This is a genomic window from Buchnera aphidicola (Hyadaphis tataricae) (genome assembly GCF_005081445.1).
GTDB classification, from domain to species: domain Bacteria; phylum Pseudomonadota; class Gammaproteobacteria; order Enterobacterales; family Enterobacteriaceae; genus Buchnera; species Buchnera aphidicola_AE.
This window is the reverse complement of sequence record NZ_CP034873.1, coordinates 461,372-576,714: the sequence shown is the minus strand read 5'-3', so window position 1 is coordinate 576,714 and position 115,343 is coordinate 461,372. Positions and strand designations below refer to the sequence as shown.

Sequence of the window (115,343 nt, the reverse complement as noted above, 5' to 3'; positions counted from 1 at the left end):
TTGACTTACTCTAGATAATGAAGCTAACATTCGCATCATAATTTGTTCTCCTGGCATTTCTAAACTAAAAATTAGAACAGGTTTATCGTAAAGCATTGCAGCATTTTCGCATAAATTCATTGCAAATGTTGTTTTACCCATAGAAGGTCTTGCTGCAATAATGATTAATTCAGAACGTTGTAGTCCTGATGTTTTTTTGTTTAAATCTTGATATCCTGTGTTAATTCCTGTGACACCATCATGAGGTGATAAAAATAATTTTTCAATATTAGAAACAGTTTCATCAAGAATTTGTTCTACATTTTTTGGACCTGAGTCTTTTTTAAAGCGTTTTTCAGCTATCTTAAAAACACTAGATTCTGCATAATCTAACAATTCTTCACTTTTTCTACCTTGTGTATCATATCCAGCATTAGCTATTTTATTAGCAACTAATATCATTTCTCTAACTATTGCACGTTCTCTGACGATATCAGCATATGCAATGATATTAGCCGTGCTAGGCGTATTTTTTGACAGTTCAGCTAAATAAGAAAATCTACCTACGCTTTCTAATTTACCTTTTTGCTCTAAAGATTCAGATAAAGTAATTAAATCAATAGGATATCCTAAATCTAGCAGTTTTTGCATTTCCTGAAAGATCAATCGATGGGGTTTGCTAAAAAAATCATCTGCGACGACATGTTCAGAAACTGTGTCCCATTGTTCATTATCTAACATTAGCCCACCTAAAACTGATTGTTCTGCTTCTAAAGAGTGAGGCGGAATTTTTAATCTATTAATCTGATGTAAATATAATTTATTTTTAGCCATATTTATTGCATATACCATTATTTAGTAAATTACTATGAAATTATATTTTAAGATCGCAATAACACATGATTTGATAATTAATTTATTTAAGTCATGTTTTAAAATTTTCGATATTTTTATATAGTATAAACTTAATGAGCGTGTTAAAGATGTATCAGTAATATTTCATATATTTAAAAAAAATTTGCTTGTATTTTGCATGATAAAATATTTTTATATTTAAAAGTGTTTTAAAGATATTTAATAATTTTTTATATCTTGTGATTTTTTTGAACAAAAACAAAATTGTATTAATAAATTATTTTAGAAGGGTGTTGAATATTTTTTAATTTATTTTGTGATTTATATAAAAAATATATTAATAAAAACATTATTGTTTTAAACATCAAAAAAAATAATATATCACTTTTATAAATGTGATCATACTAAATAAAACATTTACGATGTATAATTAAAATTTATATTTATAAAAATATTTCGTGCTGAATTCAATTTAAAAAAGTGGAGTTTTCATTATGGCAAGTAGAGGTGTAAATAAAGTAATTCTTGTAGGTCATTTAGGTCAAGATCCTGAGGTGCGTTATATGCCTAATGGTAATGCAGTAGTGAATATGACATTAGCCACTTCAGAAAATTGGAAGGATAAGAGTACTGGAGAAAATAAAGAAAAAACAGAATGGCATCGAGTAGTATTATTTGGTAAATTAGCAGAAATTGCTGGCGAATATTTGAGAAAGGGTTCGCAAGTGTATATTGAAGGTTCCTTGCAAACTAGAAAATGGCAAGATCAAAATGGTTTTGAACGATATACTACAGAGGTTATTGTGAATATTGGTGGAACTATGCAAATGTTAGGAAGTAGAAGTTCTAATGTTCAAGCTACTGCTATCAATAACAACAAAAATAATTTTTCTAAAGACAAAAATACTGAAAAAGTTGATTTAGAAGAAAAGAATCCAGAAAAATATAAATTAAATAAAGATTCTTTGAATCCTGAAGAAATTGATTTTGATGATGAAATACCTTTTTAAAGATAACGTGAAAAAATATATGTATTTAGCCCCGGTTTATTGGGGCTGTTAATGTTTATTAAATTATAAACGTAATGAACGTATAAACTGTAATAATATGAAACAAAATTCTTTTTTGTGTGATAAAAATGGAATATGAGCAGCTTTTTTGATTATCTTAGAATATGTATTAGGCCATTTTATATCAAGTATTGTAATGATTTTTTTTGGTACTAAGCTATCTAAGTGACCATATACACGCAAAAGCGGAACTTTGAGAAACATCATTTCTAAACGAATGTCTGTTGAAGAAATTATATCTAATCCATTTTTTAAAGATTTTAAATTAGGATCTGGATCGATAGATAATATATTTTTAAAAACTTTCCAATCTTGCATTGACTTATTTGAATCAGTCATTTGTAAATATATAAAATTTTTTATTGTTTTTTGATAATTTGTTTTTAAATTGATATAAAATTGTTTAATAACATTTTTTTCTAGTCCTGGCCAGTTGTCTTTTTTTATAAAACATGGAGAAGATGCTACACTCACAATAGCTAAAGTATCATTTGGATAAGATAACGCAAATCGACTTGCAATTAATCCTCCCATTGACCATCCTAACCAAATAGATTTTTTTGGCATAAAACAATGCAACATGTAAATAATTTGATCTATTTTCATTGGATCCAATTCTTTGTTTTTTCCTAATCCAGGAAGATCTATCAAGTGAAATTTAAAACACGGTGGAAGTTGTTTTATGATAAATAACCAGATTTTTACATTAATTCCCCATCCACTTAACAAAACAATATTGATTTTTCCTTTTCCTATCGTATTCCAATAAAAATTTTGCATTTTTTCTCTTTACATTATTTGTATATGATATAATTGATTTTTATCATCATTAATTAAATATATTGTTTGATTTAAATGTTCTTGTATTTATTAGAATAAAACACTAAAATCTTTAATATATTAAAATTTATTATAATAACTATTATGATTAATGTTTCTAAAAATGCACAAAAACATTTTCAATCACTACTACTCAAAGAACCTTTAGGAACTCAAATACGTATTTTTATCATAAATCCTGGCACGCCTCATGCAGAATGTGGACTTTCTTATTGTTTAGAAGATGAAATAGAGACGTCAGATATTCAATTAAAATATGATGGATTTTTTATCTATGTCAATAAAAATATTATTTCGTATTTAAAAAACTCTGAGATCGATCTTGTACATGATAACTTAGGTTCACAGTTAACCTTAAAAGCACCATATTCTAAATTTAATATTTTGAAAAGAAAATTTTCATTATTAGAAGATAAAGTAAAATATTTTTTGCATTCCGAAATTAATCCTCAGCTATCTATGCATGGAGGATCGGTTGAATTAATCGAAATTAATTCGAGAGGTATTGCAATAATAAAGTTTCAAGGTGGTTGTAATGGATGTTCAATGATTGGATTGACGTTAAAAGAAACTGTTGAAAAAAAAATGTTACGTTTGTTTCCTGAAATACAAGAAGTCCGTGATGAAACAAAACACTTACATGGAAAACATTCTTTTTATTAGCTGTCTTGCATTTTTTTGAATGTAAAAATATGTTTATATGCAACGAATAGATAACACTATTGATTCATTGTTTTTAAAAAGCATATTAATATTATCAACAATGAATACTAATTGTATATTTAAAAATATGTTTTTTTAGATCTATTCACATTTTACTCTTCTAGATTGAAACTACATTTATTTCATCACAAGCATCTTTCACGTAATTTAAATAAATAGATGTAAAAATCTCCATACATTTTAAGAGATAACAATCTACTGGAATTTTAAGTATTCTTAACTTATAACTATCATCCATGATTCTATAATAAAAACATAGTTTTAAAAATATTTTTAAAGATAAATTGCCTAAAAAATGACTGTATTAAATTAATATTTTTTAGATTTTTATGATTTTATCTTTTTTTTAAAATTTTTGTGTTTTTTTTAAAAACGATAACACTTTAAAAATATCAAACAATACAACCATATTTAATTTTTTTAAAATATTAAACAATTTTTTATAATGTAAATTTTTTTTAATAAAGAACAATTGTTTTAAGTTTATTGCAATCATATCTAATATTATAGATAAATAACTATAATTTATTACTTATGCTTTCGGTGCAATATAATAGATATTTTTATAAAAAATTAAAGATAATTCAAAATGTAATTATGAATAATTTTTTATAAAAACGGCATAATTTTATTATCAATTTTTTCATTCTATGTTTTTATTAAATCGTTAATGATTTGCATTTGTAATGCGATTTAAATAACAAAAACTTGAATTTTATTTTTTTGAATATATACATCAAATACTAAATACACTAAAATTATTTAAAAATGTTTCAAGAAAACATCATGAATTTTTTGTGTTTCGATAAACATTTCTAACAACACAACTTAAAAAAATATAAAAGATGTTGCATTTAATATTAATGAAACAATTTTTGCTGTGTGCATGTTGATGTATTAATTGTTTTAAATTAAATATTTTATAATGAGCACTTGCATATTATGTTGAATTCAAATTATGAAAAAGAATTAAACAAAAGAAGAACATTCGCGATTATTTCTCATCCTGATGCTGGAAAAACTACTATTACTGAGAAAATGTTGTTACTTGGCAAAGTAATTCGTACTTCTGGAGTAGTAAAGGGTAGAGGAAATAAAAAATATGCAAAATCAGATTGGATGGATATTGAAAAACAAAGAGGTATTTCTGTTACTACTTCAGTAATACAATTTCAATATAAAAATATTTTAGTTAATTTATTAGATACTCCAGGTCATCAAGATTTTTCAGAAGATACTTATCGTATTTTGACCGCTGTCGATTGTTGTTTGATCATTATTGATGCAGCAAAAGGCATTGAAGATAGAACAAAGAAATTAATAGAAGTAACGCGTATTCATAATACTCCTGTTATCACATTTATTAATAAGTTAGATCGTGATAGTCTTGAACCAATAGACATTTTAGATGAAATTGAAAAAGAGTTAAAACTACAATGCACTCCAATCACTTGGCCAATAAGTTGTGGAAAAAATTTTAAAGGTGTTTATCATATTCATAAGAAAATCATTGATTTGTATCAAAACAATAGATTTGATAAACAGAATTTTTTAGTTTGCAATAACATATATACCTTATCTAAAATTTTATTAGATCAAAAAATTGATATACCATCAGTTGACTATATTCTTCAAGAATTAGAGTTAATCATTAATTTATATCCTAAATTTAATCATCAGAAATTTTTGAAAGGTAAATCTAGTCCTATTTTTTTTGGCAGTGCTCTTAAAAATTTTGGCATAGATCATATATTAACGAGTTTGATAGAATGGGCTCCTGCTCCCTCGTATCGTCATACTAACAAACGTAAAGTAGCTCCTTATGAAAAAAAATTTACAGGATTTGTTTTTAAAATTCAAGCAAATATGGATTTAAAACATCGTGATCGTATAGCGTTTGTGAGAATAGTGTCAGGAAAGTATAAAAAAGGAATGCAATTAAAACATGTACAAGCAAAAAAAACTATCATAGTTTCTGATGCTTTTTGTTTTTTAGCTGGCGATAGATTCTCAATAGATAAAGCTTATCCTGGTGATATTATAGGATTTCATAATCATGGTACTATTAAAATTGGCGATACATTTACAGAAGGCGAAAACATAAAATTTATTGGCATGCCTAGTTTTGCTCCAGAAATATTTTGTAAAATTGATTTAAAAAATCCTCTTAAAAAAAAGCAATTAAAAAAAGGTCTAGCTCAATTATCAGAAGAAGGGGCGATACAGATATTTTATCGAATACATAATAATGATGTGATTTTAGGAGCTATTGGAACGTTGCAATTTGATGTAGTCATACAGCGTTTAAAAATAGAATATAACATAGAAGTAATATATGAAAAAGTCAATGTTACTCTAGCTAGATGGATTAGGTGTAAGAATAATTCTATTATTGATGATTTTAAAAAAAATAATCGTATGCATTTAGCTTATGATGCCTTCAAAACTTTAATATATTTAGCACCGAGTACTGCTAATTTAAAGATCGTTATGAACGCATATTCTGATATTGCTTTTGATTTAACAAAAATTACAGAGCAATAATTTATAAATAAATAATATAACTATTTTCTTAATTAATTGTTTTGGACACTTGATAATGAAACGAGTTTTTCTAATTGTTTTAGATTCTTTTGGAATTGGTTCTAGTATTGATGCAGGAAAATTTAACGATGTTGGTGCGGATACTTTTGGACATATAGCAAACAATTGTTTTTTAGGACAAGCAAATATACAAAGAAAAGGTCCTTTGCATATTCCAAATTTAGTAAATTTAGGCATAACTGAAGCATATAAAGAATCTACGGGTAAATATCCTTTGGGTTTTAATTATAATAAAAATATTATTGCTAATTATGGTTTTGCTAGTGAAATCTCTTCTGGAAAAGATACGACTTCAGGACATTGGGAAATAGCAGGAGTTCCTGTTTTAGATGATTGGTTTTATTTTAGTAAACTGAAAGATAGTATTCCTAAACAACTTTTACAAAAAATCATTCAAGACTGCGACTTAAAAGGTTTTATTGGAAATTGTCATGCTTCAGGTACTGAAATTATTGCTTCTTTAGGAGAAGAGCATATCACAACAAAAAAACCAATTATTTATACTTCATCGGATTCTGTTGTTCAAATAGCATGTCATGAAGTTTATTTTGGTATATCGAATCTTTATCAATTATGTGAAAATATTCGTGTTATTTTAGATCAGTGTTCATATAAAGTTGCTAGAGTTATCGCAAGACCTTTTATTGGAAAAGATAAATTAACTTTTCAACGTACAGGCAGTAGGAAAGATTTTTCAATGAAACCTTTTTCTACAACAGTAATAAAAAAACTGATAGATGAAAAAAAAGGCACGGTCATTGCCATTGGAAAAATTTCTGATATTTATGCTGGCGTTGGTATTAGCAAAAAAATTGAATCTACTGGTTTAAAAAGATTATGTAATGATACTATCAATCAAATAAAAATATCTAAAAATAATACTATTGTATTTACTAATTTAGTAGATTTTGATTCACATTGGGGGCATCGTCGTGACGTATCTGGATATGCTCGAGGTTTAGAATTTTTTGATAAACAATTAACTAATATCATGAGTTTAGTCCAAAAAAATGATTTATTAATATTGACTGCAGACCATGGATGTGATCCAACTTGGATTGGAACCGATCATACTAGAGAAAATGTTCCTATATTAATTTATTCTCCAGGAATTAAAGCGCGTTTTTTAGGGCATCGAAAAACATTTGCAGATATAGGTCAAACTATTGCTCGATATTTTTCATTATCCGAGATGTCATATGGAATCAATATGCTTTAAATTTTTGTAAGAAATTTTTGTATATCTTAAAAAGGAAAAAATTAGTGCCTACACCTCATATAAATAGTAATAAAAATGATTTTTCTGATATAGTTCTTATGCCAGGTGATCCTTTAAGAGCAAAATACATTGCTGAAAATTATTTAAATAACTCTAATCAAATAAATAATGTTCGTTTAATGTTAGCCTATACTGGATTTTATAAAAATAAGAAAGTTTCAGTTATGAGTCATGGTATAGGAATACCATCTGCTGCCCTATACATCAGAGAATTAATTGTAGAATATAATGTTAAACACATTATTCGAATAGGAACCTGTGGCGCTGTAAGAAACGATATTAAATTACGTGATATAGTAATTAGTATGGGAGCTTGTACTGATTCTAAGTTTAATCGAATTAAATTTAATAATCATGATTTTGCTGCCATTGGTAATTTTAATATGATACGTAGCGCTGTAGATGCTGCAAAAAATATTAATATTGAGGTACATGTTGGTAATTTTTTCACAACAGATTCTTTTTATAATAACGATCAAAAGATGTTAAAGATTTTAAATCAATATAATATTCTAGGTGTGGATATGGAAACAGCAGGAATATATGGTGTTACATCTGAACTAAATGCTGAAGCATTATCAATATGTACAGTATCTGATCATCTTATTAACAAGGATAAACTATCTTCAAAAGATAGAGAATCTAGTTTTCATGATATGATGCATATAGCTTTAGAAACTGCTTTAACAATCAAATAAAAATTTTTTAAAAAAGTTGAGTGTTTTTTTGGTGAGAAAGGGATTCGAACCCTTGATACGTTACCATATACACGCTTTCCAGGCGTGTTCCTTAAGCCTCTCGGACATCTCACCTTTTTGAGAAAAGAAAAACTAAACTATAATACAGTAATGAATATTTTAATTGAATTAGCATAATCACGTCAAGTCTTTAAAATATGGTATATGTCATTATAAATCATATTTTTTATTTTTTATAGATAATAAATCTCTTTTAAAAAATATATTCGTTCTGATAGAATATATTTATTACGTTTTAATTTTTTCAACCATGACAAATAAAATATTTTTTTCTATAAAGAATGCAAGTAAAAATGATCTTTTCCGTATTTTTTGATTCAGTTTTTTATTTTTAAATAATTTTCATTGATATAAAAGAATATATATTGAAGAGTATTATATCATCTAGTTTTATTTATGTCTTTCCGGAAAATATACCGAGAAAAGATTTTATTAACGCATTATTTAGTAGTATTAAACATGGCAGAGAAAAGAAATATTTTTTTAATAGGACCTATGGGTGCTGGAAAAAGTACAATTGGTCGTCAATTATCTCAACAATTAAATATAGACTTTTTTGATTCTGATCAAGAACTTGAAAAAAGAACTGGTGCAGATATTAGCTGGGTTTTTGATGTAGAGGGTGAACATGGTTTTCGTTTAAGAGAAAAAAAAATTATTGATGAATTAACTAAAAAACAAGGCATCATTCTTGCTACTGGTGGAGGTTCAGTTTCTTTTAAGGAAACTCGTAATTTTTTATCAGCTAGAGGAATTGTAGTTTATTTAGAAACTACAATTGAAAAGCAATTAGAACGTACTAAAAGAGATAAAAAAAGACCTTTGCTAAATGTTTCTATTGATAATCGTATCATTTTAGAAGAATTAGCAAATAAAAGAAATCCATTATATGAAGAAATTGCAGATATTACAGTAAAAACTGATGAATATAGTTCAAAATCTGTTGCTTTTAACATAATCCGTTTATTAGAAAAAATTTAGTTTTTCACTTAGAATAAATAATTAATGGAGTGTAAAAAATTTGAAACAGTTGAAAGTTATTCTAGGAAAACGCACTTATCCTATTAATATCGGATCTAGAATTATTCAAAAAGATAATATTTTTTTTCCTTTAAAATCTGGCAATCAAGCAATGTTGGTTACTAATAAAACATTAGCAAATCTTTTCAAGGATAAAATACTTTTTTATTTGAGAAAAGCAGGAATAAAAATAGATCAAATTATCATTTCTGACGGAGAACAACACAAAACATTAAATGAAATGGAATTAGTTATATCTGCTTTGTTAGAAAAACAACACACTCGAGATACAACTTTAATTGCATTAGGAGGTGGTGTTATAGGTGATTTAACTGGTTTTGTAGCATCTGTTTATCAAAGAGGTGTAAGTTTTATTCAAATTCCAACCACGCTTTTAGCTCAAGTAGATGCTTCTATTGGCGGAAAAACATCTGTAAATCATTTACTCGGCAAAAACATGATAGGTTCTTTTTGGCAACCTTCTTCAGTCATTATTGATATAGATTTTTTGACAACATTACCTCGTAATCAATTGGTATCAGGAATAGCAGAAGTGATTAAATATGCTATTATTTTTGATAAAGAATTTTTCTATTGGTTAGAAGACAATATAGAAAAAATTTTATCTCTTGATCATAATTCAGTATCCTATTGCATAAAAAAATGCTGTGAATTCAAATCAAAATTAGTATCCAGTGATGAAAGAGAAAATAATTTGCGATCGTTATTAAATTTGGGTCATACATATGGACATGCTATTGAAGCTCATGCTGGTTATGGAAGTTGGTTACATGGTGAAGCAATATCAGTAGGTATGGTAATGGCCGCAAGAACTTCAAAAAAACTTGGATATCTAAAAGAATCAGATTTTATCAGAATTGTTAACCTTTTAAAAAGATCTTTCTTACCTATAACAGGACCTAAAAACATGTCTGCATCTTCATACATTCCTTACATGATGCGAGATAAAAAAGTAATTGCTGGAGATATCAGATTAGTATTGCCTTTATCTATTGGAAAAGTGAAAGTTTATAGCAATATAGACAAAAATGTTATTTTAACCGCAATTAAGGATTCGCAATAATATTTATATATAAAATATATTTATCTATAATGATATGTTGTGATTGATATGAAATCTATTTTTTTAAATTTTTTGATTGTTATTGTGATTTTTTAAAAACAATATGTTTCATATTAATCTAACAAAACAATACAAGTTAGATTTTTTGGATGAGATCAAAAATATTGATAATAAAAAATATGTATTTTATATTCTAGAATATGTTTTATAGAAGTAAATATAATTTTCTTTAAAAAAATGTAATGGCATTTTTTTAAATAGATATTACATGTTCAGTCATAGAACAAACGACATTGTATTTTTTAATGTTTAAAAATTTTCTAAACTAATTATCATGCATGGTATTGTGTCATTTAAATAATTAGTATTTTGTTTTTTTCATTTCATAAAGATTTGTTTTCTTAATTATGTATCTTTTATTTTGTATTCCTTCTTATTAAAAATTCACATGTTAATAAATATTTTATGAATTATTTTAATAACTTCTAGTAATTAATATACATTAAAAATATATAATCATCTTATTATATATAATAAAATTTAGGACAATTAATATGAAAAAATTTTTTATAGCGCCATCAATTTTGTCTGCTGATTTTGCTTGTTTAGGAAAAGATGCAAAAAAAGTGATAGATGCAGGAAGTGATTTAATACATTTTGATGTAATGGATAATCATTATGTTCCTAATTTAACTATGGGCCCTATGATTTTAGAATCTTTAAGAAATTATAAAATTGAAGTGCCTATAGATGTTCATTTAATGGTCACACCCGTAGATAATTTAATCCCACAGTTTGCTAAAGCTGGAGCTTCTTTTATTACTTTTCATCCAGAAGCTACACAGCATATTGAACGCACATTGCATTTAATTAAAGATCATGGATGCAAAGCTGGATTAGCTTTTAATCCTGCTACACCTTTACATTTTCTTGATTATGTGTTAGAAAAATTAGATGTGATTTTACTGATGTCGGTCAATCCAGGATTTGGTAATCAATCTTTTTTACCTTCTACATTTAATAAGATACGAGATGTGCGAAAAATTATTGATGATAGTGGTTTAGATATTTTTTTAGAAGTTGATGGAGGTGTAAAATTAGAAAATATATCTGAAATAGCACATTGTGGAGCAAATGTTTTTGTCATGGGAACAGGAATATTTCAATATTCTAATTATAATCTCATTATTAAAAAAATTCGTAAAACATTGCAACATACTTGCTCAACATCCATTCATTAATTTTTTACATAGAGTATATAATTATGTCTTCTAAACCTATTGTCTTCAGTGCTATACAACCTTCTGGTAACTTGACCATTGGAAATTACATAGGAACTATGCGTCATTGGTCTAAAATGCAGTCTAATTACGAATGTTTATATTGTGTGGCGGACTTACATGCACTTACTACAATACAAAACTATTCATTTTTAAAAACTAGAACTTTGGATGCTTTATCATTCTATTTAGCTTGTGGTGTTGATCCTGAAAAAAGTATTGTTTTTATTCAATCACATGTACATCAACATAGTCAGTTAAGCTGGATTTTAAATTGTTTTGCTCGGTTTTCTGAATTATTACGTATGACTCAATTTAAAGTGAAAGGGACACAAGGGGAAAAGTATATACCAAAAACTAATTTGGGTTTATTTAATTATCCTATTTTAATGGCATCGGATATTTTATTGTATCAAACAAATGTTGTTCCTGTAGGATATGATCAAAAACAGCACATCGAATTAACAAGAACGATAGCTGATCGTTTTAATTCTATATATGGTGATGTATTTGCTTTACCCACACCAATAATTAATCAGTATGGATCTAAAATTATGGCTTTGTTAGAACCAAAAAAAAAGATGTCTAAATCTGATATTAATAAAAATAATGTCATTTTTTTATTAGATGATATTTCCTCTGTTGTTTCAAAAATTAACAAGTCTGTTACTGATTCTGATAGACCATCTGCAATATATTATGATATAAAAAATAAACCAGGTATTTCGAATTTATTAGAAATTTTTTCCGCTATTAGCAATAAAGATGTGCATGTTTTATCAAAAGAATTGCAAGGAGTTATGTATACAGAATTTAAAAAGATTGTTTCAGACGCCGTATCAAAATTTTTACATAAATTACAAAGACGTTATACTGATTATCGTTGTGATGAGACTTTATTAAAAAAAATAGCTTATGAAGGTTCTATGAAAGCACAATTGAAAGCCGAAACTACGTTAAAAAAAATTTATTCTGAATTAAATTTTTTTCACCTTTTTAAATAAACCAGAAACGATTTTTTCTAGTTTATTTTCAGGATTATTATTTAAATAATAAAAAAAATTTTTAATCGATATGTTAATTTTTTATGTTTTTTTATTGAAAAAAATCAAAACAGAAATTAAAAATACTATACTATACATAATATTCGAAGTGATTAAAGCAGCATATAATCCTTGTTTTTCTACGATTGGACTGGTTATAATAAATGTCAATAATGTTCCTATTGTGCCAAATAATAAAATTAAATTAATTAATTTTGGTGATGGTTTTATAGTTTGTAACGATGTTAATGTGATGATGATTGTATAAATAGCACTAGAAAAAAAACCTAACCCAACAATCACGTATTTAAGCATCAATAAATTGTCACCATGAATAAAATAATACATTAGTAATGTAGAAATACTAGACAAAAACATAAACATATGATATAAATTGAAAAATTTTATTATAACACTAAAAAACCACATACCAATCATATAAGACATCCAAAAATTACTTACTAAAATTCCAGTTTTCTCAAGATGAATTTTTACATGTTCAGATACATATTGCGGAACCCAGGAAATAAATCCTAATTGTCCTAAAATATATAACATTGCTGAAATAGATAATAAAATAACATTCATATTCCAGATTTTTTCGGAACGATGTAAAGTTTCTATATTGTGTTTTATTTTTGGAAAATCTAAATTCATTGTTAAAATAAAAATTAATAAATAAATTCCTCCTATGTATATATAGATCCAGTACCAAATAATATTTTTTTCTAGAAGATAGGCTGCAATAATAGGAAATATCATTCCTGACATACTAAAAAATGAATCGGTCAATAATAATCTAGATCCTCTTTTTGATCCTGAGTATAAATGTGTAATAAGAAATGTACCTATTGACATAGTAATACCGCTGACTAATCCAAGTATGAACATGTTGATTGAGAAAAAAAGTATACTTTTGCAATAGATAATTCCTAATATAGCTATTATTGTTAAAAAAAATCCTGATATTAATTGTTTTTTTAATGATATAATTCCTGAGATCCATGAATTCAATAGAATTGATATTAATATGCCTGCATTTAAATACGTAAAGGTATTGCTCATTTCCGCTATAGACAAATTAAAATATTGTGCAATGTTCTTCATAATCATGCCAGTCACAACAACTAACGCACCTGTAAAAGCATATGATAGAAAACTAATCCACGTAAGACCTATTTGATTGATATTTTTCATTTTTAGTCACCTATGATGACAATTTGAAATCCATACAAGTATAGTTTTTTGTATAACTATAAATGTGTTATTCGACATAATATAATGTTTTTTTTCTTTCACATTAAGTTTGATAAATATTAAAATATTTCAGTTTAAATTTAATGAAAAATAATGTATATTTTATTGTAAAAAATAAATATTTTTAAATTAACATGATAAATTTTTTATCAAAAAATATTTTTTACGAGTAATAGTTTTCAAGATTAATTTTGATGTTTATGCATATCTTATATAGTAGAAAATATTCATGAATAACACACAATTTTGATCATTTCTGTTTTCACAATAATATTTTTATAAATCGTAAAATAATATATGAAATGTTATCAATATTATTATTAATAAATCAATTCTTAAATTAACTCAATAGTTGATTTTCTTCATCATATATTGTATTTGATGAATGTTTTTGTTTCAATTGGCTTTATTTTATGTAAATAAACTTGTATATCAGATAATATCATTTATAGTTAAAAAATCGTCTTTACAAATATAAGATATTTTACTGAAATTATAAAAAATTCTTTTAAGAGTTTTTTGATAAAATAGATTAAATGACATTTTTATCAAATGTTTTTTGAAATATAAAAATATTCTATGAAATAATACTGTATTTGTTGTCATTATATTTAAACATCGCATTAATTTGTAATTTATAAACTTACTATTTACAATTCTAAAAATATCAAAATATTTTCATAATTAATAATATTTAAAAACATCATAAATAATATAATCAATCAAAACTTATGAGACATTTTTAAAACAATTTACAAAAATTTTTCTAATAATATCGTCTATATTAAATCATTGCTCATGAAAAAATATTTTTAGTGATATATTTGGAATGTAAAATGACCCTGTTATGTAACTGTTTTTTTTAAATCAATCTAATATTTATATGTGTATTGTTTGAATATACTTTAATACGTTTTTGGGAGTAATCAACGATGTTGTTTAATTTTAAAAAAATAATATTAATATTTATGATATTACTCGTTCCAAAATCATTTTCAGAACCAATATTTTTCAATAGTGTTCATCTGACATCTTTTTCTAAAGAAACAAAAAAATTTGAAAACGATGATGATAAATCAGGTTATGCTTTAGGTGTGTCGTTAGGTCATTATATTAATGAATCTTTTGAAAAACAAAAAAAAATAGGTATTCATTTAGACAAAAATAGTCTTTTGCAGGGAGTTCAAGATGTGATTTCTGGAAATTTAAAATTATCTCATCAAGAAATTGCGTCAATTCTTACAAAATTAGAAGAAAGATTAAAAAATGCAACAAAAATAGAATTAGAAAAAAATACTAAAGAAAATTTTATCAAAGGAGCACTATACATGAAAAAATTTTCTAAAAATAAAGATGTCAAAAAAACCGCTAGTGGACTCTTGTATCTCGTAGAAAATCCAGGATCAGGAGAGACGATAACTAACGATACAAAGATTGTTTTACATTATAAAGGTTCTTTTATTAATGGTGTAGAATTTGATAATTCTTATAAAAGAGGCGAGCCCGTATCATTAATGTTAAAAGATGTTATATTAGGTTGGCAAGAAGGTTTAAAGCATATCAAAAAAGGTGGAAAAATTACATTAGTTATACCACCTCATTTAGCATATGGAGATAAATTTGTTAATGGTATTCCGGGTAATTCTACTTTAATTTTTAATATAGAATTATTAGATGTTATTTCTTCAGAATAGTTTACCCTTTCTTTATTCATGTTGATTGCATTATAAAAATATTTAAATATGAATTATACAGTATTAGTTACCGGTGCTCCTTATGGTACGCAAAATGCCAGTACTGCTTTTTTGTTTTGCAAGGCTTTAGTTAACACGGTGCATCATTTAAAAAGTATTTTTTTTTATTGTGATGGAGTGCTGAATGCTAATAGCATGACTACACCAGCGAACGATGAATTTGATTTAATTAAAGCATGGCAAAAATTAAAAAAAAAACATCATGTAAATTTATACGTTTGTAACAGCGCTGCAATGAGAAGAGGTGTTATCGCAGAAAAAAAAATATTAAATTTAGATACCCAAAATGGAAACTTGGCTATTTTTTTTGAGTTGAGCGGATTGATAGAGTTAGCTTGTGCTATAAAAAAATGTGATCGTTTAATACAATTTTAATTGGTATATTTATCTTAATGAATAGCGTTGCTGTTATTTTTACTCATGCTCCGCATGGAACTAGTTTTGGAAGAGAAGGTTTAGATGCTGTTTTAAGTATTTCATCTATCATCAATGAAATTAGTTTATTTTTTATTGGTGATGGTGTATTGCAATTAATAAAAAATTATAAATCAGAAAATATTTTAGCAAGGAATTATACTGCTTCGTTTTCTGTACTATCTTTTTATAATATTAAAACATTTTATTGCTGCAAATCATCATTATTAGCAAGAGGTTTATATAATTATAGACAATTTATATTACAGGTTAATATATTAGATCTGGATGTGTTACGTTTAAAATTAGATGATTATGATGTAATTGTTAATTTTTAAGGTATTTAAATATGTTGCATACTTTAATGAAATCTCCTTTTGAAAGTAACACTTCTCTTATTATCAGTATGTTAAAACCATCAGATGATTTTTTAGCTTTACAAGATGGCGTGTTGATTGCATTAAAAAATAGTGTTTTTTTAAAAAATATCGTTATGTCTCCAGCAAGATTATATCTTCTTAAAGAAGATGTTTATGCTCGTGGTATTGATCAATACATTTCTAATAAATTTACTCTAATTAGTTATATTCATTTCGTTTCATTGACTATTAAACACAAACAACAAATGACTTGGTAAATATGCTAAGTTATGCGGTTAATGTTATTATATCCAATCCCAATGTATGTTTTCATAACAATAATTTATTAATATAAATGTAAGTATTTTAAATAAAAATCAATCAATCATAGGAGTTTAAATGGCCACAGTAAATCAATTAGTGCGTAAACCACGTGTACGTAAGGTAATTAAAAGTAATGTTCCGGCATTAGATGGGAGCCCTCAAAAAAGAGGAGTGTGTACTAGAGTATATACAACAACACCTAAAAAACCTAACTCAGCACTTAGAAAAGTATGTCGTGTAAGGTTAACTAATGGGTTTGAAGTGACTGCGTATATTGGAGGAGAAGGGCATAATTTACAAGAACATTCTGTAATTTTGATTAGAGGTGGTAGGGTTAAAGATTTACCAGGAGTTCGATATCATATTGTTAGAGGTTCATTAGACTGTGCCGGTGTTAAAGAACGCAAAAAAGGACGCTCTAAATATGGAGTTAAAAAACCTAAAGCATGAAATAGTTCTATTATTATAAGATAACATGATTATTTTTTTATTTAAATTATATGGAGTATTTATGCCACGTCGTCGTATTATTGGTGCTAGAAAAATTTTACCTGATCCAAAATTTTCTTCCGAATTACTAGCTAAATTTATCAATATTCTTATGGTGGATGGTAAAAAATCCATCGCAGAAGTTATTGTTTATACTGCATTAAAAAATTTATCTAAACGTACCGATAAAAAAGAATTAGAAGTATTTGAAATAGCTTTAGAACATGTTCGTCCAATAGTGGAAGTCAAATCACGTCGTGTTGGCGGGTCTACTTATCAAGTTCCAGTTGAAGTGCGGCCAATTAGAAGAAACGCTTTAGCTATGCGTTGGATTGTTGAATCCGCTCGTAAAAGAACAGATAAATCAATGTCTTTGCGTTTGTCAAATGAATTATATGATGCAGTAGAAAACAGAGGCGCCGCAGTAAAAAAGAAAGAAGAAATCCATAAAATGGCAGAGGCTAATAAAGCTTTTGCTCATTATCGTTGGTAAATAGTATCGTGTAATAATTTTGCATTTTTATAGATGATGTTGAGACAATCATCTTAATTTTCCTTACAGATTTTAATTGTTCAAAAAAACTAAACATAAGAGAAAGATAATGTCTCGTATAACACCTATTGCTCGTTATCGTAACATTGGAATTAGTGCTCATATAGATGCTGGAAAAACTACTACAACTGAAAGAATTTTATTTTATACCGGTATTAATCACAAAATTGGTGAAGTACATGATGGCGCTGCCACCATGGATTGGATGGCACAAGAGCAAGAACGAGGTATCACCATTACGTCAGCGGCTACTACTGCATTTTGGAGTGGTATGGCAAAACAGTTTAAACCACATAGAATCAATATTATCGATACTCCTGGACATGTAGATTTTACTATAGAAGTAGAACGATCTATGCGTGTATTAGATGGTGCTGTTATGGTTTATTGTGCTGTTGGAGGAGTCCAACCTCAGTCAGAAACTGTTTGGCGTCAAGCAAATAAATATAATGTGCCTCGGATTGCTTTCGTTAATAAAATGGATCGTATGGGTGCAAATTTTTTAAAAGTAGTCAATCAAATTAAAATACGATTAGGCGCCAATCCTGTTCCCTTGCAATTAGCTATTGGATCAGAAGAAAATTTTATTGGTGTGATAGATTTAATTAAAATGAAAGCTATTTATTGGCAAGATAGTGATCAAGGATTAACTTTTATTTACGATAATATTCCAAAAGATATGGATATTTTAGCTCAAAAATGGCATCAAAAACTCATTGAATCTGCTGTAGAATCTGATGAACTTTTATTAGAAAAATATTTGAATGGTGAATTGTTGTCTGAAAGAGAAATTAAATCCGGTTTAAGAAAAAGAGCTTTAAATGACGAAATTGTATTGATTACATGTGGTTCAGCTTTTAAAAATAAAGGTGTTCAAGCTTTATTAGATGCAATAATCGAATATTTACCTGCTCCAAATGAAATTCAAGATATTAAAGGAAGTTCGAATAACACACCTGCTGTTAGAATTTCAAGTGACGCAGCTCCTTTTTCTGCGTTAGCCTTTAAAATTGCTAACGATCCATTTGTCGGTAATTTAACGTTTTTTAGAGTATATTCAGGAGTTGTAAAATCTGGAGACACTGTTTTTAATTCTGTAAAAAATAAAAAAGAAAGATTTGGTAGAATTGTTCAGATGCATGCGAATAAACGAGAAGAAATTAAAGAAGTATACGCAGGCGATATAGCAGCTGCTATCGGCTTAAAAGATGTGACAACTGGAGATACCTTGTGTGATTTAAATCATTCAATTATTTTAGAAAAAATGGAATTTCCAGAGCCAGTGATATCTATTTCTGTAGAACCTAAAACTAAAGTAGATCAAGAGAAAATGGGTTTAGCTTTAGGTAGATTAGCAAAAGAAGATCCATCTTTTCGAGTACGTACTGATAAAGAATCAAATCAAACTATCATTTCTGGAATGGGCGAATTACATTTAGAAATTATTATCGATCGAATGAAACGTGAATTTAGTGTAGATGCAAATATTGGACAACCTCAGGTAGCGTATCGTGAAACGATCTTGAATAAAGTTCAAGATATTGAAGGAAAACATATTAAGCAATCAGGAGGCAGAGGTCAATATGGTCATGTTGTTATAGAATTGTTTCCATTAGAACCAGGAGGTGAAGGGTATTTATTTATTAATGATATAAAAGGAGGAATAATACCCAATGAATACATTTCTGCAATTGATAAGGGTATCCAAGAACAATTAAAATATGGACCGTTAGCGGGTTATCCAGTTGTAGATATTGGAGTTCGTCTTTATTTTGGTTCATATCACGATGTTGATTCTTCTGAATTAGCATTTAAATTAGCTGCTTCTATAGCATTTAAAAATGGTTTTAAAAAAGCAAAACCAATATTGTTAGAACCTATTATGAAAGTTGAAGTGGAAACACCAGACGATTATATGGGGGATGTAATAGGCGATTTAAACCGTAGAAGAGGAATGATTGAAGGAATGATTGATTTATCAATAGGTAAAATTATTAAAGCATGCGTTCCTTTATCTGAAATGTTTGGTTATGCTACTGATTTGCGTTCACAAACTCAAGGACGGGCATCATATTCTATGGAATTTTTAAAATATACAGAAGCACCATTGAATATTGCTTCCATGATTATTGAAAAAAGAGAAAAGTAGAAGTTTTTTGCTATAACGTATACAATATTTTTTAATAAAAAATATGTTATCAAAGGAATAAATAATGTCTAAAGAAAAATTTCAACGTTTAAAACCACATATAAACGTCGGAACCATTGGTCATGTAGATCATGGTAAAACTACTTTAACTGCAGCGATTACAACTGTTTTATCTAAAAAATATGGTGGTTCTGCACGTGCTTTTGATCAAATTGATAATGCTCCAGAAGAAAAAGCTAGAGGAATAACGATTAATACTTCTCATGTAGAGTATGATACTGCATTAAGACATTACGCTCACGTGGATTGTCCCGGTCATGCTGATTATATAAAAAATATGATTACAGGCGCTGCTCAAATGGACGGTGCTATTTTAGTAGTAGCCGCAACTGATGGACCTATGCCTCAAACTCGTGAACATATTTTGTTAGGTAGACAAGTTGGAGTACCCTATATCGTTGTTTTTCTTAATAAATGTGATATGGTAGATGATGAAGAATTATTAGAGTTAGTAGAAATGGAAGTTCGTGACTTATTAACCCAATATGATTTTCCAGGAGATGATACTCCTATTGTTCGTGGATCAGCGCTTAAAGCATTAGAAGGCGATCCTGAATGGGAATCAAAAATATTAGATTTATCTGTGTTTTTGGATAGTTATATTCCTGAACCAAAAAGATCAATTGATCAACCTTTTTTATTACCTATAGAAGATGTGTTTTCTATCTCTGGAAGAGGTACAGTAGTAACTGGAAGAGTAGAAAAAGGCGTAATTAAAGTTGGTGAAGAAGTAGAGATTGTAGGTATTAAAAAAACTACTAAAACTACTTGCACCGGTGTAGAAATGTTTAGAAAATTATTAGATGAAGGTAGAGCTGGAGAAAATGTAGGTATCTTATTACGTGGTACAAAACGTGATGAAATTGAAAGAGGACAAGTTCTAGCAAAACCAGGTAGTATTCATCCGCATACAACATTTGAATCTGAGGTTTATGTGTTATCTAAAGAAGAAGGAGGTCGTCATACTCCATTTTTCAAAGGATATCGACCACAGTTCTATTTCAGAACTACTGACGTTACTGGTTCCATTGAATTGCCCGAGGGTATTGAAATGGTCATGCCAGGAGATAATATCAAAATGACTGTAACCTTGATTAATCCTATTGCGATGACCGATGGATTACGTTTTGCTATACGTGAAGGAGGTCGTACTGTCGGTGCTGGTGTAGTTTCTAAGGTTTTAAATTGATATTTTTTGTTTTAATTATTTTATACTAGATATCTAGTTGATTTTATTAAGAAAAGAGTATAAAATGCTCTTTTCTTGATTACTTTTTATTATTTACAACTCATTTTTTAATAATTTACAACAACAACTATATAATATGATTAAACATAACCTTTAAACAATTTTACATATATTTTATATATGTAATATGTTTTTGAACAATACTTCTGATATAGGAGTTATATATTTTTACAGTTAATTGCATCTACTCTTGAATATATATTTAGATATTTAGAGAAGATAAAATTTTTATTTTGTATATAAATGGAGTTCTGGATAATGCAGAACCAAAGAATTCGTATTCGTTTAAAAGCTTTTGATCATAGATTAATTGATCAATCAACTACAGAAATTGTTGAAACAGCAAAAAGAACTGGCGCGCAAGTTCGTGGACCAATTCCTCTCCCTACTCGAAAAGAGCGTTTTACTATTTTAGTTTCTCCACATGTTAACAAAGATGCTCGTGATCAATATGAAATACGTACACATAAACGTTTGATTGACATAGTAGAGCCAACTGAAAAAACTGTTGATGCACTGATGCGTCTGGATCTTGCTGCCGGTGTAGACGTGCAAATTAGTTTAGGTTAATAAAAATAGATATATATGATTAAGGTATTCATAAAATGATTGGTTTAATTGGAAAAAAACTTGGTATGACTCGTATTTTTACTGAAGAGGGTGCTTCAATTCCTGTTACAGTCATTGAACTTCAAGAAAATCGTATCACACAGGTAAAAAACATAAAAACTGATCTTTATTGTGCGATTCAAGTTACAACTGGTACAATCAAAAGAGCTAAGTTAAACAAACCAAGATCAGGTCATTTTTTTAAATCTGGTGTTGTTCCAGGAAGAGGTTTATGGGAATTCAGAATTAATCGAGATCACTGTTTTAAAGTGGGACAAAACATTAATATAAATATTTTTAAAAATATCAAAAAAGTTGATATTACAGGATTTTCTAAAGGAAAGGGTTTCAGCGGAACAGTAAAACGTTGGAATTTTTCTACTCAAGATGCTACTCATGGTAATTCTTTGTCGCATAGAGTCCCTGGATCTATTGGACAAAATCAAACTCCTGGTAGAGTATTTAAGGGAAAAAAAATGGCAGGTCAATTAGGAAATCATCGTGTTACGGTACAAAGTTTAAATATAGTAGATGTTGACGAGAAAAAAAATCTTCTTTTGGTAAAAGGCGCTGTTCCCGGTGCTACTGGTAGCAATCTTATCGTTAAGCCAGCTATTAAGGTTTGAGCAGTGAGGAGTAAAAAATGCAATTAGTAGTTAAAGACATACAGACTTTTCTTAGTGTTTCTGAAACCATTTTTAATCGTGATTTTAATAAGGCTCTAATTCATCAAGTTGTTGTTTCTTATGCAGCATCGACTCGTCAAGGTACTAGAGCTCAAAAAAGTCGTGCTGAGGTTTCAGGTTCAGGAAGAAAACCATGGCGTCAAAAAGGAACAGGTCGTGCTCGTGCAGGATCTTTTAGAAGTCCAATTTGGCGATCAGGTGGCGTGACGTTTGCTGCAAAACCACAAGAATATGGTCAGAAAGTCAATAAAAAAATGTATCGTGGTGCATTAAAAAGTATTTTTTCCGAACTAATACGTCAAAATCGATTAATAGTTTTTAACGATTTTTCTTTAAATTTACCAAAAACAAAACTATTAATAGAAAAATTAAAAGATATAAACTTTAAAAAGTTACTAATTATTAAACATAAAATCGAGCATAATTTATTTCTTGCATCTAGAAATTTGTACTCAGTGGATGTTAAAAATTTAAATGCTATTAATCCTATTAGTCTAATTGTTCCGGATCAAGTTATTATGACTGTTCAGGCAATTAAACAATTAGAGGAGATGCTTGCATGATTTTAGAAGAACGTTTGTTAAAAATATTACTTGCTCCACATGTTTCTGAAAAATCTTCTATATCCGCAGAAAAACGTAATACTATAGTATTAAAAGTTTTAAAAAATGCAACCAAGTATGAAATTAAATGTGCGGTTAAAAAAATTTTTGATGTGGAAGTAGATAACGTCAAAACATTAAAAGTAAAAGGGAAAAAAAAACGTCAATCTAATCGTATTGTCCAAAAAAGTGACTGGAAAAAAGCCTATATTAAAATAAAAAAAGGGTATAATTTAGACTTTATAGGAAATATAGAGTAATTGAAGGAAAAAAAAAGTGTCAATTGTGAAATGTAAACCAACGTCTCCAGGTCGTCGTCACGTTATTAAGATCATCAATAAAGATTTGCATAAAGGAAAACCGCATTCTTCTCTATTAAAAAAGAAGAGCAAGACTGGAGGGCGTAATAATAATGGAAGAATTACAACCCGTCATATTGGTGGTGGACACAAAAGAGCATATCGTATTGTAGATTTTAAAAGAATTAGAGATGGTATAGAAGCTATTGTTCAAAGATTTGAATATGATCCTAATCGTTCTTCTAATATTGCTCTAATATTATATAAAGATGGGCAAAGAAATTATATTTTAGCTCCAAAAAATTTGAAGCTAGGAGATAGTGTCATGTCTGGAATTCATGCTCCTATTAAAATAGGAAATTGTTTGCCTGTAGAAAATATTCCTGCGGGAACATTCATTCATAATGTAGAAATGAAACCAGGTAAAGGAGGACAAATTGCCCGTGCAGCAGGAAGTTATGTGCAATTAGTAGCATGTGAAAAACAGTATGCTACCTTAAGATTACGTTCTGGAGAAATTAGAAAAATACGATCTAATTGTAGAGCCACTATCGGTGAAGTAGGAAACTCAGAAAATATGTTAAAAGTATTGGGCAAAGCAGGTGCTTCACGTTGGATAGGAGTTCGCCCAACTGTTCGTGGTACAGCAATGAATCCTGTTGATCACCCTCATGGAGGCGGAGAGGGGAGAAATTTTGGTAAACATCCTGTAACTCCTTGGGGTGTGCAAACTAAAGGCAAAAAAACTCGTAAAAATAAGCGTACTGAAAGGTTTATTCTACGTCATCGTGTTAAATAACAATGTCAAAAGAGGATCATTTTCACATGCCACGTTCTCTTAAAAAAGGGCCTTATATTGATTTGAGTTTGTTTAAAAAAGTAGAAAAATCTATTAAAACAAACGATAAAAAACCTATAAAAACTTGGTCAAGACGTTCAACAATTTTTCCTAATATGGTCGGTTTAACAATATCTGTTCATAATGGTAGAAATCATATACCTATATTTGTTACCGAAGAAATGGTCGGTCATAAACTAGGTGAATTTGCTTTAACGCGTACTTACAGAGGGCATACCGCTGATAAAAAAGTAAAAAAACGTTAAAGCAGAGGAAATATAAATGGAAACATTAGCTCAACATCGACAAGCGAAATCTTCAGCTCAAAAACTGCGTTTGATTGTAAATTTAATTCGTGGTAAAAATGTGACAACAGCATTAGATATTCTAACATATACTAAAAAAAAAGCAGCATTGTTAGTAAAAAAAGTTCTAGAGTCTGCTATAGCGAATGCAGAACACAATAATGGTGCTGATATTGATCAATTAATTATTAAAAAAATTTTCGTTAATGAAGGTTCAACAATGAAAAGAATGATGCCGCGTGCGAAAGGACGTGCAGATCGTATTTTAAAACGTACTAGTCATATAACGGTAATCGTATCTGATCGTTAATATTGGAGAGAAATAATAATGGGTCAGAAAGTACATCCTAATGGTATGAGACTAGGTATAATAAAAAAATGGAATTCGGTTTGGTTTTCAGGTACTAAAGATTTTGCTAATAATTTAGATAGTGATTATAAAGTTCGTCAATTTTTAATGCAAGAATTGTCCAAAGCATCTATTTCTAGGATTATTATTGAAAGGCCTGCAAAAAGTATTCGTGTTACTATTTATACTGCGAGACCAGGCATTGTTATTGGAAAAAAAGGAGAGGATGTAGAAAAATTGCGAGTAGCTATCGCTAAAATTACTAACGTACCAGTGCAAATCAATATTTCTGAAATTCGAAAACCTGAACTTGATGCCAAGCTTGTTTCAGACAGCATTACTTCGCAATTAGAAAGAAGAGTCATGTTTCGACGCGCAATGAAAAGATCAGTTCAAAACGCTATGAGACAGGGAGCACAAGGAATTAAAGTTGAAGTTAGTGGTCGTTTAGGTGGCGCGGAAATAGCTCGTAGAGAATGGTATAGAGAAGGTAGGGTGCCACTACATACTTTACGTGCAAATATTGATTATAGTACTTCCGAAGCTCATACAACATATGGTGTGATAGGTGTAAAAGTATGGATTTTTAAAGGTGAAATATTAGGTGGTATGGAAGCGATTGACAAGTTAGAAAAACCTTCTGTTCAAACAAAAAAGCAGCATCGCAAAAATCGAAAATAATGTAAGATAGGAGAGTTTCTGATGTTGCAACCAAAACGTACTAAATTTCGAAAAATGCATAAAGGACGAAATCGTGGTTTAGCTTCTGGTGCCAGTATTAATTTTGGTATTTTTGGTTTACAGGCTATTGATAGAGGACGGTTAACTGCACGTCAAATTGAATCAGCTAGACGTGCTATTACTCGTTGTATTAAGCGACAAGGTAAAATGTGGATACGTATTTTTCCTGATAAACCTATTACTCAAAAGCCATTAGAAGTTCGAATGGGTAAAGGAAAAGGAAATGTAGAATATTGGGTAGCTTTAGTACAGCCTGGAAAGATTCTTTATGAATTAGATGGAGTCACAGAAGAAGAATCACGAGAAGCCTTTAAATTAGCAGCTGCTAAGTTACCTGTGAAAACAATTTTTGTGTCAAAAATGGTGGTGCGATGAAAGAAATCTTTAAATTGCGAACAAAAAACAAAAGAGATCTTAACATAGAACTTATACAACTATTTAGAGAGCAATTTAATCTTCGTATGCAGTCTGTATCTGGAAAATTAAAACAACCCCATTTGCTAAGAAAAGTTCGCAGAAATATTGCACAAGTAAAAACTGTATTACATGAGATGAGAAGGATTACATAATGGATAAAACACGAACTTTAAAGGGATTTGTGTTAAGTAACAAGATGCAAAAGTCTGCTATTGTTTCTATCGAGCGTGTTGTAAAACATGCTATTTATGAAAAATTTATCAAACGTACTACAAAGTTACACATTCATGATGAAAAAAATGAATGTTCTGTAGGTGATTTTGTAGAAATTAAAGCATCTCGTCCAATTTCTAAAACAAAATCTTGGATCTTATTTCGAATTATTAAAAAACATGTTTCATAGTTAAAATACAATTAAAAAATTTAAGTCATATCATGTTTTCTATTAATACCGTATAACTGATGTTATAATAAAATTATTTTTTTCATCATTCTATTTATTGAAAACATTGGGGAGCATAAAAACATGATTCAAGAACAAACAATTTTAAATGTAGCAGATAATTCTGGGGCACGTTCTGCAATGTGTATTAAAGTGTTGGGTGGTTCCCATCGTCGATATGCAAATATCGGCGATATTGTTAAAATTACAATTAAAGAAGCTATACCAAGAGGTAAAGTCAAAAAGGGAGAAGTATTAAAAGCTGTAATAGTTAGGACTAAAAAAGGAGTAAGACGTTCTGATGGCTCTATTGTTCGTTTCGATACTAATTCTTGCGTTGTTTTAAATAATAATGAACAACCTATAGGCACTCGTGTATTTGGTCCTGTTACCCGTGAACTAAGAACAGAAAAGTTTATGAAAATTATTTCATTAGCTCCAGAAGTACTTTAGTTAGAATCAAATGTTTATTTAAAAGGAATGAACGCATGGCATCAAAATTACGTCGTAATGATGAAGTGATCATATTAACAGGAAAAGAAAAAGGCAAAAAAGGTATCATTAAACACATGTTATCTTCACAAAAAGCGATTATAAATGGTTTAAATTTAGTTAAAAAACATCAAAAACCTATACCATCTCAAAATAAAATTGGCGGAATAGTAGAAAAAGAAGCACCTATTCAAATATCAAATATTGCTATTTTTAACCCTGAATCTAACAAGGCAGATCGTGTGGGTTTTAGATTTGAAGAAGGTAAAAAAATTCGTTTTTTTAAATCTAATGGTAAGATTATTAAATGATTTTGATTTCTATAAAAGGGGGATAACATAAACATAATGACAACATTATATGATTATTATAAAACAACAATAATTCACAAATTAATGTTAGAATTAAAGTTTAGTTCTGTTATGCAAGTTCCTAAAATTGATAAAATTACTTTAAATATGGGTGTTGGAGCTGCTGCTGTCGATAAAAAAGTCTTAGATCATGCTATTTTAGATTTAACTGCCATATCAGGACAAAAACCCTTAGTAACTAAAGCTCATAAGTCTGTAGCTGGCTTTAAAATTCGTCAGGGTTATCCTATTGGGTGTAAGGTGACGTTAAGAAAAAAAAGAAAATGGGATTTTTTCGAGCGCTTGATTGTGATTGCTATTCCTAGAATTCGTGATTTTCGAGGATTATCAAATACTGCTTTTGATGGTCAAGGTAATTATAGTTTAGGAATACGAGAACAGATTATTTTTCCAGAAATTGATTATGACAAGGTTGATCGTCTTCGTGGTTTAGATATTACTATTACTACAACAGCTAGAAATGATTTTGAGGGTAAAGCGTTGTTATCTGCCTTCAATTTCCCCTTTCGTAAATAAAAATTGAGGTTGTTATATGGCGAAACAATCTATGAAAGCCAGAGAAGTAAAACGTATAAAGTTAGCAAAAAAATTTTATACTCAACGTATTGAACTAAAAAAAATTATTTCTAATAGTGTATTATCTGATAAAGATCGTTGGGATGCTATGTTTAAATTGCAATCTTTTCCACGTGATTCTAGTCCATCGCGTCAAAGAAATAGATGTCGTCAAACTGGACGACCACATGCATTTTTGCGAAAATTTGGATTAAGCCGAATTAAAGTCAGAGAAGCTGCTATGAAAGGTGAAATACCTGGATTAAAAAAATCTAGTTGGTAAAACTTATTTGAGTAATTTTGGAGTTTTAAAATGAGCATGCAAGATCCAGTAGCAGATATGTTAACTCGCATTAGAAATGGTCATTCAGCTAATAAATATTCTGTAAAAATACCTGCATCTAAATTAAAAAAATCAATTGTTACACTGCTACAAAAAGAAGGTTATATTACAACATTTAAAGTGATAGGACAATCTAAGCTAGAACTAGAAATTATATTAAAATATTTTAATGGCAAACCTGTTGTAGAAATGATAAAACGTGTTAGTCGTCCCAGTTTAAGAATATATAAAAAAAAGAACAAACTGCCTGAAGTAATGGATGGACTTGGAATTGCAATAATCTCTACTTCTAAGGGTATTATGACAGACCGAGAAGCTCGTAAAATCGGTCTTGGCGGTGAGATTGTTTGTTATGTAGCTTAATGGAGGAAGAATGTCTCGTATAGCTAAACGTCCTATTATAGTTCCTTCTGATATTGATGTACAACTGAATTTGCAAAATATATCTATTAAAGGAAAATATGGACATCTTTCGCGTGTTATTAATGATGCTGTTGAAGTGCGTTTGTTAAATAATACAATAACATTTTTTCCACGTTTAGGTTGTGATAACGGTTGGGCACAAGCAGGAACTGCTAGATCTCTTGTAAATTCAATGATTCTTGGTGTTTCTAAAAAATTTATTAAAAAATTACAGTTATCTGGAGTTGGATATCGAGTCTCTGTAACTAAAGAAAATGTAGTTAATATGTCATTAGGATATTCACATCCTATTGTTTATTCTTTGCCTCAAGGTATTAGTGCAGAAAATACATCACCAACAGAAATTGTTATTCAAGGGATAGATAAGCAATTAGTTGGACAAATTGCAGCTAATTTACGTTCTTATAGACTTCCAGAACCGTACAAAGGAAAAGGCGTTCGTTATTCAGAAGAACAAATTCGTATAAAAGAGGCTAAAAAGAAATAATATGATTAACGCAATCAAAAATAAAATTGCTTCTCGCATACGTCGTTCTATGAAAACACGTTTTAAATTTAAAGAACTAGAATCTATTAGGTTAGTAGTACATCGTACTTCTCGACACGTGTATGCACAAATTCTTTCTTCTAAAGAATCTAAAGTTTTAGTATTTGCCTCGACTTTAGAAAAAAAAATTAAATGTCATTTAAAATATACAGGAAACAAAAAAGCTGCAGAAAAAATCGGAAAAATAATTGCAGAAAGAGCTCTGTCAAAGGGAATAAAAAATGTTTCTTTTGATCGATCTGGTTTTAAGTACCATGGTCGTATAAAAGCATTAGCTGAATCTGCACGTGCATTTGGGCTTAAGTTTTAGGGTGAACATTTCATAATGGCTAACATTGAAAAAAAAAATAATAGTGATTTACAAGAAAAACTGATCACAGTTAATCGTGTTTCAAAAACTGTAAAAGGTGGTAGAATTTTTTCTTTTACCGCTTTAACTGTAGTAGGAAATGGTAATGGAAGAGTTGGTTTTGGTTATGGAAAAGCTCGAGAAGTACCTGCTGCTATTCAAAAAGCCATGGAAAAAGCAAGAAGAAATATGATTACTATTCCATTAATTAATAAAACTTTACAACATGCATTGCAAGGCTCTCATACTGGATCAAAAATTTTTATGAAACCCGCTTCAGATGGAACGGGTATTATTGCAGGCGGAGCAATGCGCGCGGTTTTAGAGGTAGCAGGAGTGCAAAATGTCTTGGCTAAAACTTATGGTTCTACCAATCCAATCAACGTAGTACGAGCTACTATGAATGGTCTAATGAATATGAAATCTCCAGAAATGATCGCTGCCAAAAGAAATAAGTGCATTGAAGAAATAACAGGATAAATTCTATTATATGAAAAATATCAAAATTACTCAAATCAAAAGTTCTATAGGAAGACTTCCTAAACATAAAAAAACATTATCTGGTCTAGGACTGCGTTATATCGGACATACAGTAATACGAAAAAATACTCCTGCTATTCAAGGTATGATTAATAAAATTTCTTATATTTTAAAAACACAAGAGGAATAAAATATGTATTTAAATACGCTTGCTCCAGCTTATGGCTCTGTTACTAATCGAAAAAGATTAGGCCGGGGTATTGGATCAGGTTTTGGTAAAACTGCGGGTCGGGGTCACAAAGGTCAAAAATCTAGATCTGGTAGTAGTGTTCGTAGAGGTTTTGAAGGAGGTCAAATGCCTTTGTATAGACGTCTTCCTAAATTTGGTTTTAATTCTAGAAAAAAAAAGATTACTGCAGAAGTAAGATTAACCAGTTTATCAAATTTGTCTACTAATATTGTTGATTTAAATTTATTAAAAAAAGAAAACATTATTAATAAAAATATTAAGTACGCTAAAATTATTTTTAAAGGAAAGGTTACTTCTTCTTTGATAATACGAGGATTATCTATAACTAAAGGTGCGCGTACTGTGATAGAACACTATGGCGGCAAAATTGAAGGATAATCAATAAAAATATGCTAAAGAAATTAGAATTAAACTTTAAAAATACTAAAAACAATATCATTGAAATTAAACATAGAGTAATTTTTGTAATTGTAGCTTTAATTGTTTTTCGTATTGGTTCATTTATTCCTATTCCTGGAATTGATACTACAATTTTATCTAAAATATTAAATGAACAACAAGGTACTATTGTTGACATGTTGAATATGTTTTCTGGTGGTGCTCTAAGTCGCGCTTCTATCTTTTCTTTAGGTATTATGCCTTATATATCAGCTTCTATTATTATTCAATTACTAACTTTAGTGCATCCGGCTTTATCTGAAATGAAAAAAGAAGGAGAATCTGGGAAGCAAAAAATTAATCAATATACTAGGTATGCTACCTTGTTGTTATCGTTATTGCAATCAATTGGTATTGCAACCAGTTTACCTAATATATCAGGAATGCACTCATTTGTAATTCATCCTGGTTTAGTGTTCTATTGTACTGCGATTATAAGTTTAGTCACCGGAACCATGTTTTTGATGTGGTTAGGAGAATTAATTACAGAATGTGGAATTGGAAATGGTATCTCTATCATTATTTTTGCAGGAATTATAGCAGGTTTACCATCAGCGATTGGAAGCACCATTGAACAAACGAGACAAGGAAATTTAAATTTTTTTTTATTTTTGTTTATTTTGTTTTTGATGTTTGCAGTGATTTGTATTGTCGTGTTCGTTGAACGTGCACAGAGGAAAATTGTTGTGAATTATGCACAGCATCAAAGAGGTCGACGTCTTTATGCTGCGCAAAGCACTCATTTACCGCTTAAAATTAATATGTCTGGTGTCATGCCTGCTATTTTTGCATCGAGTGTAGTTCTCTTTCCTATAACCATTTTTTCATGGTTACAAATTGGTCATCAATCGAAAATATTAGAGAATATTGCTTTTTATTTGCATCCTAATCAACCCATATATTTAATTTTATACGTATCGGCTATAGTATTTTTTTGTTTTTTTTATACAGGTTTAGTGTTTAATCCTCGCGAAACTGCTGATAATTTAAAAAAGTCAGGAGCTTTTGTTTCAGGCATTCGACCTGGTGAGCAAACAGCAAAATATATTAATAAAGTCATGTTGAAATTAACTTTTTTAGGTTCGATTTATATTACTTTTATTTGCCTCATACCAGAATTTATGAAGAATTTTATGAATGTTCCTTTTTATTTTGGTGGTACTTCTTTACTGATTGTTGTAGTAGTTATTATAGACTTGATCAGTCAGGTTCAAACATTAATTATGTCACATCAATATGATTCTATTTTAAAAAAATCAAATCAATAAAAATATGTGTAATAGAAATATTTAAGGATATTATTATGAAAGTCAAAGCTTCAGTAAAAACATTATGTCGGAATTGCAAAGTGGTCAGAAGAAATAATGTTATAAGAATTATTTGTAGTAATGATCCAAAACATAAACAACGTCAGGGTTAATGATTTTTAAATAACTATATTGTTTAAATTTTTTGAAAAAAATAATATTTTGCATGATATGTTTTATTGAATTACAAATTACATAAAGGTTAAAAATATGCCACGCATTGCAGGAATTAACATTCCCGAGAACAAACACACTATCATTGCATTGACATCAATTTATGGAATTGGCAGAAAACGTGCTAAATATATTTGCTTTGCAACAAATATTCCTGAAAATTGTAAAATTTTAGATTTAAATGAAGAGCAAATTGAACTGTTGAGAAAAAATATTCTAAACTATGTTGTCGAAGGTGATTTAAGAAGAGAAAAAACTTTAAATATTAAAAGGTTAATTGATTTGAGCTGTTATCGTGGTTTGCGTCATCGACGTAATCTTCCAGTACATGGACAAAGAACTAAAACTAATGCTAGGACTTGTAAGGGCCCTCGAAAACCAATAAAAAAATAATTTTAGGTGATTTTGATAATGGTAAAAAATGCAAAAATTCGTACACGAAAAAAATTAAAAAAACAAATCTTAGATGGTATAGCTCATATTCACGCATCTTTTAACAACACTATTGTAACTATTACTGATAGACAAGGTAATGCTTTAGGTTGGGCTACCTCTGGAGGTTCTGGTTTTAGAGGTTCTCGAAAATCTACTCCTTTTGCGGCTCAAATTGCTGCTGAACGTTGCGCAGAAATTGTTAAAGATTATGGTATAAAAAATTTAGAAGTTATGGTAAAAGGTCCTGGACCAGGAAGAGAATCTACCATTAGAGCTCTAAATGCGGCTGGATTTCGTATTACTAATATTACTGATGTTACACCAATTCCTCATAATGGTTGCCGCCCTCCTAAAAAACGTCGTGTATAATTTTTTAGAAAATATTGGAGAATAAAATGGCAAAATATTTAGGTCCCAAACTAAAGTTAAGTAGACGTGAAGGAACAGATTTATTTTTAAAATCAGGAATTCGTTCTATAGAATCCAAATGTAAATTAGATCAACCTCCTGGTCATCATGGTATTCGAAAACCAAGATTATCTGATTATGCTGTACAATTGCGTGAAAAGCAAAAAGTACGTCGTTTGTATGGTATTTTAGAACGTCAGTTTAAAATATATTATAAACGTGCTGCAAGATTAAAAGGAAATACTGGAGCTAATTTATTACAATTATTAGAAAGACGATTAGATAACGTTGTTTATCGTATGGGATTTGGTTGTACACGTTCTGAGTCGAGACAGCTGGTAAATCATAAATCTGTTCTAGTCAATAATACAATTGTAAACATCGCTTCATATCAAATTTGTCCTAATGATTTAATTTCTATCAGACAAAAATCTAGAAACCAATCGCGCATAAAAGCCGCATTAGAACTTGTCGAACAACGTGAAAAGCCAACTTGGTTGGAAGTAGATGTAACAAAAATGGAAGGATTTTTTAAAAGATTTCCTGAGCGTTCTGATTTATCTGCAGAGATCAATGAACACTTAATTGTTGAACTTTATTCTAAGTAGTAAAGTTTAATATTCAAGAGAGGATTACATGCAGAATTCTATTATAGGTTTTTTAAAACCAAGATTAGTAGATATTGAACAAATTAGCGCTACTCATGCTAAAGTCACTTTAGAACCCTTAGAAAGAGGTTTTGGTCATACTCTTGGTAATGCATTGCGTAGAATTCTTCTTTCTTCTATGCCTGGTTGCGCTGTTACTGAAGTTGAAATAGATGGTGTTCTTCATGAGTATAGTACTAAAGAAGGGATACAAGAAGATATTTTAGAAATTTTGTTAAATTTAAAGGGATTGGCAGTAAAAGTGCATGGCAAAGATGAAGTCTTCCTTAGATTAAATAAATCGGGAATTAGTTGCGTTACTGCAGCAGATATTATACATGATGGTGATGTTGATATTATTAAACCAGAACACGTTATTTGTAATTTAACTTGTGAAGAAGCTTCTATTTCTATGAGAATCAAGGTTGAACGTGGAAGAGGTTACATTCCTGCGGCTTATCGAGTTCATTCCGAAGATAATTCTAGACCAATAGGTTGTTTATTAGTGGATGCATGCTATAGCCCAATAGATCGAATTTCTTATAATGTTGAGGCTGCTCGTGTAGAAAAAAGAACAGATTTAGATAAGTTAATAATTGAAATGGAGACTAACGGCACTATCGATCCTGAAGAAGCTATTCGTCGTGCCGCGACTATATTGGCTGAGCAATTAGAAGCTTTTGTTGATTTAAGAGATGTTCGTGAACCTGAAATTAAAGAAGAAAAACCAGAATTTGAACCAATTTTATTACGTCCTGTAGATGATTTAGAACTTACAGTTCGTTCTGCGAATTGTCTTAAAGCAGAAGCTATACACTATATTGGAGATTTGGTACAAAGAACTGAAGTTGAGCTTTTAAAAACTCCTAATTTAGGAAAAAAGTCTTTAACTGAGATTAAAGATATTTTAGCTTCTAGAAATTTATCTCTTGGCATGAAATTAGAGAATTGGCCTCCGTCAAATATTTTAGATGAATAATTAATATCTTGTTAAAGACAGGACTTGGAGAACATACATTTATGCGTCATAGAAAAATTGGTCGTCAATTAAATCGCAACAGCAGCCATCTTAGTGCGATGTTAAAAAATATGACTTGTTCACTACTAGATCATGAGATCATAAAAACTACTCTTGCAAAAGCAAAAGAATTGAGACGAGTTGTAGAACCAATTATAACTCGTTCTAAAATAGACACTGTATCAAATCGAAGATTAGTTTTTTCTTGCATTCGAAATAATCTAATAGTAGCAAAACTATTTAAAACATTAGGTCCTGGTTTTTTAAGTAGACCAGGAGGTTATACAAGAATTTTGAAATGTGGTTTTCGGGCAGGCGATAAAGCTCCTATGGCTTATATAGAATTAGTTGATCGTATTAAAAAAAGTAAAACAGCAATGACGAAACAAAAATAATTTTTTATAAAGCAAACGGAAATATACCGTTTGCTTGTTTATATCCATGAAATTTTTGAATGACAGAATTATGTTTTATAAAATAGCGCCAATTTTAAATATATTTTCTTTAGATTTATATATATTTTTAACGGAAACAATTTTTTTTCCAGGTAGTTGTATTTTACAAATATTTAATATTTCATCTGATGTATTTATCTGTATGCCATGTTTATTAACCATTAAAATCTCTCCTACAACATCTTGCCGTTGCCATTTAGGAATGACTATTGCTTCCCAAACTTTGATCATTTTATCTTTTAAAATAAAATAACAAATTGGCCATGGGTTGAAAGCTCTAATTAAACGTTCTAATTTTGCAGCAGGTAAAGTCCAGTCTAAGAGCGCATCTTTTTTATAAATTTTTTTTGATATAGTGATGTTTTTAAAATTTTGTTTTCGTTCAAAAACAGTTTTATTGGATATTTTTTTTAAAGTTTCTAATAACGTTATAATTCCTATATGTATCAATTTTAAAGATAAACTATATGTAGTGTCTTTAGATGATATATCACATGCTTTGGAGTGGATTATACTACCAGTATCAATGTTTTCATCCATTTTTATTATACTGATACCTGTTTTTTTATCTCCATAAGCAATTGATGATTGAATAGGAGTTGGACCCCTCCATCTGGGTAATAATGAGGCGTGAACGTTAATACATCCTTTTGGGAATATAGTCAAAATTTTTTTTGGTATAATTTTGCCATAAGCAACAACAATCATCATATCTGCATTAAGTGATTTAATTACATCAAATACTGATTGATCGTTTAAATTAAATGGTTGTAAAATGGGAATTCGATGTTTGATTGATAAAATTTTTACCGGTGAAAAATGAATTTTATTTCCCCTTCCAGAAGGAAGATCAGGTTTAGTGATGACTGCGATTACAGATGTTGAATCAGAAATCAGCGCCTTGAGGTGTTCAGCAGAAAAATAAGATGTTCCAGCAAAAATAATTCTGAATTTGTTCAAATTTTTATCATTCCTGTAATAAACTATTTCTTTTTGTTATTCATTTTTTCTATTTTTTTTCTTAGTCTTTGTCTTTTAAATTTTGATAAATAATCAATAAATAATTTACCATAAAGATGATCTATTTCATGTTGAATACAAATAGATAATATAGATGTTGCCTCGAATTCTATTTCTTTTCCATATATATTCGATGTCTTAACTGTTATATATTTTGATCTAGGAACGGATGAACGATATTCTGGAATTGACAAACAACCCTCTTCTGTACTCACGCTTCCTTTTTTTTTAATGATTTCAGGATTAATGAGAATTAAATCATTTTTTTGATTTTCCATTTTTTTTACAACGATAATCTGCAATGGAATATTTACTTGTACAGCGGCTAAACCAATGCCGTTTTTTTGATACATTGTTTCAATCATATTATTTGCAATAGTTTTTATTTTTTCATTAATGTCGTTTACAGGCTTAGCTATCATCCTTAAACGTTCATCTGGATAAGATAGTATTTTTAACAAAGACATATTTTTTACGTTTAAAATTTTTGAATTTAATAAAATATTATAAACTGTTTTATCATAATTTAACATTGACTAATATAGTTTTTTGCTTTTTCTTATAAAAGAATATTATTTATTTTAAAAAATTTTTTATTTAAAAAATAGATAATTATATGGCATATTGTTATATATTATGTATTAATAAGACATATAAAAAATTTTATATAAAATTTGTTATAAAATAACAACATTTAATATGTTCGAGGATCTTATGTTTGATATAATAATATATTTATTTGAAAATTATATATATAGTGAATCTAACATATCTATTGACTATAATAGTTTAATAAATGATTTATCGAATATAGGTTTTCAAAAAAAAGATATTTTGCATGCTTTAATTTGGTTAAAAAATTTGTCTTATTACAAAAAGAATATTATTTCATCTATGAACTCTTTATCAAAAAAAATGTCTATTCGAATTTACACTACAGAAGAATCTCTTAAATTAAATTCTGATTGTCGTGGTTTTATACTGTTTTTGGAACAATTAGAAATTTTAACACTAGATACGCGTGAAATGATTATTGAAAAAATTATGGAATTAGATGTATACGAACTGAATCTGGAAGATTTAAAATGGATTATATTAATTGTATTGTTTAATCTTCCTGGGTGTACATCCGTTTATCAGAAATTAGAAAATCTGTTATTTAATTTCAAAGAAGAAGTAATTCATTAAATTGATTTAATTATCAAAAAAAATATAATAAGTTTATTTCGAGAAAAGATGTATGAATAAACATTCTTATTTAAAATCCCTGATGTATTGTATAAATATGCTGCATGAAAAAAATGTGATTGCATATCCTACAGAATCAATGTTTGGTTTAGGTTGTGATCCTAATAGCAAAAATGCAATTATGAAGTTATTATATTTAAAAAAGAGAAATATAGAAAAAGGATTCATATTAGTCGCATCAAATTTTGATCAGATAAAAATGTACATTGATGAAGACAATTTATCAAAGGAACAAAAAAAGAGAATGTTTTTGCATTGGCCTGGACCGTTTACTTTTTTGCTTCCAGCACGATCAGGAGTTCCAAAATGGTTAACTGGTAAATTTCAAACTATAGCAGTACGTATTAGTGCCCATGTTAGTATAATAGAATTATGTAATGCTTTTGGAAGTGCTTTAATTTCTACAAGCGCTAATATTACAAATATGCATCCAAGCAAGACTTATAAAGAACTGTTTAATTATTTTGGTCAAGATTTTCCAGTATTACATGGAAAAATAGGTAATGAAAAATATCCTTCTACGATTATTAATATTACTAATGGAAATTTAATTCGACATGTTTAAAAATCAAAAATACAATTATGCTGTTTTTGGAAATCCAGTAAATCACAGTAAATCACCTAATATTCATAGTTATTTTGCAAAGCAAACAGATATTTTGCATATATACAAATCTGTGCATGTCCCATTAAATAATTTTTATTTTATTTTGCGTGATTTTTTTCAAAATCAAGGTCAAGGTGCAAATATTACAGCACCTTTTAAACAAGAAGCGTTTTTTTTTGCTGATAAATTAACTGATCGCGCTAAAATTTCTCAATCCGTTAATACTTTGAAAAAAATTGATAATAAATATATTTTAGGAGATAATACAGATGGCATTGGATTATTTTCTGATTTAAAACGATTAAATTTTATAAAATGTAATGATTTAGTGTTAATATTAGGAGCGGGTGGTGGTGCAAAAGGAATATTATTTCCTTTATTATCATTCGGATGCTCTGTTTTTATTTTGAATCGTACTGTATCAAAATCTCAACAATTAATCTCACATTTTAGTCAATTTGGCAAGATTAGTATGTTTGAAAAATGTTTATTAAAAGAAAAAAAGTTTAATTTAGTTATTAATGCGACATCACAGTATGACAAAAACATGATTGATTTATCTTTATTTTCTCAAAGTACTTGTTTTTATGATATGAATTATCAAAAAAACAATACGTATTTTTTAGATGCATGTATCGCTTCTGGTATGACTAATGTGTCTAATGGAATAGGAATGTTAATTTTTCAAGCAGCTCATTCTTTTTTTTTATGGCATAATGTTTTTCCTAATACTGATGATATTATTAATACCTTTCAAAAAACTTGTTTAGTTCATCAAAATGATGTTATTAAGTAAATAGATTTTTTAATTTTTTCTTAATGAGAAAGAAAATACTTGACTCTTTTTTTGGATCTGTAATAATTAATATTATTACTTAATTGAAAGTTAAAAAATTTTTTTATTATCATCCATCATACAGTCCCCTTCGTCTAGAGGTTAGGACATCGCCCTTTCACGGCGGCAACAGGGGTTCAAATCCCCTAGGGGACGAAAAAAATTTTTTTTAAAAATAATCTATACTAATTTAAATTATTGTGTTATTCTCAATACAGATTTTAAAAAAAAGTTTTTCATTATAAAACGCTCTTTAAAAATTCGGAAAACAAGCATAATCAATTATTTTTTTTGAAACACCTGTGGGTTGTAAGGTTAAGCAAATAAGCGTACATGGTGAATGCCTTGGCAGTCAGAGGCGAAGAAGGACGTGCTAATCTGCGAAAAGCGTCGGTAAGCTGATATGAAGCGCAATAACCGTCGATATCCGAATGGGGAAACCCGATGCAATTATGTGCATCATTATTAACTGAATAAAATAAGTTAATAAAGCAAACCAAGGGAACTGAAACATCTAAGTACCTTGAGGAAAAGAAATCAACCGAGATTCCCTTAGTAGTGGCGAGCGAAAAGGGAACAGCCCAGAACTATAATCAATGTTTAATTAAAGTAGAATGACTTGGAAAATTCAGCGATACAGGGTGATAGCCCCGTATACGAAATAATTTTCATTGTGGGTTCAAAAAGTAGAGCGGGACACGAGAAATCCTGTTTGAATATGGGGGGACCATCCTCCAAGGCTAAATACTCCTGACTGACCGATAGTGAACTAGTACCGTAAGGGAAAGGCGAAAAGAACCCCGGCGAGGGGAGTGAAATAGAACCTGAAACCGTGTACGTACAAGCAGTGGAAGCATATTCAATATAATATTATGTGACTGCGTACCTTTTGTATAATGGGTCAGCGACTTGTATTCTGTAGCAAGGTTAACCGCATAGGGGAGCCGAAGGGAAACCGAGTCCTAAATAGGCGTTAAGTTTCAGGATACAGACCCGAAACCCGGTGATCTAGCCACGGGCAGGTTGAAGGTTAGGTAAAACTAACTGGAGGACCGAACCGACTGATGTTGAAAAATCAGCGGATGACCTATGGCTAGGGGTGAAAGGCCAATCAAACCGGGAGATAGCTGGTTCTCCCCGAAAGCTATTTAGGTAGCGCCTCGTGAATTCATCTACGGGGGTAGAGCACTGTTTCGGATAGGGGGCCATCCCGGCTTACCAAACCGATGCAAACTCCGAATACCGTAGAATGCTATCACGGGAGACACACAGCGGGTGCTAACGTTCGTTGTGGAAAGGGAAACAACCCAGACCGCCAGCTAAGGTCCCAAAATTATAGTTAAGTGGGAAACGATGTGGGAAGGCATAAACAGCCAGGATGTTGGCTTAGAAGCAGCCATCATTTAAAGAAAGCGTAATAGCTCACTGGTCAAGTCGTCCTGCGCGGAAGATTTAACGGGGCTAAAACTATGTACCGAAGCTGCGGCAGCATAAAAATTTTTTTTTGCTGGGTAGGGGAGCGTTCTGTAAGCCGATGAAGATATATTGTAAAATGTATTGGAGGTATCAGAAGTGCGAATGCTGACATGAGTAACGATAAAGCAGGTGAAAAACCTGCTCGCCGAAAAACTAAGGTTTCCTGTCCAACGTTAATCGGGGCAGGGTAAGCCGACCCCTAAGGCGAGGCTGAAAAGCGTAGTCGATGGACAACAGGTTAATATTCCTGTGCTTAATATTACTGCGAAGTGGGGACGAAGAAGGTTAGGTTATCCAGGTGACGGTTATCCTGGTTTAAGTGTGTAGGTATGATAACTAGGAAAATCCGGTTATCTTTAATCTGAGGCATGATGACGAGTCACTACGGTGATGAAGTAACTAATACCATGCTTCCAAGAAAAGCCTCTAAGCATCAGGTAATGTTAAATCGTACCACAAACCGACACAGGTAGTTAGGTAGAGTATACCAAGGCGCTTGAGAGAACCCAGGTGAAGGAACTAGGCAAAATAGTGCCGTAACTTCGGGAGAAGGCACGCTAGTATTAAGCAAAAGGATTTACTCCTCTAGCTGAAACTAGTCGAAGATACCAGCTGGCTGCAACTGTTTATTAAAAACACAGCACTGTGCAAACACGAAAGTGGAAGTATACGGTGTGACGCCTGCCCGGTGCCGGAAGGTTAATCGAAAGAGTCAAAGGAAACTTAAAGCTCTGAACTGAAGCCCCGGTAAACGGCGGCCGTAACTATAACGGTCCTAAGGTAGCGAAATTCCTTGTCGGGTAAGTTCCGACCTGCACGAATGGCGTAATGATGGCCAGGCTGTCTCCACCTGGGACTCAGTGAAATTGAAATTGCTGTGAAGATGCAGCATACCCGCGGCAAGACGGAAAGACCCCGTGAACCTTTACTATAGCTTGACACTGAATTCTGATTTTTGATGTGTAGGATAGGTGGGAGGCTATGAAATTAAGGCGCTAGCTTTAATAGAGCCAATCTTGAAATACCACCCTTTAAAATTTGGTATTCTAATCTAGTGCCGTTATCCGGTACAGAGACAGTGTCTGGTGGGTAGTTTGACTGGGGCGGTCTCCTCCCAAAGAGTAACGGAGGAGCACGAAGATTGGCTAATCACGGTCGGACATCGTGAGATTAGTGTAAAGGCATAAGCCAGTTTGACTGTGAGCGTGATAACGCGAGCAGGTGCGAAAGCAGGTCTTAGTGATCCGGTGGTTCTGTATGGAAGGGCCATCGCTCAACGGATAAAAGGTACTCCGGGGATAACAGGCTGATACCGCCCAAGAGTTCATATCGACGGCGGTGTTTGGCACCTCGATGTCGGCTCATCACATCCTGGGGCTGAAGCAGGTCCCAAGGGTATGGCTGTTCGCCATTTAAAGTGGTACGCGAGCTGGGTTTAGAACGTCGTGAGACAGTTCGGTCCCTATCTGCCGTGGGCGTTGGAAGATTGAGGGGGGCTGCTTCTAGTACGAGAGGACCGAAGTGGACGCATCACTGGTGTTCGGGTTGTCATGCCAATGGCATTGCCCGGTAGCTAAATGCGGAAAAGATAAGCGCTGAAAGCATATAAGCACGAAACTTGCCCCAAGATAAGTCTTCCCTGAAATAGAAATATTTACTGAAGGGACGTTGAAGACTACGACGTTGATAGGCTAGATGTGTAAGCACAGTAATGTGTTGAGCTAACTAGTACTAATGACCCAAGAGGCTTAACCTTGCAACACCAGAGGTGTTTTGTAAAAATAAAATTCACAAAATGCTTGTTTTACTGAATTAATTATTATAAGTTATAAGTTAAAAAATAACTTTAATTTTATTAAAATGCCTGGTAAAAATAGTGTAGTGGTACCACCTGAATCCATTCCGAACTCAGAAGTGAAATGCTACAACGCCAATGGTAGTACGGGGTCTCCCCGTGTAAGAGTAGGTAAAGCCAGGCAAAAAAAACCCGAAATTTTTTTCGGGTTTTTTTGTATTTAAAATAAATTACTTTCTAGATTCTAGATAAAAATAAATCTAGATGTAGTTATATTTAGAATGTAATATTTATCGTTGTTATTTTGAATGTTTACAGTTCATTCAAAAAACAACAATTAGTAGTTAGAATTCTTTTTTTAATGTAGTATATTTTTTATGTGAAGGTAATATAGATGTCCAAGATTAAAGGTAATGTTAAATGGTTTAATGAATCTAAAGGTTTTGGTTTTATTACTCCAGAAGACGGTAGTAAAGATGTTTTCGTTCATTTTTCAGCTATACAAAGTAATGGATTTAAAACTTTAGCAGAAGGTCAAAGTGTTGAGTTTGAAATCACTGAGGGAGCAAAAGGACCATCAGCCGCTAATGTTGTTAGTTTATAATGTTTTATTTACATTTTTAAACATAACTGATTAATACATTTTTTTGTAGTACGGCTCTTTGATAGGGCTGTACTATTGAATATATGTATTTTTTTTATATATGTATAAATAATTAAATTTTTGTTTTACAAAACCATTCTAACTATATTAATCTTACTTATTTCATGATATAAAATTTCAATTTGATTAAAGTTTTGAGCGCATATTGTAATAGATACAGACAGGTAATTACCTCTATTGCTAGATTTTACTTGAGGCGTATAATCGCCAGGTATTTGTATTTGAATCACTTTAATTATCTGATCAATAAGTTCAGGTTTAGCTAAACCAATAATCTTGTAAGTAAAAAAACAAGGGAATTGTAATATTTCTCGTAATTTTGTTTTCATTCTTAATTCCAAATTTGTTTTTTGTAATAAAATATTATGAATTTTTTAGATTTTTTAAAAATATCAAAATATTTTTTAATATATTCAATAAATAATAATAAATTATTTTATTATATAGATAATATTGAAAATAACATATTTTATATCATTTTCTTTAAAATATATTTTTTATAGGATACAAATTATGTTAAAAATTTTTAATACTTTCAGCAAAAAAAAAGAAGTATTTAAACCTATCAATAAAAATCAAGTAAACATATATGTTTGCGGAGTGACAGTATATGATTTTTGTCATATTGGTCATGGGCGTACTTTTATAACGTTTGATATGATTATTCGTTATCTACAATGCATAGGGTTTAACGTAAAATATGTCAGAAATATTACTGATATTGACGATAAAATTATCTTAAAAGCACTTCAAAAAAAAACTGATATTAATATTTTGACTAATTTTATGATTAATGAAATGCATAAAGATTTTAATGCATTAAAAATAGCTATTCCTGATCAAGAACCGCGTGTAACAGATTATATGGACAATATCATCAATGTCATCAGACAATTAATTAAAAATCAACATGCATACGTAAATAAATATGGCGACGTGCTTTTTTCGATAAAAAATTGTAATGATTATGGTGTTCTATCTCGTCAATCTTTGAATGCTTTAGCATCTAAATCACATGTTTTATCAGGTAGCATAAAAGAATGTTCTTTAGATTTTGTGCTTTGGAAGAATGCTAAAAAAAATGAACCTTTTTGGAATTCTCCTTGGGGCAATGGTCGACCTGGTTGGCATATTGAGTGTACAACAATGAATGATATTTTTTTTAATAATTTAATTGATATTCATGGAGGTGGTACCGATCTTCTTTTTCCTCATCATGAAAATGAAAGAGCACAATCTATTTGTTTAAATAATCAATCAATAGTAAAATATTGGATGCATATTGGCATGATTATCAAAAATAATCATAAAATGTCTAAATCCTTAGGCAATATTGATTTATTAAGAGATGTTTTAAAAAAATATGACTCAGAAGTTTTACGATATTTTTTTTTATCAACTCATTATCGTCATCCTCTATATTATTGCAGAAATTATTTACACAAATCATACATGTCTTTAAAATATCTTTATCGATCACTTTATAATACGAATCCTCTTAGAAATTGTGATGAAGGTATGGATTTTGAAATGGATTTTTATCAAGCTATGAATGACGATTTTAATACACCAAAAGTGTTTTCTGTTTTTTTTCAAATAGCCAAAAAAATAAATTTTTTTAAGAAAAAAGACTTATTAAAAGCAAACAAATTAGCCTTTAGATTGCAATCTTTAGGAAATTATTTAGGTTTATTTTTACAAAATCCTGAAGATTTTTTAAAACAAACAAGTATTTTACATATATCTACGTCTGAAAAAATAGACAATTTGATAGAAAAAAGAAACATGGCAAGAAAATTAAAATTATGGAAAGAAGCAGATGATATAAGAAATAAATTAGCCTCATTAAATATCATTATAGAAGATTTACCGGATAAAACAATATGGCATAAAAAATAAAGTTTTAATTTCTTTTAACATCATTATTTTTTTCACAAGCTTCTAATGTATTTTGTAGTAATGTAGCTACCGTCATAGGACCAACACCTCCTGGTACAGGAGTAATATAAGAAGCCTTTAAAAATGCTGTTTCAAATTCTACATCACCTACAATCTTACCAGTTTTTAAACGATTGATTCCAACATCGATGACTATAGAACCCTTTTTAATCCATTCTCCTTTTAAAAAATTTGGTTTTCCCACTGCGACAATGAGTAGATCAGCATTATTAACATGATGTATTAGGTTCTTTGTAAAACGATGGGTAACCGTAGTTGTACATCCTGCTAATAGTAATTCTAAACTCATCGGTCTACCAACTATATTAGAAGCACCAATCATGACTGCATGTAACCCATGAGTTTTGATATTATTATGTTTTAACATTGTAATAATTCCTCTTGGAGTACATGACCTTAGAGTAGGCGTTCTTTGACACAAAGAACCTGTATTATATGGGTGAAATCCATCAACATCTTTATTTGGAGCAATGCTTCTTAAAATATTTATATGATTAATATGTTTAGGAAGAGGTAGTTGTATTAAAATTCCATCAATTTCATTATTTTGATTTAATTTTTTGATTAAATTTAATATTTCTATTTCATCAACATTGATAGGAAAATGCCAACATTGAGAAATGAAACCAACATTTTTACATGCTGTTTTTTTATTGTTCACGTAAATTTGAGAAGGAATATTGTTTCCAATTATGATCATAGCTAATCCAGGAACTTTTTTACCTTTTTTTTTTCTCTCGTTAACTTTATGTAAAATATTTAATTGTATTGCTTTTGCTATTTTATTACCATCTATAATTATTGCTGGCATTATTAAGTAACTCTATCTATTTTTTTAAAATTATTTATGTATTATATATACAAATATTTTTATATAAATTTATAAAAAGACATTAATATTAATCTTAATTCAGTTGCATATATATTACTTTAATGTTAAATTTGTTTTTGAATTTAATATATTTCTGCGTTCTTAGCTCAGTTGGATAGAGCAACGGCCTTCTAAGCCGTAGGTCACAGGTTCGAATCCTGTAGAACGCAAAATATCAATCTTTTAAAACATTTTTAATGCTTTCTTGAATATCAATCATTGATGCTTTAGCATTGATTTGAAAATATTTTAATGTTTTTTTTAAAGATTGTTTTAAATAATATTGTTTTAACGGTTTTATTTGTTTTGTATATTCTTTTAATCTTGTGGTTAAAATCTCCTTTCTATCATCTTTTCTTATACTTAATGGTTCTCCGGTAATATCATCTTTATTTTTATTTTTTGGTGGATTAAATTTTATGTGATACACACGTCCTGATTTCATGTGTATTCTTCTTCCAGATATTCTTTCTAATATATCTTCATATGGCATTATAAAATCTAATACATAATCTATCATTGTTTTATTTTCATATAAATAATGCGCTTGTGGTATCGTTCTTGGAAATCCATCTAATAAAAAACCATTTTTACAGTCTTCATGTTGAATTCTGTCTTGTATTAAATTACATACAACAATATCAGATACTAATTTTCCTGATTCCATTCGATCTTGAATATTTTTTTTAACATTGTTTTCCAAGTTCATTTTTCTTCTTAATATATCTCCTATAGATATTTGAGGAATATAATATTTCTCTGTAATAAACTTTGCCTGTGTTCCTTTTCCCGTTCCAGGGGCACCAAGTAAAATAATACGCATAATGTTAATTATTAAAAATTAATGTTAATTGATCGAGATTACTACTATAATATAGTAGTAATCGTTATTTTTTATTGCAGTAATAAGTTATTCATTCTTGCAATAAATTGATGTGGATTTTCTAAACTTCCTTTTTCAGATAACAATGCTTGTTCTAATAATAATGTAATCCATTCTTTAAATTGCGTTTCATTTTGAATAGAGCAAATTTTTTTTATTAGTGCATGTTCAGGATTAATTTCGAAAATATATTTTAATTCAGGAACAGATTGACCTGCTGCAGAAAATAATTTAGCCATTTGTGTTGTCATTTCATTCGAATCACTGAGAACAACGCATGGAGTTTCTGTCAAACGATATGTTATTCTTACATCTTTTACTTGATTTCCAAGATGTTTTTTAACTTTTTTTAAAAATTCAATAATATTTTTTGGCAGATCAGTATTTTTTATTTTTTTCTCTTCTGAAAACGTCTGAATTGAAGAATCTTCTTTGCTAATGGACTGAAATTTTTTCCCTTCAAATTCAATAAGGTAATTCATCATCCATTCATCAATTCTATCTGATAGTAACAAAACATTTATATTTTTTTTATTAAACAATTCTAAATGAGGACTATTTTTTGCTGAGATATAACTATCTGCTGTAATATAATATATTTTTTCTTGTTTTTCGATCATATTATCAACATATTTTTGTAAAGATAATGTTTGCTCAGAACTATTATTTTGAGAACATGCAAAACGTAATAGATTAGAAATTTTTTTAAGATTATCATGATCTTCTGCAGGGCCTTCTTTTAAAACAATACCAAATTGGTTCCAAAATATTTGATATTTTTCTTGAGAATCGCGCGATAATTTATCTAGCATATTCAAAGATCTTTTTGTTAATGCTTTTTTTAAATTATGGGTAATAGCATTGCCCTGTAATATTTCACGAGAAACATTTAACGGTAAGTTATTGGAATCAATCAATCCTCTCACAAAACGCAAGTAGTTAGGAAGAAATTCTTGAGAATTATCCATAATATATACACGTTTTACATATAGTTTTAATCCATGTTTATTATCTCGATTCCATATATCCCAAGCAGCTTTTTCAGGAATGTATAACAAACTAATGTATTCTAGATTTCCTTCTACATGATTATGACTCCATACTAATGGATTATTTTGATCGTTTGTGAGATGTTTATAAAAATCTTTATATTCATCGTGAGTAATAGAAGACTTTTTTAATGTCCATAATGCTTTAGCTTTATTGATTTGTTCCCAAAAATATGTTTTTTTTTCTTCATCATAATTTTGTATGTTGACTGGCACAGTAATATGATCAGAATATTTACTAACAATGTTTTTAATACGCCATGTTTCTAAAAATTCTTCTTCTTCTTTTTTTAAGAACAAAGTAATTTCTGTTCCTCTATTTTTTTTAGTAATATTTGTAACATGATATTCTCCTTTTCCTGAAGATTCCCATAATGTTCCTTCTGTAGGATCATGACCAGCAAATCTAGTTCTAACAGAAACTTTATCTGAGACAATAAATGAAGAATAAAATCCGACTCCAAATTCTCCAATAAGTTCATTTTTTTTGTTTGTTTGTTCTTTTAAAGAATTAATAAATGCTTTTGTTCCAGATTTAGCAATAGTTCCAAGATTATCGATTGTTTCTTGCCGAGTCATTCCAATACCATTGTCACTAATAATTAATGTTTTTTGAGCTTTATTTACAGATATTTGAATGTTTAGATCATTTTCATTTTCATATAAATCTGAAGAAGATATAGCAGCAAAGCGTAATTTATCTATTGCGTCTGAAGCATTAGAGATTAATTCTCTTAGAAAAATCTCTTTATTAGAATATAACGAATGAATCATTAAATGTAGTAATTGTTTTACTTCTGATTGAAAAGTGTACATCTCTGTTTTTTTTATGTTCATTTAGACATCTCTTTTATAATTATGTTTGATTTTTTATAAATAATGCTTATTAAGATTCAGTAATGTTATCATTGCCTTAATTAAAAAATAATTATAATAGATATTAAAATTCATGCAATCAATCTACCAACTGATGTATTCGTTTTATTTTTTATACTGGTATGTTAAAACCTGTTGGTAATTGCATACCGCTAGATATGGAAGACATTTTCTTTTTTTGTACTTCGGAGATTCTTCTGGCTGCATCGTTAAATGCAGCGGCAGCTAAATCTTCTAACATATCTTTATCATCTTTTAATAAACTAGGATCTACTTCGACTCGGCGACAATTATGGGCTCCATTAATAGTTACCTTAACTAAACCTGCACCCGCTTCACCAGTGACTTCTATTTTAGATATTTCTTCTTGTATTTTAGCCATTTTTTCCTGCATTTGTTGTGCTTGTTTCATTAAACTTCCTAAACTATTTTTATTAAACATTATCTGTTCTCTTGATTTTTTAATAAAAAAACATTTTGTTATATTTTTATTGTAAATGTTTTATTATTTAATGAATGTACAGTATTATTTTTATATATTGCTTATAACACGTAATAGTGTCATTTCTACTCCTATTTTTGGAGTAGGAGAAAAATTTAACTCTTTTTTTCCATTAATTATAATTTGATAACATGATTGAATAATTTGTCTATTATAGATTTTTGCTAATTTTTGAATTGCAATTTTATGATTTTCTAGCATACTTTGTCCCCATGTTAATGGAAAATCTTGTAAAATAGAAATGCAATATAAAATTCTTAAAATAGCTGTTAATATTTCTTCCCATTCTATTTCCATATTACTCATTTCATTTAATAAAAACATTAGTTTTTTTGAATCTTTTTTTAATAATGCATGAGTTAATAAGAAAGAATGTTCTTCAGAAGGAATACCCAACATTTCTGTTACATGTTTTGCATCTACATATTGATGACTTAAATTAATTGCATGTTCTAATAAGTTAAGTGCATCACGTATACTACCTCTCGCATAATAAGATATTTTTTTTAATGCTTCTTCATCAAATAAAACACATTCTTTTTTTAAAATATATTTTAATAAGTTAAAAATTTTTTCTTCAGAAAGTGCTTTTAGTTTAAAACATAAACAACGAGATATGATAGTTTTAGGAATTTTTTCTATATTTGTTGTAGCTAAAATAAATTTGACATGTTCCGGTGGCTCTTCAAGTGTTTTAAGCAAAGCATTAAAACTATGACGAGAAAGCATATGCACTTCGTCTATTAAATATATTTTAAATCGACTTTTATTTGGAGAATAATAGATGTTATCTAGTATTTCTCTCATATCTTCTACTTTCGTTCTAGAAGCTGCATCTATTTCAAGAACATCTAAAGATAGCCCTTGTTCTATTTCTTTACAAACAATACATTTTCTACAAGGATTAGATGTAATATTTATTTGACAGTTTAAGCTTTTTGCAATTAATCGAGCAATAGTTGTTTTTCCAATTCCTCTTGTTCCAGATAATAGCCATGCCTGATGAATATGTCCTAAGGATAATTCATTAGATATAGCTTGTATAATATTTTTTTGACCAATCACATCTTTGAAAGATTGCGGTCTCCATTTTCTTGCTAAGATTTGATAGTTCATATATTTTTTTCAAAAGTATTTAAGAAGATTTTTTATTAATGAAAGAACTTATATCTTATCTAAAATATTTTTTAATCAAATAATTTTATTACAAATTTTAGTTGTGTTTTATAGATTTGATATATACAATAAGATTACATCTTTTAATAGATAAAAATTTTTAATTCTGTAATAATTAATATGGAGTATTCTGTTAGTCTCAAGCACTGTAAAATTGAATATTTGGTCAGATTTGGAAAGAAGCAGCCAGTTCAGCTAATACAGGTGCTTGATCTTCGCTAACAGAATCTCCTAATTTTTATTTGATTGACATTTATACATTTTATAATACACACTTTTATTTCTTAACAGTGCTTCATGCCTGCCAATTTCAACAATTTTTCCATTCTTTAAAACTACAATAGCATCAGATTCAAGAATTGTTGAAAGCCTATGTGCAATTACAACTAATGTTGACTTGTTTCTAATAGATAATAATGCTTGTTGAATTAATTTTTCTGTTTCAGAATCAATATTGGCTGTTGCTTCATCTAATATAAGTATTTTAGGAGGAATTATTAAAATTCTTGCCATAGATAACAATTGTTTTTGACCTGAAGATAAATTATTACCCTCTTCTCCTAAAATAGAATAAATTCCTTTTGGCATAGATTCTACCAAAGATGATAGATGCACAGTATCTAATATTTTCCAAACCTGTTCTTCAGAAGCTTCTCTTCCTAATGTAATATTGGCAAAAACAGTATCTGAAAGAATAATTGGATCTTGTTGTACCATTAAGATATGTTTTCTCAAAATGCAATGACTAATTGAATCAATAGGTTTATCATCTAAATATATTGTTCCATATTTTATAGGGTAATACCCCATTAATAGATTTGCTAAAGTGCTTTTTCCACTTCCTGTAGCACCTACAAAGGAGACAAAACTGTTTGAATTTATTGTCATATTAATGTTTTTGAGTGTATTTTTTGTACAATTTTTATATTTAAAGCTCACATTGTTAATTGTAATTTTTCCGCTGTTTAAAGTGCTTTTATCGTTGCCATATTTTTGTCTTGGTGAATCGATAAGAGAAAAAATTCTCTCTCCGGCAACAATAGATTTTTGTAGTAGAGATTGCTGTATAGTAATAGATATTAATGGTTCATTTAATCTTCCAAGGTAAGTGATAAATACATAAAGTAAACCTACTTCAAATGCTCCAATTTGAAAATAACTAAACAATAAAATAAAATTGCATAATACTAAAGCCGATACTAAACTCAGAAGAGGTCTCAATAAAATACCCTCTAGTTTTAATATTTTCATACGTGCAATATAATGTTGTTCACTGCTGTTTTTTATGCTATTTTCGAATCTTTTTTGTTGTCTAAATTGTTGAATAACATTCATTCCATTAATAGTTTCGTTAAATTTATTATTGATATCAGCTAAATAACTGCGTACACTTCTTAAGTGTGGTGTGCTATATTTTTGATATATAAACATAATAGTAACAATGATCGGTAATATGCATAGTGCAATAATTGCCATACGCCATTCTAAAGTAAACATAGTAAACAATATTATGAAAATTAATGTTACACTTTTAAATAATGTAGGCACAACAGTATCATATATTTCTTTGACTGCTTCTGTATCATTTGTGACTTTTGAAATCATTTGTCCAATGGGTTGAGAATCAAATTGACTGATTGGTTGTTTTAAGGCGGCGTCCATTACATCTTGACGTATTTTATTGATAACTTTTACAGCTATTTTATTAAAAAAAATACTTTGAAAATAATTCAAAAAAACAGAAATTATTTGCAATAAAATATATATTGTTATTATAAAAGCTATAATTTTTAAATGTAATTGATGTTTAGATAAAATATTATTAATAAAATAACTGATCAAAACAGGTCCTAAGACTTCTGCTATAGATCCGCTTAACAGCAAGAATAGAGCTATAATGAATTTCTTTTTAAAGGGTATTAGATATACTATTAAACGTTTAAAAATTGGCCAAAATGTTATTAAATGATCCATGTTATAAATTTTTCACCTGCTTTTCAATAATCTCTAGTTTTCCATTTCTATTTTTTGGTGTAAATACGTATTTTTATACCAATTATCTTCTTGAATTAATTCAATATGACTTCCCTTTTGTATAACTTTTCCATGTTGCATTACTATTATTTCATCGGATATAGATAATGTAGATAAACGATGTGCTGTTATTATTAGTGAATGTCCATTTTTTTTCCATCGAGAAATATTATATAAAATATTTTTTTCTGTTTGATTGTCTACTGCTGATAATGCATCATCTAATATCAATATTTCTAAATTTAATAACAGTGCACGTGCTATAGATATACGTTGTTTTTGACCTCCTGATAACATAACTCCGCGCTCTCCGACTTGTGTTTTATAGCCTTGAGGAAAATTTATAATGTCTTTATGTATATCAGCTAATTTAGCAGCTGCCTCGATCTCTTTTTGCGAAGTATTAGATTTACCTAAAGAAATATTATTAAAAACACTATCTGAAAATAAGAAAGAATTTTGATTGACAACTGCAATGCGTTGTCTCCAGTCATCAATTTTTAATTTGAACAACGGTATAGAATGATAAAATATTTCGCCTTTTTGAATATTAAAATGTCTTTGAATAACTTTTAGCAGTGTGCTTTTTCCAGATCCTGTAGGGCCACAAATACCTAATGTTTTTCCTGGATTTACAACAATATTGATATCTTTTAAAGATGGAATATTGGTTTTTGGATAATAAAATGAATGAATATTAATATTTATTGTTCCTGAAGTATAGGGGATATTTTGATTTCCATCTTTGATATATAATGCTTGATTTAAAATAGCATATATTCTATCCCAAGCTGCACTACCTCTTTCAACTATATTAAACATCCATGCTAATGCGAGCATTGGCCAAATCATTAATCCAAGATACATAATAAAACTAGTTAATTCTCCTATAGTAATTTTGTCATTCCATACTAAGTATCCACCGCCTATTACAGCAAGTAAGTTGGAAAAAGCTACTGATAGGTAAATAACAGGATCAAAACACGCATCTATTTTAGCAACGTCCATGTTTTTTTTTCCTGCTTCATGAACAATTTTGTTAAATTTTTTTGCTTGATTTTTTTCTAAACCAAAAGCTCTAATCATTCTGATACTAGTTAAAGTTTCTTGTGTTTGATTGTTTAATAAAGAGAACGATCTTTGAGCATGATGAAAAGTATCATGTAGTTTATTGCCATATTTTTTAATTAAAATAGCCATAATAGGCATAGGTATTAAAGATATTAATGTTAATATGAAATTAATTTGAGTACTCATGATAATTAACACAGAACAACCCATAAATAATGAATCTACAAGAGTTAATACTCCTTCTCCTGCAGCAAAAACAACTCGATCAACATCATTTGTTGCTCTAGCCATTAGATCTCCAGTTCTGTTTTTTAGAAAAAACTTTTGACTTTGTTGACTAAGATGAGAATAAAATTTTACTCTTAATTCTGTAGCTAATTGATAAGAAGCTCCGAATAATAATATTCTCCACAAATATCTTAATACGTATACAATTATGGAGATTAATACAATTATAGAAATCCAAGGTAAAATTTGAAATCCATGTATTTTTTTTTTAATTATTAAGTCTATTGAAATTCCAACGATTTTAGGTGGCAATAGTTGTAATACAGAAATTAATATCAGTAATAAAATTGCACCTAAATATCTTTTTTTTTCTCTTATAAAAAACCATTGTAATTGCTTAAACAATTTCACAAAAAAATCCTAAAAGTTAAATATCTATTAAAATTCTACAATGTGCACTATTAAAGTTACTAAAAATTTTTAATAAATAACTATTTTATGTAATAATATGCGCAATGTTTTTTTTATATAAAAAATATCAAAATTAATCTTTTAATAAAGTTTTTTATTAAATTACATCTAATATTATACCCTATTCTATTTTTATAAATATATTATATCCTACAATTATGAATGATAAAATAAACGAAAAAGTATTAATTGTCTTCAGCGGAGGACAAGATTCAACAACTTGCTTGGCCTATTACATCTACCAATGTAAACATATTTCTTGTATAACATTTAATTATAATCAATTGCATCAATCTGAAATTCAAGCTTCTAGGATAATTTTAGAAAAATTAGGTATAAAAAATCATTTGATTTTAGACATGAAATATTTACAAAACTTATCTATTAGTAGTTTGACAAATCAAAGTGTTGCGCTTGATAAAAATCATCCAATTGATAATTTATTACCTAGCACTTTTGTTCCTGGACGTAACATTTTGTTTTTAACTTTGTCTTCAATATATGCTTATAGTCATGATATTAATTCAATTGTTTTAGGTGTGAATGAAATTGATTTTTCTGGATATCCTGATTGCAGATATGAATTTATTAAAAATATGAATCATGTCATTAAAATAGGCATGTGTTGTCATATCGATTTTGAAATCCCTATCATGCATCTTAATAAATCAGAAATATGGGCTCTTTCAGACTATTGTAATGTTCTCGATATAATTTTAAATGATACAGTTACTTGTTATCAGGGTATTAAAGGATCAGGCTGTAGTAAATGTCAAGCGTGTATCATTCGAAAAAAAGGTTTTGATAAATGGAACTCAAATCGTTTTTATTATATGCACAAAATGAAACAAAAAATGAAATTGTTATAGATAATTCACATTAAATAAAATATTCTAATTGTGCATTTTCTATTTAAATAGAATTTATTTATATTTTAAAATATTACTTTATATTAAATTACATGTTTTTTATTGTCTCATATGTGATTTTTGATGTTTCATGAAGGTTTTTTAGAAGAGCACTAATTATCATTTCAGTATTATTTTTTTCTAAATATTCAATAATCATTTTTTTTTCTTTTTCATAAAAATCTTCATAATAAACTTTTTCAAGTGCTATAATAATTATATTTTTGTTTTGATCTTGATATAAAGCATATTCATGTTTTCTATTTGTTGGATGTGGCAAAGAAAAGACTATAGATGTGATAGGATTATTATCGTAACGAGACAGATTTTGTACATGTTGAAATTTGAGATTAAATCTTTTAAATAAACTTTCATCGCCTTGTTGTAAATTGAATAATATTTTTTTTGACATTTCTTTTGCTGCTTTTATTGCTTTTATAAATTTGATTTTTTTTATAATGTCATTTTTAACATCTTCAAATTTTTGCATTTTTTTATTTTTAAAATCTTGAATTTTTATTAAAAAAGATTGATTTTTATTTAAAATAATTAAATGTGAATATTGTTGTGATTTTTTAAAATATTTATTTTTTACAGATTTATTAAAAATCATTGTTTTTACAATAGGTATATTTAATTCATCAGGAATAGAATTCAAATCGAACCAATCTGTTTCTTGAAAAACAAGATTATTTTTTTTAAGAATTAAATCTAACTGATGTGGATGTTTTTTTATTGTGCTAGATATTGTATTTTGTAATTGATGATATAAAAATAAAGATTTTTGATGTTTTATTTCTTTTTCAATAGTGTTATATACTTCTTTAAGTTTTTTTTTATGACTTTTTAGAATTTTATTTAGTTTAATAATTAAAAAGCTATTTTTAAATGGAATAAGAGTAGATATTTGGTTTTCTTTGGTTAATTTAGCTTGTTTAATTTCATCTGGTATTGCATCTAAAAACATCCAACCAAGATTTCCATTATTTTTAGATGAAATAGGGTCTATCGATTTTTCTTTAGCGAGATTTGAAAAGTTAGCCTTGTTTTTATTTAATGCAGATATTATTGATAAAGCATCTTCTTTTTTTTGTACTTGAATCAGGCTGTATTGTCTTTGTTCTTTGGTAGAATATTTTTTAGTGTTTTTCAAATACCATTTGGTAATTTCATTTTTATTACATGTAGATTGAAAATTATTTAATTGAATTTTTATAAAATTTAATTTAAATTTTTCTGGAAGATAAAAATATTTTTTATTTTTTTTAAAATAATTCTCTTTTTCTAAATCAGTTACATTTTGTGTTTTTTCAAAATTATGGACGTCTAATTTTGCTTCTTTAATCATTCTTTTTTGAGACAGCAATTTTATTATTTGTATCTTTTCTTTCTCTAAAAGAATATTGTTGTCAGCAATAGCATCGATAATATATTCAGTGTTCATCTTTTTTTTAATTAAATTGACGTATTCTTGATGCGTTAAATTAACTGATGATAGATATTGAAAATATTTTTCTTTGTCAAATTTTTGATTATTTTGAAATAAATTAGAATTTAATATAATATTTTTTATTTTATTATCATTAATGTCTAATCCAATTTTTTTTGTGTATTGTTCTAAAAGAACATTATTAATTAATTGAAATAATACATATTTGTAAGTATCGTTTTTAAATTTTTTACTTTTTTGAAATGTTTTAAACTTGTTTCCTAAGATTTTTTTTTGTCTTTTTTGTTCGATAGCATACATATTTTGAAAGAGTGTTAAACTAATTTTTTCACCATTTACTGTGGCTATATATTGTTCAACATTTTGATGCATGTAACCACTCATAGTACTAAACAAAAAGCATAAAATTAAAATCGTTAAAATACATTTCACTATAATATGATTTGATCTCAATTTTAAATTTTTAGTCATAATATAATGATCCTAAATTTTAAATATCATGTAAATTTTTTTTAACATGTTCTCAAGGCTGACATTGTTGTCAGCCGAATTATACTGTATTTATTTATTCATAAAGATGATTAAATATAAGGTTTTTTTTCGAGAGATAAGTTCAAGACTTCTTGGATATTTTTTACTGGATGTATTGATAACCTTGAAATAATATTTTTTGGTATGTCTTCTATATGACGTTTATTTTCATAAGGTATTAACACTGTTTTAATACCTCCTCGATGTGCAGCCAGTAATTTTTCTTTTAATCCACCAATAGCTAGTATTTGCCCGCGTAATGTAATCTCTCCGGTCATAGCAACATCTGATTTAACAGGATTTTTTGTTAATGATGATACTATGGCTGTACACATGGCTATACCAGCACTTGGTCCATCTTTTGGAGTTGCTCCTTCAGGTACATGAACATGAATATCATGTTTTTCATAGAAACTTTTTTCGATTCCTAATTGATTTGCTTGAGAACGCACAACCGTTAAGGCAGCTTGAATGGATTCTTGCATTACTTCACCTAAAGAACCTGTATAATTTAATTTTCCTTTTCCTGCAACGCATGCTGTTTCAATATTTAACAATTCTCCACCAACTTCTGTCCAAGCCAGTCCAATCACTTGTCCAATTTCATTTTTCTGATTAGTTCGTCCATAATCATAACGTTTTATTCCTAAATATTTTTTGATATTTTTTTTGCTTATCTCGACATGTTTTAATGATTTATTTAATAATAAATCTTTTACTACTTTTCGGCAGATTTTAGCAATCTCACGCTCTAAACTACGTACACCTGCTTCTCGGGTATAATATTGAATAATATTTATTATAGCATTATCAGTAATTGTTAATTCTTTTGGTTTTAAAGCATTTCTTTCGATTTGCTTAGGATATAAATATCGTTTTGCTATATTGAGCTTTTCATTTTCAGTATAACCAGAAAGATGAATAATTTCCATGCGATCCAGCAATGGAGCAGGTATGTTCATAGAATTAGCTGTAGCAATAAACATGACATCGGAAAGATCATAATCTACTTCTAAATAATGATCATTAAATGCTACGTTTTGTTCTGGATCTAATACTTCTAGCAAAGCAGATGCTGGATCAACTCTAATATCGCAAGACATTTTATCAATTTCGTCTAATAATAATAAAGGATTTTTTACCTTTGCCTTTATCATTTTTTGAATCAGTTTTCCGGGCATAGAACCGATATATGTTCTTCTATGACCTCTAATTTCAGCTTCATCTCTAATTCCACCTAAAGCCATTCTAATATATTTTCTACCTATGCACCTGGCAATAGATTTTCCTAATGAAGTTTTTCCTACACCTGGTGGTCCAATTAAACATAAAATAGGACCTTTTACTTTATTTTTTCTATTTTGTACAGCTAAATACTCTAAAATTCTTTCTTTGATCTTTTCTAGACCGAAGTGGTCTATATCAAGAGCGTTTTTAGCTTCTTCAATATTTTTTTTTATTTTTGTTGTCGCATGCCAAGGTACTTGTATCATCCAATCAAGATAACTTCTTACCACTGTCGCTTCTGCTGACATAGGTGACATCATTTTTAATTTTTGAAGCTCTAACTCTGCCTTTTTTTTGGCTTCTTTTGGCATTTTGGATTCTTTGATTTTGCGTTGTAAAACTTTATTTTCATCTATTATTTCATCCGTATCGCCAAGTTCTTTTTGTATTGCTTTAATTTGTTCATTTAAATAGTATTCTCTTTGACTTTTTTCCATTTGTTTTTTAACGCGATTTCTGATTTTTTTTTCTAATTGTAGCAAATCGATTTCTGATTCCATGACCCCCATTAAAAATTCTAATCTTTCACTTACTTTAGATATTTCTAAAACAGATTGTTTATCATGTAACTTTAAAGGAATATGAGCAGCAATAGTGTCTGCTAATTTTTCTGAACTTGTAATATTATTTAAGGTATTTAATATCTCTGATGGGATTTTTTTATTTAGTTTTATATAAGATTCAAATTGATGAATTGTGGTTCGAACTAATACTTCTTCTTCTTTATTCAACACACTAGTTGAAATAATTAATTCTACTTCTGCAATAAAATGCTGTCCATCATTAATCAAATTGATGATGGAAGCACGTTGCAATCCTTCCACTAATACTTTTACTGTGCCATCTGGTAGTTTTAACATTTGTAAAATGGAACTAATAGTTCCTACTTTAAATAAATCATGTGTATTGGGTTCGTCTTTAGATGCTTCTTTTTGTGCTATTAACATGATTTTTTTATCATTATTCATAGATGTTTCAATACACTTAATTGACTGTTTTCTACCTACAAATAATGGAATCACCATATGAGGATATATAACTACATCTCTTAATGGTAAAACTGGAATTTTTATGCGTTCAGAACGCTCAGAATTCATAGAACTCTCTCTTGTTTTGAATTTCGGCTGGTTTTGTTTAAAAACTGACTGCAATTTAAAAAAAATATTTAGATTATGCTGGTAATTATCTTAATTATATCGGAATTATCGCTGGATATTCAATATTAAGCGTGTGATAAAATAAATAGGAATTGTTTGTTTAGATCATCAGTTTTATTATATTTAAATATCTGATGTTGTTTTTGATTTGCTTTTTCCATATATTATTTTTGGTAATGAAGTCATATGTACTACTGATTCATTAATCAATACTTTTTCTATGTTAACCATAGATGGTAATTTATACATTGTATCTAATAAAATATTTTCAATAACGGATCTTAATCCTCTTGCACCTGTTTTTTTCTTCATTGATTTTTTAGCAATAGCTATAATAGATTTTTCATCAAATTCTAATTTTACTTTTTCTAATTCAAATAAAGCAGTATATTGCTTGATTAAAGCATTTTTCGGTTCACAAAGTATTTTGATTAATGCTTTTTCGTTTAATTCGTTTAACATAGTTATTATTGGCAAACGACCAATAAATTCAGGAATTAATCCAAATTTTATCAAATCTTTAGGTTGCACTTTTTGTAGTAATCTATCTTCTGAAATCGTTTCTTGAACATTTTTAATAATAGCATTAAATCCAATTTCAGTTCTTTTATTTAATCTTTTAGAAATAATTTTTGATAATCCTAAAAATGCACCAGAACATATAAATAAAATATTAGCAGTGTTGACTTGTAAAAATTCTTGTTGTGGATGTTTTCGACCTCCTTGAGGAGGAATAGATGCTAATGTTCCTTCAATGATTTTTAATAATGCTTGCTGCACACCTTCTCCAGAAACATCTCTAGTAATAGAAGGATTATCTGATTTTCTTGCTATTTTATCTACTTCATCTATATATATAATTCCTAGTTCTGCTTTTTTAACATCATATTGACATTTTTGTAAAAGTTTTTGTATAACATTTTCAACATCTTCTCCGACGTACCCAGCTTCTGTTAAACTTGTTGCATCAGCAATGGTAAATGGAACATCTAAAAATTTAGCAAGCGTTTCTGCTAATAAAGTTTTTCCACTTCCTGTTGGACCTATTAATAGAACATTACTTTTGCTTAATTCTACAGCATTTACATTTTCATTAATGTTACGCAAACGTTTATAATGATTATATACAGCAACCGATAGTACTTTTTTTGTATGATCTTGTCCAATAACATAAGTGTCAAGATGTTTTTTTATTTCATCAGGTTTAGGTAAATAATCTAATTTTGGTTGATTTTCTGTGATTTTTTTTTGATTTGTTTCTTCAATGATAATATTGTTACATAGTTTTACGCATTCATCACATATATATACAGTTGGTCCAGCGATAAGCTTTCTTACTTCTTTTTGATTTTTTCCACAAAAAGAGCAACAAAAGAATTTTGTAGAATTGTCTTTACTCTGATTAGTCATATTTTAACCTCTTTGCAATTTTTTATTTTTTTGAGTAAATAGATTCTATGATCTTTGAATATTAAATATTTTTGCATTTTATTGGCGTTGAGTTAAAATAATATCAATCAATCCATATTGTACAGATTCATATGCTGATAAAAAACAATCACGTTCTGTATCTTTGTTGATTTTATTAATCGACTGACCAGTATGTAGTGCCATTAGATTGTTTAAATGTTTTTTAATTTGCATAATTTCACGAGCATGAATAGCAATATCTGAAGCTTGTCCTTGAAACCCTCCTAATGGTTGATGAATCATCATTTTCGCATTAGGTAGAGCAAATCTTTTTCCTTTAGTTCCAGATGTTAACAATAACGCAGCCATTGAACATGCTTGACCAATGCAAATTGTATTAATATCTGGCTTAACAAATTGCATCGTATCGTATATAGACATACCAGATGTAATAACGCCACCTGGTGAATTAATATATAAAAATATATCTTTTTCTGAATTTTCTGCTTCTAAAAATAATATTTGCGCTACAATATTATTTGCTGCGATGTCTTCTATTGTTCCTGTAACAAAAATTATTCTTTCTTTTAGTAATCTTGAATATATATCGTACGAACGTTCTCCTCTAGAGTGCTGTTCAATAACCATAGGAACAAAAGTAGAATAAGAATTATCTTGTTGTTTTGAATTATGAGTATATAACATATTTTTTCCTGAAAATATTCATTTTTTAAACGCAATGAATATTATAATTTATATTCATTTAATGAGAAATATAACAATATTATGCATATCATTCTACTCGTTTCATCGATGGTGTACAAACTGATTTAATGTATACGTTTCTTTGATGATTGTCATTGCTTGTTTTAATAACAACATAGCTTGATTTTCTATATCTATTCTGTGCACTACATTTTTAAAATTATCATTTTTATGATATAATTGTATGATTTCTAAAGGTTTTTTGTATTTTAAAGATATATTTTTAATTAATTTTTTTATATTTTCTGGTTTTGGAAGCAACTTATTTTCAGATATAATTTTATCTATAATAATTTTTAAATATAATTGTTTTTGAGCTTGTAAATTTAAATCAATATGATATTGACTTTCTAAAAAATTTTTATTTTTGTCTTCTCGATAATATTTTTTATATTGTTCAAATAATTTTTTTTTCTCTTCTTCTAATAATATTTTTGGTAGTGTGATAAGATTTTTTTCTATTACATTATTTATGATTTGATTTTCTAGATTTTCTTCCGTTATTTTTTTAATTTCATTTTTTAGATATTGACGGATCATTTGATATTTTGATTGGGTTATTTTGGTGTTTTCATGATGGATATTATTTTCTTCTATTTCTTGTAGTCGTTCAATTTTTTTAATTTTTACTTTGAAGGTAATATTTTTATTTCGTAGTGTTTTTTCTGGATAAAAGGAATGAAATTTAATTGTAAAGAAAAATATGTCATTTTTAAGATGATTGATAATTTTATTGTCTAATTCATAGATAAATGTATTTTTAGATACTATAAATTGAACTGTTTTAGTATGAAATTCTTCTATTTTTTTATTGTTTTCATATAGGTTATAATCAATTGTTACACGATCGTTTTTTTTAATTTTTTTGTTGATATTTGTCCAATTTTTTTGTTTTTGACTTTTTTGTATGTATTTTTCTATATCTTCATCTGTAATATTTACAATTATTTTTTTTATTGGATGATGTGTTATATCGTTGATTGAAAATTTTGGATATTTTTCATATATTACAAAATATTCAAAAAATTCTTTTTTTTTATCTTGATCACGTATTATATGATATTTTGGATTACCAATAATTTGAATATTATTTTTATGTATAAATTCATAAAAAAATTTTTGTGTTAGTTTTTGAAACACATCGTCATGAATGTTATGACCATATTTTTTTTGAATAATTTGAATAGGTATTTTTCCTTTTCTAAATCCATTAATGTTTGCTGTTTTTCCGATTTTTAAAATCTCTGAAACAAGAGCATTATTAACAATTTTTTTGGGGATATGAATTGTAACACGATGACTTGTGTCATTATTTTTTTCCATAAAAAATTTCATCTTATGACCTCAAACGATTTTTTTATCAGTTTATTATAAATGTTTTATGTTTGAAACAATTGTTATAAATATTTTTTTATAAACTACTAAAAAATATTTATTTTTTTATTTTTTTAATAACGTATAATAATTTTAATCACTGATAAAAAATCATTTTTTTAAACATTTAGAAGAACAAATTTTTTTGTTTTGTTTTGTCTCCCATTCAAGAGGAGAATACGTATTTAATGTGATTGAGTATATTCTTTCTTGTTTTATTTCTGATAAAAGATCAAAAATTATACGATGTCTAGTAATCATTGAGCGTTGATTAAAATTACTACTAACGATAATGATTCTTAAATGTGTAAGAGTGTTTTTTTTGTGATTATGCAGTAAGCTATCATCAAAAATTTTAATGAATGTAATCTTTAATCTAGATATTAAATATTGTTTTATTGTGTTTAAAGACATTGATTAATATTGTATTCCTATGCGTGTTTGAATTAAATAAAAACATTTTTCATTTTTTAAATTTTATCAATTTTTAAAAAATAATTCAATTATTTCGAATATTATTACTTTCTGATATAAATTACTATTTTTTTGCATGTTTCTAAAAACATTTTTGACAAAAAATTCTTTTTTAGAATTTTTTAAAATATTTAAGCTGGTTAATATTATATTGTTTTGAGGTTGTTGTATGACATATTTTAATCACAATCACTTTTTCAAAAAAGTGCTATTAATAATAATATTATTTTCCTTGCATGGATGTGAAGGTAGTTTATTAAATGCTCATGGATGGATTGCTTTACAAGAACATTCCTTAATAATAATATCTTTTTTAGTAATGTTATTGATTGTGATTCCTGTTATTTTTATGAGTATATATTTTGCTTTCAAATATCGATCAACAAATTTAAATCAAGTATACGAACCTCATTGGTCTCATTCAAAGAAAATAGAAACAATAGTATGGGGTGTTCCTGTACTTATGATTTCTTTTTTAGGGTTTTTATCTTGGAATTATACACATATATTAGAACCAAAAAAATCTATTTTATCTTGTAATAATCCTATTAGAATAAATGTAGTGTCATTAGATTGGAAGTGGTTATTTATTTATCCAGATTATCATATCGCAACAATTAATGAAATCATGTTTCCTGTTAACAGACCTATAGTTTTTAATATTACTTCTCAATCTGTTATGAATTCTTTTTTCATTCCATCTCTCGGAAGTCAAATATATGCTATGCCAGGAATGGTAACAAGATTAAATTTAATTTCTAATGAACCAGGTTTATATAAGGGAATATCATCTAATTATAGTGGAAAAGGATTTTCTAATATGAAATTTTCTGTTATTTCTGTTGCAAACGATCATATATTTAAAAAGTGGATAAAAAAAATACAACGTTCATCCAACACATTAAATACTATTAAAACATTTTATTTGATAGCAACACCAAATGAGAATTATTCAAAAAAGTATTTTTCTCATGTTAATAAGAATTTGTTCAATCATATTTTGCATCAATATTCTAAAATACAACATTAGTAATGTTAAATTAAAATCGATGAAATTTTGATAAAATAGTTTGAAAAATAATATTCATTTGGAGATTTATGAACGATGTTTGGAAAATTGACGTTTAATGATATACCTTATCATGAACCTATTATTATGGTTACATATATTGGTATTATTTTAACTGGATTATGCATTACTTCTGTGATTACATATCAAAAAAAATGGACATATTTATGGTCTGAATGGTTTACAACTGTAGATCATAAAAAAATATCTATTATGTATGGAATTTTAGCTTTTGTGATGTTGTTTCGCGGCTTTGTGGATGCGATGTTAATGCGTACTCAACAGGTTATTGCATCATCCGGTCATACCGGTTTTCTCCCTCCTCATCATTATGATCAGATCTTTACAGCTCATGGCGTGATAATGATTTTTTTTGTAGCTATGCCCTTAGTGATTGGTTTGATGAATTTAGTTGTTCCTTTGCAAATTGGAGCGAGAGATGTAGCATTTCCATTTCTTAATAATTTAAGTTTTTGGCTTAATGCAAGCAGCGCTATATTAATTACTTTGTCTTTAGGGATTGGTGAATTTGCTCAAACAGGTTGGTTGGCTTACCCTCCTTTATCAGGGATAGAATATAGCTCGGGAGTAGGAGTAGACTATTGGATTTGGAGTTTGCAGATTGCTGGAGTCGGAACAACATTAACTGGTATTAATTTTTTAGTAACTATTTTAAAAATGAGAGCTCCTGGTATGTCGTTTTTTAAAATGCCAGTATTTACTTGGACTTCCTTGTGTACTAATATTTTAATTGTTATTTCATTTCCAGTTTTAACTATTACTCTTATTTTACTAACTTTAGATCGTTATTTTGATTTTCATTTTTTTACTAACGATTTAGGTGGTAATGCCATGATATACGTTAATTTAATATGGATTTGGGGACATCCAGAAGTTTATATTTTAGTTCTTCCTGTATTTGGTGTTTTTTCTGAAGTAGTATCTACTTTTTCTCAAAAACGTTTGTTTGGATATGTTTCTTTAGTATGGGCGACACTATCTATCACGATTTTATCTTTTATAGTTTGGCTTCACCATTTTTTTACTATGGGTGCAGGAGCTAATGTTAATGCTTTTTTTGGTATTACTACCATGGTTATTGCGATTCCTACCGGAGTAAAAATTTTTAATTGGTTATTCACTATGTACAAGGGTCGTATTCATATGCATTCTTCTATGTTATGGACCTTAGGTTTTTTAATAACTTTTTCTATAGGTGGTATGACTGGTGTTCTTTTATCAGTTCCTCCAGCAGATTTTATTTTGCATAATAGTTTATTTTTAGTTGCTCATTTTCATAATGTTATTATTGGAGGAGTTGTTTTTGGATGTTTTGCAGGAATCAACTATTGGTTTCCAAAAATTTTTGGATTTACTTTAAACGAAATTTGGGGAAAACGTGCTTTTTGGTTTTGGATAATAGGGTTTTTTATGGCTTTTATGCCTTTATATTTTTTAGGCTTAATGGGAATGACTCGTCGATTAAGTCAGAATATTGATTCTGAATTTCATATTTTATTATGTGTAGCTGCTTTTGGAGCAATTTTGATTGCAATAGGAATCATCTGTCAAATTTTGCAATTTTTAGTGTCCATAAAACAGCGTCATCATAATATTGATATGACGGGTGATCCTTGGAATGGAAGAACTTTAGAATGGTTTACAAGCTCACCTGCACCCATATATAATTTTGCTATCATTCCTCAAGTAAATTCTCGAGATGAATTTTGGGAAATTAAACAAAAACGCAACAACATGAAAACAAAAAAAATTTTTCATGATCTTCATTATAATGAAATTCATATGCCAAAAAACACAGGATTGGGTTTTTTTATCAGCGTATTGTCATTGCTATTTGGTTTTTCAGCAGTTTGGCATATAACTTGGTTATGTTTCGTATCTTTTTTTATAATTATAATGAGTTTGTTTATTAATAGTCTTAATGAGGAACATGAATATATCATTCCTATAGAAGAGATTAAACGTATTGAAAATGAGAATTTTAAAAAAATTAAAAAATTAGATTCAAAATAATATAAAATAAAATTGATAAAAGGACCAAAAATGATCCATTCCAGTAGTATGCACGCCAAAAAAACAGAAAACAACAAATTGTTTGGTTTGTGGATTTATCTCATGAGTGATTGTATTATGTTTGCAGTTTTGTTTGCTGTGTATACAATTATTTTTACAAGTCAATCAAATCATGTGTTTATAAAAGAAGCATTTAATTTATCTTCTGTTTTTTTAGAAACATGTTTATTACTATTAAGTTCTTTTTCTTGTAGTTTGATAAAAATTGCTATGAATAAAAAGAATATTAAAATGATTTATATATTTTTAGCAATTACTTTTTTGCTTGGTTTTTTCTTTTTGTTTATAGAAATCAATGAATTTCATGAGCTTATTTTGCATAATTATGGTCCTTATAGAAATTCTTTTTTCTCTATTTATTTTGCTCTTGTTGGCACTCATGGTGTTCATATTTTTTTTGGTTTAATATTCATAATATCAATATTTTTTCAGATAATAAAATTAGGTATAACTAATTTTATTATGACTCGTATTTTAGCTCTTACAATTTTTTGGCATTTTTTAGATATTATATGGATTTGTGTTGTCGTCCTTGTCTATTTAAATGGAGCCGTTCAATGTACAGTTTAATTAAATTACACATGAATAAAGAAATAAAATCCTATTTATTTGGTTTTTTGTTTTCTATAATATTGACGTGCTTATCATTTTTAGTAGTTATAGAAAAAATTTTTTCACATGAAATGAATTATTTTATTGTGTTATTTTTAGCTGTCATTCAAATTATCATTCATTTTTTATATTTTCTACATTTGAATTTTTCTGCGGAAGGAAAATGGAAAGTAGTAACGTTATTATTTATTATGATTATAATTTTTATCGTGTTTTTTGGTTCTATTTGGATTATGTCTAATTTAAATCATCATTTATAATCATAAAATTAAAAAAAGAATATATCGTATATGTTTAAATATTTAGAAATGATTAAACCTAAAATTATTTTTGGTAATATTATTTTAATCATAGGAAGTTTTTTATTTGCATCAAGTCATCATCATTTTAAAATTTTATTGTTATTTTATACTGTGTTAGGTTCTTTTTTAGTTATTGCGTCTGCTTGTATTTTGAATAATTTAATCGATTCTGATGTAGATCAAAAAATGGAACGAACACGTAATAGAATTGTATTTAAAACAGCTCTTTCAATTGTTTTAGTATTATTTTTTTCTTTTTTCTTAGGAATATCTGGTTTATTAATATTAGGTATTTTAGTGAATATTTTAACAATGAGTGTTTCTGTTTTCGGTTTTTTTGTTTACATTGTTTTGTATACTATTGTATATAAAAGAAAAACAATTCATTCAACTTTAATTGGAAGTTTTTCAGGTTCTACACCTTCTATGATCGGATATACTGCAGTTACCAATAGCATTGATATATGTTCTTGTTTATTATTTGTTATTTTTATGTTTTGGCAAATGTCTCATTTTTATGCTATTTCTATTTTTAGAATGCAAGATTATAAAATGGCAAATATTCCTGTTTTTCCTGTAGTTAAAGGTGTTTTTGTAACAAAAAAACATATTTTATACTATACAACTAATTTTATTATTTTTAGTTCCTTCTTAACATTTTTAAACTATGTTAGTTATACGTTTTTATTTTTTACTTCTATTGTTAATTTTTATTGGTTTTTTTTATCGTGTTTGAATCTTAATAATAACAATCATGAAAAAAATGCAATGAAATTATTTTATTGTTCTATTTTAGTTGTGATGATATTTAATTTTTTAATATCAATAGATTTTTTGTTTTAAACACTATATGTGTTATAAACATTTTACAGGTTTTGGTATACCTGCAATTTTACTTGCCTGTCTTGCAGGTCCTTTAGGGAAAAGTGTAAATAAGTATATGCTATTACTTTTAGATATTCCTATTTTTTCTTTGATACTTTTGAGTAACATCCTCATAGATGGTGTCATATTAAATTGAAAATAAAATTTTCTTACGAACATGATTACTAACCAGTGGTCAGAGCTTAATTTGATATTTTCTTTTTGTGCAATTTCTTTAGCTAAATTTATATTCCAATCTTTGCTGTTTTTTAAATAACCTTCTTGGTCTTTTTCGACATTTTCATATGTATATATTTTTTTTTTTTCATTATTTTTTGATGATAAACTTTTACGAAAATAAGTATGGAAAATTATAAAATGAACTGTTTAGAATTACAAGTTACATTAAGTTTTTGCATGATATTTCTTTTGCGGATGTTGGGTATGTTTATGGTGGTGCCATTTTTAAGTCAATATGGTATGTTTTTAGATGGTTCAAATAAGTTTTTAGTTGGTGTATCAATGGGAATATATGGAATTGCACAAGTCATTTTTCAAATTCCATTTGGCATTTTATCTGATAAGTTTGGAAAAAAAAAATTATTATTTTAGGTTTAGTAATGTTTTTTTTAGGTAATGTAATTTCGGCATATGTGCATTCGATTTGGGGTTTGGTAATTGGTAGATTTTTGCAAGGTTCAGGAGCTATTTCTGGTGTTTGTATGGCTTTTTTGTCTGATTTGATTAGCAAAAAAAATTATGCTAAGTCAATTGCTGCTATAGGAGTAAGTTTTGCATTATCTTTCTTACTTGCTATGATTATTGGACCTATAATTGTACAGTTTTTTGGTTTTTTTTCCATTTTTTCAATATCTTCATATTTTTCTGTTATATGTGTGATTATTATTTTTTTTGTATGTCCTAATATCAAACACATATCATCAACAAAAAAAACAAAATATTTATTTCGACAAATTTTAATTGTTGTGTTTAATCAATCATTGTTTAAATCTTATTTAGGTATATTTTTTTTACATTTTTTATTAATGATTCATTTTATGATTTTACCAAATTATTTTGAATTATCTGGTGTTATATTAAATGATCAATGGAAAATATATTCAACTACTATAATAATATCTTTTTTTATTTTGTTCTTGTTTTTGTTTTTTTGTAAAATAAACTTATTATTGAATAATATTATTGAAATATGTATTATTTTTCTTCTTTTTTCAGAAATAATTTTTTTAACATCTCATAATAACTTAATTTTTTTAATTATTGCTTTACAGATTTTTTTTGTATCTTTTAATTTTCTTGAAGTTTTTCTACCTGTTAATTTAAGAAATCAGAATTTAAATAATTATAAAAGCGTTATTATGAGCATTTATTCTACTAGTCAATTTTTAGGTATATCTTTTGGAGGTGTGATTAGTGGATGGTTATGCAGTTGTTTAACAACTCCAAAAATCTTTTTATTTGAGGTGTTGTCTGTTTTTTTTTGGTTATCACTTCATTTATTTTTAAAAATTATACCCTTGAGAAACAACCTTTAGGTGTTTAAAAATATGTGTTTTCTAAATCTTTATAACATATATAAATATCGTGTAAATAAAAAATTGTCTTCTATAATTAATGAGTTGCCTTTTCAAGATAATGATCTTTTAAAGGCTATGAAATATAGCATGTTTTCAGGTGGTAAAAGACTGCGTCCATGTTTAGTTTATGGTATTGGAAAAATGTTTAAAGTAAACATGACTACGTTAGACATAATCTCTTCAGCGATTGAATGTATTCATATATATTCTTTAATACATGATGATTTGCCTTGCATGGATAATGATGATTTCAGACGAGGCAGACAATCTTGCCATATAAAATACACTGAATATACTGCTTTGTTAGCCGGTAACGCTTTACATGCTCTTGCTTTCAACATTTTATCTAAAAATTGCATGCCTGGTGTATCTGATCAGAAACGAATTAATATGATTCATGAACTATCTAATTCTATAGGTTCTACTGGTATGTGTATTGGACAAATGTTAGATTTAGAAAAGATAACAAAATTTAATCTTAGTCAATTAAAAATAACGAATTTATATAAAACTGCATTTTTAATACGTTTATCTGTGCGTTTAGCATATTTTGCTGCGCATAATTTTTCTACTATAATTTTATCTTATTTAGATGTTTTTTCAATTTCTTTCGGTTTAGCTTTTCAAATGCAAGACGATATTTTAGATATGCACAAAGACGTTCTAAAACGGGAGTATCGTATAGAAAAACATAATAGCTTGAAAAATATCACTGTGCCTTTGAAAGTTAATTTGGATGTATTAAAAGATCAAGTAAATAAATTATGTGACAAATCATTTTTAGCATTAAATAATTTACAAAAAATAGGTTTTAATATTACATTTTTAAAAAGTTTAATACAATTTTCTATTAAAGATAATTGAATTAATTTGTCGAAGAGTATCTAATGAATTTAAATTTTAAAAAATATCCAATTTTACATTTTGCAGCACGTTCAGTAGAAAAATTACGATTGTTGCCTCTAGATCAATTACCTAGATTATGTGACGAATTACGTAAATATTTATTAAATATAGTTTCTATTTCTCAAGGGCATTTAGCTTCTGGATTAGGTGTTGTTGAAATTACAGTAGCACTGCATTATCTTTATCACACTCCATTTGATAATTTAATATGGGATACTGGACATCAATCATATCCGCATAAAATATTAACAGGAAGAATTCATAGGATGAATAGCATTAGAAAAAAAAATGGATTGCATGCATTTCCGTGTAGAGAAGAAAGTGAATATGACACATTTAACGTTGGTCATTCTTCTACTTCTATCAGTGCTGGATTAGGAATGTCGATTGCTGCTTTAAAAGAAGGAAAAAATAGAAAAACCATCTGCGTCATTGGAGATGGAGCGATGACTGCAGGTTTAGCATTTGAAGCTATGAATCATGTTGGTATCACACAGTCTAATCTGTTAGTCATTTTAAATGATAATAAAATGTCTATTTCAAAAAATGTAGGAGCTTTGCACTCTCATTTAGAGTATTTAAGGAATGTACTTAAAAATAGAACAAATAAAGATAAGATGGATTGTTTAAATGAAAAAAATATTAAAAATAATTTTTTTTCTTTTTGCTCAATATTTTCTTGTTTAGGATTTAAATATTTAGGTCCATTTGATGGACACGATATTTTTTCTCTCATTGATGTTTTAAAACAAATACAAAACAAAACAGGCGCATATTTATTGCATTTAGTTACTAAAAAAGGAAAAGGTTATCTTCCGGCAGAATTAGATCCCATTAAATGGCACGCTATGCCTTCATTTAAAGTTTCAATTAAAAAAATTGTGAGTTATTCAGAAGTTTTTGGTTCCTGGTTATGTGAAATCGCTAAATATGATAAAAAATTAATCGCGATTACTCCAGCAATGTCTGAAGGTTCTGGTTTAGTTAAATTTTCTCGTCTTTTTCCTAATCAATATTTTGATGTAGCCATTGCTGAACAGCATGCAGTAGCTTTTGCTGCTGGTCTATCAATTAGTGGTTACAATACAGTTGTATCAATTTATTCTACTTTTTTACAACGAGCATATGATCAATTAATACATGATATTGCATTACAAAAATTACCCGTGCTCTTTGCTGTTGATCGAAGTGGTATTGTTGGAAATGATGGACAAACTCATCAAGGTGCATTTGACTTAGCATATTTAAGATGCATTCCTGGTATAGTGATTATGACACCTAGTGATGAAAACGAATGTCGACAAATGCTTTATACAGGTTATATGTATAAAAAAGGACCTAGTGTAGTAAGATACCCTAAAGGCAATGGAATTGGAGTTCTATTGAAGGCTATGAAAACTATTCCATTAGGTAAGTCTATTATAAAAAGATTAGGAAAAAAAATTGCAATTTTAAATTTTGGTTCTTTGTTAAATAATGCTTTTTTTGCATCACATAATTTAAATACAACATTAGTTGATATGCGTTTTGTCAAACCTTTAGATAAAGAGATGATTTTAACTCTTTCTGCTCATCATAAGTGTTTGATCACCATCGAAGAGGGGGTCATTTCTGGTGGAGCCGGTAGTGCTGTTAATGAATTCGTTATGAAAAAAAAATTATTTTTGCCAGTTTTAAACATTGGTTTGCCTGATATATTTATACCACAGGGAACTCAAAAAGAAATTCGACATGATTATAAATTAGATAAAGAAGGAATTTATAATCAAATTTGCGATTGGATAAATTAACTATACAACACGCTATTTTTGATCGATATAAGTGATTTTAAAACTATTTTTTAAAAAAATGCTATATTATTGTATCTATTTTATTACATTTAATTTTTAATGCAGCTTTATCTAACACTCCATTAACAAATTTATGACTATCTTTTGAACCGAATAATTTTGCTAATTCTATGCCTTCATTAATAGATACTTTATAAGGTATGTCATCTCGTTTATATAACTCATAGAAAGCAATTCTTAAAATTGCTTTTTCAATTTGTCCTAATTCTTTTAAAGATCTAAATAAATAGGGTTGCATTAACTGATCGATATTTTTGCAATCATATGTAATACCAATAATTAAATCGTAAAAATATGTAATGTCAATATTTTTTTGATTGCGCTCTTGTAAAAATGTTTTAGCACTATCTTGAATGTTATTATGAGATATTTCCCAAGAATATAACATTTGTAAGGCATATTCTCGTGCTTTTCTACGTGCAGATGGTTTCATTACTTTAAATTCTCTTTAACATTTAATTATGTATTTTTAGGATGCAATATGATTCTGATATCCGAATCAATTTGACGAATTTGCTTAAATTTGAATTGAAGAGAATTAATTAATTTTAATTTTTTATGAATGAAACATAATGGTTTTGCTTCGTGTCCAAGCATTTTTGGTGCTATATATATAATTAATTCATCTATTAATTGTTCTGTTAATAGAAATCCAGAAAGTGTGCTTCCAGCTTCTATCCATACATTATTAATGTTTAATCTTCCTAAAAGTTGCAAAACCGATAAAATATTAATTTTTTTGTTTTTTTCTTCAATAATAATTTGATTTGTGTTCTTAGGCCATAATTGTTCGTCTGATTTTAATCTAATTAACCAAATCTTACCTTGTGTTTTAAATATTCTATATGCAGGCGTAATGCGATTTTGACTGTCTAGAATTACTCGAATAGGCTGTATAAACTCTTGTTTCGGAAAAATAGATAACGTTTTTTTATTAAATTCTTCATAGCGTACGTTAAGTAATGGATTATCTTTTAATAGAGTAGCACTACTACTTAAAATAACTGAACTGCGAGCGCGAAATTTTTGCACATCTTGTCGTGCTTTTTTTGAAGTAATCCATTTACTTTCACCATCTTGCATTGCAATTCTTCCATCTATCGACATAGCTAATTTTAGTTGCGTTCATGGTAATCCTGTTTTCATGCGTTTAAAAAATCCTTTATTATATTTTTCTGATTCTTTTGATAGGACACCTGTTGTGACAGAAATACCGTGTTTTTTAAGATAGAGTACGCCATTTCCAGAAACTTTAGGATTAGGATCTATTTTAGCAATAACAACGCGTTTTATTCCAGCTTTAATAAGAGCGTCACAACATGGTGGTGTTTTTCCAAAATAGTTGCACGGTTCAAGTGTAACATAAGCAGTAGCACCTTTTGATTTTTCTGACGCCATCATTAATGCATAGATTTCAGCATGATGACTGCCTGATTTTTTATGCCATCCTTCTCCTACAATTTCATTATTCTTAACAATAACACAGCCTACATTTGGATTAGGAGCAGTAGTAAATTGACCTAATTTTCCTATTTGTATGGCTTTTTTCATATAAAATATATCATTCATTGTTTAACCAAAATAGACATTGAAAGATGTTTCTGATCTCTATCAGAGATATTCTGTATTAGAAATGAAGAAACCCCTTTTTATTGAAAAGTATTTTTTTGTTGTTATAAAAAAGATTAAAACCTTTTTGTGGCTCTGTAATATTGCCAATACATGTTAAATGAAGTGAAAGTTTTTTAGAAATAAAATTTAACTGTTCTGCATTTTTTTTTGAAACTGTAAAACATAATTCATAATCTTCTCCTCCACTGATAGCCCAATGTAAAAAATTATCACTGTGAAAGTGATTACGTAAGTTTTTAGAAATTGGTATGTGATTCAAATTTACATTTGCTCCACATTGACTTGCTTTTAATATATGACCCAAATCAGCAACTAATCCATCTGATATATCAATTGCAGCATTAGCAACGTGCTTTAGAGCTATACCTTCATAAATTCTAGGTATAGGGCGCAAGTGTTTTTTAATTAAATAATTTTTTATGTGTTTATTTTTTATAGAAATTTTTTTTTTCAGTATTAATAAACCTGCTTTACTATCCCCGAGGTGTCCAGTGACATAAATCAGATCTCCTATATTAGCATTGCTTCGCAGTAATCCAGTGTCTTTTTCTAAAATTCCATAAACGCTTAATGTGACACTTAGTGGTCCTCGAGTAGTATTTCCTCCTATTAGCGTAATGTTATATTTATTCAAAACACTAAAAAAGCTATCGCTAAATTTTTTTAACCAGTTACAACAAGATGTTGGCATTGTAATGGATAATGTAGTCCATTTTGGTTTAGCACCCATGGCTGCGAGATCACTTAAATTAACAGCTACGGTTTTATAAGCTAAGTCTTCAGGACTGATATTGTTTAAAAAATGAATGTTTTCAACTAATGTATCGGTACTAATTGCTAAAATATGTTTTTTTGGTATTGAAATTAAAGCACTATCATCTCCAATATCTTTTATTGTGTATAAATCTTTTTTTTGATTTTTGTTTTTGAAATATTTCGAAATAATTTCAAATTCATTATATTGCATGATTTTATTTAATCTTTATTGCAAAATATTAAGGTTTTATTATTTTTTGAAGATCGTGCATTACGTTAATCATCTCTAGTGCAGCTAAAGCAGCTTCAGAGCCTTTGTTACCCATTTTTGTTCCAGATCTTTCAATGGATTGTTTAATATTTTTTGTAGTTAGTATTCCTGACGTGATGGGTATACAATATCGAGTACTAATGTTTAAAAGATTACTACTGGTATCGCTAGAGATATATTTAAAATGATCAGTTTTTCCTTGAATAATAGTACCTATTGCAATGATAGCATCATATTTTTTAGTAGCAGCTATATAACTGGCTATTACTGGTATTTCGTAAGTTCCAGGAACATATATTTTTAAAATATTTTTTTTGTTTATTTGGCCGATTCGGGTTAATATATCTAATGCTCCAGATAACAAATTTTTATTGATTAATTCATTAAATCTAGCAATTATTATTGCTATTGAAGCGTTTTTAGCGGTAATTCCAGATTGAATTATGTTCATGTGATTATAATTACTTTTTTATAAAATTTGATGATGTTTATAATAATTTTTAATTCAACATCCAAGCATTTCCATAGTGATTGTAAAATCCTGCTGCATTACCTGATTTTTTTCCGATTCCTTGGTAAATATCAAAATGATGACCTTTGATTGCGCCCCCTACATCTAATGCAATTACTAAACTCATTTCATATTCATTGATGAAAACTCCTTTTTTGTTCAGTATCGGTGTTTTTAATAAAAAAACACTGCCTTTTTTGATTATAGTATTATCTACAGCTATTGCTGTTTTAGGTATTAAAGGAACAGCACTAGAACCGTAAACTTCTTTTTTTTGAGTTTCTTTAAAAAATACAAATGATGGATTTTCTTCGAATAATTCTTGTATTTCTGCAATAGTGTGTTTTTTACACCAATTTTTAATTGTTTGCATGGACATATTGCTTTTTTTAATTTCACCTCTATTAATTAAAATTTGTCCGATGCTTTTATAAGACCATCCATTTTGTCCCGCATAACTAAAAAATTTTAATGGTGTGTTATTGCCATAACTTATAAAGGCGCTACCTTGTATTTCCATAATAAAATTATCTATTAACGAATTACTATAAGCTAAAATATACTTTTTGTCTAAAACTCCTTTATAAATCTCTTTTCTTGTTGGCATTTTTTTAAGTTTTTTAAGGTTTAAAGGCATAGAATATATTGGATATTGAAAGTTATTTTGTCTATTTTTTCTAGCTTCAATGATTGGTGTATAATATCCAGTGATTTTTATATTTCTATACTTGTCTGAATTCTGAATTGGAGATACAGTAATGCCAAACTTGCGAAAATCAGTTATATGAGTGTTATGATTTAACCAATTAGTAATTTTTTTATAAAGAGATTGGTTTTTTAAGTATAAAGATGGAGCAAATTTTTTAATTTTTTCAATTTGAGTCAGAAACAATTTTGAATTGATTATGTTGTTATGAATGTTAATTTTTTTAGTTATAGTACAGTTTTTAATTAATTTTTTTTTCTGTATTGGTCTTTGATCTATAGGTAATTTTACACACGATATCATTAATGTATACAAAAAAATCAAAAATATTATTTTTGTTATTTTTTTCATTTTTTTATTATATATAAAATATTAATTTTTTAATAATATTTTTTTAAAAAATCTTGTATTTTTTTTTAAACCGTGTATTCTTATATTATATAAACGCGGGGTGGAGCAGTTTGGTAGCTCGTCGGGCTCATAACCCGAAGGTCGTTGGTTCAAATCCAGCTCCCGCAACCAATTCATGTACTCATATCTTAAAAAATTTAACAAAATCAAAATTTTTAAAAATATAATTTTTCAATTTTCTTATCATTCAATCATAAGTATTTTGATATTTTTTTTAATTATTAATGTTTATAATAATATAATATCTGTCTACCGTACTGCATGCTAATTTTTGTAATAATAAAACGCTTTTATAAATAAAAATATTATAAAATATTTTTTTCAATTTTATATATATTGATTATTTTGAAAGATATACAGTATTCATGATATTGTATGTTTTTGAATTTTATCTCTTTATGATGAATCAATGCTTTGATTTTTTAAATATCAAGTTTATTTTTTTAATTTTTTGATAAATTTTTTGACGTAAAAATTTTTTTGCAATTATAGATATTTTTAAATAAAATCTTGGATACGGTCTGTTATACCGTTTGTGTAATATGTTTTATTAAAAAGAGTATTTTTAAATATTTTTTTTGTCGAAAATATACTTAATTTTTTTTGAGATCTTGTTATACCAGTATATAAAATATCTTTATTTGAGATTGGCGAAACATAATTAGGTAATATCAATGTTGTATTAATAAACTCAGATCCTTGAGCCTTGTGTACAGTAGTAACCCAGGCTGTTTCATAATTTTTTAAAATACTCACAGGAACGTTATGAATTCGATTGTTATCTTTTAAAAAAGAAACTTGTATTAGACCATCATTATTAATATTGGTTATACCGATATTTCCATTAAAAAGATTTAAAGACTTATTGTTATTAGTTATCATGATCGGTTTTCCTACATACCATGATGTTTTTCCAAAATCAATATATTTAATTAGTTTTTTTTTATACATGCTATATTCTAATTGTTGATTTAAAATATTCACACCAAATATTCCTTCTTTTAGAAAACATAAGACTTGATATTTTTGAAATGTTTTAATAATAAGTTGCATATCATTTGTTTTGTGTATTGTTTCCCAAAAAATTTTATAATTATCAGTAATATTTTTAATCATATTATTATATTGATCAGTAGAATGAATTTCTTTAAAACAAACGTCTTTTATCTTATTATTAAACATTTTTTTAATTATTTTAATATCTTTTTTATGAATTGCTTGTGATAAAATATAAATTCCAGAACTTTGATTAAATCTATAACTTTTTTTTAAAACACATATTTTATCATTAATAAAATGCGCCTTGTTGTTAATATGTTTTTTTTGTGATGTATAATTTGTAAGTTTTTTAATATGAAATAATAGTTTAGAACTATATTCATATTTGGAATAAAAACAAATGTTTTTTAAAATATCACCTGTTTCTATTGGTTTAAGTTGATTGTGATCTCCTATAAAAATTAATTTTGTTGTGTTCATGACTGAAAAAAAAATTTTTTCCATAGTTAAAATATCTATCATAGAGCTTTCATCAATAATTAAAACATCTATATTTAATTTATTATTTTTATGAAAAAAATTTTTTTGAGAGATTTTCTGAATGCCTAACAAACTATGTATAGTTAAAGCATTATAAGGAATATTATTTTTTTCTTTTTCAGAAAGGTACAAGTGAAAAATATTGTTGTTCATCATTTCATTCAAATGTGTTGTAGCTTTTCCAGTAGTGGCACACAATTGAATTTTTATTGGTTTTTTAGCAGTTTTAATTAATGCAATCATTATTTTTAATATAATAGTAGTTTTTCCGGTACCGGGTGCGCCTGTAATAAATGTTATTTGATTAATGAGAGTAAGAGCAACAGCTATTTTTTGCATGTTGTGTTTTGTTTTTTTAGGAAATAAATTATCTAATATTACAGAAAAATTTTTTTTGATTGAGTAAAAACTTTTTTTATTATATAAATATTTTAAAATATTACCCTCTGCTTTCCAAATCTTATACAAATATATTTTTTTTTTAAAATACACTAAAGGAGTACAAACATCACCATTACCTATAGATTCATGTCGCAATAATTCTGCTTCCCAATTGATTTTTTTATCTAATAGTACTGAAATTTTTTGAAAGTACTTATCTTGAAAAATATTAAAAAATAATTTTTTTTGAAAATATTCTATTTTCAAAAAACTATAACCATTTCTATATTCATAACTCATGCACGTTGATACTAACATCAAAATATTACTTTTTTTTGAAATAAATTGTGCAAAATAAAAATCAATTGGATGGATGATTTTTTTTTGTAAAGCTTGTTGCATTAAAATTAACATATTCATAATAAAAATGTACTTTTTTATGAAATTAAATCAATTAAACGTTCTATCATTTTAAATTTTGGTAGTACATAAAAAACTCCATTGTGTTTTTTGTTATGAATAGCACGTAAAAAAATGTATAAAATACCACCAAAATGTTTTTCGTAATTATATTTTTTTATTTTTGTTTTTAAATATTGATGTACTGCTATAGTGTATATTTGATATTGTATATCATATCTTTTTTTAATCATTTCTTTTTTGATATGGTCATAAGAATAACAATTATCATTTTTTCCTATCCAATTAGATTTATAATCTATAATATAGTATTTATCATTCCAAAACAAAACTAAATCAATAAAACCTGTTAATATACCTGATACAGGATTGAAAAATATTTTTGGTGAAGAGTGAGATATAGGATCAAAATTTTGAATAATGTTGTTAAATTCTTTACAATATAATGTTTTTTTTATTGGCAAAAAAAACTCTAGTTCTTTTACATATGAATTCTTTTTTAGTTTAGATAGAGTAATTTTATGATTGCTTAAAGGAATGTTTATAATTGTTTCGATCCAAGACATGATTATTAAAGACCATTTTTGTGAGATTTTAAACATTTCTAATATTTCTGAAAACCAATGTATTGTTTTTTTATTTGAAAAATTTAATTTTTTTAATATATAATGAATTAATCTTCCAGTAGTTATTCCTAAAGGAAAATTATGTATGTTTAAATCAGATTTTTTTGACTCATTTTCTATTGAAAAATTTTCTAAGATAATTTCTTGGTTATTATGGATTAATAATTTTTTTTCTTGAGACAATTTAGTAAAACTAGTTATATTCCAAGTATTCTCAATATTGATATTTGAATAATTAGGTTTTTGCAGTAAATATAGATATTGATTGTTTTTTGTGAATACTTTTGGTGATTTTGTGTTATTTTTGATCTCAATGACATTTTTTTTTATCAGTTTCTGTAAAATGTTAAGTGAACAATGATAATTCATATATTGTCCATTTTGAATAATATACTTTAAAGCGCTTAAATCAGTGTAATTTTTTTTCAATGGCATTGTTCTTTTTTTGGTATATGTTACTCCAATACTACAATGTACTATTGATCTTGTAAGAGCAACATATAAAAAACGCAAGTCTTCTGACAGTGTTTCTTTTTGGGCCTTTCGTACATTTTTATTATTGTTTTCAATGTCAAAAAAAGGTTTAAGATTTTTGCTGTTATGATATATTGGTAATTTTGATGGATACAATGAAATGTTAAAGGGTATCCATGTAATAGAATATTCTAAACCTTTTGATTTGTGTATTGTTACAATTTTAATTGGTTCAGATGTCTCAAAAGATCTAATGTGTTCTTTAAATGTAGGTTGTGTTTTTTCTTTTATTTTATTTTCAAACCAATATAATAAAGATATATTTTGATTATAATGTTGACATTTTTCTTGTAATAATTCTGCAATTTGTAAAAAATTGATAATTTTTTGATTATTTATATCAATACCTAAAAAGTGTATATTTTTTTGATATTCTTGTATGATATGCTCAATTAACAAAAAAATACTTGTCTCATTCCAAATATTATAATATTCGTATAATTTTTCTATTATAATACATGAATAATTTTTTTTTTCTTTTACTTTAAAAAATATTTTTTTAAATACTTTAGTAAAAATGGCTTGTTGAAATAATTCTTCATTAGAAGGTTCTAGAACTGATTTCAATATCGATAATAATTCTTTCGCGTCTGCAGTTTGAAATATACTTTTTTTATGCGATGAATATATAGAATCGATATTTAATTTATGCAATTCTGTTTGAATTATATTAGCTTCTTCTTTATTTCTTACTAATATAGCAATGTCTTTAGATTTTAAGATTTTTTCTCCTTTTTGATTAGTAATTTTTGCTGTTCCTTTTTGTGCGCAAGTTAACCAATAGCTAATTTCATTAGCACATTGTTGTGCGATCCAAATTTTGTTATTTTCTTTTGAGTTTTCTTCTTTTCGACAAATAAAACTAAGTGCGGATTGAGACATTCCATTGATTGTAAAGTGCATGTTTGCATTTTTTTTAGGGGATAATGCTGGTATGAAAGAAATCTTTTCGTGTATGAAAGGATGATTATTTTGAGAAAATAGATGATTAATGCTTTGACACATATTACTTGAAGATCGCCAGTTAGTATCTAAATAATATTGATTTTTTATTGTATTTTTTATTTTTAAATAAGAAAAAATATCTGCTCCTCTAAAACTATATATTGCTTGTTTTGGATCTCCTATCAAAAATAATGTTGTTTTTTTTGTGTTATATATTAAATTAAATATTTTATATTGTTGAGGATCTGTATCTTGAAACTCATCAATAAATACCGCAGGGTATTTTTCTCTGATTAAATATTTTAAATGTTTTTCTTGCTTAATTTTTTTAAGAAGAATACTTAATAAATCATTATATTCTAATAAAGATTTCTTATTTTTTTCTTTAGATATGATTTGAGGAATACTTTTTACAGCATGTAATATAATAGAATTTTTTAATGAAAAATTTTTTTCGAGTATTTTTTCAATTGAGTTAAATAAAATATGTTTAAAATATACTTTTTCTATATTTTTTTTTCTGAAGTATTTTAATACAGATGGAATTGTATAATCTGTCGTAGTCGTCTGTGACCATATTGTAATTTTTTCGATCCATTTATGAATATTTAAACTATTGTATATATTTTTATTAGTTTTAATTTTATCAATGTTATTTAATATCACATAATAATACTTTTTCCAAATTTTTTTAACATAATTAATATAATTAATATTGTTCTTATGACAGTAGAGAAAACTATTTTTTTTTGCAAATTTTTTTTCAAAATCAATTGAATAAATATTCAAAAGGGGCTTAATTTGTTGTAAAAGACGTTCTGGGTGATTAAATTCATTATAAATAATATTAATTATATCTTTTGGAAGATGATAAAAAGTACGTCTCCAAAAATCTTGTATAGCTTGTAAATATAATGTTTCTTCCTGTTCGATAATATTTTCTTTAAAAATAGGATGAAAATCAAATGCATATAAATTCAAAATTTTTTGGCAAAATCCATGGATTGTATATATAGAGATATTATCTATATCTTTTTGAGCTTGATCTAAAGTACAAATAGCATCTTCTATATTAACTATTTCTTTGAAAAAAATATTGAATAAAGAATTTGGTTGATCATTTTTCTTACAAATTAAATATAAGGTATGTATACCATCTTTGATTCTTCTATGCAATTCTTCTTTTGCAGCATTAGTAAATGTCACTATAAGTATTTCATTTATTAAAAGTTTTTTTTTTACATTTTTATCCCTTTTTAAACCTAATAATAAACGCAAATATAATAATACAATAGTAAAAGTTTTTCCTGTTCCAGCTGAAGCTTCTATTAAATTAATTCCATTTAGTGGAATTTTAAAAAGATCTAATTTTTTTGGACGATAAGTATTCATAGTTTTTTATTTCTTACCAGTTTTATTTTTTAATATTGGACTGAACCATATCTGAGCCGTTTGACACATTTTTTTGATATATTTTTGATTTAATATATTAATCACTTGTTGAACATATAAATCATTTTGTTCTCCTGACACATAATCGTTTCCAATCCATGTTTCTAAGAATTTTTTATAGCCTTGAGATTGGCTGTTTTCATCCATTTTGATTATGTTATTTTTTTTATCATAAACTTTATCAAGCCAAGATGCACCAGATTTTGTCAGCAACGTTGGTTGTTGTAAACCTATTATGTAACCTTCGATATACTGTACAAGATAATTGAATGCTACGTGATAAGACATTGGGGGAAAAGACCATATTTGATTTTTGTATCCGATAATTTTACTGGTTCCATAATTTTTTTTTAATGAGTATACTAAATGTTCTATCCATAAAGACATTCTATCATGATAGTGAATTTTATTTGGTTGCCAACGTAGCAATCCTGTACTTTGCACTTCGGATAATGTTCCAAGAATTTGAAAATTATTTATTCTGATATTAATTGTTTCGTTTTTTGTCAAATGTCTCTCTTTAATTACTACATTCGCTAGATTCATCATTTCATTATTTAATTTTTCTAAAGCAACCTGTCCAAAAAAACCATAGGGCAGTTTTCCAGATAATGTATAATATTGCAAAATATTTTGTGTTTTTTTTTCTTTTATTAAATAATTTAATAAGGTTTGTTTAATTGTGAAAGCAGTTAATGTGTTGATTGAAAAGGGTTCAGTTTTTACACAGTTTTCATTCATGAAGTTCAATCTAGTTTTTAATTTATGATTACAAAAATGACGTATTGGATTCTTCCAAAATAAAATTAAATCTTTTAAATCAATTTTTTGCAGTATATTTTTTTTTAAATATTTACAGTCTGAAGAAGTTTTTTGAAGATTTTTTATTGTGTTTTTTTTATTATAATAAGAAATATGTATTTTTTTATAAAAATATTGTTTATCATATTTTTTACATAAAAAATTAAATATCGTTGCTTTATTTTTGTTATTTCCTTCAATAAAAAAAATAGATGATACATAATTTAACAATTGATTAATAAAGATTGAAGGGTTTTGTCCATGTTCTTGTTCAACATTAGAGTGAACATAACTGACATAAAAAAATTTTTTGCAACAAGAAAGAATTTGAATCAAAAAATAAAAATATCTTTTATAAATATTTGGATCACCAAGATTTGGATATCGATGTAATAGATTAATCTGATCTAAATCATATTTTTTTGGCGTATTTTGATAATCAGCTCCAATGACACATATGATTTGAAATGGTATGTAACATATTTCCGATGGATGACAAAAGTTTATTACACTTGGAAAAAAATTTTTTTTCTTATACTGGAATTGCAACATAAAATATTTATTGAGTATATCGATTGATATTTTATTATCATAATTAGATAATAGAATATTATCAATCATTTTTTCCCAATTTTTTTGAATGAATTGAACAGATTTTTCTGTTCTTTTATTTTGATGAAAAAAGTCGTTTATTATCTCTGTAGACAAAGAACGCCAAGACAAAATGTTTTTTTTATATGATAATTTTTTTTTCCATTTCTTAAGAGTATTGATAAAAAAATATAATTTTCCTACTAACTCTGATCTAGAATTATTCATTAAAGCACATGATACAGTATTCTTCCAAATCATTTTAGTCTTATTTGTGGCATAACTCAGAAGCAGTTTTTCGATTCCCCATATCCATGTATTTTCTTTGTTTTCAGGCAATAAAAAACTGTTTTTATGTTTAGCATCAATAGCCCAGCGAATTTCGGATTCTTCTATCCAATAATGCAATATTTTTATATCTTCTTTTGAAATATCGAAATTATTTGCTATTTCAGGTATATCAAACAGTTCTAATATTTCTTTATTTTCAAAACGACTATTTTTCAAATTTAATAATTTATTGAAACAAAATAGTGTTGTTTTTAGATTTTTAGGAGGTTCTTCTGTAATATAAAAATGTAGATTAGATTTTTTATCTTTAGATTTGAATATTGCATTGATATACGGTATATAATCACTGAGTGAATATGAAACTACAACTATATCCCTGAGTTTTATATTTTTGTTATTTTTTAAATAAAATAGTATATTTTCATATAAAATTTCAATTTCTTTTTGCTTACTATCACAAGAATGAATTGTAATAGAATCATCTTTTAAAATTAATTTTCTTTTTTTTTGATATAAAGTATTGTTTTTTAAAAAATTATCTTTAATACAATGTAACATTGTATTTTGTTTGTTTTTTTTAAAACAATTAATAATTTTGCTGTTTTTAAAATTGAAAATATTAGGACTATAATAGTTTTCAATTTTTTTCCATAATGATATGATGTAATGATGTTTTTGATTAAATATTACATCTGTATTGTTTGAAAGAGAGTATGTATTATGCAGATTTTGTACATGGTATTGCTGCTGTTTAAAAGCAGTAATGTATAAAAAATATACATCAATGTTATGACTTAAAATTTCAAAAATCTTAATATAAGCAGAGTTTAATGTAATAGAAGAAATAATAAAAATACGTATAGGAAGTTTAATTGCTTTTTTTTCATGATTTGACAATGAATTAAATTCATAAAATAATCTAGAAAAGTGATCACAGTTTTTATTATTTTTTTTAAAATCTTTTATTATTTCTTTCCATAATTTTATTTGCCAAATATCACATTTTTCAAATGCAGATTGATCTTTTTTAGATTCCCATGAGTCAATCCAATTCGGACGATAAGTAAGATATTTTTCAAACATTTTTGCCATGAAATATGATAGTTTAAATCGTTTCAACATATTTTTTGGTTGATGTATTTTTGTGAAAATATTGTTTTTATTTAACACATTCATGATATTCCAAATCATACTTGATTGATTAAAAGAATTTTTTGTAAATTTTTTAGATAAATACCGTTCAAATACTTGATATATAAAATTTTTAGGATGATATAACTTAAAATTAGCAGCAATGCCAATTTTATTTGAAATGAATATATTTAAATATTGAAATAAAGTATTATTGTCATGAATGATGATTTCTTTTTCAAAAATATTACATAACGGATTTTTTTGAATAATTTCGCATATTTTTGATAATAAAATATCAAGTTCATTTGATTGATAAACTGTGAGCATAAAAACCTGATTATTTTAGAATAAGTACAAAATAATGTAAATTCTTAACATTTTTTGTTTTATTTATATATTTTTGTGTTTATGAAGATGCACGTCGATTTGAGGATAAGGAATAGTAATGTTGTTTTCGTCTAGTGCTTTTTTAAATTTAACCATTAAGTCCCAATATACAATATTTAAGTCATTATTATTACTCCAACAACGTACTATAAAATTTAAAGAAGAGGGCGCGAGTTCACTAAGACCAATAACAACATCTCTATCTTTGATTACTCTTTCTTCATTTTCTATTACTTTTCGTAATACTTTTATTACTAAATCAATATCGCTATCATATGATACACTAATAATAAATTCATTACGACGAGCTGGCTCTCTAGAATAGTTAATAATATTTCCAGAAATAATTTTGTTATTAGGCACTACTACGATTTTTCCGTCTAAAGTTCGTAACGTAGTATAAAAAATTTGAATTGTTAAAACTGTACCTGATACGTTTTCTAGATCTACGTATTCTCCTGTTTTTAATGGTCTGAGAGTAACCAAAAGAATACCAGCTGCAAAATTAGATAAAGAACCTTGTAATGCTAAACCTATTGCCATCCCAGCAGCTCCTAAAATAGCAATAACAGATGTAGTTTGCACTCCGATACGTCCTAATGCAGCAATAAAAACTAAAGTAATAATAATATATTTCATTAACGCTGAAAGAAAACCAGCTATAGTTATATCTATATTACGGGTAATTAATACTTGATAAACTCCATTTGATACTATTTTGGCTATAAATAGCCCGATTATTAAAATAATCATTGCAGATATGAGGTTAATTAAATATCCGAAGAGTATTTCTTGATTGCGCAGTACCCAATTTCCTACATGATTAATATCGTGGACTACATTTAATTCTTCCATTATTATTCCTATAAATTTACTCTCAAGTATTAAAAATTAAGCATATATTATTTTTTTAAAAAACATTTTTTCGGAGAATATTGTTATTTATTCCCCGTAATAAAATATTATATATTTTATAAAACGTTAAAAGAATTTAATTCTTTAAATGATTTTTCTAATCTAATAGACATTGATTTTTGAGCGTGTCTGATCCATGATCTTGGATCATAATATTTTTTATTAGGTTGATATCGATCAATATTATTTCCTATTTGAGTTTGTAAAAACTTTTTATTTTTTTTATAAAAAGTTAAGATTCCATTCCATGTTGCCCATTGCATATCGGTGTCAATATTCATTTTAACTATTCCATATTGAATCGATTCTTTTATCTCGTTTAAGTTAGAACCTGAACCACCATGAAAAACTAAATTTAACGGATTTTTTTTTAAATTATGTTTTTGACTTACATATTGTTGTGAATTTTTTAAAATAATAGGTTGGAGATGAACATTTCCGGTTTTATAAACACCATGTACATTACCGAATGCGGCTGCAATAGTAAAATTTTTACTGATTTTTTGTAATTTTTCATATGCATAATTGACATCTTCAGGTGTTGTGTAAAGCAAATTTCTATCGATTTCAGTATTGTTTACACCATCCTCCTCTCCTCCTGTGCATCCTAATTCTATTTCTAACATCATGTTCATTTTTTGCATTTTATTTAAATATTTGCTGCAAATCGCAATATTTTCTTTTAAGTGTTCTTTAGAAAAATCTAGCATATGTGATGTAAAAAGTGGTTTATTATGATCTTGATAATAACGTTTTCCAACTTTTAATAGTCCATCAACCCATGATAATATATCTTTTGCACAATGATCTGTATGCAATATTACCGGAATTTTATAATATTTAGCTATTAAATGAACATGTTTTGCTCCAGATATAGCACCAGTTATAGCTTGTTCTTGATGAGATAGAAATCTTTTTTCATATCCAGCAATAAAAGAAGCGCCACCATGAGAAAATTGAATTATCACTGGCGATTGTACTCGCGCTGCTGTTTCTAATACAGCATTTATAGAATCTGTACCGATACAGTTTACAGCAGGTATTGCAAATTTTTTCTTTTTGGCAAGTTCAAAAATTATCCTGGCTTCATTTCCATTAACTACACCAGGTTTTATCAAATCTAAAATTTTCAATTTTTTCTCCGATTATATAATGTTTTTTAAATTATATTAGTTCATTTTTCTTGTTTTAAAACGTTCCTCTAGTATATGTATTGAAGGCAATTTTTTACCTTCAATAAATTCTAAAAAAGAACCTCCTCCAGTTGAAATATAAGAGATATCGTTTTTAATATTAAACATATCAATTACAGATAACGTATCTCCTCCTCCAGCTATAGAAAAAGCATTGCTTTTTGCAATGGTTTTAGCAATTGCTTCTGTACCCTTTCTAAAATTCGGGAATTCAAATACTCCTACTGGACCGTTCCAAAGAATGGTTTTAGATTCTTTAAGAATATCAATGACTTTTTGAATAGTTTTATCCCCAAAATCCATGATTTCTTCGTTTTGTTGTATATCATAGGGCGATTTAATTATAGATATCGCAGTTTCAGAAAAATTTTTTCCTACTCGAGAATCAATAGGAATAATAATGTTATATTTATCACGTATTTTTTTAGCTTCTAATATAAAATCTTTTTCATATAATGATTTTCCGATATTATAATCAATAGCTAAAAAAGTATTTGCTATACCGCCACCCACTATGACAGTATCTGCAAGTTTAGATATTTTTTTTAATAGATTAAATTTCGTTGACACTTTAGAGCCGCCGACTATGGCTACCATAGGACGTTTGGGTTTTTCTAATAATTTTGTTAAACAATTTATCTCTTTTATTAAAAGCGGTCCAGCGCATGCAATGTTAGAAAATTTTGCTACACCATAAGTAGATGATTGCATTCTATGTGAACTGCCAAAAGCATCCATTACAAATATATCACAAAGATCGGAATATTTTTTAGAAAGTATGTCGTCATTATTTAATTCTCCTTTGTTAAAACGAACATTTTCTAAAATTGCAATTTCTTGTTTTTTTAATTTTATATTATGCAAATAGTTACTACAAAAATATACTTTTGTATAATGTAATTTTTTCTTAAAATATTCAAATATAGGAAATAAAGAATATTTTTTTTCATAATATCCTTCTGTTGGTCTCCCTAAATGAGACATGAGAATAATTTTAGCATTTTTTTTCACTGCTAATTCAATAGTAGGAAGAGCAGCTAAGAGTCGAGCATCCGATTGAATTACTCCATTTTTTATAGGAACATTTAAATCACTTCTGATTAAAATAGTTTTTCCCGTGATATCTAAGTCATTCATTTTTATTATGTTCATAAGGATCACTCATTAATTATAAATTTTTTAAAATTTTATTTGTTTAAAAATATACAGATAAATAGTAATATAATTTTATTTGGAAAACCAATCTTGAATGCCATCAAGAAACATTTGAGTAGACAACATAATTAACACAAGACCCATTAGACGTTCTAAGGCATTAACACCTTTAGATCCAAATAATTTTAAAAATACACTAGATGATAATAATATTATTATTGTGAAAAACCAGGCTATTAGTAATGATAGGACTAAATAATGCATCTGATTTAAATATTTATGCGATAATAACATTAATGTAGCTAATAAAGACGGTCCTGCTACGAGTGGAATAGCTAATGGAACTAAAAAAGGCTCTTCTTTTGAATAAATATTATCTGTTTCTTCAGTAGGAAAAATCATTTTAATAGCAATAATAAATAAAATAATGCCTCCAGATATAGCAACTGTTTCAGTTTTTAAATTTAAAAGAATTAGTATTTTTTCACCTAAAAATAAAAACAATATCATAATAATGAGAGCTATAATCATTTCTCTTATAACTATAATTTTTCTTCTTTTTTCTTCTAGATGTTTTAAAACAGTCATAAATATTGGAAGATTTCCTAATGGATCCATAATTAGTATTAATAATATAGTTGTAGACATAATCTCATTCATTTTAATTTTTTTGCCTTTTTCAGTTATAATGTTGCTATACAATATATTTTTTAAAAAATATAATTATATAGATTTTACTTCTAACATAAAAAACAATTTTATATTATATTTAGACATAAATTGTTATGTTTTGATTTTTATCTTTTTGAAAAATATATTACACGTTTATAAAAAGTATATACTTTTTATTGTTTCTTTTTATCAATTTTCTTCGGAGGCGGAATTGTTTTACTTTAACTAATTTTTCTATATCGCAATGAAAAAAAATATTGTTAATATAAACAATCCGTATTTTATCAATTATGAAAACAGTTGGTTTAGTGGGTTGGAGAGGTATAGTTGGTTCGGTATTATTAAAAAGAATGTTAGAAGAACAAGATTTTTGTAATATTCATTCGGTTTTTTTTTCTACATCTCAATGTGGTCAAGATAGTCCATCAATAAAAAATATTTTATATAAAAAATTACAAGATGCTTATAACATAGAATTATTGAAAGAAATGGATATTATTATTACTTGTCAAGGCAGCGCTTACACTGAAAAAATGTATTTAATATTGCGAAAATATGGTTGGAATGGGTATTGGATAGATGCATCTTCTATTTTAAGAATGGATAAAAAAACCGTTATTGTATTAGATCCAATTAATTCCGATCTTATACATCATGCTATTGAAAAGGGCATTAAAACTTTTGTAGGAGGAAATTGTACAGTTAGTCTGATGCTCATGTCTTTAGGTGGATTATTTAAAGAAGAACTCATCGATTGGATTTCTGTTTCAACTTATCAAGCAGCATCTGGAGCAGGTTCTCGTCATGTAATTGAATTATTAAAACAAATGGGCACCATTTATAATGTTATTGCTGAGGATTTATCAAATTATTCTTCTATTTTAGATATCGAGCATAAAGTTACTCAAATATCTCGTAGCAATATTTTTCCTATAAAACATTTTTCTATACCATTAGCGGGTAATTTAATACCTTGGATAGACAAAAAAATGAGCAATGGTCAAAGTCGAGAAGAATGGAAGGGTCAAGTAGAAACTAATAAAATTTTAGGTTTTAAAAATCATGTATGTATTGATGGTATGTGTGTTCGAATAGGTTCTCTTCGATGTCATAGTCAATCATTTTTTATAAAATTAAAAAAAGATTTATCTTTAGAAAATATTGAAAATATTATTAGCTGTCAAAACAATTGGGTCAATGTGGTTCCAAATAGTATTCAAGATACTTTAGCACAATTAACTCCTGTAGCCGTGACTGGTACTTTAAATGTACCAATAGGGCGCCTAAGAAAATTAAATATGGGAAAAAAATATTTGTCAGCTTTTACTGTTGGGGATCAATTACTATGGGGTGCTGCGGAACCTTTAAGAAGAATGTTAAATATATTGATTCATTTGTAATATTTTTTTATAAAACATAGTTTTTATATACACTGTATTTTAATAATAATATATTAAAATTTAAGTGTATATATTTATGTTTTTTGAAAAAAATAACTATATACCCTTTTTTAATAAAAAATGATAAGGAATATGTTCTATATTATTTTCTAATAATTGATGCTCCATAAAATAACAAAAATTAGGAATATCTCTTTTGGTTGAAGGGTCATCGGAAACTACTAATATTTTTTTGTTTTGTTGAATCTTTCTTATTGTTTTTCTAATCATCATAATAGGTTCTGGACATCTCAGACCAATCAAATTTAATACAATTATATTGTTTTTTTTCATTATGTTTTAATTCAAAAATTTTTTTAAAATAATAAAATTAATATTTTACTAATGTAGTTTTATTTGTTAAAAATATAATTTTTTTGATAAGATATATTGATTTACAGAATCTGGTAACAATTGATTACAACTGATACCGTTCAAATAATTATATCTAATGATAGTGGAAGAAATATTAATTCGATTTATATTTGAAAAATAAATTAAACCGGACGATTGTTCATGTAGTAAACTGTAATTACTAACAATGTGGGATTGTATCCATTTTTCTAATGTATAATTTATATTTTTGCAAATTCTAGGAAGAATTAATAGATGAGAAAATCGCAGTATTTCTTGCCAATCTTTCCAGAGATGTAAATGTTGAAGGTGATCTTGTCCTATTATTAAACACAAGGATGCTGAAAAACCAATGTTTTTTCTGATTTTTTTTAAAGTATTTATAGTATAAAAAATTTGTTTTTTTTTTGTTTCTAAATAACTGATTTTAAATAAAGTATTTTTTTTAATAGCAATTTTAATCATATTAATTCTATCTATAATAGATGTTTTTGTTTTCTCTCTATGTGGAGGGTTGTTATTTGGTAAAAATATTATATGATTTATAGATATTTCTTTAGCTAGATTATTAACAGAAAGAATGTGGCCGTAATGAATTGGATCAAAATTGCCACCAAATATCGCGTATAATTTGTTCATTATTATGTATAAATTATTTAATTAGTTTGATATTTTTTTTAAATAACACTAAAGTTAGTTCATGCAATTGTATCCAGATTGAATCATTATGGTTTTTTTTGATATTTATTTCTATTTTTAAAAGTATTTTAATTGCGTTTAACATTATATCTTTATCGATTTTTAAGATCATATTTTTAAATAACGCACGCCTTGTACTCCACACGTTGTTGTTTTTCAAAAACTCATCGATATTTATTTTTTTGTTACGATGTATCTGAATTAATATTAATAAATCTTTTTGAAAAAAACGTATTAATGAAAGAGGATTATATTTTTTTTCAAAAAAAGTATTTAAAATTTCCACTGATTTTTTTTGATTTCCTTTTAGTATAGCATTTATCCAATGTAATGGGGTAAAGTTAAAGCAATCAAAAATTATATTTTTAACTTTTTCTACTGTAATATTAATTTTTGGATAAAATATCAATATTGTATTTAAAATTTTATGAATAAAATCCGTATTACCTTCATAGTGTTCGCATAATAATAAATAAGCTTTTTCGTCTATTTTTATATTTTTTTCATCAATTTCATATCTAATCCAATTAATAAAATGTGAACGATATGGTGTAAAACATGAAATCAAAATGCTATACTTTTTTAAATTATCTAACAACTGATGTTGTTTAATCAAATTAGATATATGATTAAGTTTTAAAATTATCAAAATATCTTTGTGAAATAAATTATTAATGTTATTAATTTTTAAAATTAGTGTTTTATTTAATATTTTGGCAATAAAATTGATAATTAATATATTTTTTTTAAAAAATAAATTTCTTTGTTGATAAAAATGGATGATTTTTTTCCAATCTTGTACGTTTTCTATATCAATCATAATAGAATCTTGAAAACCTTTGAATTTTGATATTTTTAAAATTAAATCTTGATTTTTTTTTATTAAATAATCATCTTCTCCTAATAAGACATAACAAGGGTGAATAGTTTTAGTTAAATGGTTTTTAAGTTTTTCTATATGTAGAATATTCATATACACTAAAATTATATCAGAAAGATAATTTATTTTTAACAAACAAAATTTATTATTTTATTGGAAATATATATTGTTTTTTTTATAGTTACATTTTTAAGATATTGTGTAATTTTTATTTGTTTTTTTGCACGTAAAAATATTTCTTTTTCAGTTAAATCTTTATCGACTTTCATCGTATCTCTCTTTTTTCCATTAATCTGTATAACGATAATCTTATATGTTTTTAATAATATCGTTTCGTCAAATATTGGCCAACTTTCTTCATCTATAGAATTGTTTTCATTAAAATATTGCCAAGTAACAAAACAAAAATGTGGTGTAAAAGGATAAAGCATTTTTATAATGCATGTTAACGATTCTTTCATTATAGATTTATCTTGTTCTGTTTCTATTGGAGCATTATTTATTTCGTTAACTAATTTCATAATTTCTGAAATAGCTGTATTAAATGTTTTACGGCGACCCATATCATCTGAAACTTTTTGAATAGTTTTATGCAATTGATATCGTAATTTAATTTGTTTTTCATTTAATGAATTAAAATTCATTTTTATGTGTGTATTTTTTATATCAACATAATTAAATATCAGTATCCATAGTTTATTTAGAAAACGATAAGTTCCCTTTAAACCAGATTCTTGCCATTCTAAAGAAGATTCTATAGGTGCGGCAAACATAATAAACAAACGTATTGCATCAGCTCCATATTTTTTTATTATTAACTCTGGATCAATGCCATTATTTTTTGATTTAGACATTTTCATCATACCTGCATAAATTACTTCTTTTCCTGTTTGATCATATGATTGAACAATTTTTCCTTGGGCATTACGTTTTTTTAATACTAGTGATGTGTTTAACCATTTTTTTGCTCCATTTTTTTTAATTTGATAAAATGTTTCAGCAAGCACCATACCTTGGCATAATAAATGTTTTACTGGTTCATCAAAAGAAACCAATTTAAAATCTCTTAATAACTTATGATAAAATCTAAAATATATTAAGTGCATTATTGCATGTTCAATACCTCCAACATATTGATCTACGGGTAACCAATATTTTGATGATTTTGGATCAATCATTCCTTCATGAAAATGAGGACAAGTGTATCTTGCATAATACCAAGACGATTCCATGAAGGTATCAAAAGTGTCAGTTTCTCTTATTGCTTCTTGATTATTAATAAAAACATTAGTCCATTTCACATCAGGTTGAATTTTATTTTTCAACGAATCAATATTGATATTAATTTCTGGTAATAAAACCGGTAAATGATTTTTTGGTATTGGTATGGTTTCGCCATTTTTCAATTGAGCCATAGGAATAGGAGCACCCCAAAATCTTTGTCTAGATATGCACCAATCTTGCAATTTGTAATGAATTTTTTTCTTTATGATATTTTTTTTAATAAGGATATGTTTAATTTTTTCAGTATTTTTTTGAGTATGTAAATTATTTAATTTTTTTGAATGTAATACAGTATCTTTTTTTTCTATATAATCGGTATGATGTGTATATTGGTTTTTGTTCAATATTGTAATAATATTTGTGATTGTTAATTTATGTTTGGCTGCAAAATTAGAATGGTGTTCATTATTTTCAGGTATAGAGAACATGGAATGTGTTCCATATTCCTTTAGAATAAAGTTTGAAATCCAAATAGGTATTTTTTGTTCTGTAAGTGGATGAACTGCAAAGATTTCTGTTTTGATGCCATCATATTTCAACTGTTCTGATTCTTCAGGTGAAAGATTATTATAATTGTTTATAAACGTTTTTATTTTTTTATTTTCTTTATATAAATCTGTAGATATTTCATGGTAAGTAGAGATCACAATATGTGTCACTTCCATGATTAAATCTAATCTATCAGTAAAAACTTGTATTTTTTTATCACATTTGAAAATGTTTAAAGTAATTTCAAATCCTTTTGTTCGACCGATCCAATTTTTTTGCATATTTTTTACGTTTTCAGGCCAATGAATTAATTTTTTTAAATCTTGGTATAAAGATTCTGCATAATTTCGTATTTTTAAAAACCATTGAGAAATTTTTTTAAATTTTATTCTTCCATGACATCTCCAGCACCGACCATTAACAACCTGTTCATTTGCTAACACAGTATTGTCGTATGAACACCAGTTCACAAAACTTTTTTTCTTGTAAACTAATTTTTTTTCATATAATTTAATAAAAAACCATTGTTCCCATTTATAATATTCTGGTTGACATGTTGTAATTTCTCTACTCCAATCGTAACTAAAACCTAATGATTGGAGTTGTTTTTTCATATATTCAATATTGTTTTTTGTCCAATTAGATGGGGCAGTGTTATTTTGTATTGCGGCCTCTTCTGCAGGTAATCCAAAAGCATCCCAACCCATTGGTTGTAAAACATTTTTTCCTAACATCCTGTGATAACGAGAAATTACATCACTAATTGTGTAATTTCTTACATGACCGATATGTAACTTTCCAGAAGGATAAGGCAACATTGGAAGACAATAATATTTTTCTTTTTTTGTATCTTCAATAACTTGAAAAGTTTTATTCTTGTGCCAAAATTTTTGCACGTAATTTTCTATTTTTTTTGGATGGTATTGTTTTTTCATTATTTCATCTCTATCATGAAACTATGTAACACGAATTTATTACAATTTTTTGACATTTCCTGAATTTTTTAACATTTGATTTTCTGGAAGAGTTACATGTAGTTGTATAATTTTTCTACTATCAGTTACAGAAACCTGAAAAGTATAACCATTGATGTTCAGTTTTTCTCCTCGATTTGGCAAATGACCAAATTCTTTCATTACCAATCCACCTATAGTATCAACTTCATCATCTTGAAAATTAGAATGAAATGTGTCATTAAATTCTTTTATTTCTGTTAATGCTCGAACAGAAAATGTATATTTTTGTATTTTTCTAATGTTTAATTGCTCTTTATCGTATTCATCTTGAATCTCGCCAACAATTAATTCTAATATATCTTCTATAGTGACTAATCCAGACACAGCGCCAAATTCATCTATCACGATTGCCATATGATTTTTTTTCGAACGAAATTCTTTTAACATTCTATCCACATATTTACTTTCCGGCACCACTACTGCTGGTCGTAGTATGTTTTTTATACGAAAAACATCCTTAGAATTTCTAATCAAAGGTAATAAATCTTTAGCAATTAAGAATCCTTCAACATAGTTTTGATCGCTATTCATTACTGGAAAACGTGAGTGTGCTGATTCAATAATTACATCAAGACATTTTTTTAAATCATAATTTAATTTTAATGTGATCATTTGCGTTCTAGGAATCATGATTTCTTTAATTCTTTTTTTTGCGATATGCATGACTCCTTCTAACATATCACAAGTATTTTGATCAATGAGTTCATTTTGTTCTGCATCACGAATTAATACCAACAATTCTTCTCTATTTTTTGGCTCATCATGAAAAATTTGCTCTAATAAAATAGAAAAAAATCCTTTTCTATTAATTTTATCGTATTTTTTCGAATGATTATCACTCATAATTTTATATTTTCTATTTTTTTAAATATGTTTTACCATTTTATGGTAGACAGGGTAAGAACATTTTCTATATAAAGATTAACAATATTAATATTGATACGGTTGAGCATAATTTAAAGAAAGCATGATTTTATTTTCTAATGTTTCCATAACATATGCTGATTGCTTATTGTGATGATCATATCCTAGTAAATGTAGAGTTCCATGTATAATCATTTGTGCCCAATATGATTCTAATGTTCTTTTATATTGTAAAGATTCTTCTTCTATTATTGCTTTGCATAAGACCAAATCTCCTAACAATGTTTGATTTGATTTTATAAATTTATTATAAGGAAATGACAAAATATTTGTTGATTTGTTTTTTCCTCTATATTTTGAGTTTAAATATTGTATTTCTTTTTTTTCTACAACACGAATTGTAATTATGTTAATATTTTTTTTTGATAGTGTTTGATTAATCCACTTTAAAAAATAGGATTTTTTTGGTATTGATTTATTATTTTTGCAACAAATTTGAAGATTTATAATATTTTTTTTCATTATTTTTCTAAACTAATACACCTTCCAATGAATGTGTATGAATCTTTGTAATTTTAACGTTAACAAAATTTCCAATCATTTTTGATGTGCCTGAAAATACAACTGTTCTGTTATTTTCTGTCTTGCCATACAATTCTAAATTTTTATTTTTAGAATAACCTTCAACTAAAATAGATTGTATTGTACCAAACATTTTTCTGCTCCACATCATAGTTTGTGTATTAATGAGATTTTGCAAAAGATGGAGACGTTCTTTTTTTTCTATTAAATTCAGATTATCTTCCATTTCAGATGCAGGAGTTCCAGGTCGAGCAGAATAAATAAAACTAAAGCTCATATCAAAATTAATTTTTTTAATAAATTGTATGGTTTGTTTAAAATCTTCTTGAGATTCTCCTGGAAAACCGACAATAAAATCAGAACTAATTTGAATGTTAGGTCGAGCATCAATCAGTTTTAGAATAATTGATTCATAATCCTCTATTGTATATGATCGTTTCATTAAATGAAGTATTTTATTAGAACCACTTTGAACGGGAAGATGGAGAAAACTAACTAATTTTGGAGTATCTCTATATACTTCAATGATATCATCACTGAATTCTAGTGGATTGCTAGTGATAAAACGAATTCTTTCAATACCGTCTATTTCTGCAACTAATCTTATGAGCTCTGAAAAATAACAAATACCTCCATTAAATGTTACACCTTGGTAGGCATTAACATTTTGTCCTAGTAAAATAATCTCTCTTGTACCTGTTTCTGCTAGATTGGATATGTCAAATAAAACATCATCACATGGTCGACTGATTTCATTACCTCTAGTGTATGGTACGACACAAAATGAACAATATTTATTGCATCCTTCCATAATTGAAATAGCACTAGAATATAGTATTTTTTTAGGTTTTAAAACATAATTAAATTTTTCTAGTTTAGGAAAAGTAATATTTATAGCGCGTTTTCGGTTTTTTTTTGCTGTTAAAAGCATATTTGGTAATTTGTGTAATGTTTGCGTTCCAAATACAATATCTACATAGTTAGCTCGTTTAAATATTTCTTTTCCTTCTTGAGTTGCTACACAACCCCCCACAGCAATAATAATATCTGGATTACGATTTTTTAATTTTTTCCATCTTCCGAGTTGGTGAAAAACTTTTTCTTGTGCTTTTTCTCTAATTGAACAAGTATTTAATATGAAAATATTAGCTTGTTCTATATTTTCTGTGATTATGTATTCATTGTCTTTTTCTAGCAAATTAACTATCATAGATGAATCATATTCATTCATCTGACAACCCCAAGTTTTTATATATACGTATTTCATGTTTTAAATATTCATCTTAAAGTAATGTGTAAAATATTGTTATATCGATATTTTTGCTTTAATACTAGGATGAGAATTATATCCAAAGATCTTAAAATCTTTGAAAGAATATTCAAATAATGAATGTGGCTTTTTTAAAATAATCAATTTTGGAAGTTTTAAAGGTTTTCTAAGGATTTGTTCTTTTGCTTGTTCAATATGATTTTTATATAAATGAACATCACCTCCTGTCCATAAAAGATCTCCGACTGTTAAATTACACTGTTGAGCAATCATATGTACGAGAATTGCATAACTAGCTATGTTAAAAGGCAAGCCTAGAAAAACATCACAAGAACGTTGATATAGTTGGCAACTTAATCTATTATTGCATACATAAAATTGAAATAAAACATGACAGGGGGGTAATTTCATCTTATCGATTTCACCAACGTTCCAACTAGAAACTAACATTCTACGAGAATCAGGATTTGTTTTTAATGTTTTTAATATATTTTTTATTTGATCAATTTTTTTATTATCCACTGTATTCCAACTACGCCATTGTTTTCCATAAATTGGACCTACATTTCCAAATTTATCTGCCCAATGGTTCCAAATTGATACGTTATTATCATTTAAATATTTAATATTGGTATCACCATTTAAAAACCATAACAGCTCATGAATAATAGATTTAATATGACATTTTTTTGTTGTAATTAAAGGAAAACCTTCTTTTAAATGAAATTTCATATTATAACCAAATATAGATAGTGTTCCAGTACCCGTGCGATCTTTTTTTTGATTTCCGTATTTAATGATTTCCTTAATTAAGTTAAGATACTGTTTCATTTTTTAGATGACCCGTCTTTTTGATAAAAAATACTACACATAATCATTAATCCGATAATAATCATTGGTATTGATAGTAATTGACCCATGCTTATAATGTTTTTTAATAATCCCACTGAAGGATCTGGTTCTCGAAAAAATTCCACTATAAATCTAAATAAACCATAAAATATTAGAAATATACCGCTAACACTGCCGATTGGTCTATTTTTTTTTGTAAAAAAGTAGATTATTAAAAATAACACGAGACCTTCTAAAAAAAGTTCATATAATTGTGAAGGATGACGAGGTATACCACCATATTGATCTAAAAAAGTTTGCAATTTTGGGTGATGACTTGCTATTTCTATATCTTGTTGTTTGGCGTTAGGAAAAATCATTCCATATGAGTAATCTGTTGATACCCTACCCCATAATTCACCATTAATAAAATTTCCTATTCTTCCTGCTCCTAAACCAAAAGGTACTAATGGAATGATAAAATCAGATATTTCTAAGATTGGTTTTTGATATTTCAAAGAAAAATATGATATTGCAATTGTGGCACCTATTAAACCTCCATGAAATGACATGCCTCCTTCCCATATATAAAATATATGTAATATATTTTGAGAAAAATATGAAAAATTATAAAACAACACGCACCCTATTCTACCTCCAATACAAGCGCTTAAAAAAATAGAATATATTAATGTTTCGATTTTATTTTTCAGCCATGAATATTGTTGTTTTAATGTTTTTTTTTTCCGTACCACATAGCAAAAGTAAAACTTATAAAATACATCAAACCATACCAATGTGCAGATACAGGTCCAATAGAAATAATTATAGGATCAAAATTCGGAAACATCATATACATTTTTTTTTACATATCCTTATTTATTAAAAAATTTTTATAGATTTATATTTTTTTAAAACACGATGTTTCTAACTGTAGCAGGTCTTCTATTGTTTGGCGTCTTCGAATAATAAAAGAACAATTGTTTTTTAATAATATTTCTGGAATTAATGGTCTAGAATTATAGTTAGATGACATTGAAGCACCATAAGCACCTGTGTCATGAAAAATTATATAATCTCCTACTTTTATTACAGGTAATTTTCTAGTTTGTATAGTTCCTCCTGCTGTTTGAGTAAAAATATCACCTGATTCACATAAAGGTCCTGCTACAACAGTTTCTACTATTTCGTTGGTATTGATCTCTCTTTCATCTCCAGCAATTACTGATATATGATGATAACTGCCATACATAGTAGGGCGCATTAAATCGTTAAAACCTACATCAATTAAAACAAAATTTTTAGTACCCATTTTTTTTACAGCCCATACTTGTGACACTAAAATTCCTGATTCTCCTACTAAAAACCTTCCAGGTTCAATTTCTAATTCAATTTTTTTTCCTAAAAATTTAGATATTTTTTTTCTAGATGCATCCCATAATTTAAAATATTTTTCAATATCAATATGTGGTTCATTGAATGTATATGGTATCGGTAATCCTCCACCTGCAGAAATGGATGATACCTGTTGATTTAATTTCATAACATTGTCTATCATAGATTTACACACTTTTTTTAAATGAACATAATTTACTCCTGACCCAATGTGCATGTGCAAACCAATTAATTTTAATTTATATTTTTTTATTATCGGTATTGCTGCTACAGGATTCCAAATGCCGTGTTTACTATTTTCTCCTCCAGTATTAGTTTTTTTGCTATGTCCATAACCAAATTTTGGATTAATTCTTAACCATATATGATGTCCTGGAGAATGTTTCCCTAATTCTGTTAACATATCCAAAGATCCTGCATTTACTGGTATTTTGCAATCTATAATTGTAGATAACGTTTCTTGATCTAAAATATCTGCAGTAAAAACAATGTCATTTGTGTTTTTTTTAAATCCTGCTAATAAAGCTCTTTTGATTTCTCCTAGTGATACTGCATCTATTTTTAGCTGTTCATTTTTCATTAAACGTAATATATTAATATTGGAGCAAGCTTTTTGAGCAAATCTAATAACATCAAATTTTTTTAGTAATTGTATTTTTTTATAAATAATATCAGAATCATAGACCCAAAACGGACATTGGTATTGTTTTATTAAACTTTTAATTTTTTTTACATTGAAATTATTTTCAATATTATCAAGAATTTGTGGCATGTTTTTTCCTATTTCAATATTATGAAAATTTTTTGCATTTTTGAGTTATGCTTTAGAAGAACGAAGAGTAGGAAATAAAATAACATCACGAATACTAATTTGATTTGTTAGTATCATTACCAGACGATCAATACCAATTCCTAGACCAGACGTTGGAGGTAAACCATATTTTAAGGCCTCTATATAATCTTTATCATAAAATGTTTTTTCATGGTCTTCAATTTTTTCATTTTGAATTTGTTGTAAAAACCTCATTTTTTGATCTTCTACATCATTTAACTCTGAAAAACCATTTCCTATTTCATATCCAGCAATAAATAGTTCAAATCTATCTGTTATATTCTTATCTAAATCGTTTCGTCTAGAAAGCGGAGAAACCTCAATTGGATATTCTGTAATAAAAGTAGGTTGAATTAATGTTTTTTCTACTGTTTTTTCAAATATTTCATTTTTTATTTTACCTGTGGTCCAATTGTCTTCTATTTGAATATTCATTGATTTTGCTATTTCTTGCATTGTATTTTTGTTTTTCAAATCAGTTAATTTAATATTAGAATGAAATTTTAAAATTGCATCATTCATTGTTAATTTTTCAAATGGTTTGCTAAAATCAAAGGTATACTTTGAAAATTTAATTTTAGTCTGATTAAAAAGAGACCTGGTGATATATCTAATAATATTTTCTGTGAATATCATCATATTTTTATAATTAGAGTAGGCCATATACATTTCCATCATTGTAAATTCTGGATTATGTCGGCTAGATACTCCTTCATTACGAAAATTTCTATTTATCTCAAAAATACGTTCAAAACCACCAACAATTAATTGTTTTAAATATAATTCCGGAGCTATTCTTAAATACATTTTTGTATTCATTTCATTATGATACGTAGCAAAAGGGCGAGCTTTCGCTCCTCCAGGAATATTTTGTAACATTGGAGTTTCTACTTCTAAAAAATCATTTTCATGCATATATTCTCTAATATACATTATAATTTTAGATCTATTTTGAAAAATTTTGTATGATTGATGATTGCTAATAAGATCTAAATATCTTTTTCTATAACGCATTTCTATATTAGATAATCCATGAAATTTATCAGGAAAAGGTTTTAATGATTTGTTAAGTATTTGTATTTCTGTGCAGTAAACAGAAAGCTCTTCTGTTTTAGTTTTAAATAAAATACCTGTAACTCCCAATATATCTCCGATATCCCACGTTTTAAAATTTTCATTGTAGTGTTGAGGTGGTATTGTGTTTTCACTTACATATACTTGTATTTTTCCATACATATCTTGTAAGGTAAAAAAACTTGCTTTACCCATAATTCGTCTTTGCAGCATTCTACCCGCAAGAGATACTTTAACCTGTAAATCTTTTAGATGATTGATATTATTATTATCATATTTTTTGTGTATTTCTTTTGAATTAGTATTTTTATAAAAATTGTTTGGGAAAATAAACCCTTCTCGTTTCATTTGAATAAGTTTTTGTTTTCTAATAAAAGATTCGTGATTAGAAAAATTACTATTCTTATTTTCTAACATTTTTATTCCTTATAATCCAATAATCAAGCTTTTTTCAATAAATTCATCTAAGTCGCCATCTAGTACAGATTGTACATTGTTTTTTTCAAAACCTGTTCGAAGATCTTTAATTTTTGAACTATCTAAAACATATGAGCGTATTTGATGTCCCCACGTTATATCTGATTTATTTGCTTCTATTTTTTTTTTCTTGATGTTTTTTTCTCTTTTTTGTATTTCATATAACTTTGATTTGATTTGTTTTATTGCTTGTTCTTTATTTTTATGTTGAGATCTATTACTTTGACATTGAGTAGAAACATTTGTCGGTAAATGAGTAATACGTACTGCCGATTCCGTTCTATTTACATGTTGCCCACCAGCTCCTGAAGCTTTATATACATCGATTCTTAAATCAGATGGACGAATTTTTAGCTTTATTTCATCTTCTATATCTGGATATATAAAAATTGAGCTAAAAGACGTATGACGTCTTTTACCCGAGTCAAAAGGACTTTTTCTAATTAAACGATGTATTCCTGTTTCTGTTCTTAACCATCCAAAAGCGTATTCTCCATATACTTTTATTGTAGCAGATTTAATTCCAACTATTTCTCCAGAATATTCATGAATAATTTTTGTTTGAAATCGTTTTTTATCAGCCCATTTTAAATACATTCTAAGTAACATTTTTGACCAATCTTGGGCATCTGTTCCTCCTGAACCAGATTGTATATCGATATAACAGTTGCAGTGATCGTTTTTTTTTGAAAACATACGATACAACTCAAGAGTTTTTATTTCTTTTTCGATATTTTCAAATTCTAAGGTTGTTTCTTGTAATACTTTTTTATCATGAGTCTCTATTGCTAGTTCTAAAAAAATGATAATTTCTTTAATATTTTTTTCTATTTTTTTTATTTTTTGAATTGTTTTGTTTAAAGAATATTTTTCCAGACTAAGTTTTTTAATAGACGTGTTATCTTTCCATATTGTAGGAGATGACAATTCTAAATCAATTTCTAAAATACGTAATTTTTTTTGATTATAGTCAAAGATGCCTCTTTAATGCTTCTATGCGTTTTTTTGCTCTGTTAATTTGATGAGTAATCATATTTTTCCTATGGTGTTCATAACTTCTGTTCAATTAAAAATAAAAATACTGTTTTTACTGTTTAAATGTGATTTTATATATATAATTTATTCATTATATATATTTATTTTAAATAATTAATTTATTTTTTAGTTGATTTTTTACTTCTTTTTTTAAGGATTAAAAGAAATGTCAACATTAACGTTGCAAAATATAGTTTTTCTTTCGAATGAATTATCTTTAACCATGATTATTTTAGATGAATGGTCTATGGTATATATAGAGGGTATCGATGCTAAAAATTTTCTTCAAAATCAATTAACAATTGACATAAATATGTTAAAAACAACACATCATAGATTTTGCAGTCATTGTAATTTTAATGGAAAAGTATTAAGCACTATGCATATATTTAAATATGATCAAGGATATGCTTATGTGCAAAGAAAAAGTGTTTCTAACATGCAAATAACAGAACTAAAAAAATATTCGTTATTTTCAAAAGTAAAGATTAAACAATTAAATGATGTTGTTTTAGTTGGAATGACAGGATTAAATGTTAGATCATTTTTATCAGGTTTTTCAAAAATAATACCTGACGAAAAGACAACAATAATTCATAATGAAGGCATGACGATATTGTGGTTTTCTCAACCATTAGAACGTTTTTTGTTGGTTTTATCTATTTCAGATTTTTTATCATTTAAAAATAATATTGATAAAAATATTTCATTAAATAATAGTAAACAATGGTTATCATTGGATATTGAAGCCGGATTTCCAATTATTGATCAAGAATGTGTTAATAAGTTTACTCCTCAAGCCATTAATTTAGATAAGCTAAAGGCAATTAGTTTTCAAAAAGGATGTTATTATGGACAAGAAACAATAGCTCGAATATTTTTTAAAAATTTAAATAAATACAATTTATATTGTTTATGTGGAAAGGGATACATCTCTATAAAAATTGGTTCTATTATTAAAGTTAAAAGACAAAATGAATGGTGTAAAGTAGGTTTTGTATTGTCTGTATCTAATGTTTTTTTTGAAAAAACATTGATACAAGCAGTGCTAAAAAAACCTGTAAGTTCTAACAGCATGTTCAGAATAGATGAATTTAAAAACCTTTTCTTTATAAAAACTATTTAATATTTATGCAATACATTTTATCTTAAATTCAGATCACTTGTGTTTTGATTTTTTACTTTTTTTATATACAGTTATTTTTTAAATATCATGTCTCAAGGTATTCTTTTTATTATCTCAGCTCCAAGTGGTACAGGAAAATCAAGTTTAATTCAAGGACTATTAAATTCACGGTCTTTACAAAACATTCAAGTATCTATTTCTTATACTACTCGAAATATACGACCTGGAGAATTACATGGAGAGCATTATTATTTTATTTCTAAAGAAGAATTTCAGATTATGATTAAACAAGATTGTTTTTTGGAATGTGCTAAAGTGTTTAGTAATTATTACGGTACATCTCGTCACTCTATTAATACTATGCTATATTCTGGAATAGATGTATTTCTCGATATTGATTGGCAAGGCGCTAAACAAATTAGACATAAAATGCCTCAATCAAAAAGTATTTTTGTATTGCCACCTTCTAAAGATGTATTATATAAGAGATTAAAAAAAAGAGGTCAAGATAGTGATCTAGTAATCTCAAAAAGAATGGAAAAAGCAGTAGATGAAATGCAGCATTATTTAGAATATGATTATTTAATTATTAATGATAATTTTGACAACGCTATTAATGATTTAAAAACTATTATTTCAGCTGAGCATTTATGTTTATCACAGCAAAAGCAGAGACATAACAAGTTAATTATTGACTTATTAAAAAGTTAATTTTTTCATGATGATATCATCTAATATTATTTATATAATTCTATTGAGAAAATAGAATTATATAATTTATGATAAAGCATCATGCTTTTACAAATCGACTGATGCTGATTTTTAATCAAAGAGTTTTATTACGATAAAACCGTCTTCTTTCATTTTCTTTTAGATGTAATTTTCTCAATCTTATAGAACTCGGTGTTATTTCTACAAGTTCATCATCATTAATAAAACTTAATGCTTTTTCAAGCGTTAAATCAACCGGTTTAGTTAAAGTGATTGCCTCATCAGTGCCAGAAGCTCTCATGTTAGTTAATTTTTTTCCTGTTAAACAGTTAACTGTTAAATCATTAGAACGATTATGCAATCCTATTATTTGCCCTTCATATACTCCGTCGCCATGTCCTATAAATAGCTTGCCTCTTTCTTGCAAATTAAATAAAGCAAAACCAACTGCAACACCTGTACTATTAGAAATTAATACACCATTTGTTCTTTGTCCAATATTTATATTTTGCAATATATCATAGTGACTAAAAGATGAATAACATAATCCTGTTCCAGAAGTAATACTCATAAAATTTGTTCGAAAACCAATCATTCCTCTACTAGATAGAGTATATTCTAGTCTGACTCTTCCTATTTTATCTATCGTCATATTTTTTAATTCACCTTTTCGCTCTCCTACAAATTTCATAACAACACCTTGATATTTTTCTTCAATATCTAACATAATATTTTCAAAAGGTTCTTTTCTAACTCCATTGCTTTCACGAAAAATTATTTTAGGACGAGATACTTCTAATTCAAAGCCTTCACGACGCATGTTTTCGATTAGTATAGATAGATGTAATTCACCACGACCAGAAACGGAAAACACGTTAGCATTTTTGGTATCTTCAATTTTTAAAGCAACATCGTTCATCGTTTCTTTTTTTAGTCTTTCTAAAATTTGACGTGACGTAATATACTTTCCTTCTTTTCCCGAAACAGGCGATGTATTAACTGAGAAAAACATATTTATTGTTGGTTCATCTATTATTAATGCTGGTAAAGGTTTTACATGCTCTGGATCACAGAGCGTATCAGAAATATTCAACTGATGAAGACCCGTAATAGCAATAATATCTCCAGCTTGGCCTTGAGTAATCTCAATTCTTTTTAATCCAAAGTAACTTAATATCTTACTTACTTTACCATAGCGTTTATTTCCTAAACTATCTACTATGGCGACTGAGTCATTTGTTTTTATGCAACCTTGTTGAATGCGACCGACACCTATTACTCCTAAATATTTACTATAGTCAATTTGCGTAATTTGCATTTGAAATTTTTTATTGCGATCAACACGAGGGGCTGGAGCATATTTAATAATAGATTCATATAATGGCACCATGTTATTTTGCATGTTTAAATAATCTATTCCAGCAGTGCCTAACATAGCTGAAGTGTAAACAATTGGAAAATCTAATTGTTGATCACTAGCGTCAAGATTAACAAAAAGATCAAAAATTTGATCTATTACCCAATCAGGACGAGAATTTTTTCTGTCTATTTTATTGACTACTACAATAGGATTTAGATTATATTTAAATGCTTTTTTAGTAACAAATCGTGTTTGCGGCATCGGTCCATCTAATGCATCTACGACTAATAAAACAGAATCAACCATAGACATTACTCGTTCTACTTCACCTCCAAAATCAGCATGTCCAGGAGTATCTACTATATTAATTTTATAATTTTTCCATTTAATAGAAGTGTTTTTGGCTAATATTGTTATACCTCTTTCTTTTTCTAGATCATTAGAATCCATGACACGTTCGGTTGTTTCTTCATGTTTTTGAAAAGTACCTGATTGTTGTAATAGTTGATCAAGTAATGTAGTTTTTCCGTGATCAACATGTGCTATAATAGCGATGTTTCTTATATTTTTATGCATTTTTTTCTCTTTTATAAACGTGTTTATTTTCAGATGCAATATATTATAAACTATTAGAAATATAGATGCATTGTAATGAATTTTTGATTATAAGAAATATTTCTATACATGAATGTAATGTATACTGTAAAAAATATTTTTGTATTAATGTTTTTTGTTATATATTAATTAGGATTAAAATGTGAACGTATTGAATTATCATAAAACAAAATTTTTAAAAAGCTTTTCTCAAATAACTAATATAGACATTCAAGACGGTTTTGAAATTGCATTTATTGGTTATTCCAATTCAGGAAAATCTAGTGTTATCAATTCCTTGACTAATCAAAAAAAATTAGCTCGTTCGAGTAAAACTCCTGGACGAACTCAACTAATTAATTTTTTTGAGGTTCTGCCAGATTTTAGAATTGTAGACCTTCCTGGTTATGGTTATACTACAGCGCCAGAATTTGTTCGAAAAATATGGGAGAAAAGAATATATCATTATTTAGAATCACGAAAACAATTGAAATATTTAATATTATCGATGGATATTAGATATCCTTTAAAGATATTAGATCTAAAAATAATTAATGTTTTAATTAATCTCAAAAAATCTGTTTTAGTATTATTAAATAAATGTGATAAATTTGGTATACATGCACAAAATCATCAATTGCAAGTAGTAACTAAACAATTGTTATTATTATCGAATAATTTTCAAGTCCAGTTATTTTCATCAACTAAAAAAATAGGTATTAAAAAATTACAATTAATTTTAAATAGATATTATAATAATTATTTAAACGTTTAAAATGTTTAAAAAATTTTCAATATGTTTGATAATAAAATGTTTTTAAAAACTGAAATAATTTTTTTTGGACATGTTGTTTTAACAACATATCTTCAGATTTGATAGAAATTGGGATATCTAGTTGTATAGCTGCTAATTGATGTGAAAGAAAGGCTATTTTTTTGTAGTTTTGTAATTGAATCGTAATATTTTTAGCATTTCTAAAAGACAAAAGTGGTATTTTTGAGATATTAGAATATATATTATGGATATTAGAAAATTGTTTTAGTAAAATTAATGCAGTTTTAACACCTATTTTTGGAACCCCTGGAATATTGTCTGAAGTATCTCCAATTAATGCTAAAAAATCAATATATTCTTTAGGTCTAATGCCGTATTCTATATTTATTACTTCCGGTGTAATGATAGAGTTTTTTTTCTTATTAAAAACATTAATATTTTTAGTGACAAGTTGTAACATATCTTTGTCATGACTAACAATTATAATTTTTTCTCCTTCTTCTTCTAATTTACAGGCTAAACTGCCTATAATATCATCTGCCTCTATTCCTGGTATACTTAATATTTTAATTCCAATTTTTTCCAATATTTTAAACAGTGGTTGAATTTGCATAGAAAGTAAATCAGGCATAGAGCTTCTATTACTTTTATATTTTTTAAATATTTTTTTTCTGAATGTAGGTTGATATGAATCGAATACAATAATTATTTTTTTGGAATTGTTATATTTTTTTAAAATGTTATCAATCATTTTTAATACACCATATATTGCTCCAAATGGTTTGCCTGAAATATTTTTAAAATTACGAAATCCATAATAAGAGGTATATAAATATAAGCTACCATCGATTATAATTGTAGGGTTTTTTTTCTGATACATATTGTCTCTTTTTATCAGATTAGTATTATTGATATAATTTTTTACAGCGAAAAAAATTCCATTTCCATCTAAAACTTTACTAAAAGCAACATATAAAATATCAAATTTTATTTTTTTTTATTAATTAATCATTTTTTTTTATTAAAAATTGAATTAATTGGATATATTTCTTAGGAAAATTATTTTTGAAAACATTTTCTATAGTAGAATAATTAACCATATATTTTCCATTAATTAACATTAATGGAATATAATCTATTTGAGATTGTATAATTTCTTTATTTTTTTTTTGCACAATAAATTCAATGGTTATACTGTTCCAAAATTTATCAAATATGTTTTCGTCGATTGAAGCTTTTTTTTTAAAAATTTTTTTAATATTATCGATGTTGTGAATTGTATGAGTTTCTTGGATGCCTTTAAAAATTGGCAACATAATTTTATCTTCAATTCCCATTTGTTCAGCGATTATCCAAGATTTTGTTAAAACATTACTAAATTCTCCTCCTAAAAAGTTCACGTGATATGTTTGAATTGTTATATTTTTTATGTTTTTTTTTGTTAATTTTTCTATATTATGTATTTTTTCAAGTTCATAACAATACGGACAAAAAAAAGAAAAAAACTCCATTACGTTTGGTGCATTTCTAATTTTTTTTTTTTTATAGTATATTCTTTTTGCTGTGTAAATTCATACGCTACAGTATTACAACATAGAAAAAGATTAAATATTACAATTAATATATTTTTCATTTTTCATAATCTCATTTATTATTTTGTTGTTTAATATCAAAAATTTTTAAAATTAGAGAAAATGTAACACATATAAAACATAAAAATATCAATATTGATATTTCGCATTGTACTGTAGATGTTTTGCGTTGCTATTTTATTTATATTAAATGCATATTATATATTATGAAAATACTACGATGTACTTTGATAATAATATCCTCATGCTAAAATAGCATCGATCTTTAAAATTGAAATATCTTGATATTTTACTTGTGTATAACATGAGCAATTTTTGAAAACCTTTTTATTGCAAAGCTGAATAAGTATCTACAGTATTGAAAATCACTTTTTACAAATACAGGATATTCTAATAATAAAATTATATCAATGTCTGGGATTTTATATCATATATAGAATCATTATCCGTTAAAACTCATCAAAGTGAGATAAATCTATTGCCGCTTGCAATCAAGAGACATTATAAAAAAATTCATATCTTGAAAATAGTTTTCGTAATCATTCTCGGAGCTATTACAGATTACACCTGATATACATTAGGTTCGAATAATTTCATAGTTTATATTTGGCAAAAACAACATTTATTTAGACATGCTTGTTTGGATATTTCTTCAAGTTTTGCTCTTTTAAAATTTATCAATCTAAAATTGTACTCGTAGCATTTGAACAAAAAATCCTTAAGAAATTTTTGTTCCTGAAGAATTTATAAGTTATATTTTTTAATTTTCTTTTAATTAAGAATAAAAGAACATTGAACAAAATTCATAATTATAATTTTATTTATAGATCGCACATAACACAATCAGATTGCAATTTCGAACTCATAATCTAAATGCATTTAGTATAGAAAAAACAATATTTAATATTTTTTGATGGTTTTTTGTTCAATATACTAAATTTATTTATATAAAAAAATTCTCTTATATTCAAGAATTAAAAATTAATTGTATAGAACATAGTATTTTATAGACGTTCATGTTTAAAGCAGTTTAGAAATATTTCAAAATACTTTGTTCATTGTGTTGAATACACAAGTACTTTCTATACTAAGAAATAGAGCATTGTATCGTTGTTTGAATAATTTATTAAAAATTTTTTTTTATTTAGAAAACGGTGTAAAAATGTAAGATTGTTTTAATAATGTTATAACAAAGTAAATTATTATTAATCAAATGAAAAAATTTAGAAAAAAATTCGCACTCAATGTGCTGTATGTGCTGTATTGTCTCATGATTTTGTTCGCATTTGTGCTAGATTAAATTTTTAACTAATTTCTATTTAATATTAAAAAATAAAAATTAAAAATATGAATAACATACATTTATCAATTGATTGTGTTAAAAAATTGTAATTTTTATTAAATACAGAAATTGCTTTAAACCCTTCTAAATCTATTTGAGATGGTAATGTTATTTTCTAATTTTATAATATTAAATTTTATAAGTTAAAATCTATTAAAAATAATTTAAAAGAGTATATTAAAAATATTAAATAAGAACATACAACAGTATTAATCATTAAATCATTAAAAATAAAATATAATAAAATTATTAGAGCGATTATATTCAAATGCATAAGGTGTACGTTCACTTAATTGTTAAATACTATAATATAGTGCAAGTTCTTCAAGAATATAGTACGTTATATTTTTTCTCTTATTTAAAGCATATAAAAACAGCATGGTTAATGCTGTACTCAAGTCTTGTCTTTAGGAAATAAATTATACAGAGATTTTTAACATTATAAGTGCTTTTTAAAATATTTAAAAAACACTGCAGAAAATTAGCGCAAACAAGATGTATCATCACATTAATCTGAATGTTTTATATTTTTTTAAACTGTATATTTTTTATGATAAACGAACAACGGTGTGTTTTTATTATGCAGTTATGATCCAATTATTGAGCTATCTTTGAACTATCCATGCATAAAAATTCCATTGTATTATGTAAACGGAAAAATTTTAGTCACAACAATACCTATTGTAATGGCTAAAAGCACTTATATGTATTTGATTACTCTTATTTTCAATTTTGGGTTGTTTTGTTCATTTTGTTCCTGATGAATAGGTAGTAATCAGTCTTTTGATAAGATCTTTACGAGAATGCGTCTTTCAGATGATTTAAATAATAGAATCTTAACTTTTATGATAAACATAACTAACATGTTTAATAATTCTTTATCATTTTACATCTAATAGTTTAGTTTAGATTGATAAATTTTTTAGAAGCACTCAATAAAAAGATCATTTTTAACATATTCATTCTTTCGATATTAACTGAATAATCTTGCATTTATAATTTTATTATTCATCTATTTTATTAGATTAAAAAAAATCATCTGCAACTAAGATAGCGTGAAAATTTTTCACTCTACTGCAATAGAAGTTAAATGATTGTGTCGCATTGCATAAAAAATAAAACATGTTTTTCAAAAAAGTTGTTCTTTGATAGGTATGATCATTGTCTAGTTGCCCTGAAGTTATTATGAAAAAAAAAATTAATAACATTACGCACTGAGCAATCTTAATTTTGAAAAATATAATAATGTTTTATTTGATATTATATATTTTGTATTTTTTATAAAAAGATTTACATTTTTTAAAATTATGTTTTTTAAAAAAATAAATTCTTTAATATAACAAAACTTGGATTTTTTAATATTATGAATAATCAAAAAGCATTTGATTGTGTATGTCCTTTAAATCAAGAACAACTAAGTTTTTTACAACAATTAGAACATAATTGTTCTGATATTCAAAATGCTTGGTTATCGGGTTATTTTTGGAGAAGCGCTAATAAAAATACTCATTTTTCTGTTATTGAAAAACAACTCGTTAATATTGAACAAAAAATTACTATTATTTCAGCTTCTCAGACTGGAAATGCTAAATTATTATCTCAACGTTTAAATAAATATTTCAATCAAAACAGCATAAAAAATAATTTGATTCATGCTCTTGATTATAAATTTAAAAATATAAAAAATGAAAAAATATTAATTTTAATTATTTCAACTCAAGGTGAGGGAGAAGTTCCAGAAGAAGCTATATCTTTTCATAATTTCATTATGTCTAAAAGAGCTCCAAAACTAGATAATTTATATTACAGTATATTTGGATTAGGAGACACCTCTTACAATTTGTTTTGTCAAGCAGCAAAAGATTTTGATCGAAGATTGCAAGAATTAGGAGCTAAATCGTTATTGTGTCGATTTGATGCAGATATTGAATATGAAAAAGATTATCTCGCATGGTCTCAAAAAATATTATCTATTGTTAAAAATAAATGTGTTTCTTTTTCTTCTTCCTCTAAAAATTTAAAAAATCAGGATCATTTAATAAACAATCAATGTTCTTACAACAAAAATTATCCGGCTATAGCAACAGTTTTAACAAATCAAAAAATAACAGGTCGATATTCTAGTAAAGATATTCGTCATATTGAAATTGATATAAAAGATTTGAATATAAGTTATAAACCAGGTGATGCACTTGGAGTATGGTATAAAAACGACTCTAATTTAATAAAGAAAATACTGACATCACTGTCTATTAATCCGTTAGAACAAGTTAATATTAAAAATAATGTTATCAGTATTTTTGATGCATTAAAAAATCATTTTGAATTGACTGTTAATACAACAAACATGGTAAAAAAGTATGCTGCTTTTTCAAAAAACCATTTTTTAAACAATCTTATTTTAAATAAAATAAGATTAAATGAATATGTTACCAATACCCCTTTAGTTAATATGTTTCATGATCACAAATCTAAAATATCTTCTGAACAATTGATTAATTTTTTAAGACCTTTGCATCCGCGATTATATTCTATCTCTTCTTCTCAATCTGAAACAAATGATGAAATTCATATTACCGTTGGCGTTGTAAAAAAAAATATTTCTGGTTCTTTTCATTTTGGGGGTGCTTCTGGTTATCTTTCTCAGGCTTTAAAACCGGACGATAAAATAAAAATTTTTGTTGAGGCTAATGATAGTTTTCGTTTACCTCAAGATCAGAAAACATCAATGATTATGATTGCTTCTGGGACAGGTATCGCTCCCTTTCGTGCATTTATGCAACAAAGAGATTACGATCAATCTTTAGGAAAAAATTGGATTTTTTTTGGAAATCCTAGTTTTACAGAAGATTTTTTATACCAAATAGAATGGCAAAGATATATTAAAAGTGGTTTACTGAATAAAATTACTTTAGCTTGGTCTCGAGATCAAGCCGATAAAATATATATTCAAGATAAAATTAGAGAACATGGAAAAGAGATGTGGTCTTGGATTAAAGACGGCGCTGCAATATACGTGTGCGGAAATGCTTCTAAAATGGCTAAAGATGTCGAATTAGCCTTATTAGATGTCATTTCAAATAATAATAACATGAACATTGAAGATGCTAAAGATTTTTTAAGTAGTTTGCGTATGAATAAACGTTATCAAAGAGATGTATATTAATGAAAAAAAATAATAAAATAGATGTCAAAAAAAACGTTACCGATGCAGAACGCATTAAAGAAAACAGTAATTATCTTAGAGGCACTATAGTTGAAGATTTAAAAAATGATATAACCAATAGTTTTACTGGAGATAATTTTTCACTTATTCGATTTCATGGTATGTATCAACAAGACAATCGTGATTTACGTTTGGAGCGCTATGAGCAAAAATTAGAACCTCTTTATTCAATGATGCTACGTTGTAGACTACCAGGTGGAGTCATTAAAGCAAAAAAATGGTTAAAAATTGATC

The 115,343-nt window shown here is 27.2% G+C and carries 108 protein-coding genes, 4 tRNA genes, 2 rRNA genes, 1 other RNA gene and 4 pseudogenes (2 of these 119 running past the window's edge); 71 read left to right on the top strand and 48 right to left on the bottom strand.

The genetic code is table 11. From position 1 onward, the window contains the following. Window positions 1-831, bottom strand: partial view of a replicative DNA helicase gene (dnaB, locus tag D9V69_RS02735; protein WP_158356787.1) — the 5' portion only. It extends 567 nt beyond the left edge of the window; the window shows 831 of its 1,398 coding nt (coding positions 1-831); the start codon lies at window positions 829-831; its stop codon lies off the left edge, out of view. A 497-nt stretch (window positions 832-1,328) separates the two neighbouring features. Here dnaB and D9V69_RS02730 point away from each other — a divergent pair, with 497 nt between their 5' ends. Next, window positions 1,329-1,844, top strand: a complete 516-nt coding sequence (locus D9V69_RS02730; protein ID WP_158356786.1) for a single-stranded DNA-binding protein — start codon at window positions 1,329-1,331, stop codon at window positions 1,842-1,844. 63 nt (window positions 1,845-1,907) lie between these two features. Here D9V69_RS02730 and bioH read toward each other — a convergent pair whose 3' ends face one another. Then, window positions 1,908-2,684, bottom strand: a complete 777-nt coding sequence (gene bioH / locus D9V69_RS02725; protein WP_158356785.1) for a pimeloyl-ACP methyl ester esterase BioH — start codon at window positions 2,682-2,684, stop codon at window positions 1,908-1,910. Window positions 2,685-2,828: 144 nt separating this feature from the next. Here bioH and D9V69_RS02720 point away from each other — a divergent pair, with 144 nt between their 5' ends. From D9V69_RS02720 to deoD, 4 genes are all read left to right on the top strand, one after another. Continuing rightward, entirely contained in the window at window positions 2,829-3,407 is a 579-nt protein-coding gene (locus D9V69_RS02720) for an NfuA family Fe-S biogenesis protein (protein ID WP_158356784.1), read from the top strand. A gap of 1,002 nt (window positions 3,408-4,409) precedes the next feature. After that, window positions 4,410-6,011: a peptide chain release factor 3 gene (locus tag D9V69_RS02715; RefSeq protein ID WP_158356783.1), complete on the top strand. Its 1,602-nt coding sequence runs from the start codon at window positions 4,410-4,412 to the stop codon at window positions 6,009-6,011. Window positions 6,012-6,066: 55 nt separating this feature from the next. Then, complete coding sequence (locus D9V69_RS02710; protein ID WP_158356782.1) at window positions 6,067-7,290, top strand: phosphopentomutase; 1,224 nt, start codon at window positions 6,067-6,069, stop codon at window positions 7,288-7,290. A gap of 44 nt (window positions 7,291-7,334) precedes the next feature. Further along, on the top strand, window positions 7,335-8,048 hold the full coding sequence (deoD, locus tag D9V69_RS02705; protein WP_158356781.1) for a purine-nucleoside phosphorylase: 714 nt from the start codon (window positions 7,335-7,337) through the stop codon (window positions 8,046-8,048). 29 nt (window positions 8,049-8,077) lie between these two features. On the opposite strand, the gene D9V69_RS02700 is transcribed toward deoD, so the two are convergent. Then, a tRNA-Ser gene (locus tag D9V69_RS02700) sits at window positions 8,078-8,162 on the bottom strand. Between the two features lie 405 nt (window positions 8,163-8,567). Here D9V69_RS02700 and aroK point away from each other — a divergent pair. The 4 genes from aroK (at window position 8,568) to trpS (ending at window position 12,496) form a co-directional block, all read left to right on the top strand. Next, window positions 8,568-9,089: a shikimate kinase AroK gene (gene aroK, locus D9V69_RS02695; protein WP_158356861.1), complete on the top strand. Its 522-nt coding sequence runs from the start codon at window positions 8,568-8,570 to the stop codon at window positions 9,087-9,089. A 40-nt stretch (window positions 9,090-9,129) separates the two neighbouring features. Beyond that, on the top strand, window positions 9,130-10,212 hold the full coding sequence (gene aroB, locus D9V69_RS02690) for a 3-dehydroquinate synthase (RefSeq protein ID WP_158356780.1): 1,083 nt from the start codon (window positions 9,130-9,132) through the stop codon (window positions 10,210-10,212). A gap of 554 nt (window positions 10,213-10,766) precedes the next feature. Further along, the gene (rpe, locus tag D9V69_RS02685) at window positions 10,767-11,453 is read left to right on the top strand and encodes a ribulose-phosphate 3-epimerase (RefSeq protein WP_158356779.1); all 687 of its coding nucleotides are present in this window, start codon (window positions 10,767-10,769) and stop codon (window positions 11,451-11,453) included. Window positions 11,454-11,476: 23 nt separating this feature from the next. Next, window positions 11,477-12,496, top strand: coding sequence for a tryptophan--tRNA ligase (gene trpS / locus D9V69_RS02680; protein WP_187308317.1), 1,020 nt, complete (start codon window positions 11,477-11,479; stop codon window positions 12,494-12,496). Between the two features lie 81 nt (window positions 12,497-12,577). On the opposite strand, the gene tsgA is transcribed toward trpS, so the two are convergent. Further along, the gene (tsgA, locus tag D9V69_RS02675; RefSeq protein ID WP_158356778.1) at window positions 12,578-13,732 is read right to left on the bottom strand and encodes an MFS transporter TsgA; all 1,155 of its coding nucleotides are present in this window, start codon (window positions 13,730-13,732) and stop codon (window positions 12,578-12,580) included. Between the two features lie 992 nt (window positions 13,733-14,724). Between tsgA and fkpA the strand changes: the two genes are divergently transcribed. From fkpA to rplQ, 36 genes are all read left to right on the top strand, one after another. Continuing rightward, window positions 14,725-15,486 (top strand): FKBP-type peptidyl-prolyl cis-trans isomerase, encoded by a 762-nt coding sequence (gene fkpA / locus D9V69_RS02670; protein ID WP_261979624.1) that lies wholly within the window; start codon window positions 14,725-14,727, stop codon window positions 15,484-15,486. A 48-nt stretch (window positions 15,487-15,534) separates the two neighbouring features. After that, window positions 15,535-15,921 carry a sulfurtransferase complex subunit TusD gene (gene tusD / locus D9V69_RS02665; protein WP_158356777.1) on the top strand — a complete coding sequence of 129 codons (387 nt, stop codon included), beginning with the start codon at window positions 15,535-15,537 and terminating at the stop codon, window positions 15,919-15,921. 17 nt (window positions 15,922-15,938) lie between these two features. Beyond that, window positions 15,939-16,298 (top strand): sulfurtransferase complex subunit TusC, encoded by a 360-nt coding sequence (tusC, locus tag D9V69_RS02660; protein WP_158356776.1) that lies wholly within the window; start codon window positions 15,939-15,941, stop codon window positions 16,296-16,298. Between the two features lie 11 nt (window positions 16,299-16,309). Further along, complete coding sequence (gene tusB / locus D9V69_RS02655) at window positions 16,310-16,597, top strand: sulfurtransferase complex subunit TusB (protein ID WP_158356775.1); 288 nt, start codon at window positions 16,310-16,312, stop codon at window positions 16,595-16,597. 121 nt (window positions 16,598-16,718) lie between these two features. Next, window positions 16,719-17,093 carry a 30S ribosomal protein S12 gene (gene rpsL, locus D9V69_RS02650; protein WP_158356774.1) on the top strand — a complete coding sequence of 125 codons (375 nt, stop codon included), beginning with the start codon at window positions 16,719-16,721 and terminating at the stop codon, window positions 17,091-17,093. Between the two features lie 61 nt (window positions 17,094-17,154). After that, the gene (gene rpsG / locus D9V69_RS02645) at window positions 17,155-17,625 is read left to right on the top strand and encodes a 30S ribosomal protein S7 (RefSeq protein WP_158356773.1); all 471 of its coding nucleotides are present in this window, start codon (window positions 17,155-17,157) and stop codon (window positions 17,623-17,625) included. Between the two features lie 109 nt (window positions 17,626-17,734). Then, window positions 17,735-19,834 carry an elongation factor G gene (gene fusA, locus D9V69_RS02640; RefSeq protein WP_158356772.1) on the top strand — a complete coding sequence of 700 codons (2,100 nt, stop codon included), beginning with the start codon at window positions 17,735-17,737 and terminating at the stop codon, window positions 19,832-19,834. 64 nt (window positions 19,835-19,898) lie between these two features. Continuing rightward, the gene (tuf, locus tag D9V69_RS02635; RefSeq protein ID WP_158356771.1) at window positions 19,899-21,083 is read left to right on the top strand and encodes an elongation factor Tu; all 1,185 of its coding nucleotides are present in this window, start codon (window positions 19,899-19,901) and stop codon (window positions 21,081-21,083) included. A 318-nt stretch (window positions 21,084-21,401) separates the two neighbouring features. Continuing rightward, window positions 21,402-21,713: a 30S ribosomal protein S10 gene (gene rpsJ, locus D9V69_RS02630; RefSeq protein WP_009874476.1), complete on the top strand. Its 312-nt coding sequence runs from the start codon at window positions 21,402-21,404 to the stop codon at window positions 21,711-21,713. Window positions 21,714-21,748: 35 nt separating this feature from the next. Continuing rightward, window positions 21,749-22,378, top strand: a complete 630-nt coding sequence (gene rplC, locus D9V69_RS02625; RefSeq protein ID WP_158356770.1) for a 50S ribosomal protein L3 — start codon at window positions 21,749-21,751, stop codon at window positions 22,376-22,378. A gap of 17 nt (window positions 22,379-22,395) precedes the next feature. Then, window positions 22,396-23,001, top strand: coding sequence for a 50S ribosomal protein L4 (gene rplD, locus D9V69_RS02620; protein ID WP_158356769.1), 606 nt, complete (start codon window positions 22,396-22,398; stop codon window positions 22,999-23,001). Next, window positions 22,998-23,300, top strand: coding sequence for a 50S ribosomal protein L23 (gene rplW, locus D9V69_RS02615; RefSeq protein ID WP_158356768.1), 303 nt, complete (start codon window positions 22,998-23,000; stop codon window positions 23,298-23,300). Before rplD ends, rplW begins: the two co-directional genes overlap by 4 nt. A 16-nt stretch (window positions 23,301-23,316) precedes the next feature. Then, the gene (gene rplB / locus D9V69_RS02610) at window positions 23,317-24,138 is read left to right on the top strand and encodes a 50S ribosomal protein L2 (protein WP_158356767.1); all 822 of its coding nucleotides are present in this window, start codon (window positions 23,317-23,319) and stop codon (window positions 24,136-24,138) included. A gap of 26 nt (window positions 24,139-24,164) precedes the next feature. Further along, a complete protein-coding gene (gene rpsS, locus D9V69_RS02605; RefSeq protein ID WP_158356766.1) occupies window positions 24,165-24,443 on the top strand; it encodes a 30S ribosomal protein S19 in 279 nt (92 codons plus the stop codon). 16 nt (window positions 24,444-24,459) lie between these two features. After that, on the top strand, window positions 24,460-24,792 hold the full coding sequence (gene rplV, locus D9V69_RS02600; RefSeq protein WP_158356765.1) for a 50S ribosomal protein L22: 333 nt from the start codon (window positions 24,460-24,462) through the stop codon (window positions 24,790-24,792). Between the two features lie 18 nt (window positions 24,793-24,810). Then, complete coding sequence (gene rpsC / locus D9V69_RS02595) at window positions 24,811-25,512, top strand: 30S ribosomal protein S3 (RefSeq protein WP_158356764.1); 702 nt, start codon at window positions 24,811-24,813, stop codon at window positions 25,510-25,512. A gap of 21 nt (window positions 25,513-25,533) precedes the next feature. Continuing rightward, entirely contained in the window at window positions 25,534-25,947 is a 414-nt protein-coding gene (rplP, locus tag D9V69_RS02590; protein ID WP_158356763.1) for a 50S ribosomal protein L16, read from the top strand. Continuing rightward, window positions 25,944-26,141 carry a 50S ribosomal protein L29 gene (gene rpmC, locus D9V69_RS02585; RefSeq protein ID WP_158356762.1) on the top strand — a complete coding sequence of 66 codons (198 nt, stop codon included), beginning with the start codon at window positions 25,944-25,946 and terminating at the stop codon, window positions 26,139-26,141. The genes rplP and rpmC overlap by 4 nt, the downstream gene beginning before the upstream one ends. Continuing rightward, window positions 26,138-26,392 (top strand): 30S ribosomal protein S17, encoded by a 255-nt coding sequence (gene rpsQ, locus D9V69_RS02580; protein WP_261979656.1) that lies wholly within the window; start codon window positions 26,138-26,140, stop codon window positions 26,390-26,392. Before rpmC ends, rpsQ begins: the two co-directional genes overlap by 4 nt. Before the next feature lie 123 nt (window positions 26,393-26,515). Further along, a complete protein-coding gene (gene rplN, locus D9V69_RS02575) occupies window positions 26,516-26,884 on the top strand; it encodes a 50S ribosomal protein L14 (protein ID WP_158356760.1) in 369 nt (122 codons plus the stop codon). A 35-nt stretch (window positions 26,885-26,919) separates the two neighbouring features. Continuing rightward, complete coding sequence (rplX, locus tag D9V69_RS02570; protein ID WP_158356759.1) at window positions 26,920-27,234, top strand: 50S ribosomal protein L24; 315 nt, start codon at window positions 26,920-26,922, stop codon at window positions 27,232-27,234. A gap of 36 nt (window positions 27,235-27,270) precedes the next feature. After that, entirely contained in the window at window positions 27,271-27,810 is a 540-nt protein-coding gene (gene rplE / locus D9V69_RS02565; protein WP_158356758.1) for a 50S ribosomal protein L5, read from the top strand. Window positions 27,811-27,826: 16 nt separating this feature from the next. Further along, window positions 27,827-28,132, top strand: a complete 306-nt coding sequence (gene rpsN, locus D9V69_RS02560; RefSeq protein ID WP_158356757.1) for a 30S ribosomal protein S14 — start codon at window positions 27,827-27,829, stop codon at window positions 28,130-28,132. Between the two features lie 30 nt (window positions 28,133-28,162). Then, window positions 28,163-28,555, top strand: a complete 393-nt coding sequence (gene rpsH, locus D9V69_RS02555; RefSeq protein ID WP_158356756.1) for a 30S ribosomal protein S8 — start codon at window positions 28,163-28,165, stop codon at window positions 28,553-28,555. A 10-nt stretch (window positions 28,556-28,565) separates the two neighbouring features. Then, window positions 28,566-29,102, top strand: a complete 537-nt coding sequence (gene rplF / locus D9V69_RS02550; protein WP_158356755.1) for a 50S ribosomal protein L6 — start codon at window positions 28,566-28,568, stop codon at window positions 29,100-29,102. Window position 29,103: 1 nt separating this feature from the next. Beyond that, the gene (gene rplR / locus D9V69_RS02545; protein WP_158356754.1) at window positions 29,104-29,472 is read left to right on the top strand and encodes a 50S ribosomal protein L18; all 369 of its coding nucleotides are present in this window, start codon (window positions 29,104-29,106) and stop codon (window positions 29,470-29,472) included. A 15-nt stretch (window positions 29,473-29,487) separates the two neighbouring features. Further along, window positions 29,488-29,991, top strand: coding sequence for a 30S ribosomal protein S5 (rpsE, locus tag D9V69_RS02540; protein ID WP_158356753.1), 504 nt, complete (start codon window positions 29,488-29,490; stop codon window positions 29,989-29,991). 10 nt (window positions 29,992-30,001) lie between these two features. Beyond that, on the top strand, window positions 30,002-30,181 hold the full coding sequence (gene rpmD, locus D9V69_RS02535) for a 50S ribosomal protein L30 (protein WP_158356752.1): 180 nt from the start codon (window positions 30,002-30,004) through the stop codon (window positions 30,179-30,181). A 3-nt stretch (window positions 30,182-30,184) separates the two neighbouring features. Then, window positions 30,185-30,619, top strand: coding sequence for a 50S ribosomal protein L15 (rplO, locus tag D9V69_RS02530; protein ID WP_158356751.1), 435 nt, complete (start codon window positions 30,185-30,187; stop codon window positions 30,617-30,619). Window positions 30,620-30,630: 11 nt separating this feature from the next. Then, complete coding sequence (gene secY / locus D9V69_RS02525) at window positions 30,631-31,947, top strand: preprotein translocase subunit SecY (RefSeq protein ID WP_158356750.1); 1,317 nt, start codon at window positions 30,631-30,633, stop codon at window positions 31,945-31,947. 35 nt (window positions 31,948-31,982) lie between these two features. Beyond that, window positions 31,983-32,099: a 50S ribosomal protein L36 gene (gene rpmJ, locus D9V69_RS02520; RefSeq protein ID WP_158356749.1), complete on the top strand. Its 117-nt coding sequence runs from the start codon at window positions 31,983-31,985 to the stop codon at window positions 32,097-32,099. 97 nt (window positions 32,100-32,196) lie between these two features. Continuing rightward, on the top strand, window positions 32,197-32,553 hold the full coding sequence (gene rpsM, locus D9V69_RS02515) for a 30S ribosomal protein S13 (protein WP_158356748.1): 357 nt from the start codon (window positions 32,197-32,199) through the stop codon (window positions 32,551-32,553). 18 nt (window positions 32,554-32,571) lie between these two features. Continuing rightward, window positions 32,572-32,964, top strand: coding sequence for a 30S ribosomal protein S11 (gene rpsK / locus D9V69_RS02510; RefSeq protein ID WP_158356747.1), 393 nt, complete (start codon window positions 32,572-32,574; stop codon window positions 32,962-32,964). Between the two features lie 26 nt (window positions 32,965-32,990). After that, entirely contained in the window at window positions 32,991-33,611 is a 621-nt protein-coding gene (gene rpsD / locus D9V69_RS02505; protein ID WP_158356746.1) for a 30S ribosomal protein S4, read from the top strand. 28 nt (window positions 33,612-33,639) lie between these two features. Then, window positions 33,640-34,629 carry a DNA-directed RNA polymerase subunit alpha gene (locus D9V69_RS02500; protein WP_158356745.1) on the top strand — a complete coding sequence of 330 codons (990 nt, stop codon included), beginning with the start codon at window positions 33,640-33,642 and terminating at the stop codon, window positions 34,627-34,629. Between the two features lie 41 nt (window positions 34,630-34,670). Next, window positions 34,671-35,063, top strand: coding sequence for a 50S ribosomal protein L17 (rplQ, locus tag D9V69_RS02495; protein WP_158356744.1), 393 nt, complete (start codon window positions 34,671-34,673; stop codon window positions 35,061-35,063). A gap of 75 nt (window positions 35,064-35,138) precedes the next feature. On the opposite strand, the gene fmt is transcribed toward rplQ, so the two are convergent. Together fmt and def are read right to left on the bottom strand one after the other, a co-directional pair. Next, complete coding sequence (gene fmt / locus D9V69_RS02490; protein ID WP_158356743.1) at window positions 35,139-36,083, bottom strand: methionyl-tRNA formyltransferase; 945 nt, start codon at window positions 36,081-36,083, stop codon at window positions 35,139-35,141. A gap of 23 nt (window positions 36,084-36,106) precedes the next feature. After that, window positions 36,107-36,610: a peptide deformylase gene (gene def / locus D9V69_RS02485; RefSeq protein ID WP_158356742.1), complete on the bottom strand. Its 504-nt coding sequence runs from the start codon at window positions 36,608-36,610 to the stop codon at window positions 36,107-36,109. 247 nt (window positions 36,611-36,857) lie between these two features. Here def and D9V69_RS02480 point away from each other — a divergent pair, with 247 nt between their 5' ends. The 7 genes from D9V69_RS02480 (at window position 36,858) to cspE (ending at window position 42,708) form a co-directional block, all read left to right on the top strand. Further along, window positions 36,858-37,331: a DUF494 family protein gene (locus tag D9V69_RS02480; protein ID WP_158356741.1), complete on the top strand. Its 474-nt coding sequence runs from the start codon at window positions 36,858-36,860 to the stop codon at window positions 37,329-37,331. A 97-nt stretch (window positions 37,332-37,428) separates the two neighbouring features. Next, window positions 37,429-37,956, top strand: coding sequence for a Sua5/YciO/YrdC/YwlC family protein (locus tag D9V69_RS02475; RefSeq protein ID WP_187308316.1), 528 nt, complete (start codon window positions 37,429-37,431; stop codon window positions 37,954-37,956). Further along, window positions 37,949-38,794 (top strand): shikimate dehydrogenase, encoded by an 846-nt coding sequence (gene aroE, locus D9V69_RS02470; protein WP_158356739.1) that lies wholly within the window; start codon window positions 37,949-37,951, stop codon window positions 38,792-38,794. Before D9V69_RS02475 ends, aroE begins: the two co-directional genes overlap by 8 nt. A 123-nt stretch (window positions 38,795-38,917) precedes the next feature. After that, a tRNA-Glu gene (locus D9V69_RS02465) sits at window positions 38,918-38,989 on the top strand. 157 nt (window positions 38,990-39,146) lie between these two features. Beyond that, window positions 39,147-42,065: ribosomal RNA gene (locus D9V69_RS02460) — 23S ribosomal RNA — on the top strand. A 107-nt stretch (window positions 42,066-42,172) separates the two neighbouring features. Beyond that, window positions 42,173-42,287, top strand: a 5S ribosomal RNA gene (rrf, locus tag D9V69_RS02455). 211 nt (window positions 42,288-42,498) lie between these two features. Beyond that, window positions 42,499-42,708, top strand: coding sequence for a transcription antiterminator/RNA stability regulator CspE (gene cspE, locus D9V69_RS02450; protein ID WP_025369112.1), 210 nt, complete (start codon window positions 42,499-42,501; stop codon window positions 42,706-42,708). A gap of 125 nt (window positions 42,709-42,833) precedes the next feature. Here the strand turns inward: cspE and ybeD are convergent, their stop codons facing one another. Next, a complete protein-coding gene (gene ybeD / locus D9V69_RS02445) occupies window positions 42,834-43,097 on the bottom strand; it encodes a DUF493 family protein YbeD (RefSeq protein ID WP_158356738.1) in 264 nt (87 codons plus the stop codon). 184 nt (window positions 43,098-43,281) lie between these two features. Here ybeD and cysS point away from each other — a divergent pair, with 184 nt between their 5' ends. Then, window positions 43,282-44,667, top strand: a complete 1,386-nt coding sequence (gene cysS, locus D9V69_RS02440) for a cysteine--tRNA ligase (protein ID WP_158356737.1) — start codon at window positions 43,282-43,284, stop codon at window positions 44,665-44,667. A 4-nt stretch (window positions 44,668-44,671) separates the two neighbouring features. Here the strand turns inward: cysS and folD are convergent, their stop codons facing one another. Further along, entirely contained in the window at window positions 44,672-45,538 is an 867-nt protein-coding gene (gene folD, locus D9V69_RS02435) for a bifunctional methylenetetrahydrofolate dehydrogenase/methenyltetrahydrofolate cyclohydrolase FolD (protein ID WP_158356736.1), read from the bottom strand. 156 nt (window positions 45,539-45,694) lie between these two features. On the opposite strand from folD, the gene D9V69_RS02430 reads away from it, so the two are divergent. Beyond that, window positions 45,695-45,768 (top strand) — tRNA-Arg (locus tag D9V69_RS02430). Window positions 45,769-45,773: 5 nt separating this feature from the next. On the opposite strand, the gene adk is transcribed toward D9V69_RS02430, so the two are convergent. The 4 genes from adk to dnaX all read right to left on the bottom strand — a co-directional run bounded on the left by adk (window position 45,774) and on the right by dnaX (window position 50,024). Then, complete coding sequence (adk, locus tag D9V69_RS02425; RefSeq protein ID WP_158356735.1) at window positions 45,774-46,421, bottom strand: adenylate kinase; 648 nt, start codon at window positions 46,419-46,421, stop codon at window positions 45,774-45,776. A gap of 71 nt (window positions 46,422-46,492) precedes the next feature. Further along, window positions 46,493-48,367 (bottom strand): molecular chaperone HtpG, encoded by a 1,875-nt coding sequence (htpG, locus tag D9V69_RS02420; RefSeq protein ID WP_158356734.1) that lies wholly within the window; start codon window positions 48,365-48,367, stop codon window positions 46,493-46,495. Between the two features lie 151 nt (window positions 48,368-48,518). Then, window positions 48,519-48,848 carry a YbaB/EbfC family nucleoid-associated protein gene (locus D9V69_RS02415; protein WP_158356733.1) on the bottom strand — a complete coding sequence of 110 codons (330 nt, stop codon included), beginning with the start codon at window positions 48,846-48,848 and terminating at the stop codon, window positions 48,519-48,521. A gap of 90 nt (window positions 48,849-48,938) precedes the next feature. After that, window positions 48,939-50,024, bottom strand: coding sequence for a DNA polymerase III subunit gamma/tau (dnaX, locus tag D9V69_RS02410; protein ID WP_158356732.1), 1,086 nt, complete (start codon window positions 50,022-50,024; stop codon window positions 48,939-48,941). A 191-nt stretch (window positions 50,025-50,215) separates the two neighbouring features. On the opposite strand from dnaX, the gene ffs reads away from it, so the two are divergent. Continuing rightward, window positions 50,216-50,311: signal recognition particle sRNA small type (gene ffs, locus D9V69_RS02405), an RNA gene on the top strand. Window positions 50,312-50,315: 4 nt separating this feature from the next. On the opposite strand, the gene D9V69_RS02400 is transcribed toward ffs, so the two are convergent. Then, entirely contained in the window at window positions 50,316-52,058 is a 1,743-nt protein-coding gene (locus D9V69_RS02400) for a SmdB family multidrug efflux ABC transporter permease/ATP-binding protein (protein ID WP_158356731.1), read from the bottom strand. 33 nt (window positions 52,059-52,091) lie between these two features. Beyond that, window positions 52,092-53,828, bottom strand: coding sequence for a SmdA family multidrug ABC transporter permease/ATP-binding protein (locus D9V69_RS02395; protein WP_158356730.1), 1,737 nt, complete (start codon window positions 53,826-53,828; stop codon window positions 52,092-52,094). A gap of 218 nt (window positions 53,829-54,046) precedes the next feature. On the opposite strand from D9V69_RS02395, the gene queC reads away from it, so the two are divergent. Beyond that, entirely contained in the window at window positions 54,047-54,757 is a 711-nt protein-coding gene (gene queC, locus D9V69_RS02390; protein ID WP_158356729.1) for a 7-cyano-7-deazaguanine synthase QueC, read from the top strand. An 88-nt stretch (window positions 54,758-54,845) separates the two neighbouring features. Here the strand turns inward: queC and D9V69_RS02385 are convergent, their stop codons facing one another. From D9V69_RS02385 to D9V69_RS02360, 6 genes are all read right to left on the bottom strand, one after another. After that, window positions 54,846-56,717, bottom strand: a complete 1,872-nt coding sequence (locus D9V69_RS02385) for a SurA N-terminal domain-containing protein (protein ID WP_158356728.1) — start codon at window positions 56,715-56,717, stop codon at window positions 54,846-54,848. A gap of 110 nt (window positions 56,718-56,827) precedes the next feature. After that, window positions 56,828-59,161 (bottom strand): endopeptidase La, encoded by a 2,334-nt coding sequence (gene lon, locus D9V69_RS02380; protein ID WP_158356727.1) that lies wholly within the window; start codon window positions 59,159-59,161, stop codon window positions 56,828-56,830. 183 nt (window positions 59,162-59,344) lie between these two features. Next, window positions 59,345-60,631: an ATP-dependent Clp protease ATP-binding subunit ClpX gene (gene clpX / locus D9V69_RS02375; RefSeq protein ID WP_158356726.1), complete on the bottom strand. Its 1,287-nt coding sequence runs from the start codon at window positions 60,629-60,631 to the stop codon at window positions 59,345-59,347. Window positions 60,632-60,709: 78 nt separating this feature from the next. Then, complete coding sequence (gene clpP, locus D9V69_RS02370) at window positions 60,710-61,336, bottom strand: ATP-dependent Clp endopeptidase proteolytic subunit ClpP (protein ID WP_158356725.1); 627 nt, start codon at window positions 61,334-61,336, stop codon at window positions 60,710-60,712. A gap of 102 nt (window positions 61,337-61,438) precedes the next feature. Then, the gene (gene tig / locus D9V69_RS02365; protein WP_158356724.1) at window positions 61,439-62,731 is read right to left on the bottom strand and encodes a trigger factor; all 1,293 of its coding nucleotides are present in this window, start codon (window positions 62,729-62,731) and stop codon (window positions 61,439-61,441) included. A 150-nt stretch (window positions 62,732-62,881) separates the two neighbouring features. Next, window positions 62,882-63,184, bottom strand: coding sequence for a BolA family protein (locus D9V69_RS02360; protein WP_158356723.1), 303 nt, complete (start codon window positions 63,182-63,184; stop codon window positions 62,882-62,884). Between the two features lie 229 nt (window positions 63,185-63,413). Here D9V69_RS02360 and cyoA point away from each other — a divergent pair, with 229 nt between their 5' ends. From cyoA to cyoE, 5 genes are all read left to right on the top strand, one after another. Further along, on the top strand, window positions 63,414-64,274 hold the full coding sequence (gene cyoA, locus D9V69_RS02355; protein WP_158356722.1) for a ubiquinol oxidase subunit II: 861 nt from the start codon (window positions 63,414-63,416) through the stop codon (window positions 64,272-64,274). Between the two features lie 75 nt (window positions 64,275-64,349). After that, window positions 64,350-66,347: a cytochrome o ubiquinol oxidase subunit I gene (gene cyoB, locus D9V69_RS02350; RefSeq protein WP_158356721.1), complete on the top strand. Its 1,998-nt coding sequence runs from the start codon at window positions 64,350-64,352 to the stop codon at window positions 66,345-66,347. A gap of 30 nt (window positions 66,348-66,377) precedes the next feature. Further along, window positions 66,378-66,977: a cytochrome c oxidase subunit 3 gene (locus D9V69_RS02345; protein WP_158356720.1), complete on the top strand. Its 600-nt coding sequence runs from the start codon at window positions 66,378-66,380 to the stop codon at window positions 66,975-66,977. Continuing rightward, complete coding sequence (cyoD, locus tag D9V69_RS02340) at window positions 66,965-67,279, top strand: cytochrome o ubiquinol oxidase subunit IV (RefSeq protein WP_158356719.1); 315 nt, start codon at window positions 66,965-66,967, stop codon at window positions 67,277-67,279. Before D9V69_RS02345 ends, cyoD begins: the two co-directional genes overlap by 13 nt. Window positions 67,280-67,309: 30 nt before the next feature. After that, on the top strand, window positions 67,310-68,164 hold the full coding sequence (cyoE, locus tag D9V69_RS02335) for a heme o synthase (RefSeq protein WP_158356718.1): 855 nt from the start codon (window positions 67,310-67,312) through the stop codon (window positions 68,162-68,164). A gap of 12 nt (window positions 68,165-68,176) precedes the next feature. Here cyoE and D9V69_RS02330 read toward each other — a convergent pair whose 3' ends face one another. Next, the gene (locus tag D9V69_RS02330) at window positions 68,177-68,500 is read right to left on the bottom strand and encodes a TusE/DsrC/DsvC family sulfur relay protein (RefSeq protein ID WP_158356717.1); all 324 of its coding nucleotides are present in this window, start codon (window positions 68,498-68,500) and stop codon (window positions 68,177-68,179) included. Window positions 68,501-68,548: 48 nt separating this feature from the next. Between D9V69_RS02330 and D9V69_RS02325 the strand changes: the two are divergent. The 3 genes and pseudogenes from D9V69_RS02325 (at window position 68,549) to dxs (ending at window position 72,479) form a co-directional block, all read left to right on the top strand. Further along, window positions 68,549-69,741 (top strand): annotated as a pseudogene (locus D9V69_RS02325) (MFS transporter). Between the two features lie 12 nt (window positions 69,742-69,753). Beyond that, window positions 69,754-70,647 carry a polyprenyl synthetase family protein gene (locus tag D9V69_RS02320; RefSeq protein WP_158356716.1) on the top strand — a complete coding sequence of 298 codons (894 nt, stop codon included), beginning with the start codon at window positions 69,754-69,756 and terminating at the stop codon, window positions 70,645-70,647. Between the two features lie 23 nt (window positions 70,648-70,670). Continuing rightward, entirely contained in the window at window positions 70,671-72,479 is a 1,809-nt protein-coding gene (gene dxs, locus D9V69_RS02315) for a 1-deoxy-D-xylulose-5-phosphate synthase (RefSeq protein ID WP_158356715.1), read from the top strand. A gap of 61 nt (window positions 72,480-72,540) precedes the next feature. Here dxs and nusB read toward each other — a convergent pair whose 3' ends face one another. The 5 genes and pseudogenes from nusB to mltA all read right to left on the bottom strand — a co-directional run bounded on the left by nusB (window position 72,541) and on the right by mltA (window position 76,766). Further along, on the bottom strand, window positions 72,541-72,972 hold the full coding sequence (gene nusB / locus D9V69_RS02310) for a transcription antitermination factor NusB (protein ID WP_158356714.1): 432 nt from the start codon (window positions 72,970-72,972) through the stop codon (window positions 72,541-72,543). A gap of 26 nt (window positions 72,973-72,998) precedes the next feature. Next, window positions 72,999-74,090 (bottom strand): annotated as a pseudogene (gene ribD / locus D9V69_RS03140) (bifunctional diaminohydroxyphosphoribosylaminopyrimidine deaminase/5-amino-6-(5-phosphoribosylamino)uracil reductase RibD). A gap of 76 nt (window positions 74,091-74,166) precedes the next feature. Beyond that, the gene (thiL, locus tag D9V69_RS02295) at window positions 74,167-75,138 is read right to left on the bottom strand and encodes a thiamine-phosphate kinase (RefSeq protein ID WP_158356712.1); all 972 of its coding nucleotides are present in this window, start codon (window positions 75,136-75,138) and stop codon (window positions 74,167-74,169) included. Between the two features lie 28 nt (window positions 75,139-75,166). Next, on the bottom strand, window positions 75,167-75,649 hold the full coding sequence (ribE, locus tag D9V69_RS02290; protein WP_158356711.1) for a 6,7-dimethyl-8-ribityllumazine synthase: 483 nt from the start codon (window positions 75,647-75,649) through the stop codon (window positions 75,167-75,169). Window positions 75,650-75,698: 49 nt separating this feature from the next. Next, complete coding sequence (mltA, locus tag D9V69_RS02285; RefSeq protein WP_158356710.1) at window positions 75,699-76,766, bottom strand: murein transglycosylase A; 1,068 nt, start codon at window positions 76,764-76,766, stop codon at window positions 75,699-75,701. 94 nt (window positions 76,767-76,860) lie between these two features. Here mltA and D9V69_RS02280 point away from each other — a divergent pair. Continuing rightward, window positions 76,861-76,937 (top strand) — tRNA-Met (locus D9V69_RS02280). A 387-nt stretch (window positions 76,938-77,324) separates the two neighbouring features. Here D9V69_RS02280 and recD read toward each other — a convergent pair. The 7 genes from recD to D9V69_RS02245 all read right to left on the bottom strand — a co-directional run bounded on the left by recD (window position 77,325) and on the right by D9V69_RS02245 (window position 89,850). Next, the gene (gene recD / locus D9V69_RS02275) at window positions 77,325-79,160 is read right to left on the bottom strand and encodes an exodeoxyribonuclease V subunit alpha (protein ID WP_158356857.1); all 1,836 of its coding nucleotides are present in this window, start codon (window positions 79,158-79,160) and stop codon (window positions 77,325-77,327) included. A 23-nt stretch (window positions 79,161-79,183) separates the two neighbouring features. Continuing rightward, a complete protein-coding gene (gene recB / locus D9V69_RS02270) occupies window positions 79,184-82,663 on the bottom strand; it encodes an exodeoxyribonuclease V subunit beta (protein ID WP_158356709.1) in 3,480 nt (1,159 codons plus the stop codon). A gap of 6 nt (window positions 82,664-82,669) precedes the next feature. After that, a complete protein-coding gene (recC, locus tag D9V69_RS02265; protein WP_158356708.1) occupies window positions 82,670-85,867 on the bottom strand; it encodes an exodeoxyribonuclease V subunit gamma in 3,198 nt (1,065 codons plus the stop codon). A gap of 63 nt (window positions 85,868-85,930) precedes the next feature. Next, the gene (gene mscS / locus D9V69_RS02260) at window positions 85,931-86,782 is read right to left on the bottom strand and encodes a small-conductance mechanosensitive channel MscS (RefSeq protein WP_158356707.1); all 852 of its coding nucleotides are present in this window, start codon (window positions 86,780-86,782) and stop codon (window positions 85,931-85,933) included. Between the two features lie 116 nt (window positions 86,783-86,898). After that, complete coding sequence (gene fbaA, locus D9V69_RS02255; protein WP_158356706.1) at window positions 86,899-87,975, bottom strand: class II fructose-bisphosphate aldolase; 1,077 nt, start codon at window positions 87,973-87,975, stop codon at window positions 86,899-86,901. A gap of 36 nt (window positions 87,976-88,011) precedes the next feature. Next, window positions 88,012-89,187: a phosphoglycerate kinase gene (locus D9V69_RS02250; protein WP_158356705.1), complete on the bottom strand. Its 1,176-nt coding sequence runs from the start codon at window positions 89,185-89,187 to the stop codon at window positions 88,012-88,014. A 75-nt stretch (window positions 89,188-89,262) separates the two neighbouring features. Beyond that, the gene (locus tag D9V69_RS02245) at window positions 89,263-89,850 is read right to left on the bottom strand and encodes a YhgN family NAAT transporter (RefSeq protein ID WP_158356704.1); all 588 of its coding nucleotides are present in this window, start codon (window positions 89,848-89,850) and stop codon (window positions 89,263-89,265) included. 302 nt (window positions 89,851-90,152) lie between these two features. Between D9V69_RS02245 and asd the strand changes: the two genes are divergently transcribed. Beyond that, complete coding sequence (gene asd, locus D9V69_RS02240) at window positions 90,153-91,262, top strand: aspartate-semialdehyde dehydrogenase (protein ID WP_187308314.1); 1,110 nt, start codon at window positions 90,153-90,155, stop codon at window positions 91,260-91,262. Window positions 91,263-91,358: 96 nt separating this feature from the next. On the opposite strand, the gene tusA is transcribed toward asd, so the two are convergent. From tusA to prfB, 12 genes and pseudogenes are all read right to left on the bottom strand, one after another. Continuing rightward, window positions 91,359-91,595: a sulfurtransferase TusA gene (gene tusA / locus D9V69_RS02235; protein WP_158356702.1), complete on the bottom strand. Its 237-nt coding sequence runs from the start codon at window positions 91,593-91,595 to the stop codon at window positions 91,359-91,361. 66 nt (window positions 91,596-91,661) lie between these two features. Beyond that, window positions 91,662-92,294, bottom strand: coding sequence for a nicotinate-nucleotide adenylyltransferase (gene nadD / locus D9V69_RS02230; protein ID WP_158356701.1), 633 nt, complete (start codon window positions 92,292-92,294; stop codon window positions 91,662-91,664). A 13-nt stretch (window positions 92,295-92,307) separates the two neighbouring features. After that, on the bottom strand, window positions 92,308-93,327 hold the full coding sequence (holA, locus tag D9V69_RS02225) for a DNA polymerase III subunit delta (RefSeq protein ID WP_158356700.1): 1,020 nt from the start codon (window positions 93,325-93,327) through the stop codon (window positions 92,308-92,310). A 35-nt stretch (window positions 93,328-93,362) separates the two neighbouring features. Then, the gene (gene leuS / locus D9V69_RS02220; RefSeq protein WP_158356699.1) at window positions 93,363-95,942 is read right to left on the bottom strand and encodes a leucine--tRNA ligase; all 2,580 of its coding nucleotides are present in this window, start codon (window positions 95,940-95,942) and stop codon (window positions 93,363-93,365) included. Window positions 95,943-95,981: 39 nt separating this feature from the next. After that, a complete protein-coding gene (gene corC, locus D9V69_RS02215) occupies window positions 95,982-96,866 on the bottom strand; it encodes a CNNM family magnesium/cobalt transport protein CorC (protein ID WP_158356698.1) in 885 nt (294 codons plus the stop codon). 87 nt (window positions 96,867-96,953) lie between these two features. Further along, window positions 96,954-97,409: an rRNA maturation RNase YbeY gene (ybeY, locus tag D9V69_RS02210; RefSeq protein WP_158356697.1), complete on the bottom strand. Its 456-nt coding sequence runs from the start codon at window positions 97,407-97,409 to the stop codon at window positions 96,954-96,956. A 7-nt stretch (window positions 97,410-97,416) separates the two neighbouring features. Beyond that, complete coding sequence (gene miaB / locus D9V69_RS02205; RefSeq protein ID WP_158356696.1) at window positions 97,417-98,736, bottom strand: tRNA (N6-isopentenyl adenosine(37)-C2)-methylthiotransferase MiaB; 1,320 nt, start codon at window positions 98,734-98,736, stop codon at window positions 97,417-97,419. A gap of 39 nt (window positions 98,737-98,775) precedes the next feature. Then, the gene (gene thyA / locus D9V69_RS02200) at window positions 98,776-99,570 is read right to left on the bottom strand and encodes a thymidylate synthase (protein WP_158356695.1); all 795 of its coding nucleotides are present in this window, start codon (window positions 99,568-99,570) and stop codon (window positions 98,776-98,778) included. After that, window positions 99,567-100,354, bottom strand: a pseudogene (gene lgt, locus D9V69_RS02195) (prolipoprotein diacylglyceryl transferase). Before lgt ends, thyA begins: the two are co-directional and overlap by 4 nt. A 117-nt stretch (window positions 100,355-100,471) precedes the next feature. Then, the gene (lysA, locus tag D9V69_RS02190; protein ID WP_158356694.1) at window positions 100,472-101,737 is read right to left on the bottom strand and encodes a diaminopimelate decarboxylase; all 1,266 of its coding nucleotides are present in this window, start codon (window positions 101,735-101,737) and stop codon (window positions 100,472-100,474) included. 45 nt (window positions 101,738-101,782) lie between these two features. Further along, window positions 101,783-103,288 carry a lysine--tRNA ligase gene (gene lysS, locus D9V69_RS02185; RefSeq protein WP_158356693.1) on the bottom strand — a complete coding sequence of 502 codons (1,506 nt, stop codon included), beginning with the start codon at window positions 103,286-103,288 and terminating at the stop codon, window positions 101,783-101,785. A 9-nt stretch (window positions 103,289-103,297) separates the two neighbouring features. Then, window positions 103,298-104,381, bottom strand: a protein-coding gene (gene prfB / locus D9V69_RS02180; protein ID WP_261979620.1) for a peptide chain release factor 2 whose coding sequence is annotated in 2 segments (ribosomal slippage) — window positions 103,298-104,320 and window positions 104,322-104,381 — 1,083 coding nt in all. Because the reading frame shifts where the segments join, the coding sequence is not laid out codon by codon here. 168 nt (window positions 104,382-104,549) lie between these two features. Between prfB and ygfZ the strand changes: the two genes are divergently transcribed. Both ygfZ and gmk read left to right on the top strand, forming a co-directional pair. Then, window positions 104,550-105,509 (top strand): tRNA-modifying protein YgfZ, encoded by a 960-nt coding sequence (gene ygfZ / locus D9V69_RS02175; protein WP_158356691.1) that lies wholly within the window; start codon window positions 104,550-104,552, stop codon window positions 105,507-105,509. Window positions 105,510-105,596: 87 nt separating this feature from the next. Continuing rightward, window positions 105,597-106,220, top strand: a complete 624-nt coding sequence (gmk, locus tag D9V69_RS02170) for a guanylate kinase (RefSeq protein ID WP_158356690.1) — start codon at window positions 105,597-105,599, stop codon at window positions 106,218-106,220. Window positions 106,221-106,335: 115 nt separating this feature from the next. On the opposite strand, the gene typA is transcribed toward gmk, so the two are convergent. Beyond that, window positions 106,336-108,156: a translational GTPase TypA gene (typA, locus tag D9V69_RS02165; protein WP_158356689.1), complete on the bottom strand. Its 1,821-nt coding sequence runs from the start codon at window positions 108,154-108,156 to the stop codon at window positions 106,336-106,338. A gap of 181 nt (window positions 108,157-108,337) precedes the next feature. Here typA and yihA point away from each other — a divergent pair, with 181 nt between their 5' ends. Next, a complete protein-coding gene (gene yihA / locus D9V69_RS02160; protein ID WP_158356688.1) occupies window positions 108,338-108,949 on the top strand; it encodes a ribosome biogenesis GTP-binding protein YihA/YsxC in 612 nt (203 codons plus the stop codon). Between the two features lie 16 nt (window positions 108,950-108,965). Here the strand turns inward: yihA and D9V69_RS02155 are convergent, their stop codons facing one another. Together D9V69_RS02155 and D9V69_RS02150 are read right to left on the bottom strand one after the other, a co-directional pair. Next, window positions 108,966-109,829, bottom strand: a complete 864-nt coding sequence (locus tag D9V69_RS02155; protein WP_158356687.1) for a 5'-3' exonuclease — start codon at window positions 109,827-109,829, stop codon at window positions 108,966-108,968. Window positions 109,830-109,953: 124 nt separating this feature from the next. Next, window positions 109,954-110,582, bottom strand: a pseudogene (locus D9V69_RS02150) (DsbA family protein). A gap of 2,664 nt (window positions 110,583-113,246) precedes the next feature. Between D9V69_RS02150 and D9V69_RS02145 the strand changes: the two are divergent. Together D9V69_RS02145 and cysI are read left to right on the top strand one after the other, a co-directional pair. Further along, complete coding sequence (locus D9V69_RS02145; protein WP_158356686.1) at window positions 113,247-115,049, top strand: assimilatory sulfite reductase (NADPH) flavoprotein subunit; 1,803 nt, start codon at window positions 113,247-113,249, stop codon at window positions 115,047-115,049. Continuing rightward, window positions 115,049-115,343: the 5' portion of an assimilatory sulfite reductase (NADPH) hemoprotein subunit gene (cysI, locus tag D9V69_RS02140; RefSeq protein WP_158356685.1), read on the top strand. Its footprint extends 1,412 nt past the window's final position; the window shows 295 of its 1,707 coding nt (coding positions 1-295); it begins with the start codon at window positions 115,049-115,051; its stop codon lies off the right edge, out of view. The genes D9V69_RS02145 and cysI overlap by 1 nt, the downstream gene beginning before the upstream one ends.

What these genes read in the sequence shown, in the direction of transcription:
- tig (WP_158356724.1), bottom strand. Translation starts at nt 62,731, where the DNA reads ATGAAATTTTTTATGGAAAAAAATAATGACACAAGTCATCGTGTTACA.
- cyoE (WP_158356718.1), top strand. Translation starts at nt 67,310, where the DNA reads ATGTTTAAATATTTAGAAATGATTAAACCTAAAATTATTTTTGGTAAT.
- rpsS (WP_158356766.1), top strand. Translation starts at nt 24,165, where the DNA reads ATGCCACGTTCTCTTAAAAAAGGGCCTTATATTGATTTGAGTTTGTTT.
- fkpA (WP_261979624.1), top strand. Translation starts at nt 14,725, where the DNA reads ATGTTGTTTAATTTTAAAAAAATAATATTAATATTTATGATATTACTC.
- secY (WP_158356750.1), top strand. Translation starts at nt 30,631, where the DNA reads ATGCTAAAGAAATTAGAATTAAACTTTAAAAATACTAAAAACAATATC.
- rplW (WP_158356768.1), top strand. Translation starts at nt 22,998, where the DNA reads ATGATTTTAGAAGAACGTTTGTTAAAAATATTACTTGCTCCACATGTT.
- corC (WP_158356698.1), bottom strand. Translation starts at nt 96,866, where the DNA reads ATGAGTGATAATCATTCGAAAAAATACGATAAAATTAATAGAAAAGGA.
- D9V69_RS02415 (WP_158356733.1), bottom strand. Translation starts at nt 48,848, where the DNA reads ATGTTTAATAAAAATAGTTTAGGAAGTTTAATGAAACAAGCACAACAA.
- htpG (WP_158356734.1), bottom strand. Translation starts at nt 48,367, where the DNA reads ATGAACATAAAAAAAACAGAGATGTACACTTTTCAATCAGAAGTAAAA.
- rplQ (WP_158356744.1), top strand. Translation starts at nt 34,671, where the DNA reads ATGCGTCATAGAAAAATTGGTCGTCAATTAAATCGCAACAGCAGCCAT.
- D9V69_RS02245 (WP_158356704.1), bottom strand. Translation starts at nt 89,850, where the DNA reads ATGAATGAGATTATGTCTACAACTATATTATTAATACTAATTATGGAT.
- ygfZ (WP_158356691.1), top strand. Translation starts at nt 104,550, where the DNA reads ATGTCAACATTAACGTTGCAAAATATAGTTTTTCTTTCGAATGAATTA.
- rpsJ (WP_009874476.1), top strand. Translation starts at nt 21,402, where the DNA reads ATGCAGAACCAAAGAATTCGTATTCGTTTAAAAGCTTTTGATCATAGA.
- D9V69_RS02250 (WP_158356705.1), bottom strand. Translation starts at nt 89,187, where the DNA reads ATGAACATAATAAAAATGAATGACTTAGATATCACGGGAAAAACTATT.
- D9V69_RS02500 (WP_158356745.1), top strand. Translation starts at nt 33,640, where the DNA reads ATGCAGAATTCTATTATAGGTTTTTTAAAACCAAGATTAGTAGATATT.
- rplE (WP_158356758.1), top strand. Translation starts at nt 27,271, where the DNA reads ATGACAACATTATATGATTATTATAAAACAACAATAATTCACAAATTA.
- gmk (WP_158356690.1), top strand. Translation starts at nt 105,597, where the DNA reads ATGTCTCAAGGTATTCTTTTTATTATCTCAGCTCCAAGTGGTACAGGA.
- fusA (WP_158356772.1), top strand. Translation starts at nt 17,735, where the DNA reads ATGTCTCGTATAACACCTATTGCTCGTTATCGTAACATTGGAATTAGT.
- rpsM (WP_158356748.1), top strand. Translation starts at nt 32,197, where the DNA reads ATGCCACGCATTGCAGGAATTAACATTCCCGAGAACAAACACACTATC.
- dnaX (WP_158356732.1), bottom strand. Translation starts at nt 50,024, where the DNA reads ATGAACTATCAAATCTTAGCAAGAAAATGGAGACCGCAATCTTTCAAA.
- rpsH (WP_158356756.1), top strand. Translation starts at nt 28,163, where the DNA reads ATGAGCATGCAAGATCCAGTAGCAGATATGTTAACTCGCATTAGAAAT.
- aroE (WP_158356739.1), top strand. Translation starts at nt 37,949, where the DNA reads ATGTTTAAAAATCAAAAATACAATTATGCTGTTTTTGGAAATCCAGTA.
- recD (WP_158356857.1), bottom strand. Translation starts at nt 79,160, where the DNA reads ATGTTAATTTTAATGCAACAAGCTTTACAAAAAAAAATCATCCATCCA.
- bioH (WP_158356785.1), bottom strand. Translation starts at nt 2,684, where the DNA reads ATGCAAAATTTTTATTGGAATACGATAGGAAAAGGAAAAATCAATATT.
- rpe (WP_158356779.1), top strand. Translation starts at nt 10,767, where the DNA reads ATGAAAAAATTTTTTATAGCGCCATCAATTTTGTCTGCTGATTTTGCT.
- thiL (WP_158356712.1), bottom strand. Translation starts at nt 75,138, where the DNA reads ATGCAATATAATGAATTTGAAATTATTTCGAAATATTTCAAAAACAAA.
- rplX (WP_158356759.1), top strand. Translation starts at nt 26,920, where the DNA reads ATGGCATCAAAATTACGTCGTAATGATGAAGTGATCATATTAACAGGA.
- rplF (WP_158356755.1), top strand. Translation starts at nt 28,566, where the DNA reads ATGTCTCGTATAGCTAAACGTCCTATTATAGTTCCTTCTGATATTGAT.
- rplC (WP_158356770.1), top strand. Translation starts at nt 21,749, where the DNA reads ATGATTGGTTTAATTGGAAAAAAACTTGGTATGACTCGTATTTTTACT.
- D9V69_RS02475 (WP_187308316.1), top strand. Translation starts at nt 37,429, where the DNA reads ATGCTGCATGAAAAAAATGTGATTGCATATCCTACAGAATCAATGTTT.
- ybeD (WP_158356738.1), bottom strand. Translation starts at nt 43,097, where the DNA reads ATGAAAACAAAATTACGAGAAATATTACAATTCCCTTGTTTTTTTACT.
- nadD (WP_158356701.1), bottom strand. Translation starts at nt 92,294, where the DNA reads ATGAACAAATTATACGCGATATTTGGTGGCAATTTTGATCCAATTCAT.
- lon (WP_158356727.1), bottom strand. Translation starts at nt 59,161, where the DNA reads ATGAATTCTGAGCGTTCTGAACGCATAAAAATTCCAGTTTTACCATTA.
- aroK (WP_158356861.1), top strand. Translation starts at nt 8,568, where the DNA reads ATGGCAGAGAAAAGAAATATTTTTTTAATAGGACCTATGGGTGCTGGA.
- leuS (WP_158356699.1), bottom strand. Translation starts at nt 95,942, where the DNA reads ATGAAAAAACAATACCATCCAAAAAAAATAGAAAATTACGTGCAAAAA.
- rpsN (WP_158356757.1), top strand. Translation starts at nt 27,827, where the DNA reads ATGGCGAAACAATCTATGAAAGCCAGAGAAGTAAAACGTATAAAGTTA.
- tusB (WP_158356775.1), top strand. Translation starts at nt 16,310, where the DNA reads ATGTTGCATACTTTAATGAAATCTCCTTTTGAAAGTAACACTTCTCTT.
- cyoB (WP_158356721.1), top strand. Translation starts at nt 64,350, where the DNA reads ATGTTTGGAAAATTGACGTTTAATGATATACCTTATCATGAACCTATT.
- rpsG (WP_158356773.1), top strand. Translation starts at nt 17,155, where the DNA reads ATGCCACGTCGTCGTATTATTGGTGCTAGAAAAATTTTACCTGATCCA.
- D9V69_RS02720 (WP_158356784.1), top strand. Translation starts at nt 2,829, where the DNA reads ATGATTAATGTTTCTAAAAATGCACAAAAACATTTTCAATCACTACTA.
- adk (WP_158356735.1), bottom strand. Translation starts at nt 46,421, where the DNA reads ATGCGTATTATTTTACTTGGTGCCCCTGGAACGGGAAAAGGAACACAG.
- D9V69_RS02345 (WP_158356720.1), top strand. Translation starts at nt 66,378, where the DNA reads ATGATCCATTCCAGTAGTATGCACGCCAAAAAAACAGAAAACAACAAA.
- tusA (WP_158356702.1), bottom strand. Translation starts at nt 91,595, where the DNA reads ATGAAAAAAAACAATATAATTGTATTAAATTTGATTGGTCTGAGATGT.
- D9V69_RS02710 (WP_158356782.1), top strand. Translation starts at nt 6,067, where the DNA reads ATGAAACGAGTTTTTCTAATTGTTTTAGATTCTTTTGGAATTGGTTCT.
- lysA (WP_158356694.1), bottom strand. Translation starts at nt 101,737, where the DNA reads ATGCCACAAATTCTTGATAATATTGAAAATAATTTCAATGTAAAAAAA.
- tusD (WP_158356777.1), top strand. Translation starts at nt 15,535, where the DNA reads ATGAATTATACAGTATTAGTTACCGGTGCTCCTTATGGTACGCAAAAT.
- rplD (WP_158356769.1), top strand. Translation starts at nt 22,396, where the DNA reads ATGCAATTAGTAGTTAAAGACATACAGACTTTTCTTAGTGTTTCTGAA.
- rplO (WP_158356751.1), top strand. Translation starts at nt 30,185, where the DNA reads ATGTATTTAAATACGCTTGCTCCAGCTTATGGCTCTGTTACTAATCGA.
- lysS (WP_158356693.1), bottom strand. Translation starts at nt 103,288, where the DNA reads ATGTTAGAAAATAAGAATAGTAATTTTTCTAATCACGAATCTTTTATT.
- D9V69_RS02145 (WP_158356686.1), top strand. Translation starts at nt 113,247, where the DNA reads ATGAATAATCAAAAAGCATTTGATTGTGTATGTCCTTTAAATCAAGAA.
- trpS (WP_187308317.1), top strand. Translation starts at nt 11,477, where the DNA reads ATGTCTTCTAAACCTATTGTCTTCAGTGCTATACAACCTTCTGGTAAC.
- rpmJ (WP_158356749.1), top strand. Translation starts at nt 31,983, where the DNA reads ATGAAAGTCAAAGCTTCAGTAAAAACATTATGTCGGAATTGCAAAGTG.
- miaB (WP_158356696.1), bottom strand. Translation starts at nt 98,736, where the DNA reads ATGAAATACGTATATATAAAAACTTGGGGTTGTCAGATGAATGAATAT.
- clpX (WP_158356726.1), bottom strand. Translation starts at nt 60,631, where the DNA reads ATGACTAATCAGAGTAAAGACAATTCTACAAAATTCTTTTGTTGCTCT.
- def (WP_158356742.1), bottom strand. Translation starts at nt 36,610, where the DNA reads ATGTCTTTGTTAAAAATACTATCTTATCCAGATGAACGTTTAAGGATG.
- cspE (WP_025369112.1), top strand. Translation starts at nt 42,499, where the DNA reads ATGTCCAAGATTAAAGGTAATGTTAAATGGTTTAATGAATCTAAAGGT.
- D9V69_RS02360 (WP_158356723.1), bottom strand. Translation starts at nt 63,184, where the DNA reads ATGTCTTTAAACACAATAAAACAATATTTAATATCTAGATTAAAGATT.
- D9V69_RS02320 (WP_158356716.1), top strand. Translation starts at nt 69,754, where the DNA reads ATGTGTTTTCTAAATCTTTATAACATATATAAATATCGTGTAAATAAA.
- D9V69_RS02730 (WP_158356786.1), top strand. Translation starts at nt 1,329, where the DNA reads ATGGCAAGTAGAGGTGTAAATAAAGTAATTCTTGTAGGTCATTTAGGT.
- mltA (WP_158356710.1), bottom strand. Translation starts at nt 76,766, where the DNA reads ATGAAAAAAATAACAAAAATAATATTTTTGATTTTTTTGTATACATTA.
- tsgA (WP_158356778.1), bottom strand. Translation starts at nt 13,732, where the DNA reads ATGAAAAATATCAATCAAATAGGTCTTACGTGGATTAGTTTTCTATCA.
- typA (WP_158356689.1), bottom strand. Translation starts at nt 108,156, where the DNA reads ATGCATAAAAATATAAGAAACATCGCTATTATAGCACATGTTGATCAC.
- rpmC (WP_158356762.1), top strand. Translation starts at nt 25,944, where the DNA reads ATGAAAGAAATCTTTAAATTGCGAACAAAAAACAAAAGAGATCTTAAC.
- rpsD (WP_158356746.1), top strand. Translation starts at nt 32,991, where the DNA reads ATGGCAAAATATTTAGGTCCCAAACTAAAGTTAAGTAGACGTGAAGGA.
- ybeY (WP_158356697.1), bottom strand. Translation starts at nt 97,409, where the DNA reads ATGAAAAAAAATATTATAAATCTTCAAATTTGTTGCAAAAATAATAAA.
- holA (WP_158356700.1), bottom strand. Translation starts at nt 93,327, where the DNA reads ATGAATATTCTACATATAGAAAAACTTAAAAACCATTTAACTAAAACT.
- rpsL (WP_158356774.1), top strand. Translation starts at nt 16,719, where the DNA reads ATGGCCACAGTAAATCAATTAGTGCGTAAACCACGTGTACGTAAGGTA.
- rpmD (WP_158356752.1), top strand. Translation starts at nt 30,002, where the DNA reads ATGAAAAATATCAAAATTACTCAAATCAAAAGTTCTATAGGAAGACTT.
- cysS (WP_158356737.1), top strand. Translation starts at nt 43,282, where the DNA reads ATGTTAAAAATTTTTAATACTTTCAGCAAAAAAAAAGAAGTATTTAAA.
- rpsE (WP_158356753.1), top strand. Translation starts at nt 29,488, where the DNA reads ATGGCTAACATTGAAAAAAAAAATAATAGTGATTTACAAGAAAAACTG.
- rplR (WP_158356754.1), top strand. Translation starts at nt 29,104, where the DNA reads ATGATTAACGCAATCAAAAATAAAATTGCTTCTCGCATACGTCGTTCT.
- D9V69_RS02480 (WP_158356741.1), top strand. Translation starts at nt 36,858, where the DNA reads ATGTTTGATATAATAATATATTTATTTGAAAATTATATATATAGTGAA.
- cyoD (WP_158356719.1), top strand. Translation starts at nt 66,965, where the DNA reads ATGTACAGTTTAATTAAATTACACATGAATAAAGAAATAAAATCCTAT.
- thyA (WP_158356695.1), bottom strand. Translation starts at nt 99,570, where the DNA reads ATGAAACAGTATCTTAACTTAATTAAGGAAATCATTAAATACGGAAAT.
- D9V69_RS02715 (WP_158356783.1), top strand. Translation starts at nt 4,410, where the DNA reads ATGTTGAATTCAAATTATGAAAAAGAATTAAACAAAAGAAGAACATTC.
- rpsK (WP_158356747.1), top strand. Translation starts at nt 32,572, where the DNA reads ATGGTAAAAAATGCAAAAATTCGTACACGAAAAAAATTAAAAAAACAA.
- tusC (WP_158356776.1), top strand. Translation starts at nt 15,939, where the DNA reads ATGAATAGCGTTGCTGTTATTTTTACTCATGCTCCGCATGGAACTAGT.
- D9V69_RS02385 (WP_158356728.1), bottom strand. Translation starts at nt 56,717, where the DNA reads ATGACTAAAAATTTAAAATTGAGATCAAATCATATTATAGTGAAATGT.
- mscS (WP_158356707.1), bottom strand. Translation starts at nt 86,782, where the DNA reads ATGGAAGAATTAAATGTAGTCCACGATATTAATCATGTAGGAAATTGG.
- recB (WP_158356709.1), bottom strand. Translation starts at nt 82,663, where the DNA reads ATGAATACTTATCGTCCAAAAAAATTAGATCTTTTTAAAATTCCACTA.
- tuf (WP_158356771.1), top strand. Translation starts at nt 19,899, where the DNA reads ATGTCTAAAGAAAAATTTCAACGTTTAAAACCACATATAAACGTCGGA.
- asd (WP_187308314.1), top strand. Translation starts at nt 90,153, where the DNA reads ATGAAAACAGTTGGTTTAGTGGGTTGGAGAGGTATAGTTGGTTCGGTA.
- rplV (WP_158356765.1), top strand. Translation starts at nt 24,460, where the DNA reads ATGGAAACATTAGCTCAACATCGACAAGCGAAATCTTCAGCTCAAAAA.
- rpsC (WP_158356764.1), top strand. Translation starts at nt 24,811, where the DNA reads ATGGGTCAGAAAGTACATCCTAATGGTATGAGACTAGGTATAATAAAA.
- clpP (WP_158356725.1), bottom strand. Translation starts at nt 61,336, where the DNA reads ATGTTATATACTCATAATTCAAAACAACAAGATAATTCTTATTCTACT.
- rplP (WP_158356763.1), top strand. Translation starts at nt 25,534, where the DNA reads ATGTTGCAACCAAAACGTACTAAATTTCGAAAAATGCATAAAGGACGA.
- ribE (WP_158356711.1), bottom strand. Translation starts at nt 75,649, where the DNA reads ATGAACATAATTCAATCTGGAATTACCGCTAAAAACGCTTCAATAGCA.
- queC (WP_158356729.1), top strand. Translation starts at nt 54,047, where the DNA reads ATGAATGATAAAATAAACGAAAAAGTATTAATTGTCTTCAGCGGAGGA.
- recC (WP_158356708.1), bottom strand. Translation starts at nt 85,867, where the DNA reads ATGCTCACAGTTTATCAATCAAATGAACTTGATATTTTATTATCAAAA.
- rplN (WP_158356760.1), top strand. Translation starts at nt 26,516, where the DNA reads ATGATTCAAGAACAAACAATTTTAAATGTAGCAGATAATTCTGGGGCA.
- dxs (WP_158356715.1), top strand. Translation starts at nt 70,671, where the DNA reads ATGAATTTAAATTTTAAAAAATATCCAATTTTACATTTTGCAGCACGT.
- cyoA (WP_158356722.1), top strand. Translation starts at nt 63,414, where the DNA reads ATGACATATTTTAATCACAATCACTTTTTCAAAAAAGTGCTATTAATA.
- D9V69_RS02155 (WP_158356687.1), bottom strand. Translation starts at nt 109,829, where the DNA reads ATGTATCAGAAAAAAAACCCTACAATTATAATCGATGGTAGCTTATAT.
- D9V69_RS02400 (WP_158356731.1), bottom strand. Translation starts at nt 52,058, where the DNA reads ATGGATCATTTAATAACATTTTGGCCAATTTTTAAACGTTTAATAGTA.
- folD (WP_158356736.1), bottom strand. Translation starts at nt 45,538, where the DNA reads ATGCCAGCAATAATTATAGATGGTAATAAAATAGCAAAAGCAATACAA.
- nusB (WP_158356714.1), bottom strand. Translation starts at nt 72,972, where the DNA reads ATGAAACCATCTGCACGTAGAAAAGCACGAGAATATGCCTTACAAATG.